The organism is Paenibacillus sp. FSL H7-0943, from assembly GCF_037963265.1.
Classification (GTDB): Bacteria; Bacillota; Bacilli; order Paenibacillales; family Paenibacillaceae; genus Paenibacillus_AQ; species Paenibacillus_AQ odorifer.
The window spans coordinates 5,536,463-5,651,805 of the sequence record NZ_CP150148.1 but is presented as its reverse complement, the minus strand read 5'-3'; the positions used below and the strand labels follow the sequence as shown (position 1 = coordinate 5,651,805).

At 45.2% G+C, this 115,343-nt stretch carries 86 protein-coding genes, 2 tRNA genes and 1 other annotated feature (2 of these 89 running past the window's edge); of the genes, 69 read left to right on the top strand and 19 right to left on the bottom strand.

What is annotated here, in order from left to right:
• Nucleotides 1-525, bottom strand: partial view of a serine hydrolase gene (locus NSQ55_RS24710; protein ID WP_339169568.1) — the 5' portion only. It extends 471 nt beyond the left edge of the window; 525 of the gene's 996 nt are visible here — the first part of the coding sequence; it begins with the start codon at nucleotides 523-525; its stop codon lies off the left edge, out of view.
• 113 nt (nucleotides 526-638) lie between these two features.
• Between NSQ55_RS24710 and NSQ55_RS24705 the strand changes: the two genes are divergently transcribed.
• The 6 genes from NSQ55_RS24705 (at nucleotide 639) to NSQ55_RS24680 (ending at nucleotide 11,000) form a co-directional block, all read left to right on the top strand.
• Entirely contained in the window at nucleotides 639-3,011 is a 2,373-nt protein-coding gene (locus NSQ55_RS24705; RefSeq protein WP_076279966.1) for a YcdB/YcdC domain-containing protein, read from the top strand.
• Nucleotides 3,012-3,865: 854 nt separating this feature from the next.
• Complete coding sequence (locus NSQ55_RS24700) at nucleotides 3,866-5,518, top strand: extracellular solute-binding protein (protein WP_076194604.1); 1,653 nt, start codon at nucleotides 3,866-3,868, stop codon at nucleotides 5,516-5,518.
• Between the two features lie 183 nt (nucleotides 5,519-5,701).
• Nucleotides 5,702-6,607 (top strand): ABC transporter permease subunit, encoded by a 906-nt coding sequence (locus NSQ55_RS24695; protein ID WP_036679607.1) that lies wholly within the window; start codon nucleotides 5,702-5,704, stop codon nucleotides 6,605-6,607.
• Between the two features lie 19 nt (nucleotides 6,608-6,626).
• Nucleotides 6,627-7,514 (top strand): carbohydrate ABC transporter permease, encoded by an 888-nt coding sequence (locus NSQ55_RS24690; protein ID WP_038573097.1) that lies wholly within the window; start codon nucleotides 6,627-6,629, stop codon nucleotides 7,512-7,514.
• An 83-nt stretch (nucleotides 7,515-7,597) separates the two neighbouring features.
• Nucleotides 7,598-9,361 (top strand): histidine kinase, encoded by a 1,764-nt coding sequence (locus NSQ55_RS24685; protein ID WP_076129182.1) that lies wholly within the window; start codon nucleotides 7,598-7,600, stop codon nucleotides 9,359-9,361.
• A complete protein-coding gene (locus tag NSQ55_RS24680; RefSeq protein WP_076129183.1) occupies nucleotides 9,339-11,000 on the top strand; it encodes a response regulator in 1,662 nt (553 codons plus the stop codon). The genes NSQ55_RS24685 and NSQ55_RS24680 overlap by 23 nt, the downstream gene beginning before the upstream one ends.
• 78 nt (nucleotides 11,001-11,078) lie before the next feature.
• On the opposite strand, the gene NSQ55_RS24675 is transcribed toward NSQ55_RS24680, so the two are convergent.
• Complete coding sequence (locus NSQ55_RS24675; RefSeq protein WP_036679597.1) at nucleotides 11,079-11,906, bottom strand: TerC family protein; 828 nt, start codon at nucleotides 11,904-11,906, stop codon at nucleotides 11,079-11,081.
• Between the two features lie 662 nt (nucleotides 11,907-12,568).
• Here NSQ55_RS24675 and nifB point away from each other — a divergent pair.
• From nifB to NSQ55_RS24625, 10 genes are all read left to right on the top strand, one after another.
• The gene (gene nifB, locus NSQ55_RS24670; protein WP_339169565.1) at nucleotides 12,569-13,945 is read left to right on the top strand and encodes a nitrogenase cofactor biosynthesis protein NifB; all 1,377 of its coding nucleotides are present in this window, start codon (nucleotides 12,569-12,571) and stop codon (nucleotides 13,943-13,945) included.
• 3 nt (nucleotides 13,946-13,948) lie between these two features.
• Nucleotides 13,949-14,818: a nitrogenase iron protein gene (gene nifH / locus NSQ55_RS24665; RefSeq protein ID WP_235219430.1), complete on the top strand. Its 870-nt coding sequence runs from the start codon at nucleotides 13,949-13,951 to the stop codon at nucleotides 14,816-14,818.
• Between the two features lie 74 nt (nucleotides 14,819-14,892).
• Entirely contained in the window at nucleotides 14,893-16,356 is a 1,464-nt protein-coding gene (gene nifD, locus NSQ55_RS24660) for a nitrogenase molybdenum-iron protein alpha chain (protein ID WP_076129186.1), read from the top strand.
• Nucleotides 16,353-17,894 carry a nitrogenase molybdenum-iron protein subunit beta gene (nifK, locus tag NSQ55_RS24655; protein ID WP_076303286.1) on the top strand — a complete coding sequence of 514 codons (1,542 nt, stop codon included), beginning with the start codon at nucleotides 16,353-16,355 and terminating at the stop codon, nucleotides 17,892-17,894. Before nifD ends, nifK begins: the two co-directional genes overlap by 4 nt.
• Before the next feature lie 161 nt (nucleotides 17,895-18,055).
• On the top strand, nucleotides 18,056-19,420 hold the full coding sequence (gene nifE, locus NSQ55_RS24650; protein ID WP_076303287.1) for a nitrogenase iron-molybdenum cofactor biosynthesis protein NifE: 1,365 nt from the start codon (nucleotides 18,056-18,058) through the stop codon (nucleotides 19,418-19,420).
• Nucleotides 19,410-20,747, top strand: coding sequence for a nitrogenase iron-molybdenum cofactor biosynthesis protein NifN (gene nifN / locus NSQ55_RS24645; protein ID WP_339169561.1), 1,338 nt, complete (start codon nucleotides 19,410-19,412; stop codon nucleotides 20,745-20,747). Before nifE ends, nifN begins: the two co-directional genes overlap by 11 nt.
• The gene (locus tag NSQ55_RS24640; RefSeq protein ID WP_076186358.1) at nucleotides 20,713-21,117 is read left to right on the top strand and encodes a NifB/NifX family molybdenum-iron cluster-binding protein; all 405 of its coding nucleotides are present in this window, start codon (nucleotides 20,713-20,715) and stop codon (nucleotides 21,115-21,117) included. The genes nifN and NSQ55_RS24640 overlap by 35 nt, the downstream gene beginning before the upstream one ends.
• Nucleotides 21,101-21,667 carry a DUF269 domain-containing protein gene (locus tag NSQ55_RS24635; RefSeq protein ID WP_339169560.1) on the top strand — a complete coding sequence of 189 codons (567 nt, stop codon included), beginning with the start codon at nucleotides 21,101-21,103 and terminating at the stop codon, nucleotides 21,665-21,667. The genes NSQ55_RS24640 and NSQ55_RS24635 overlap by 17 nt, the downstream gene beginning before the upstream one ends.
• A gap of 38 nt (nucleotides 21,668-21,705) precedes the next feature.
• Nucleotides 21,706-22,458 carry a HesA/MoeB/ThiF family protein gene (locus tag NSQ55_RS24630; protein WP_076146351.1) on the top strand — a complete coding sequence of 251 codons (753 nt, stop codon included), beginning with the start codon at nucleotides 21,706-21,708 and terminating at the stop codon, nucleotides 22,456-22,458.
• Nucleotides 22,455-23,585 (top strand): homocysteine methyltransferase, encoded by a 1,131-nt coding sequence (locus NSQ55_RS24625; protein ID WP_280753694.1) that lies wholly within the window; start codon nucleotides 22,455-22,457, stop codon nucleotides 23,583-23,585. Before NSQ55_RS24630 ends, NSQ55_RS24625 begins: the two co-directional genes overlap by 4 nt.
• A 92-nt stretch (nucleotides 23,586-23,677) precedes the next feature.
• On the opposite strand, the gene NSQ55_RS24620 is transcribed toward NSQ55_RS24625, so the two are convergent.
• From NSQ55_RS24620 to NSQ55_RS24610, 3 genes are all read right to left on the bottom strand, one after another.
• Complete coding sequence (locus NSQ55_RS24620) at nucleotides 23,678-24,568, bottom strand: carbohydrate ABC transporter permease (RefSeq protein WP_036679567.1); 891 nt, start codon at nucleotides 24,566-24,568, stop codon at nucleotides 23,678-23,680.
• Nucleotides 24,569-24,595: 27 nt separating this feature from the next.
• Nucleotides 24,596-25,480, bottom strand: coding sequence for a sugar ABC transporter permease (locus NSQ55_RS24615; protein WP_036679565.1), 885 nt, complete (start codon nucleotides 25,478-25,480; stop codon nucleotides 24,596-24,598).
• 207 nt (nucleotides 25,481-25,687) lie between these two features.
• Entirely contained in the window at nucleotides 25,688-27,064 is a 1,377-nt protein-coding gene (locus NSQ55_RS24610) for an extracellular solute-binding protein (protein ID WP_076186349.1), read from the bottom strand.
• 238 nt (nucleotides 27,065-27,302) lie between these two features.
• On the opposite strand from NSQ55_RS24610, the gene NSQ55_RS24605 reads away from it, so the two are divergent.
• From NSQ55_RS24605 to NSQ55_RS24585, 5 genes are all read left to right on the top strand, one after another.
• Nucleotides 27,303-29,123 (top strand): sensor histidine kinase, encoded by a 1,821-nt coding sequence (locus NSQ55_RS24605; RefSeq protein ID WP_339169554.1) that lies wholly within the window; start codon nucleotides 27,303-27,305, stop codon nucleotides 29,121-29,123.
• Complete coding sequence (locus tag NSQ55_RS24600; RefSeq protein ID WP_076279957.1) at nucleotides 29,124-30,779, top strand: response regulator; 1,656 nt, start codon at nucleotides 29,124-29,126, stop codon at nucleotides 30,777-30,779.
• 71 nt (nucleotides 30,780-30,850) lie between these two features.
• Entirely contained in the window at nucleotides 30,851-32,542 is a 1,692-nt protein-coding gene (locus NSQ55_RS24595) for an alpha-glucosidase (protein ID WP_076186343.1), read from the top strand.
• Between the two features lie 152 nt (nucleotides 32,543-32,694).
• Nucleotides 32,695-33,429, top strand: coding sequence for a class I SAM-dependent methyltransferase (locus NSQ55_RS24590; protein ID WP_076186340.1), 735 nt, complete (start codon nucleotides 32,695-32,697; stop codon nucleotides 33,427-33,429).
• A gap of 38 nt (nucleotides 33,430-33,467) precedes the next feature.
• The gene (locus NSQ55_RS24585; protein ID WP_339169549.1) at nucleotides 33,468-34,478 is read left to right on the top strand and encodes an MBL fold metallo-hydrolase; all 1,011 of its coding nucleotides are present in this window, start codon (nucleotides 33,468-33,470) and stop codon (nucleotides 34,476-34,478) included.
• Between the two features lie 1,673 nt (nucleotides 34,479-36,151).
• Here NSQ55_RS24585 and NSQ55_RS24580 read toward each other — a convergent pair.
• Nucleotides 36,152-36,760, bottom strand: a complete 609-nt coding sequence (locus tag NSQ55_RS24580) for a phosphatidylglycerophosphatase A (RefSeq protein WP_076129198.1) — start codon at nucleotides 36,758-36,760, stop codon at nucleotides 36,152-36,154.
• A 269-nt stretch (nucleotides 36,761-37,029) separates the two neighbouring features.
• Here NSQ55_RS24580 and NSQ55_RS24575 point away from each other — a divergent pair, with 269 nt between their 5' ends.
• The 3 genes from NSQ55_RS24575 (at nucleotide 37,030) to NSQ55_RS24565 (ending at nucleotide 39,743) form a co-directional block, all read left to right on the top strand.
• Nucleotides 37,030-38,163 carry a GerMN domain-containing protein gene (locus NSQ55_RS24575; protein WP_175617402.1) on the top strand — a complete coding sequence of 378 codons (1,134 nt, stop codon included), beginning with the start codon at nucleotides 37,030-37,032 and terminating at the stop codon, nucleotides 38,161-38,163.
• A gap of 163 nt (nucleotides 38,164-38,326) precedes the next feature.
• Complete coding sequence (gene rph, locus NSQ55_RS24570; protein WP_339169547.1) at nucleotides 38,327-39,085, top strand: ribonuclease PH; 759 nt, start codon at nucleotides 38,327-38,329, stop codon at nucleotides 39,083-39,085.
• Between the two features lies 1 nt (nucleotide 39,086).
• Nucleotides 39,087-39,743, top strand: coding sequence for an XTP/dITP diphosphatase (locus NSQ55_RS24565; RefSeq protein WP_339169545.1), 657 nt, complete (start codon nucleotides 39,087-39,089; stop codon nucleotides 39,741-39,743).
• Nucleotides 39,744-40,136: 393 nt separating this feature from the next.
• Here the strand turns inward: NSQ55_RS24565 and NSQ55_RS24560 are convergent, their stop codons facing one another.
• Together NSQ55_RS24560 and NSQ55_RS24555 are read right to left on the bottom strand one after the other, a co-directional pair.
• Entirely contained in the window at nucleotides 40,137-42,569 is a 2,433-nt protein-coding gene (locus NSQ55_RS24560; RefSeq protein WP_339169543.1) for a glycosyl hydrolase family 18 protein, read from the bottom strand.
• A gap of 60 nt (nucleotides 42,570-42,629) precedes the next feature.
• Complete coding sequence (locus tag NSQ55_RS24555; protein ID WP_339169541.1) at nucleotides 42,630-44,597, bottom strand: glycosyl hydrolase family 18 protein; 1,968 nt, start codon at nucleotides 44,595-44,597, stop codon at nucleotides 42,630-42,632.
• Nucleotides 44,598-45,199: 602 nt separating this feature from the next.
• Between NSQ55_RS24555 and NSQ55_RS24550 the strand changes: the two genes are divergently transcribed.
• The 4 genes from NSQ55_RS24550 to NSQ55_RS24535 all read left to right on the top strand — a co-directional run bounded on the left by NSQ55_RS24550 (nucleotide 45,200) and on the right by NSQ55_RS24535 (nucleotide 48,119).
• Nucleotides 45,200-45,634, top strand: coding sequence for an NfeD family protein (locus NSQ55_RS24550; RefSeq protein WP_076129202.1), 435 nt, complete (start codon nucleotides 45,200-45,202; stop codon nucleotides 45,632-45,634).
• Entirely contained in the window at nucleotides 45,634-46,569 is a 936-nt protein-coding gene (locus NSQ55_RS24545) for an SPFH domain-containing protein (RefSeq protein ID WP_076129203.1), read from the top strand. The genes NSQ55_RS24550 and NSQ55_RS24545 overlap by 1 nt, the downstream gene beginning before the upstream one ends.
• A gap of 102 nt (nucleotides 46,570-46,671) precedes the next feature.
• Nucleotides 46,672-47,127 (top strand): cupin domain-containing protein, encoded by a 456-nt coding sequence (locus NSQ55_RS24540; protein WP_036686965.1) that lies wholly within the window; start codon nucleotides 46,672-46,674, stop codon nucleotides 47,125-47,127.
• Nucleotides 47,128-47,282: 155 nt separating this feature from the next.
• Complete coding sequence (locus NSQ55_RS24535) at nucleotides 47,283-48,119, top strand: aldo/keto reductase (protein WP_076146344.1); 837 nt, start codon at nucleotides 47,283-47,285, stop codon at nucleotides 48,117-48,119.
• 99 nt (nucleotides 48,120-48,218) lie between these two features.
• On the opposite strand, the gene asnB is transcribed toward NSQ55_RS24535, so the two are convergent.
• The gene (gene asnB, locus NSQ55_RS24530) at nucleotides 48,219-50,063 is read right to left on the bottom strand and encodes an asparagine synthase (glutamine-hydrolyzing) (protein WP_076305145.1); all 1,845 of its coding nucleotides are present in this window, start codon (nucleotides 50,061-50,063) and stop codon (nucleotides 48,219-48,221) included.
• Nucleotides 50,064-50,207: 144 nt separating this feature from the next.
• Between asnB and NSQ55_RS24525 the strand changes: the two genes are divergently transcribed.
• Together NSQ55_RS24525 and NSQ55_RS24520 are read left to right on the top strand one after the other, a co-directional pair.
• Nucleotides 50,208-50,564: a hypothetical protein gene (locus NSQ55_RS24525; RefSeq protein ID WP_036686975.1), complete on the top strand. Its 357-nt coding sequence runs from the start codon at nucleotides 50,208-50,210 to the stop codon at nucleotides 50,562-50,564.
• 209 nt (nucleotides 50,565-50,773) lie between these two features.
• Nucleotides 50,774-50,847: transfer RNA gene (locus NSQ55_RS24520), tRNA-Arg, on the top strand.
• Between the two features lie 3,149 nt (nucleotides 50,848-53,996).
• Here NSQ55_RS24520 and NSQ55_RS24515 read toward each other — a convergent pair.
• Both NSQ55_RS24515 and NSQ55_RS24510 read right to left on the bottom strand, forming a co-directional pair.
• Nucleotides 53,997-54,554 carry a serine hydrolase gene (locus NSQ55_RS24515; protein ID WP_339169535.1) on the bottom strand — a complete coding sequence of 186 codons (558 nt, stop codon included), beginning with the start codon at nucleotides 54,552-54,554 and terminating at the stop codon, nucleotides 53,997-53,999.
• A 2-nt stretch (nucleotides 54,555-54,556) separates the two neighbouring features.
• Nucleotides 54,557-54,904, bottom strand: coding sequence for a serine hydrolase (locus NSQ55_RS24510; RefSeq protein WP_339169534.1), 348 nt, complete (start codon nucleotides 54,902-54,904; stop codon nucleotides 54,557-54,559).
• A gap of 444 nt (nucleotides 54,905-55,348) precedes the next feature.
• Between NSQ55_RS24510 and NSQ55_RS24505 the strand changes: the two genes are divergently transcribed.
• The 7 genes from NSQ55_RS24505 (at nucleotide 55,349) to NSQ55_RS24475 (ending at nucleotide 66,369) form a co-directional block, all read left to right on the top strand.
• Nucleotides 55,349-56,362 (top strand): LacI family DNA-binding transcriptional regulator, encoded by a 1,014-nt coding sequence (locus tag NSQ55_RS24505; RefSeq protein WP_076142395.1) that lies wholly within the window; start codon nucleotides 55,349-55,351, stop codon nucleotides 56,360-56,362.
• Between the two features lie 24 nt (nucleotides 56,363-56,386).
• Nucleotides 56,387-57,136, top strand: coding sequence for an alpha/beta hydrolase family protein (locus NSQ55_RS24500; RefSeq protein ID WP_076195222.1), 750 nt, complete (start codon nucleotides 56,387-56,389; stop codon nucleotides 57,134-57,136).
• Between the two features lie 62 nt (nucleotides 57,137-57,198).
• On the top strand, nucleotides 57,199-58,122 hold the full coding sequence (locus NSQ55_RS24495) for an ABC transporter permease subunit (protein ID WP_036687012.1): 924 nt from the start codon (nucleotides 57,199-57,201) through the stop codon (nucleotides 58,120-58,122).
• Between the two features lie 40 nt (nucleotides 58,123-58,162).
• A complete protein-coding gene (locus tag NSQ55_RS24490; protein ID WP_339169530.1) occupies nucleotides 58,163-59,038 on the top strand; it encodes a carbohydrate ABC transporter permease in 876 nt (291 codons plus the stop codon).
• 57 nt (nucleotides 59,039-59,095) lie between these two features.
• Complete coding sequence (locus tag NSQ55_RS24485) at nucleotides 59,096-60,700, top strand: extracellular solute-binding protein (RefSeq protein WP_076129208.1); 1,605 nt, start codon at nucleotides 59,096-59,098, stop codon at nucleotides 60,698-60,700.
• Nucleotides 60,701-60,809: 109 nt separating this feature from the next.
• On the top strand, nucleotides 60,810-62,978 hold the full coding sequence (gene bglX / locus NSQ55_RS24480; protein ID WP_076281897.1) for a beta-glucosidase BglX: 2,169 nt from the start codon (nucleotides 60,810-60,812) through the stop codon (nucleotides 62,976-62,978).
• A gap of 46 nt (nucleotides 62,979-63,024) precedes the next feature.
• The gene (locus NSQ55_RS24475; RefSeq protein ID WP_339169525.1) at nucleotides 63,025-66,369 is read left to right on the top strand and encodes a cellobiose phosphorylase; all 3,345 of its coding nucleotides are present in this window, start codon (nucleotides 63,025-63,027) and stop codon (nucleotides 66,367-66,369) included.
• 58 nt (nucleotides 66,370-66,427) lie between these two features.
• On the opposite strand, the gene argS is transcribed toward NSQ55_RS24475, so the two are convergent.
• A complete protein-coding gene (gene argS / locus NSQ55_RS24470) occupies nucleotides 66,428-68,293 on the bottom strand; it encodes an arginine--tRNA ligase (protein ID WP_339169524.1) in 1,866 nt (621 codons plus the stop codon).
• A 40-nt stretch (nucleotides 68,294-68,333) separates the two neighbouring features.
• Nucleotides 68,334-68,552, bottom strand: a binding site (T-box leader).
• 249 nt (nucleotides 68,553-68,801) lie between these two features.
• Between argS and NSQ55_RS24465 the strand changes: the two genes are divergently transcribed.
• From NSQ55_RS24465 to NSQ55_RS24445, 5 genes are all read left to right on the top strand, one after another.
• Nucleotides 68,802-69,161 carry a hypothetical protein gene (locus NSQ55_RS24465; protein WP_076305676.1) on the top strand — a complete coding sequence of 120 codons (360 nt, stop codon included), beginning with the start codon at nucleotides 68,802-68,804 and terminating at the stop codon, nucleotides 69,159-69,161.
• A 45-nt stretch (nucleotides 69,162-69,206) separates the two neighbouring features.
• On the top strand, nucleotides 69,207-71,015 hold the full coding sequence (locus NSQ55_RS24460; protein ID WP_339169520.1) for a hypothetical protein: 1,809 nt from the start codon (nucleotides 69,207-69,209) through the stop codon (nucleotides 71,013-71,015).
• A 21-nt stretch (nucleotides 71,016-71,036) separates the two neighbouring features.
• Entirely contained in the window at nucleotides 71,037-72,161 is a 1,125-nt protein-coding gene (locus tag NSQ55_RS24455; RefSeq protein WP_339169518.1) for a collagen-like protein, read from the top strand.
• Nucleotides 72,142-72,552 carry a hypothetical protein gene (locus NSQ55_RS24450; protein WP_339169516.1) on the top strand — a complete coding sequence of 137 codons (411 nt, stop codon included), beginning with the start codon at nucleotides 72,142-72,144 and terminating at the stop codon, nucleotides 72,550-72,552. Before NSQ55_RS24455 ends, NSQ55_RS24450 begins: the two co-directional genes overlap by 20 nt.
• Nucleotides 72,553-72,982: 430 nt before the next feature.
• Complete coding sequence (locus NSQ55_RS24445; protein WP_339169514.1) at nucleotides 72,983-74,863, top strand: exosporium glycoprotein BclB-related protein; 1,881 nt, start codon at nucleotides 72,983-72,985, stop codon at nucleotides 74,861-74,863.
• Nucleotides 74,864-74,936: 73 nt separating this feature from the next.
• Here NSQ55_RS24445 and NSQ55_RS24440 read toward each other — a convergent pair whose 3' ends face one another.
• The 6 genes from NSQ55_RS24440 to NSQ55_RS24415 all read right to left on the bottom strand — a co-directional run bounded on the left by NSQ55_RS24440 (nucleotide 74,937) and on the right by NSQ55_RS24415 (nucleotide 81,957).
• Nucleotides 74,937-78,281 carry an SNF2 helicase associated domain-containing protein gene (locus tag NSQ55_RS24440; RefSeq protein WP_339169512.1) on the bottom strand — a complete coding sequence of 1,115 codons (3,345 nt, stop codon included), beginning with the start codon at nucleotides 78,279-78,281 and terminating at the stop codon, nucleotides 74,937-74,939.
• An 81-nt stretch (nucleotides 78,282-78,362) separates the two neighbouring features.
• Nucleotides 78,363-79,052 (bottom strand): TetR/AcrR family transcriptional regulator, encoded by a 690-nt coding sequence (locus NSQ55_RS24435; protein WP_339169511.1) that lies wholly within the window; start codon nucleotides 79,050-79,052, stop codon nucleotides 78,363-78,365.
• Nucleotides 79,053-79,109: 57 nt separating this feature from the next.
• Entirely contained in the window at nucleotides 79,110-80,159 is a 1,050-nt protein-coding gene (locus NSQ55_RS24430; RefSeq protein ID WP_339169509.1) for an ABC transporter permease, read from the bottom strand.
• A complete protein-coding gene (locus NSQ55_RS24425) occupies nucleotides 80,156-80,887 on the bottom strand; it encodes an ABC transporter ATP-binding protein (RefSeq protein WP_339174594.1) in 732 nt (243 codons plus the stop codon). Before NSQ55_RS24425 ends, NSQ55_RS24430 begins: the two co-directional genes overlap by 4 nt.
• A 443-nt stretch (nucleotides 80,888-81,330) precedes the next feature.
• On the bottom strand, nucleotides 81,331-81,717 hold the full coding sequence (locus NSQ55_RS24420; RefSeq protein ID WP_339169507.1) for a hypothetical protein: 387 nt from the start codon (nucleotides 81,715-81,717) through the stop codon (nucleotides 81,331-81,333).
• A 78-nt stretch (nucleotides 81,718-81,795) separates the two neighbouring features.
• On the bottom strand, nucleotides 81,796-81,957 hold the full coding sequence (locus NSQ55_RS24415; protein ID WP_339169506.1) for a hypothetical protein: 162 nt from the start codon (nucleotides 81,955-81,957) through the stop codon (nucleotides 81,796-81,798).
• Between the two features lie 374 nt (nucleotides 81,958-82,331).
• Here NSQ55_RS24415 and NSQ55_RS24410 point away from each other — a divergent pair, with 374 nt between their 5' ends.
• The 4 genes from NSQ55_RS24410 to pstA all read left to right on the top strand — a co-directional run bounded on the left by NSQ55_RS24410 (nucleotide 82,332) and on the right by pstA (nucleotide 86,591).
• Nucleotides 82,332-83,768 (top strand): stalk domain-containing protein, encoded by a 1,437-nt coding sequence (locus NSQ55_RS24410; protein ID WP_076220484.1) that lies wholly within the window; start codon nucleotides 82,332-82,334, stop codon nucleotides 83,766-83,768.
• A gap of 54 nt (nucleotides 83,769-83,822) precedes the next feature.
• Nucleotides 83,823-84,683, top strand: a complete 861-nt coding sequence (locus tag NSQ55_RS24405) for a phosphate ABC transporter substrate-binding protein (RefSeq protein WP_038573065.1) — start codon at nucleotides 83,823-83,825, stop codon at nucleotides 84,681-84,683.
• 82 nt (nucleotides 84,684-84,765) lie between these two features.
• The gene (gene pstC, locus NSQ55_RS24400) at nucleotides 84,766-85,713 is read left to right on the top strand and encodes a phosphate ABC transporter permease subunit PstC (RefSeq protein ID WP_036685038.1); all 948 of its coding nucleotides are present in this window, start codon (nucleotides 84,766-84,768) and stop codon (nucleotides 85,711-85,713) included.
• Entirely contained in the window at nucleotides 85,710-86,591 is an 882-nt protein-coding gene (gene pstA, locus NSQ55_RS24395) for a phosphate ABC transporter permease PstA (protein ID WP_036685040.1), read from the top strand. The genes pstC and pstA overlap by 4 nt, the downstream gene beginning before the upstream one ends.
• Before the next feature lie 902 nt (nucleotides 86,592-87,493).
• On the opposite strand, the gene NSQ55_RS24390 is transcribed toward pstA, so the two are convergent.
• Nucleotides 87,494-87,567, bottom strand: a tRNA-Arg gene (locus tag NSQ55_RS24390).
• A 279-nt stretch (nucleotides 87,568-87,846) separates the two neighbouring features.
• Here NSQ55_RS24390 and NSQ55_RS24385 point away from each other — a divergent pair.
• The 23 genes from NSQ55_RS24385 to NSQ55_RS24275 form a co-directional block, all read left to right on the top strand.
• A complete protein-coding gene (locus NSQ55_RS24385; protein WP_339169503.1) occupies nucleotides 87,847-88,692 on the top strand; it encodes a hypothetical protein in 846 nt (281 codons plus the stop codon).
• 98 nt (nucleotides 88,693-88,790) lie between these two features.
• On the top strand, nucleotides 88,791-90,125 hold the full coding sequence (tig, locus tag NSQ55_RS24380) for a trigger factor (RefSeq protein ID WP_036685045.1): 1,335 nt from the start codon (nucleotides 88,791-88,793) through the stop codon (nucleotides 90,123-90,125).
• 386 nt (nucleotides 90,126-90,511) lie between these two features.
• Entirely contained in the window at nucleotides 90,512-91,102 is a 591-nt protein-coding gene (gene clpP, locus NSQ55_RS24375; protein WP_076129430.1) for an ATP-dependent Clp endopeptidase proteolytic subunit ClpP, read from the top strand.
• 12 nt (nucleotides 91,103-91,114) lie between these two features.
• Nucleotides 91,115-92,371: an ATP-dependent protease ATP-binding subunit ClpX gene (gene clpX / locus NSQ55_RS24370; protein WP_036685052.1), complete on the top strand. Its 1,257-nt coding sequence runs from the start codon at nucleotides 91,115-91,117 to the stop codon at nucleotides 92,369-92,371.
• 112 nt (nucleotides 92,372-92,483) lie between these two features.
• Nucleotides 92,484-93,611: a flavodoxin-dependent (E)-4-hydroxy-3-methylbut-2-enyl-diphosphate synthase gene (gene ispG / locus NSQ55_RS24365; RefSeq protein WP_036685055.1), complete on the top strand. Its 1,128-nt coding sequence runs from the start codon at nucleotides 92,484-92,486 to the stop codon at nucleotides 93,609-93,611.
• Between the two features lie 201 nt (nucleotides 93,612-93,812).
• The gene (locus NSQ55_RS24360; protein ID WP_339169500.1) at nucleotides 93,813-94,484 is read left to right on the top strand and encodes a BlaI/MecI/CopY family transcriptional regulator; all 672 of its coding nucleotides are present in this window, start codon (nucleotides 93,813-93,815) and stop codon (nucleotides 94,482-94,484) included.
• A 1,364-nt stretch (nucleotides 94,485-95,848) separates the two neighbouring features.
• Nucleotides 95,849-97,558, top strand: a complete 1,710-nt coding sequence (gene lonB / locus NSQ55_RS24355; RefSeq protein ID WP_038573063.1) for an ATP-dependent protease LonB — start codon at nucleotides 95,849-95,851, stop codon at nucleotides 97,556-97,558.
• Nucleotides 97,559-97,791: 233 nt separating this feature from the next.
• A complete protein-coding gene (lon, locus tag NSQ55_RS24350; RefSeq protein WP_076129428.1) occupies nucleotides 97,792-100,155 on the top strand; it encodes an endopeptidase La in 2,364 nt (787 codons plus the stop codon).
• Between the two features lie 12 nt (nucleotides 100,156-100,167).
• Nucleotides 100,168-100,836: a ribosome biogenesis GTP-binding protein YihA/YsxC gene (yihA, locus tag NSQ55_RS24345; protein ID WP_076279992.1), complete on the top strand. Its 669-nt coding sequence runs from the start codon at nucleotides 100,168-100,170 to the stop codon at nucleotides 100,834-100,836.
• A gap of 104 nt (nucleotides 100,837-100,940) precedes the next feature.
• On the top strand, nucleotides 100,941-101,723 hold the full coding sequence (locus NSQ55_RS24340; RefSeq protein WP_339169495.1) for a CpsB/CapC family capsule biosynthesis tyrosine phosphatase: 783 nt from the start codon (nucleotides 100,941-100,943) through the stop codon (nucleotides 101,721-101,723).
• Nucleotides 101,724-101,858: 135 nt separating this feature from the next.
• On the top strand, nucleotides 101,859-103,862 hold the full coding sequence (locus NSQ55_RS24335; protein ID WP_339169493.1) for an S-layer homology domain-containing protein: 2,004 nt from the start codon (nucleotides 101,859-101,861) through the stop codon (nucleotides 103,860-103,862).
• Nucleotides 103,863-103,981: 119 nt separating this feature from the next.
• Nucleotides 103,982-104,761, top strand: a complete 780-nt coding sequence (locus NSQ55_RS24330; RefSeq protein ID WP_036685072.1) for a Wzz/FepE/Etk N-terminal domain-containing protein — start codon at nucleotides 103,982-103,984, stop codon at nucleotides 104,759-104,761.
• Nucleotides 104,742-105,428 (top strand): CpsD/CapB family tyrosine-protein kinase, encoded by a 687-nt coding sequence (locus tag NSQ55_RS24325; protein ID WP_036685074.1) that lies wholly within the window; start codon nucleotides 104,742-104,744, stop codon nucleotides 105,426-105,428. The genes NSQ55_RS24330 and NSQ55_RS24325 overlap by 20 nt, the downstream gene beginning before the upstream one ends.
• A 41-nt stretch (nucleotides 105,429-105,469) precedes the next feature.
• The gene (locus NSQ55_RS24320; protein ID WP_339169489.1) at nucleotides 105,470-107,302 is read left to right on the top strand and encodes a nucleoside-diphosphate sugar epimerase/dehydratase; all 1,833 of its coding nucleotides are present in this window, start codon (nucleotides 105,470-105,472) and stop codon (nucleotides 107,300-107,302) included.
• Between the two features lie 24 nt (nucleotides 107,303-107,326).
• On the top strand, nucleotides 107,327-108,022 hold the full coding sequence (locus NSQ55_RS24315) for a hypothetical protein (protein WP_339169487.1): 696 nt from the start codon (nucleotides 107,327-107,329) through the stop codon (nucleotides 108,020-108,022).
• A 2-nt stretch (nucleotides 108,023-108,024) separates the two neighbouring features.
• Nucleotides 108,025-109,053: a copper amine oxidase N-terminal domain-containing protein gene (locus tag NSQ55_RS24310; RefSeq protein WP_339169485.1), complete on the top strand. Its 1,029-nt coding sequence runs from the start codon at nucleotides 108,025-108,027 to the stop codon at nucleotides 109,051-109,053.
• Nucleotides 109,054-109,270: 217 nt separating this feature from the next.
• On the top strand, nucleotides 109,271-110,383 hold the full coding sequence (locus NSQ55_RS24305; protein WP_076281883.1) for a DegT/DnrJ/EryC1/StrS family aminotransferase: 1,113 nt from the start codon (nucleotides 109,271-109,273) through the stop codon (nucleotides 110,381-110,383).
• 1 nt (nucleotide 110,384) lies between these two features.
• The gene (locus NSQ55_RS24300; protein ID WP_076281882.1) at nucleotides 110,385-111,026 is read left to right on the top strand and encodes a sugar transferase; all 642 of its coding nucleotides are present in this window, start codon (nucleotides 110,385-110,387) and stop codon (nucleotides 111,024-111,026) included.
• Nucleotides 111,023-111,643, top strand: coding sequence for an acetyltransferase (locus NSQ55_RS24295; RefSeq protein ID WP_076281881.1), 621 nt, complete (start codon nucleotides 111,023-111,025; stop codon nucleotides 111,641-111,643). Before NSQ55_RS24300 ends, NSQ55_RS24295 begins: the two co-directional genes overlap by 4 nt.
• 36 nt (nucleotides 111,644-111,679) lie before the next feature.
• Nucleotides 111,680-112,846, top strand: a complete 1,167-nt coding sequence (locus tag NSQ55_RS24290; protein WP_076281880.1) for a glycosyltransferase — start codon at nucleotides 111,680-111,682, stop codon at nucleotides 112,844-112,846.
• A gap of 48 nt (nucleotides 112,847-112,894) precedes the next feature.
• On the top strand, nucleotides 112,895-113,671 hold the full coding sequence (locus NSQ55_RS24285; RefSeq protein ID WP_076281879.1) for a glycosyltransferase family A protein: 777 nt from the start codon (nucleotides 112,895-112,897) through the stop codon (nucleotides 113,669-113,671).
• 2 nt (nucleotides 113,672-113,673) lie between these two features.
• On the top strand, nucleotides 113,674-114,645 hold the full coding sequence (locus NSQ55_RS24280) for a glycosyltransferase (protein ID WP_339169483.1): 972 nt from the start codon (nucleotides 113,674-113,676) through the stop codon (nucleotides 114,643-114,645).
• Nucleotides 114,646-114,662: 17 nt separating this feature from the next.
• On the top strand, nucleotides 114,663-115,343 hold the 5' portion of the coding sequence (locus NSQ55_RS24275; protein ID WP_076281877.1) for an EpsG family protein. The gene runs 354 nt beyond the window's last position; only the first 681 of its 1,035 coding nucleotides appear in the window; the start codon lies at nucleotides 114,663-114,665; the stop codon falls past the right edge of the window.

The following is a 115,343-nucleotide window of genomic DNA, read 5'->3' as shown; positions in this document are numbered from 1 at the left end:
AGCACAATCACGCAGGATTGCGGACAAGAGCTGAGAGGAGCCTGAGTTATAAGTCATCACGGTTCCTGGTGTATGAGCTAATGGCTGTGCAAGCACAAATTTTATCCAGTCTGCGGTTTTAGTCATGGCCGGAAAAGAATTCTGCCCACCAAACTCTGTCCAGTTAAAGCCTCCGGTCATCGTTAATAAGTGTTCGATAGTGATCTCTCTTTTACGTGGGTCACGATCTTCTTTTAATGAAGGAAAAAATAAAGAAATAGGTGTGTCTGGAGGTGGAATCATTTGTTTATCTATGGCTATGCAAACTAAGGCGGAGAGTACGCTTTTGGTGCACGAGTTGATTTTGCCAAGCTCTTCAGCGATTTGTGGATCGCGGTAATGCTCCAGTATGGGTTCTCCATGTTGAATGATCAAACAACTGCGAATGTCTAGGTTAGTAATACCGTCAATAAGCGGCTGAAGGTTCCAGTCAGTAATGTCGGTGACCCCCTTTCTAGATGAATTATAGCTGCAACTGTTTACCATTATAGCTCACATCACAAAAATGTCGTAATTTCCTGTCGTTAAATAATTATGGAAAATACAAGAAAATATCTGTATAATAATATGAATCACGTGTTAGAGGAGGATGAATTCTTTTGAAAAGCAATAGTACTCTTTTTGTTCATCAAACAGCTAAAACGGTATTAATCACTTCCGTTGCACTCGCGTTACTCTTACCCCCTGGCTTAGCCGCAGCCGATTCTATATCTGTTAGCAGCAACACTTCCGTAACGCAGGTTAGTACGCAATCAGCGGCTCCAGCTACGACTACGAAATCTGAGGCTGATCCTGCAAAAGTGAAATTCACGCAGGAGCAAGCCATTGCAAAGTTAAAAGAACTATTCCCATCTCTAAAAGATGCAACTGTAAACAATGTTCAACTGGGATCTAACCAAAGCTACCCAGCTCCAGCAAATCAAATGATCTGGCATATTCAGTGGCAGGTTCAAGAAGGGAATATAGGATATGGTTTTAGCAGTGAGGTAGACGCCATTAATGGTGATATCATCAACACCTATCTCTCATTCTCCCAGGAGAAGAACGAATCCTATTATCCACCGAAAGTATCGCAGACTCAGGCATTGGAGATCGCTAAGACTTTTGTGGCTAAGGCAGCCTCATCGGTTAAGAGCAGTGAGCTGCAATTAAATGAGAATGTTGGTTATAGTTATTTTTCGGAATCATTATTCGGTCCTGTTCAATATGGATATAACTTCAGTATTCTGAAAAATGGTATTCCTTCTGGTTCGGACAGCATTAACATAGTTGTGGATGGTAACGGAACTGTAACGCAATTCTCTAAGTCTTCTCAAGGGCTTGAGTACCCGTCTGCACAGCCCAAGATTACCTTGGAGCAAGCACAGAAGCAATTTGCGGAACAGTTTGATGTGGGCCTATTTTACATTCCTATTTATAAGAACGGAAAACCTAACAACTGGATCCTAGGCTGGCGTCCAATAGATCAGTCTCTATATCCTATCGATGCATTAACGGGTAAGCGGATAGATTATGAAGGAAAAGAATCCGTATCCACCTCAGTCGTGTATTCAGAAGTAGCGAAGAGCAAGGATGTTTTTCAGGCAAGAAGTTCTAGTACAGAGCTTTCTGCAAAAGAAGCAGCACAGCTTGTAGAGAAGGTTGCTTATATCCCGGCAGATCGTAAATTGATCTCGCAAACCTTGAGAAATGACTATCAGGATTCAGATCGGAAAATCTGGCAGCTATACTGGGGCAGTAATGGAAATGATCGTTACATTGGTGCTGGCTTTCCAGAACAATCCTCTGCCGAGATCGATGCAAAGACCGGTGAAGTATTGCAGTACCAGGTTCAAGCTTATGGTGCTATTCAGGATAAGAAGAAGGAAGAGCCGGCACCTGCTGGAGGTAAGAAGCTTAGTGAGGCTGAAGCGAAGGTGAAAGCGCTTAGTATAATTAATAGTCTATATCCTCAGGCGAGCCAGAAGCTAAAGCTGGTAGAATACGGGGATAATTCGAGTTTGACTTCAGACGGATCAGGATATGGATACCAGTTTATTAGATATCATCAAGGAATTCCTGTGAGTGACAGCACCATTACGGTAAGTTTGGATCTTTACGGCAGACTGACTTCTTACATGGGGAATCGGATAAGCGGTATCGATGGAATCACATTATCGCCTGATGCAACAATTTCCAAGAAAGAAGCGCTCGAAAGTTATAAGCCTAAATATCAGACTAAGCTGAAATATACTCAGGTTGGTGGATACAATACTTATAGTAACTATGTCGCACCGAAGGTGAAGCTGGTATATGATACAACCTTTGATGAATCTAACGGATTAAATCAGGTTTTGGATGCAGCTACTGGAAAATGGGTTGCGGTGTATGATTACCTCGGTCAGCAGGATGCTCAACTATCTGCAACGGACATCAAAGGTCATGCAGCAGAGCGGGAATTATCAGAATTGGTAAACCACCATGTGATTACACCGGATGCCGATGGCAAAGTGAACCCGGATCAAGAAATAACTGTCGGTGATTGGTTATCCTATCTTGCCAAAGCTTCTAGTCCGAATTTCACCAATTATTATAATAATAATGAACGAAAAACTGTGGCAGGCGTGAAGCCAGAGAATTCATATTATGATGCAGTTATTTTTGCAGCAGATCGTAAATGGATCAATAAGGATGAAAGCCTGCAAGTAGAGAGTAAGTTAACCCGGGAACAGCTTGCTGTTCATCTGGCTAATTTCTTGAAATACAATAAACTCACAGCTTATCTTGATAAAGATGTGACTGTAAGTCAGTTTAGTGATAGCTCAGCTATAAACAATAAGGGGGCCGTGGCTCTTGTTGTGAAATTGGGACTCTTAAAGGATGACAACGGCAAGTTTAATCCGCAGCAGAATGTAACAAAAGCGCTGGCGGCTTCGGTGATCATGAAGCTAGTGGAGCTGCAAGGAAAGACCGATCAGATCATAGGTCAATAAGTGTTAATAAGACAGCCAGGCAGCGATTCTCCGACGATTGGAGAATCGCTGCCTGGTTTTTTAGTTTGCAGCGCGACGGATTGACTAAAGCATCTCTATCTGGCAAATGCAGTTTCCAGTATTCTCTTAGCATTTTTTGTGCGCCGATTCTTGCTGGAATCCGCAAAATAACTGCATTCTATACAGCTATTTCTTATGCAAAAGGTGAATGTGTATCTTTAATTGCATTCTCTGCAACTAAAAACTAGAGAATTCACCTATTGGCGAGAAAAGCAAGAATATAAGTGTACGAAATACACTTATATCCTTTGGCCGAGTGATTTGATGCATTATAAGTGTACTAAATACAATTAAACGCGTAATACCGCGTAATTCAATGCTTAATTCAACGCTTAATTCAACGCTTAATTTAATCCTCAGCGTAATCCTCCGCGCAATCCTCAGCGTAATCCTCCGCGCAATCCTCAGCACAATCCTCCGCGCAGTCCTCAGCGCAATCCTCCGCGCAATCCTCAGCGTAATCCTCAGCGTAATCCTCAGGGCAATCCTCCGCGCAATCCTCAGTCCAATCCGCCTACACTATGCAACCGCCGGCTCACTATATAGGTAATCTTGATGGCTAAGATTCCTAAGGGATAGCATAAGGATCAGCCTCTTTTTTGTGTAATTAATTACCAATACATAGACACTTACAAACTCACAGTATTATGATAATCAGAGTGACCCTAAAGCGGAGCTTTGTTAGGCGAACATGAATAGGTAAAGAAAAGATACCGAATGTAAACGGTTCACACTCGCTGTGTTAACGCTTTCTTCTTACAATTAGGATATAGAAAATAAGGGAGGTTCAATAGATGAAAAGAAAGATTAAAGGCTTGCCTTTAATGGCATCTGCCATTGTTTTATCATTAGTTTTCAGTGGTTGCTCCAGCAATAATAGTGGAAACAGTAGTAGTACCGCAGAGGGAAACACTAGTGCGCAAACGGAAATGGAAGGCGGCCCTTTAACAAAATATGATCCGCCGATCAAACTTCGCTCCACGATGAACGAGACAGGCAAAGAGACGTTGGCGCAGGGCGATACACATTCCAATAACATCTGGACCAGAGGATACGAGGAAGAGCTTGGGATTAAAGTGTCCTATGACTGGATTGTGGCTGATGCTAACTATAACGATAAAATGAATGTTACCTTGGCGAGCGGGGATTTACCTGATTTGTTAAAGGTGTCCACGGTGCAATTCGAGCAGCTTTATGAAGCTGGCATGTTGGAGGATTTGACCGGGGTATTTGATAAATATGCTTCGGATCTTGTCAAAGAATATTACGCTGAAGAGGACGGAGCAGGGCTTAAGCCGGTTACGAAAGATGGAAAACTGATGGCGATGGTAAGCTTCCCGGGTTCGCTGGATTCCTCTGATATGATATGGATTCGAAAAGACTGGATGGACAAGCTGAATTTGGCAGAGCCAACATCCATGCAGGATATTATTAAGATTGCAGAAGACTTTACATTTAAAGATCCAGACGGAAATGGCAAACAGGATACTTACGGCATTTCGTTGAACAAGGACTTGCCAATCAATGCGTTTCTACTCGGGTACCATGCTTACCTGGAAACTTGGATCAAAAACGCCGATGGCGAGGTTGTGAATGGTACGATTCAACCGGAGGTAAAGGCTGGACTTGCGGAGCTGCAAAGATTGTATAAAGAAGGAGTCATTGATCCAGAGTTTGGAGTGAAAGACTTTGCCAAAGCGATGGAGGATGTGAATGCTGGTAAATCCGGTATGTTATTTTTGCCGCAATGGGCCCCTTTCCAAGTAAAGGACATGATTAAAAAGGATCAAAATGTTAACTGGGTGCCTTATCCAGTACAATCTATTGATGACCAACCTGCCAAAACCCAAAACCATCTTACAATTGGTGGCGTATTCGCGGTCCGTAAGGGCTACGAACATCCGGAGGCATTGATCAAGCTGCTTAACTTCCAAGCAGAGAAAATGTTTGGAGAGTCCGCTAAAACGGAACGGGCAAAATATTTGAACGGGGACACAGGTTTGGGCTTCCAAAATGCGGTTGTATCCAACCTGCCACCGAACAAAAATGTAAAGGCACAGGATGAAGTGGAAAAAGCCCTTGAATCGGGAGATACCTCAAACATGGGCCTTGAAGCTAAATTATTCTATGATGATATTCAAAGCTACCGCGGTGGAGATCTTGATAAATGGCATATGGAACGGATCTTTGGGCCGCTTAGCTCACAATCGGTTATCAAACACTACCGCGACAATGACTTGGTGTTGATGAATGAGTTCATTTATGCCCCAACTAAAACGATGAACAGCAAAGCGGCTACCTTGGATAAACTGCGTGCAGAGACCTTTGTCAAAATCATTTACGGAAGTCTTCCTATCGATGAATTCGACAAATTCGTAGCCAACTGGAAAAAGCTCGGTGGAGATCAAATAACGAAAGAAGTAAATGATATCGTAAAAGCAAACTAGTAAAAACGACACAGAAGAGGACTGCCCCTAGTCATGATAATGACAAACGGGCAGTTCTTTTTTTGGCTGAACAGCTATTCGGTTCGATAACCAGGTCAACAAAAGATACTTAAAGTCAATACGCTACACTATTAAGGCAATTTGGGGCTGCTCTATAATTGAGATACAAGGAGGAGAAAGCATATGCACTTTAATACTAAGCAATTTCTACGTAATATTCCGCTCCATTTAATGATTTTACCTGCCTTAATAGTGATCATTATTTTTAGTTATATTCCAATGGCTGGCCTTGTAATTGCCTTCCAGAATTTTTCCCCGATTTCAGGGTTTAAGAATATGAACTGGACAGGGCTCGAAAACTTTCGTTATTTGTTTGAGCTTCCCGGTTTTGGTCAGGTCGTATGGAATACTGTATTTATCTCCGTCATGAAAATTATTGCTGGCCTGACCGTGCCAGTTATAGCGGCTTTATTGCTTAATGAGGTTCGTGTAAACGGCTTCAAACGTTCGATTCAGACGATTATTTATATGCCGCACTTTTTCTCATGGGTTATCTTGGGCGGGATTATCGTAGATGTACTGTCTCCGAGCAGCGGGATTGTCAACATGCTTTTAAAAGCACTAGGCATGCAGCCTATTCAATTTCTAGCGGACAATAGCTGGTTCCCATACGTACTAGTGATCACAGATCAATGGAAGGAGTTTGGATTCGGGACGATCATTTATTTGGCGGCTTTAACCAGCATTGACTCCTCCCTTTATGAAGCTGCTGTAATCGATGGTGCCGGAAGATGGAAGCAGACCTGGCATATTACGCTTCCGGGCATTCGCCCGATTATGATCCTGATGCTTACACTCAGCCTTGGCAACGTCCTGAATGGGGGATTTGACCAAGTGTTCAACTTGTACAATCCGCTAGTGTATGAATCAGGTGATATTTTGGACACGATGATTTACCGAATTGGTCTACAGGATGCTCAGTACTCTGTATCGACCGCACTAGGATTGATAAAATCGGTAGTTTCCTTCGTATTTATCGGGCTGGGTTATTATCTGGCGTATCGTTTTGCTAAATATCGGATTTTTTAGAGAGAAAGGAGTGGACTAAATGCACCATACTTCAACTGCTTATCGTTGGTTTCTCCGCTGCAATTATGTATTTCTGACTTTGCTCGCGGTGCTTTGTCTTTTTCCAATCGTGAATATTCTGGCGATCTCTTTCAGCTCCAGCGCAGCTGTTAACGCGGGTAGCGTAACCTTCTGGCCTGTGGATTTCACTCTTTCTTCCTATAAATATATCCTTCAGAACAACCAGTTCATTCACTCCTTCGGAACTAGTCTGCTTCGGGTAGTGCTTGGGGTATCCGTTAACTTGTTGTTTACGATTCTAGTAGCTTATCCGCTGTCTAAAGAGGCAAAGTCCTTCCGCTCACGGACCGTGTATGCCTGGATTTTTGTGTTCACGATGCTCTTCAGCGGGGGTCTGATTCCTGGCTATTTAATTGTAAAAGAAATGGGGCTGCTGGATAGCATCTGGTCGCTTGTTATACCGGGCGCGGTGCCGATCTTTAATGTTCTGCTTATGCTCAATTTCTTCAGAGGTTTGCCCAAAGAATTGGAGGAAGCCGCATGGATGGATGGCGCGGGACACTTACGCACGTTATGGAGTGTGTACCTGCCGGTATCTATGCCAAGTATTGCGACCATTACGTTGTTCGCTTTGGTAGGTCACTGGAATGCATGGTTCGATGGCATGATTTATATGAGAAGCCCGGAACATTATCCGCTGGCCACCTATTTACAATCCATACTTCAGCAGGTATCGATCCAGACCGAAAATATTACTTTTGAACAAGCTGCGTTATTAAACCAAATCTCAGACCGTACAACGCAAGCCTCCCAGATCTTCTTGTCTATCATTCCGATTCTGGCGATTTATCCGTTCCTGCAAAGATATTTTGTGCATGGACTAGTCGTGGGTAGTGTAAAGGGTTAAACTGGACTGGACCTAAAAATAAGAAGGAGCCTGAACATGGCTCCTTCTTTATTATTATTCGATAGAAGAGGGAGAAAATTCCAATGAAATCATTCTCCATCGGGTGGAACCCCGATTCCATTGTGATCAAGCTGATCGGAGCTTTCCTATTGGTCATGCTTCCACTCTGCGCGCTGAGTATATCTATTACCTACTATAGCTCCAACCAAATGCAAGCTGAAGTGGAGAGGGCGAACGAATCGAAGGTTCATTTTTACTACAGCCATCTTGAATTTGAGCTGCAACGGATAACGGGCTTAGTCACGGAGTACTCTCAGGATGAAACGCTGGCTACTTTCAGTACCCGTATTCCAATTATGAGCCGGTACGAAGTGGATTCTAATCTGAACAATATATACACCAAGCTAAAACAAATCAAAGAAACCAGTCCTTATATTAGTGATGTTGTGTATTATGTACCGGAAATTAATAAGCGGGTTAGCGCTGCGGTGGGGGTTAGGGATGTAACCAACGAGGAATGGCAAAGTCTGCTGGCCACTATGGGCAATCTGAAGGGTGCTTTATCTAAATACGAAGATGACTTATATTTACTGCGTAGTAATCCTTATAACCTGGATCGCAATCTTTCACCTAATTTTTTGCTGGGAGTGAAGCTTTCCTCACCTGAGCTTGAGTTGCGTTTGAAAGAATTTGCGGTATCAGGGGGGAGCGATATTACGTTAGCCTTCGGCAATAACGATTATGTGATATCAACTTCTGACCAGAAGCCTAGGTTGTTTCCCATAGAGAAACCTCTAAATAGTGAAGAGACTGTAAGTGTGCAGCGGTATCGTTTTGATAATTCTTTTTACTATTCGCTCTACGATCACAGCAATAACTTTAGGCTGACCGCAAATATTCCCAACACGGTGCTCATGAAGCCGATTCAAGTCTACTCATTGCTGCTGTGGCTGTTGTTCGTTGTCTCGATAGTGATCATTATCTTGTTCTCTTTATGGACGTACAGGATGATTCATCGCCCGATGTCTATTCTTATCAGGGGGTTTAAGAAAGCGGAGCAGGGGCAGACGGGGATCTTTATTACTCACTCCCGCAGGGATGAGTTTGGGTATCTATATTCTCGTTTCAATGAGATGCTTAAGCATCTGAATACGTTAATCGATGAGAACTACGTGCAGCGTATCCGGACAGGGGAAGCGGAGCTTAAACATTTACAATCGCAGATCACCCCTCATTTTCTCTACAACAGTCTATTTAGCATAAAACAGATGGCTGAGGTGGAAAATGTAGAGCTGATCAAGGAGTTCTCTGATTATTTAGGGCAATATTTTCGGTACATGACCCGGGATTCCGCCCAGGAGGTTACTTTGCAGCAAGAGCAGGAGCATGCTTTGGTCTATCTGGCTATACAGCGGATTCGTTTTGGCGCGAGAATTAGAGCTGAAGTGGATGAGATTGCAGCGGATTGCCGGGACATCAAAGTCCCACGGGTTCTCCTGCAGCCCATCATTGAAAATGTATTCGAGCATGGGCTTAAGCAAAAAAGCAGCAATGGCCTATTAAAAATGAGTTATGAAAAAGTTGAGCATACGCTGACTATTATAATAGAAGATAACGGTGACTCACTTAGTGAGGACAAGTTAAATCTCTTGCAGCGCCAGTTCTCCGAGCAGAATGCCATTCAGGGGGAGATCACGGGTTTATTAAATGTAAATCAGAGATTGAGGATCAAATTTGGTTCCCCTTATGGCTTGCAGGCAGAGAGAAGCAGTTTGGGCGGACTTTGTGTAAGAGTCAATTTACCGCTTAAAGGGGACGTGCAGGATGCAACGAATGATGATAGTTGATGATGAGCCTAATATTTTGGATGGGCTGTACGAATTTTTTGTAAAGGCAGATTTTAAAGATTTGGAGATCATAAAGGTTCATTCAGCGGATCATGCCATAGACTGGCTTAATACCGTAAAAATAGATATTGTGCTTAGTGACATCTGTATGCCAGGTATGGATGGGATGGCGTTAATTCAGGAAATTGTCGACCGCTGGCCACGTTGTAAAGTAATTCTGCTGACAGGACATAATGAATTCGATTTTGCCCATCAGGCGATCCGAAATCCTTGTGTAGTCGACTATTTATTGAAGACAGAGGGGATGGATAAAATTCGTGCCGCTGTGGAGCTGACTTTGGAGAAAATATCTTCAGAAGAGGATTATTTCTATAAAAGCCAGTGGCTTCGCGATAAGCTCCCGCGCGCTCTACCCCAGTTACAGCAGCAATTATTACACGATATTCTAAGACGCACCGAACGGATAGACCGGCAGAGCTTGCAGGTTGAATTCGACGCCATTCAGCTCCCGTTCAACGCGGATGGACCCGTCCTGCCTATTATTCTGCGGATGGAGGCTTGGCGAAATTATGAAACGGCTTCAGACCGGAGCTTAATTCGTTATGCGGTAGCCAATATTGCGGAGGAGCTGCTCAGCGACAAGGTTGAAGTTAAGGCTGTGGATCTGGATCCGGGGACGATAGCTTGTTTTGTTCAGGCTAAAAGTGAAAGTGTATCCTCAATCAAGGAAGAAGAGCTCTGGTTAAAAACGCTCCGCTTCGTCCACGGAACAATGGAATCCGTTCAGCAAGCCTGTGGCAAATGTCTGCAACTATCTGTGTCTATCATCGCCAGTGATCAGGAAGTGCATTGGCATGAGCTGAACTATGCCTTGAACCGTTTACGATTAGCCATTTTTGATAGCCCCGGACTTGGGATGGAAAAGCTGCTGAGGATAAATACCAAGGAAGTGAGCCCAAGTCCAGGTTCTATGCATAATCGAAATGCAACAGCGGAACTACTGCTCGACTATTTAAAACAACGGCTGCTTGAAGGTGATCTCGATTGGGGCACATCTTTTCGCAAATGGGTGGAGCTCTCGGGGGAAGGTGGGCCGGAGGATCCTTTTTTGAGATTAAGATTAATGTCTGGGATCAGTAACACTCTGCTGCAGACTTTACAAGAGTTAGGTTTAACGGAAAAAGCACATAGCGGTATGAATTTATCACGCATGTTATATTTTAATATCAATACACACTGGTCGGATGTCATCTCTTTTTATCACACGTTTTTTGAATGGATTATCTCGAACAGAAGCGCTACCTATAAACATGATGAATCGAATATCCTGTCCATGATCCACCAATATATTAAATCCCATCTGGCTGATGATTTGTCCTTAACCCGGATTGCGCAGGAAGTCTCACTTAATCCGTCCTATCTGTCACGCTGGTATAAAAGAACGACAGGGAAGGGGATTTCTGATTATATTCTGGAGAAAAAAGTGGAGCTGAGTAAGGAGCTGCTGCTTGGAACTGCTCTAAAAATGCACGAGATCTCCGGCCAGCTCGGGTTTAGTGATCAGCACTATTTTTTTCGATTCTTCAAAAAAACCGTTGGCTGTACGCCGCAGGAATATCGAGAGCAAAAACGAGGATAAATAGCAATACCCCGAAAGACGGACACCTGTTCAGAAGGTGCATCTTTCGGGGGATGGTTTGTGGCTGTATTTTAACGATTACTTACCGAGTTGTTTGTCTACTTCTCGAACCGGATTCTCGCCAACATTCTCTTCAACCTTGTGGCTACTCATAAACCAGCCGATTACAGCGATGAGTACGAGCACAACGTAGAAGGTGGCTTTCCACCAGGTACTATGAGCGAAATCTTCGGACAGAACACCAAGTGAAGGGTGCGCCAATGTAATGACTGAGAGCTTAACACCCACCCAACCTACGATAAAGAAGGCTGCAATTTCAAGTCCTGGACGGGAATGCAGCAACTTAACGAAGAAGGAAGCTGCGAAACGCATAATGACCAGACCGATAAATCCACCGGCAAAGATGACGAGGAATTGTCCGCCATCGAGGCCTCCGATTTTTGGAAGACCACTTGCAGGAAGAGCAACCGCGAGTGCAACTGCGGCTAGGATGGAATCGACCGCGAAGGCGATGTCAGCAACTTCTACCTTCAGAACAGTAAACCAAAAGCTGGATTTCTTTTTATTGACCGCACCGTCAGTGCCGCTTTCAGCAGCTTCATCTGTGACGGGCTTCTTAAACAACAGTTTTCGGAAAATATGATTACCCGCGATAAATAATAAATAAATCGCGCCGATGGCTTGTACTTGCCAGATATCGACCAGATAGGAGATGACAAATAGCGAACCGAATCGGAACACGAAGGCCCCCGCTAATCCGTAAAACAACGCTTTTTTTCTTTCCTCATCAGGAAGGTGCTTAACCATAATTGCCAATACCAATGCGTTATCTGCGGCGAGTAGTCCCTCTAGTGCTACCAGAACAAGCAATACCCAACCGTACTCTAATAATAATCCCCAATCCATTACTGTTGTCCTCCCTTTTTGAATGCAAATATCTACCAAAAGATATCTACCCTACCATTTTAACCAAATTTATATAAAAAAGACCTTTACCAAACAGATTAGCCTTTGGAATAAAGGTCTAACCTGATTGGTAAAGGTCTCGCTAACAATGTGAATTGCCAATAAAGCCGGAGAATATCCTCATATTCTCGTATTGACGACTTTATTTAACAGCTACTCCCCTTTACGGGATATATTAAATTTTTAAGATTATTCAATGTGTTCTTGCCTAAAGAGATCATATACGAGATGAAAGTCATTGTCAATAAAAGTTGCAGAAATAAATGGATTCTATCTTTTAAGAATCCTTAAAATGGCCAGAAACATGACATGATGACGGAGAATCAACAGAGATTGAATAAAATGGAAACGGAAACATGATATATATAGGTTATATAAACTAACATTTAATATGACGAAACTGCAAACATAAGGAAAAACAGGACTTAAAAAGGGAAAACTCGATTGACGATGTAGGTTGATGAAAATATGATGAAACTAATCAAAGCAATCAAGCGAGAAATGTGTTAACTAAAATTACATGAGTTGTTCTATCGGAGTGAGTTTTACTGCGAAGAAGTACTAGTAGTTCATGCTGCATAAAATTTTTAGGAGGTGGGGAAATGCCGCAGGCGTCATCGAGGTTATCCATTGAAGCAGAGGAGGAGCTCAGCCGCCATCCCTGCTACAGTGAGGAAGCTCATCGTTTTTTTGCTAGGATGCACATCCCGGTTGCTCCCGCCTGTAACATCCAATGTAATTACTGCAACCGGAAATTCGATTGTGTGAATGAAAGCAGGCCTGGTGTAGTTAGTGAAGTGCTAACTCCAGAGCAAGCTGAACGCAAAGTGAAAGGTGTAGCCGCACAGCTGATGCAACTGTCGGTAGTTGGGATTGCAGGTCCGGGTGATCCGCTGGCGAATCCAGAACGAACCTTTGACACGTTCGAACGAGTCAAGCGGCAGGTCCCTGATGTTACCCTTTGCCTGAGTACTAATGGATTGACCCTTTACAGGCATGTAGACGCCATACTAGCGCTAGGTATCCGTCATGTCACGATCACCATCAATGCCATTGATCCCAATGTGGGCCGTGAAATTTATCCATGGGTTGTTGACGAAGGGATCCGGTACGAAGGACAAGAAGCAGCGGAGCTGCTGATCAGCCGCCAGCTTCAAGGTTTGGAGCTACTGGCGCAGCAAGGTGTTCTTGTTAAAGTTAATTCCGTTATGATTCCAGGGGTCAATGATCATCATCTCCCTGAAGTATCGCGAACAGTTAAAGCGCTCGGGGCAACTCTGCATAATGTGACGCCTTTAATTATCGCACCGGGAAGTCAGTATGAACGGGATGGGCGCAAGGCGCCGCGTCCTAAAGAACTGCACAACCTGCAGGAAGTGCTTGGGCGCGAAGGGATGAAGGTCATGCGCCATTGTCGGCAATGCCGTGCTGATGCCATTGGGCTGCTAGGTCAGGATCGTAATCAGGATTTTATATTAGAAAAGATGGATGCAAATCCAGTTATTAATGAGCGAGCTAGAGCGCTCTTTCAACGTGAACTCGATGCCAAAATCCGTCAGCGTGTCAAAGCCAAAGAGCTAAGGCAGAACTCTTTCCAGCAAGGGCAGCACACCACCAAAGTCGCTGTTGCTACACGTGGTGGGGATAAGGTCAATCAACATTTTGGCCACGCGACAGAGTTCATGGTTTATGAAACGGATGGAATAAACGTGAAACTGCTAGGTATCAGAAAGATTCAGGCCTATTGCCACGGTAAAGCGGATTGTAATGGGGATAAGAATGCCACGTTACAAGAAATTATTTCTATATTACAGGACTGTCAAATATTGCTCTGTTCTGGTATTGGCGATGTCCCTCGCGCCAGCTTAAATAAAGCCGGAGTATTGTCTCTGGTGCGTAAAGGTGAAATACAGGATGCGATTCTAGAAAGTGTGAAATTCAGCTCTTATTTTGAAAATATATCGATTTCGAAGGGATGATGAATGATGAGACAAATAGCTTTTTACGGTAAGGGCGGTATCGGTAAATCCACAACTTCGCAGAACACTTTGGCGCAGCTCGCCACTAAATTTGGTCAAAAAACAATGATCGTAGGCTGTGATCCTAAAGCGGACTCCACACGGCTGATTTTGAACACTAAAGCTCAGAATTCAGTGCTCCAATTGGCAGCAGAAAGAGGAACGGTTGAGGATTTGGAGCTTGAGGATGTAGTTCAGTTGGGATATGGCGACATTCTTAATGTGGAGTGTGGTGGACCTGAACCGGGTGTGGGTTGTGCCGGCCGCGGGATTATTACAGCTATTAATTTTTTGGAGCAGCAAGGGGCTTATGAAGGATTGGATTTTGTATCCTATGACGTACTTGGTGACGTGGTATGTGGTGGATTTGCAATGCCGATCCGTGAGAATAAAGCACAGGAAATTTATATCGTATGCTCCGGGGAAATGATGGCTATGTATGCGGCCAATAACATTGCGCGCGGAATTCTAAAGTATGCCAACAGCGGTGGCGTAAGATTGGGCGGTCTGATCTGCAACAGTCGTAATACGGACCGTGAGGATGAGCTCATTATGGAGCTGGCACGCCGTTTGAATACACAAATGATCCATTTTGTCCCGCGGAATAATGTGGTTCAGCATGCAGAGCTGCGAAGAATGACCGTAGCCCAATATAATCCTCATCATCAGCAAGCGAGAGAATATGAGATTTTGGCAGAAAAGATCCTGAATAACAATATGATGACAATCCCGACCCCGATTTCTATGGAAGAGCTGGAGGATTTACTCATGGAATTTGGTGTGATTGAGGATGAAGAGACGGCGCTGAAAAAGCTGAAGGCATCTGGCCAATAATTAGGTTCGTCCGGTGAACAGAGTAGAGAGACGGCTGTTCACCGGATCACTCTAAGGGATGAGGAGGGTTCAGAATGGGGCTTAATATCGAAGATAACCAAAAGATGCTCGAAGAGATTCTTGAGGCTTACCCGGAAAAGGCACGGAAGGATCGTCAGAAGCATTTTGAAATTAATAATGAAGAGTTAATAAACTGTGGCAAATGCGCCATCAAATCGAATATGAAGTCCCGTCCGGGGGTTATGACCCAAAGAGGATGTGCTTATGCCGGTTCGAAGGGCGTGGTCTGGGGCCCGATCAAGGATATGGTGCATATCAGCCATGGTCCTGTAGGTTGTGGGCAATATAGCTGGGGAACAAGACGGAATTATGCCAACGGAACACTGGGCATTGATAATTTTACGGCTATGCAGGTGACGAGTGATTTTCAGGAGACAGATATTGTATTTGGCGGTGACAAGAAGCTTGAAGTCATTTGCCGTGAAATTAAAGAAATGTTCCCACTGGCTAAAGGAATTTCGATCCAATCAGAGTGTCCTGTGGGGCTAATCGGAGACGATATTGAAGCGGTGTCCAAAAAAATGTCTATTGAGCTAGGTATCCCGATCATTCCCGTTCGTTGTGAAGGGTTCCGTGGGGTTAGCCAATCCTTGGGTCATCATATTGCTAACGATGCGATCCGTGATTTTCTGATGGGGAAGAAGGAGCTTGCGGAATGTGGTCCTTACGATATTAATATTATCGGAGATTATAACATCGGTGGGGACGCTTGGGCTTCACGCATTTTACTGGAGGAAATGGGTCTGCGTGTAATTGCGCAGTGGTCTGGGGATGGAACCATCAATGAATTGGCGATCGCGCATAAGGCGAAGCTCAATCTGATTCACTGTCATCGCTCCATGAACTATATGGTAACGACGATGGAGAAAGCATATGGGATTCCTTGGCTGGAATACAACTTTTTCGGGCCGACCAAAACCGCTGAAAGCCTTCGAGCCATCGCCGCAAGGTTTGATGAATATATTCAGGAAAACTGCGAGAAAGTCATCGCTAAGTACACGCCACAAATGGAGGCGATAATCTCTAAATTTAAACCCCGGCTGGAAGGTAAAAAGGTCATGCTGCTGGTAGGCGGATTACGTGCCCGCCATACACTGGGGGCTTATGAGGATCTGGGGATGGAGGTAGTGGGCACAGGTTATGAGTTCGCTCACAAGGATGATTACGAGAAGACATTTCCTGAACTTCCGGAAGGCACTATTATTTACGATGATCCAACCGCTTACGAGCTGGAAGAGCTTGCGCAAAGACTTGATATTGATCTGATGGGCTCGGGTGTGAAGGAGAAATATGTGTATCACAAGATGGGTATTCCTTTCCGGCAAATGCACTCTTGGGATTATAGTGGTCCTTACCATGGCTATGATGGGTTTAAGATTTTTGCTAAGGACATGGACATGACCATTAACAGCCCAGTGTGGAGCTTGATCAATTCAGGGAAAACAGGATCACTCCCTAAAAAGGAGGCGGGCGTATGAAGGACAAACTGGAGATCCCAGATTACAATACATTATTTCAAACTGAACCCTATGTGAAGCAACGTGAAGGGAAAAAAGCATTCGAGGCACCCTGCAGTGAGCAAGAGACAGCAGAAGCATTAGCCTACTCGAAGTCGTCTGAATATAAAGATAAGAATTTTGCCCGCACCTCACTGGTAGTTAATCCTCATAAAGCATGCCAGCCCCTAGGAGCCTTGATGGCTGCGCTGGGATTCGAAAAAACTCTGCCGTTTATACATGGCTCTCAAGGCTGCACTGCGTATTTTCGTAGTCATTTAAGCCGTCATTTCAAGGAGCCGACCCCCGCAGTTTCTTCCTCTATGACAGAAGATGGTGCGGTGTTTGGAGGGATGAACAATCTTATTGATGGTCTTGAAAATAGTGTGGCGCTCTATAAGCCAGAGATGATAGCTGTATCCACTACATGTATGGCTGAGGTTATAGGGGATGATCTGCAGGCGTTTATATCCAATGCCCGCCAGAAGGGTGCAATTTCGAACGAAATTCCAGTGCCCTACGCCAACACGCCAAGCTTTTCCGGATCACATATTACAGGTTACGACTCCATGTTAAAGTCTATCCTCAGTACCTTGTTCATCCGCTCTGGGATTGAAGCTACCCCTGGCAGTGGAGAGGGAACTGGAGAGAAGCTGAATGTCATTTTAGGGTTTGAGCCTTATACGGGGAATTTTGCGGAAATTCGAAAAATCCTTGCCGCGTTTGATACAGGCTACACCTTCCTTGGTGATCACAGCGGCAATTTTGATTCCCCGGCTACAGGTGAATATTCCTATTATTATGGGGGAACGAAGCTGGCGGATGTGCCGAAGGCAGCTAATGCGTTGGGTACTCTTTCACTTCAGAAATATTCTGTCAAAAAAACGTTGGAATACATCAGCGGCACATGGAAACAACAGACCGTTGCGATGTCGACTCCGCTGGGCATTCATGCGACAGATCGGCTAATAGAGTCTATCAGTGAATTAACGGGATTGCCCATTCCGCCTGAGCTTGTGGAAGAACGTGGCCGGGTAGTGGATGCTTTGCTCGATAGCCACCCTTATCTGCATGGCAAACGAGTGGCTTTAGTTGGCGATCCGGATTTGCTGATCGGCCTGATTGAATTCTGTCTGGAAGTGGGTATAGAGCCTATTCATATTGTGTGCTCCAATGGGGAAAACGGATTTAAAGAAGAAGCGAAAGCTCTGCTTGCTGCCAGCCCTTACGGGGCAGAAACGACGGTTCATATCGGAAATGATTTGTGGCATATGCGCTCTCTGCTGATTGATGATCCTGTGGATCTGGCCATTGGAAGCTCTCATCTTAAATTTGCTGCCAAAGATGCCGACGTTCCTTTGATCCGTGTAGGCTTCCCTGTCTTTGACCGCCATCATCTGCATCGTTATCCGATTATCGGTTATCAAGGTGCCTTGAACCTGTTAACTACTATAGTAAATACAATTCTGCAGGGGTTGGATGAGGATTCATCTGGCTTCAACCACGATCTTGTTCGTTAGTAGGAGAACGTTAAGCCGAATCGTATACTTCCGATTCATTCCCTCGTCCTCATACGGAGCCGAGCGTTGGGGAGCGGCCGGAAGTGCAATATTTATCGTAGTGACACTGAATAATTGAGCATTTTAAGCGTAAGGAGTATTCAGTTACGGGAGGTGGTACGATGGAGTCCATCAGAAACGATGTATCCGACGCGCAAGCTTGCGGGAGCTTAACTCCGAAATCGAAACCATGTCCACGCCCCAAGCCGGGCGAAGCGGCTGGGGGCTGCTCCTTTGACGGAGCCCAAATCACGCTGCTGCCGATCATGGATGCTGCGCATCTTGTCCATGGGCCGGCTGCTTGTGCCGGGAATAGCTGGGAAAGTAGAGGGGCTTTGTCAAGCGGGCCATCACTTTCACAATACGGTTTCACTACAGATCTCAACGATAACGATATTATTTTTGGCGGAGAAAAGAAACTCAAAGATAGCATTGACTATATTGCCGGGCGCTTTATGCCTCCGGCAATATTTGTATATGCGACCTGTGTGACAGCATTGATTGGCGAGGATTTGGATGCGGTATGCAAGGAAGCGGCAGGCAGATTGGGACTTCCTGTGATCCCCGTGAACAGCCCCGGATTCGTAGGCAGTAAGAATCTCGGAAATCGGCTGGCTGGAGAAGCGCTGCTACAATATGTCATTGGCACAGGTGAACCAGAAATGGAGACTCCTTTAGGTGTGAATTTGATTGGGGAGTACAATATCGCGGGTGAAATCTGGGATATCGAGAAATTAATGAAGAGTGTTGGAATTACGCTAATGTCCAGAATTACAGGGGATGCAAGATATAAGGAAATTACATGGGCACATCATGCAAAAGTGAATATGGTTGTGTGCAGCCGTGCATTGTTAGGTCTGGCAAAAGAAATGGAGGCAAGATACCACATTCCTTATTTCGAAGGCTCCTTCTATGGGGCCAAGGAGACAACTTATTCCTTACGTCAAATGGCTTATTTGCTGAATGACCGTGAGATGGAGCGGCGTGTGGATCGGTTGACGGAACGAGAGGAAAGCAGACTGATTCAGGAGCTGCGGCCCTACCGCAAGCTGCTTAAAGGAAAGAAAGCAGTTCTCTATACGGGTGGAGTAAAAAGCTGGTCGATTATTTCCGCACTGAAGGAGTTAGGCGTTCAGGTGGTAGGTGTAGGCACGAACAAAAGCACGGAAGATGATATACGGCGTATAGCGGATCGTGTTGGTGATGACACCGAATATATCCCGGAGGGCGGGGCAAGCCGAATTATCAAAACCGTCCGGGATCGTAAGGCAGATATTATGATTGCTGGCGGACGGAATATGTATGTGGCAATGAAAGAGCAGATTCCGTTTATCGATATTAATCAAGAAAGACACAAAGCCTATGCTGGTTACGAAGGTTTACTAAGGCTGGCTAAGGAGCTGACGTATTCTCTTGCTAATCCAATCTGGAAGCTGGCTGCCAGTGCCGCTCCCTGGGATAAGGAGGAACCTTCCTATGACCGTTAACAAAAGGAGTAAACCTACTTCAGTTAATCCAATCAAAATCGGTCAATCCCTTGGTTCCGTACTGGCATTTCAGGGCTGCTACAAGGCATTGCCTATTGTGCATGGTGCGCAAGGTTGTTCCGCATTTCCGAAGGCGCTGCTTACCCGGCATTTTCGCGAGCCTATAGCCGTACAGACCTCTGCTTTACAGGAGATGGATGTAATCTTTGATGCGAATCGTAATTTAGAGGAAGCTCTAAATACCATACTCAGTAAACACCGACCAGACATTATAGGCATTATTGGGACTGAGCTGACGGATGTGGCTGGAGTGGATTATCAATCCATGCTCAAGACCTATAAAAGGGAGCGGAGCATGCGGGGTGGGCTTGCTTTTTCCGTCACCTTACCAGACTTTCGTGGTTCATTGGAATCGGGGTTCAGTTCTACCGTAGAGGCGATGCTTGATGAGATGATTCAGCAGGTAGGCCATCGGGGTTCAAGGAGTGTGAATTCACGTCAGATTACCCTCTTGCCGGGATCGTTTCTGACGCCGGGTGATGTGATGGAGCTGAAAGAAATGATATCCTCCTTCGGTTTTGAGGTAATCGCTGTACCTGATATATCGACCTCTTTGTCTGGGCATCTGCTGACAGGATTTTCACCGCTAACAAGAGGTGGGGTGCCTCTAGATTCGATGCTGCAAAGCTTGCATTCGGGTCTAACCCTTGCCATCGGCGGAAGTATGGAGCGTCCAGCTAGAAGACTGCATAATGCGCTGGGAACTCCCTACAAAGTATTCGAGAGTGCTATGGGGCTTAAAGCAACGGATGATATTTTGCAATTTCTGCATCAAATTAGCGGGGAGCCGGTACAGCTTCGTTATTGCTGGCAACGAGAGAATTTATTGGATAGCATGCTGGATGCTCATTTTCAATTTGCGGGAATGTCTGCACTTGTTGCGCTGGAGCCAGATCATTTGTATACCGTATCTTCTTGGCTCGAAGAGCTGGGGGTGGAGCAAAAGGCCCTGGTCACTTCCTATGAAACTCCTTTGGTGGTTGAGATGGAACGAGAGGTATGGGTCGGTGATCTGGATGATGTTGAGTTTTTGGGTAAAGGTGCAGATTTATGGATCGGTAACTCACATGGGATAAATGGAGCGGCGCGGTTAGATGCAGCATTTATGGCGGCTGGATTTCCCGTTTGGAATGAGCTTGGTGCTTATATGGCCACTTCTGTAGGGTATCGGGGAGCGATGGAGTGGACGAATAAAGCGGCGAATCTGTTAATGCGAAGGGAGGAGGAACATCGTGAAAGTAGCATTCGCTACAGAGGATGGAATTAGAGTGAATGCCCATTTTGGGCAGAGTCCGATGTTCGCAATTTATAAAGTTACCAAAAGTGGCGGGGAGCTTATAGGTCTTCGTAAACTGCCAACGATTCTCAATCAGGATGAAGCAGGCAAAATAGAGAGTCGTCTGGAGGTGGTAGAGGATTGCACGCTAATATTCATCATGCAGATTGGAGCCTCAGCAGCGGCAAGAGTCACACGTCGTAAAATTATGCCGGTAAAGGTTCCACCAGGCAGTCCTATTGATGAGCAAGTGAAGCGGATTGTTGAAATGCTACAGGGCAAACCACCAATGTGGCTAGCCAAGGTATTACATGCTGAAAATGAAGCGGAAGGGGCGAGTGTAGATGGATCCCATAGCTAATGAGAGTGCTGCATTAAAGGTCCGGGTTGCTCCGGAAGCATCAGCATTAAAACACCGTAGTCGAACCACGGAGAAAGAGCTGAATAAAGATATAGCAGAGATGTTCATACGGCGGTTGTGTCAATTGCTTGATACAGAAGACTTTTTTGGAAGACATGCTTCTCTTTCACCACAGAAGAAGATCGAACGATTGTTTCTCGCTTCCCCTGAAGATAAGAACAAATCTGATTTTAACTGCGCGGCTTCTCCAAAAGTCCGTTTGCAGGTTCCTCTCTTGTTTCAGGCGGTGGCGGGCGTGATCGAGGAGAAGAGTGGGGTTCTGGTTCAGAGTTCATCTGAAATAAACGGGGAAGGATTTGGGCGTGCTCTTTTATATAGTGATCGGATTATTCTTGTGTTAAAAAGCTTGAGAGCAGGTTTTCCGTTTCCTTTTACCTCTGAGGAGAAAGTAATTCGCTACGGCGTTGCTTGTGTAGAAGAAGGGTTAGCCTTTATGGATAAATTTAATGAAATGACAGCTCTTTATGGAACGGATGGTCTGGAGGGTTAGATTCCAATGATGCAGCTCAGCCACAGGGAGGGAGCAACATGGAGCAGCTTGTAGGCGGCACCGAACTGGAACGATACGCTCGCCAACTGAAGCTGCTTGGAGAAGGCGGGCAGAAAGCGCTAAAAGAAGCTACAGTGATGATTGCTGGAATTGGAGGGCTTGGAGGCACTGCCGCACTTTATTTAGCTGCTGCCGGAATCGGCAAGCTGATCTTGGCGCATGAAGGAAACATTGTGCCTCCAGATTTAAATCGACAGATATTGATGGACAGTGATCATTTGGGTATGGAAAGGATGAGCACAGCCATTCAGCAGCTAAAACGTCTGAATCCAAATGTTGAAATGGAAGGATTTAATTCGAAGATTGAATACAATATGGCAAAACCTTGGGTAGAACAAGCCGATATAGTGATTGATGCACGGTATGATTTTCCGGAAAGATATACGTTGAACCGCCTATGTGTAGAAACCGGCACGCCAATGGTAGAGGCGGCGATGTATGGATTTGAGATTTCACTAACAACGGTTATACCTGGTGAAACCCCTTGCTTAGAGTGTCTTTATCCGGATGTGAATCCAGAATGGGAACCGTTTGGCTTTCCAGTATTGGGAGCGACCTCCGGAATTGCGGGTTGTCTGGCTGCGTTGGAAGCCGTAAAATGGGTTACAAGGGTAGGGACGACTTATGCGGGCGTAATGCATCGCTTCAATTCACTCGACTTCGCCTGTTACAGCGTCCATATTACCCGTAATCCGAATTGCACTTGCTGCGGAGAGGAAGGTAAACCGTGAAAAGTCTCAGGCTATGTGACACGACACTTAGGGATGGTGAACAGGCGGCTGGAGTTTCATTCACGAGGGAAGAAAAGCTGGAAATCGCAAGGTTGCTGTCGGAATGCGGAGTGGAGCAAGCAGAGGTAGGAATTCCTGCCATGGGCAAGCAAGAGCAAGAAGATATTGCGGCTATCGCTGATTTAGGTCTACCTATGAAGATGATGACTTGGAATCGGGCTTTGGAAAGTGATATCGACAAAGCTTGGGCGACGGGTGTGAACTGGAGTCATGTATCGATCCCTGTCTCGGAAATTCAATTACAAGGTAAGCTAGGTTTAACACCTGCCAAAGGTCTGACAAGATTACTGCATGCGACGGAATATGGTCAACGGCTAGGAATGACTGTGTCGGTGGGGATGGAGGACTCTTCAAGGGCAAGTATGGAGTACCTGGTTGAACTGGTAAATACATTATATAAAGAAGGCATTCGTTGGTTCCGTTATGCAGATACGGTATCTGCTCATCATCCGGGTCAAATGGCAGAGCGGGTAAGCACATTACTTAGTGCTGTTCCTGTAGATGTAGAGCTTGAGGTACACTGCCACAATGATTTTGGTCTTGCGGCTGCAAACACACTTAGCGGTATTGCCGCGGGTGCGGTCTGGGCAAGCACTACGGTAGCAGGGATTGGTGAACGTACCGGGAATGCAGCAATGGAAGAAGTAGTGATGGCTTGGCGTTATCTTTATGGCGGAGAGAGCAGCGTACGTCCGGAGTGTTTGAAAGGGCTGGCGGATAGGGTGATCACAGCCTCGGGCCGAAGTGTCGGCGATGCCAAACCAATCGTCGGATCACTCGCCTTCACACATGAATCTGGGATACATGTTGACGGTTTGTTGAAAGAAACAGCCACCTACCAGACCTTTGATCCCACAGAGGTGGGGAGAGCACATCATTTTGTGTTAGGTAAACATTCCGGAAGTGGTGGAATCATACATGTTCTGAACGCACATGGTTTAGAGGTTAGTGCTGGAACCGCGGGACGTTTGCTTGAACGGGTGAGAGACTATGCCGAAGTTAATAAAGTGAATGTGCCAGAGCTCCTCTTGGTTGAATGGCTGAGGGAGGATTGGCAACGACCGTAAGAGATATTAGTAAGAATGAATAAAGGCTGACAAGACGGGTACGAAACCTGTCTTGTCAGCCTTTTAATGTTGTTAGGATTAAGTTTATTGTGTTAGCCCTTAACCGCTCCAGCGGTAATACCCTTGGTCATCTGTTCTGTGAAGAGCAGGTAGATCAGGATGGTGGGGATAGCGATTATCGTCATAACCGCGAACTGTGCACCATAGTTGGATGAATACTCACCAGTGAATTTCATAATGGAGAAGGGAATCGTCTTAAGATCTTCCGAGGTGAGGAAGGTATTCGCCATAATGAATTCATTCCAAGTGCTGATGAAGTTGAGCACACAGATGGTTGCCAGCGCCGGTTTGGTGATGGGCAGGATGATACGGAAGATTAACCCGTAAATGCCACTGCCATCAATAACGGCGGACTCTTCAATGGCCCGTGGGATGGTCTCCAGGAACCCGGTCATAATCAGGACACTCATGGGGATGACAATGGCTGAGTAAGGCAAAATCAATGTGTACATATTGTTCAGCATCCCAAGCTTGTTAAACAGAATGAAGTTTGGCAGCAATGTGGCGTGAATGGGAATGATCATGCCTAACATGATTAGAGAGAGGACAATGCCACTTAGCTTCCATTTCATCCGGGTAAACGCATATCCCATCATCAGGGACACCAGCGCAGAGAGCATAACAGTTATCACTGTAATGATAAGACTGTTGGCAAAATAACGTGGCACACGCCCGTAGGTAAAAGCGTTTCGATAGTTCTCCCACTGGGGTGGAGAGGGCCATTTCAGAAATGAGCTTCCGAAGAACTCACCGCTCTTGAGCAGGGAATAATCGATCAACCAAATAAGCGGAAATAACTGAATCAACGCGATGATACACAGGAACACCATCATTAGAATTTTGCCCGTTGTAGGCTTTCTGCGTTCTTGTTTGTGAAGGTTTAGCTTAGGGGGTGAAGCGGCAGGCGATAAGGAATTATTCATAGGATATCCTCCGGTTACAGGGTTTCTTTAAAATTCTCCGATATCTTTCTTTAAAATCTTGTTGAGGATAACGGTTAGGATCAGGCAGAACACAATAAACAGAATCGAAATGGCATTACCATAGCCGTATAGCGATGATGAGAAGGCGGTTTTGTAAAGATAGTTCCCTAGGAACTGTGTGCTATTTGCAGGGCCACCGTTGGTCATTAAGAATACGGTTTCCATTTGCTTAAGACAGGTGGTGACGGCAATGATGATGGCAACCCGCATCATCGGCGAAAGCAGCGGAATGATGATACGCGTGTAGAGGGTAAAGTTGTTGGCGCCATCGATTCTTGCGGCTTCGCTTAAATCTTCCGGAATGCCTTGCAGACCTGAATAATACAGCAGCAGTGCATACCCAAAGCCTTGCCACATAACAACAATGATGATGCACCAGATGGCTGTCTTCGGATCACCGAGCCAATCATGCGTAAGTGCGTCCAATCCAACTCCGCTTAGCAGCTTGTTGAGCAGTCCGTAGTTCGGATGGAAAATTCCGGTCCACAGCTTGGCTGTAACGACGACGGAAATTACAGCGGGGATAAAAAAGATCGTCCGGAATATTTTTTCGTATTTGCCGGAATTGGTTAGGAATATCCCCATGAGAATGGCAAAGGGATGTTGTAAAAATACAGTGGCGGCGGTCAGGAGCAGGGCATTGACCAGCGATCTCCAGAACACTTTGTCATGAAATAGAATTTCGCGGTAGTTATCAAAGCCGATGAAATTGTATTTGCCGATTCCGCCCCAATCCGTAGAACCGTAATAAGCGCTCATGAAGATAGGGATGCAGATCATAAAAGCAAATAGGAACAGTCCAGGTGCGATGAGTAAGAATATCGCTTTTTTGTCGCTTAACACTCTGTGCATGGAAATCTCCGTCCTTTTAAAGAGTAATCTATCTATTACCATCGTAACGGGAAGCCAGGCACCGGAACATGCCGTAAATTTCAGATCGGTGTATACATTTTTTCGAAAACAAAACCCCGGCCTCTGGGGGAAGCCGGGGTTTGCGCACTGCCATCTATAAGGTTACTTCAGGAGCGCTAAGGTTCATGTTTTTTGTAGTTCTCTGGTTTATTTACCAGCGAATTTATCGGATGCAGCATCCAGTGCTTTGGCGAATTCTTCAGGGGTAATCGCATCAGAAAGCAGGCTTTGATGCGCCTCCATTACCTTTTGCTTGAACTCATCGTCACCCACATCCTGCAGTGGAGTACCGCTGGAAGAGGTCATGGAGCTGAACACTTCAATCAATTCTTTTTGCAGCTGGGTTTCGTTACCCGTTAGGAATTGATCGAATTGCTGCGCAGGTGTACCCGCGCCAGCTTGCCATAGCATTTTAGACCAATGCTCTGGAGCGAAGAAATATTTCAAGAAATCAACAGCGGCTTCAGCATGTTTGGAGTTTTTGCTGACTGCATATCCACCACCATACCAAGCGGCATCATCGGTTGCTTTACCTTTAGTTGAAGCTGGGAATGCGAAAGCACCTACGTTATTGCGGAATTCTTCAGAGAAGTTCTCGTCTGTTGCCAGACCCGACTCCCAAGCGCCCATAAAGAACATGGCAGCTTGCCCTTGTCCGAACAAGTTGCGTGCAGCACCGTAATCGGCAGTCAGCCAGCCATCGGCAAAACCTTTAGCATCGGCGAATTGCTGCATTTCAGTTGCAGCTGCAACCAGACTAGGATCTGTAAAGGATATTTTACGTGCCACAGCTTCATCCATTGTATTGAAATCGCCAGTCTGACGTTGGGCTACAAATTCATACCAGATAGGCAGTGTCCAAGCGTCCATACCATTCATAGCGATCGGGTTAATTTTCTTGGCACGAAGTGTTTTGACGGCGGCAAGCAAATCATCTGTTGTTTTTGGCACCTCGATGCCGTTGTCAGCAAATATTTTTTTGTTATAGTACATCACCATGTAGTCGGCACCACGCGGCAAGCCGTAAAGCTTACCGTCTTTACTGAAGCCGTCCATGGATCCGGACACAAACTGATTACCTTCGAAGTCAGCACTGTTCAGTTCAAGCAGCAGATCGTTATCCAGCAGCGGACTCAGGAAGGAGGGCTGACCCCAGGCTTGAATGATATCGGGAAGCTGATTGCTGGAGGCATATACTTTGATTTTTGATTTGTAAGGCTCATCTTGAAGCGCTTCCACTTCAATCTTGACGTTAGGGTTCTCTTTCATGTAAGCATCGATAATGTCTTGCTCTACCTTACCTGAACCATTGGCCCGATCCGCGAGCGCGGTGAAGAACTTCAGTGTGATTTTTTCGGCGGGTGTGTTTTCCCCTGCACTAGCTGTTGCTTCGGCAGTAGCTTCGGCCTTGTCATTTGTAGGTGCATTGGTAGCTTTCGCATTGTTATTTCCGCCACCGCAGCCTGCCAGCAGAGCTGGTAGCATTAGACTCATAAGTGCTAGCTTTATTCCTTTACCTTTCATCAAAAACCCACCTTTTTTATGAGATATATTTCCACGAGAACGGCTGTCATCAAACGAGGACGACAATGTCGTTTCTTCTTGCATCCCCATCTTAAGAGTTTATGACCGATAGAAACATGGTCCATATTTAAGAACTATGTAGGCATTTTTCAGTGATTGTAAAAAGCTGGTTCAGGGTTTAATGATTTCAGTTATACTTGGTTTACACATTTATTGATTATACATGAAGGTGGTTCTCATGAATCGAAACATCCGCTTATTAAGCCGTTATCGCCATCTTCCGCTCCAGTTTAAGCTGTTATTATGGTTTGTGCCGCTGCTTCTCGTGACTATATTTGCTATGGGGTGGAACTCCTATCAGATCTCTTCGCAGCAGGTGGTGGAGAAAATGAAACAGTCACAGGATCACCTGACCCGAAAAACAGCAGAGCAGATTGATGAGATGGTGAGGGGAATGATTTCTTTTTCCAATACACTCTTTCTGGATGAAAGTGTGCAGCGGCTCTTAGTGTCGTCAGAAGCACAAAAAGAACGTAATTCCGTATTTAAAACGGTCACCAACCTGATGGTCGCTGGCAACTCGATTCAATCCCTGATTCTATACTCTTTGGAAGACCAGAATAACGGGGCGGAGCCTTTTGCTGCGAACCAAGCCGGATTGACGACTGGCATGAAGTTCTCTAACTTTGTCCAAACCTCGTACTACAAGGAAGCCGTTGAAGCCGCAGGCAGTCCAACCTTTGGATTGTCCAGACCCACGGATGGCATATTTGTTGGTGATCATTATCATAAGATTGTACTTTCCAGAATTATCAAGAATGTATATACTTTAAAACCGGCAGGGCTAGCGGTGATCGGGGTCGATGCTGGAAAGATCGGAAGCCAATATCTAGACAACTCTGAAGATGATGTAGATATGTTTGTGGTAGATCGAGACGGACTCATCATTACGGCTTCTAACCGGAGCTGGATCGGCAAAAGAGATCTTGATCTTCCGTATTTTGCGGACAGCGACCCTAAGTTGAACCTAGAGGAGAGACTGGAGTCTACAGCGGATCACAAACAGTGGATTGTCTCGCATCTGCAGTCAGAAACGACGGGTTGGTATGTAGTGGTGGTGCATTCCAAACGGCAGCTTGTCAAAGAGCTGGGGCAGATTTCACAGGTCACGGTGACGATCGCTTTTCTGTGCTTAGCAGTTAGCTTAATGGTTACCTGGCTCGCCGCCGCCTCAATAACGAAACCGCTGAAAAAACTTTCCCGCTCCATGCGCAGATTCCAGACAGGGGATTTCACGCAGCGCGTATTTTTTGAAGGAAATGATGAGATTGGTCTCTTGGGCCATGGTTATAATCTAATGGTGCAGCGGATCAAATCGCTCATCAATGATGTATATGCCTCCAAACTGAAGCAGCAGGAAGCAGAATTGAAAACGCTTCAGGCGCAGATCAGGCCGCACTTTTTATATAACACGCTGAATACGATTTGTTGGGAAGCTGAGAAGAAGGGCGACAAAGAAATAGCGGATATGGTCTATTCGCTTTCTCAAGTATTCCGGCTGAGCTTAAATGATGGGCGGGATACGTTTACATTGGAACAGGAAGTAGAGCTTGTAAAGAATTATTTGTTCCTGCAAAAAAATCGGTTTAGAGAACGTTTTGAGTTCGAAATTACCTTGGATGAGAGTATCAAGGATTTTACAGTTCCTAAGCTGCTGCTCCAGCCACTGGCGGAAAATGCAGTGATTCATGGGATCGAGCCACTGGCTGGAAGCGGACTAATCTCGATTCGCGCCTTCCGCAAAGATAGGACTATTGTGCTCGAAGTTCAAGATAACGGGGTGGGAATCACGCCGGAAAGACTTCAGGAGCTACATCAGCGTTTAGCGAGAGGAAGCTCTATTTCGGAGGAAGAGGAGAATGCTGGACGTTCGGGGTTTGCGCTCTCGAATGTACAGGAACGTTTAGCTTTGTTTTTTGCCGGAGCCTCATTGCAAGTAGAGAGTGTAGAAGGAGCAGGCACACGTATTATCATTCATATCACTGTGGAGGGTCCCTAAATGATGAAGCTGAAGCTGCTGATTGCTGAAGACGAAGACACCATCCGTGAGGGTATCGTCAATATGATTGACTGGAATTCGCATCAGATTGAGGTAATGGGCGAAGCGGGGAACGGAAGTGAAGCGCTGGCTCTGATGGAGTCTGAACAGCCGGATTTATTGTTAACGGATATCCGCATGCCGCAGATGAATGGTCTGGAGCTAATCGAAGCTGGACGGCGTCGCGGTTACGACTTTCGCTCGATTATTTTATCTGGCTACAATGAGTTCTCTTATGCGAAACAAGCGATTGCGCTGGGGGTTGTCGATTATGTGCTGAAGCCGTGCCGGCCGGAGGAAATTCTGAAGACGGTACTCAAGGCTAAGGAGCTAATTGAAAGGCAGCGTTGTCAGGAGAATGAACAGCTAAAAAGAGATCGTTCCTGGCATAAAAATGCACCGCTTGTCAAAAGCCAAGTGCTGTCCCAATGGATTCATCATCCTCCGGTTCCGCTGGAGCGGCGGCAGGAGCTGATCGGTGAGTTAGCTATGGCTATTAGTCACGAAGGTCCGCAGATTGGGCTGGTCAGCTTTGATTTTGATCCTCCCTCTGCCGGTGGGTCTGGACAGGATTTTGTACTTTTACGTTACGCGGCCCTAAATATTATTAGTGAGACCTTGTCTCCTATCTATAAAGGAAAAATCGAGACCTTTCATGATGGCAATCTCCTGCTCTGGATCGGCAGTGGTTTAGCTGGAACGGATTCTCGCAAGTCTTACCGAACCCCCATCTATTTGAAAGAGCAGATCGGGATGCTGCAAAGCAATCTGGAGAAATACCTCAAGCTGTCAATCAGTATTGCTGTAGGCTCCTGTCGTGCGGATATTTCGGAAGCTCATCTGTCTTATAAAGAAGCGCTTCAGGCTATGGAATCTCGCTTTCTAAACGGGAAAGGCGGCGTTTATTTTTTTACAGAAGGCTCGGGAATTATTGGGGGTGGCGCACAGGAGATCGGGATTTTAGATGATCCTGAATTAAATGTGCTGGAGGATGAGATGCTTGTGGCAGTCGGTGCAGGAAGTAATGAGCTTGCCCTCGATCTGCTGGAGCAATGGCTGGAACGCTTTCGCGGAAACCCCGGATGCCTCAAGCAGGAGGTGAATATTCGGGCAACAGCTTTTGTCGTTCGCCTTAAGAGGCTTGCGCAGGAAAAACAAGTAGCTGGATTCGAATGGAAGCAGCATTTGGTCAATTGGATGGAGCAGGCACCACAGATCGAGACGCTGGAGGAATTGTCTACGATCCTGAATAAGATCATGCAGAATGTGGTGGAGGCTTTTTCTAAACATCGCCCTCTGCATCGAACAGTAGTTACAGCGCTCGAGATCATCCGTAACAAATATAATACCAATCTGTCTCTGGAGTATGTTGCGAAGGAAGCTTATGTATCTAATACTTATTTAAGTTCACTGTTCCGCCAGGAGCTGGGTGTGAATTTTCTCGATTACTTGCATCAATACCGGGTAGAAGAGGCAAAAAAGCTGCTCCGCCAAAACTTAAAAATGTACGCCGTTGCAAAGTTAGTGGGCTATGGGGAAGAACGCCACTTCAGTGCTACTTTTAAGAAATGGACCGGACTTACGCCCTCACAATATCAAAAGGGACTAGGGAAGTAGGAGTAAATTGTTATCTACTAGGCTTTGTGTGGTTAAACTCTACATATAGCTAAATAGGAGGTAACCGAGAAATGAACCCGAAATGGTGGAAAGAGAGTGTCGTGTACCAAATTTATCCGATTAGCTTCATGGATAGTAACGGAGATGGGATTGGAGACTTGCAAGGAATCATATCCAGACTGGATTATCTGCAGGATTTAGGTGTAGACGTGATTTGGGTCTGCCCTATTTATAAATCACCAAACCATGATAACGGTTATGATATCAGTGATTACTGTGACATTATGAAGGAATTTGGCACGATGGATGATTTTGACCATTTGCTGAGGGAGATGCACGCACGTGGGATGAAGCTGATGATGGATTTGGTTCTGAACCATACGTCACATGAGCACCCATGGTTTGTTGAATCTAGATCGTCGAAAGATAATCCGAAACGGGATTACTATATTTGGCGAAAAGGAAAAAATGGGGGACCCCCGAATAACTGGGAGTCTTATTTCAGTGGCTCGGTGTGGGAGCTTGATCCGCGGACGGATGAATATTACCTTCACCTTTACTCCAAATATCAGCCTGATCTGAACTGGGAGAATCCGGTGGTCATTGATAAGCTGCATGAGATGGTGGAATGGTGGCTGAAGAAGGGTGTGGACGGATTCCGCTTTGATGCCATTGCACATATCGTGAAGACGAAAGGTTACCCGGATGCGGATAATCCAGGTGGAACACCTACCGTAAGGGCTTATGGAATGTTCTCCAATCTGGCAGATGTGCATACCCTGCTACAGAATTTATATGATAAAGTGCTTTATTTCTACGATATTATGACGGTAGGAGAGACTTCAGGACTTGGACCGGAGCAGGCGCTTGATTATGTAGGTGATGGTCGCCGGGAGCTGAATATGACTTTTCAGTTTGAGCATATGTTTCTGGATGCCGCTTCGGCAGGTAGTGGAAAATGGGATGTCGTTCCATGGAGTCTACTGGAGCTGAAAAAGATTATGAGTAATTGGCAGACGGTTCTGCATGACAAAGGCTGGAATGCGAATTATCTCTGCAACCATGACCAGCCGCGCGCAGTGTCCCGGTTTGGGAACGACCTTTTTTACCGGATTCCTTCGGCTAAAATGCTGGCGACCTTCATTCACATGCTGGAAGGCACACCTTATATTTATCAAGGCGAAGAAATTGGAATGACGAATGTCTGTTTCGAATCCATTGATGAGTACCGGGATGTAGAGACGCTTAATTATTATGAAGAAAAGCGAAAAAACGGCGTTCCAGAAGAGCAGATTATGTCTGCCATTCATCATAAAAGCCGGGATAATGCCCGCACCCCGATGCAGTGGGACGATGGTCACGCAGGTGGTTTTACGACGGGGACTCCTTGGATTGAAGTAAATTCCAACTATATGGAGATCAACGCTGGCAATGCGATTAAAGATCCCGATTCCATCTACAACTACTATAAACAGCTGATTGCCCTGAGAAAAAAACACAAAGTCATCGTTTATGGAGCCTATGGGCTGCTGCTCGCAGAGCATACAGAGATATATGCGTATACTCGGACATTAGAAGATCAGCGGCTGCTGGTTATTCTGAATTTTTATGATGGAGAGCCTGTATTCGAATGGCCAGCGGAGTTCCAACCAGACAATATTGAGCTGTTAATTTCTAATTATTCCGTAGAAAAAGATGAGCAGATCCAACCGCTTAAACTTCGTCCTTATGAAGCGCGAGTATATTTGCAGCAGCTTGTGTAAGGGAAGCTACAGGAATGAGTTGTCATGAAGGGGCTGAGCGCTCCACTGTGACAACTCTTCTTTGAGTTTGTGAGTAAAAGACTGTACAATGGCGATACATTAACATACATAGAGTGGAGTTACAGGAAGACGCCTGTGGGAGGAGAGACAACATGACTGAATGGTATGAAAAGAGCTTCGGAGAGGATTATCTGGTCGTATACAAACATCGAGACTTTGGTGGAGCTCGTAAAGAAGTTGAACGAATGATCTCGTGGCTGGGACTACCGCCAGGCTCCAAAGTGCTGGATTTATGTTGTGGGATGGGACGTCATTCACTGGCGCTTGCGGAAGCAGGGTACGAGGTAACTGGAGTAGATTTATCAGAGGTATTACTGCGTGAGGCAAGATCTCAAAAAGGAGCGGAGCAGGTAACTTGGCTGCGTTCTGACATGCGCGACCTACCGTTAATAGGAGGTTTCGATGCTGTGGTTAATCTATTCACTTCCTTTGGTTATTTTGAAGAGGATGAGGAGCAGGTAAAGGTTTTGCGTGAAATCTATCGGATGTTGAAGCCGGGTGGCAAGTTTGTTATTGATTATCTGAACCCTGCGTATGTGATTCGTCATCTGGTGCCGCATTCTACCCGTGAGGATGGAAAGAATCTGATTGATGAGTCGCGGCGGATCGAGGATGGGTATGTGAAGAAGGACATCATTTTAACCTCTAAGAATGATTCTACACCTCGTCAATATCATGAACGTGTGAAGCTGTATTCCTTGGAGAAATTCAGCGGAATGATCGAGGAAGCGGGTTTACAGCTCGAAGCTGTGCATGGCAGCTATGAAGATGAGGTTTATAATGCAGCAAGCTCCACGCGGATGATTTTTAGTGGAATTCGATCGTAATGGTATCAGGAAAAAGATTCAAAGGCGGTGATCGCACCATGTCTAAGGCGGATATCACTTCATGGGACGAGAACATTCTTCAGGTCTCGGTACCCATGGACTCGCCGCTTCGTCAAGTGAACAGCTATATTCTTCCCGATGAGGATGGCAGAATTACTATTATCGATCCGGGTCCGCGTAGCCCGGAGACAGAAAAATGCTGGCATGCGATCCTGCAGGAGCTGGGATTGTCGTGGAAGGACGTGCGGGATATCGTCGTAACGCATCATCATCCCGATCATTATGGATTGGCGGGATGGTTGCAGTCGCAGACCGGATGTAAAGTATGGATGACTGAACGTGCTCATGCCGAAGCGATGTTGATGTGGGGCAGTGACACGGATATCAATGAAGTTTTGCCGTTATATTTCATCAGACACGGAATGTCGGAAGAATGGTCGAGTGGAATAAAAGCGCATTTGGAGAGCTTTGACGCGCAAGTGGAGCCGCAGCCGGTTGCAACTTATCTGAATGAGGTAGAGCCTTTCGGGATGGGTGGCCGTGAATGGAAATTGATTGTAACTGGCGGACATGCACCGGGACATGTGAGTTTCTATCATGCGGGCAGCGGGCAAATGATCTGCGGCGATGCTGTGCTGCCGCAGATTTCGCCCAATGTCAGCCTGCTTCCAGGCAGCGATCCACAGCCGCTGCAGACGTTTCTTCAGGGGCTGCGGGAGCTGGGGAGCTACCCGGTCAGCATGGCGTTCCCGGGTCATCGGGAACCGTTCACGGGCTTCGCGCACCGGGTCAGCAGTCTGCTCGCTCATCATGAGGAGCGGCTGGATACCACGGCAGCCTTGCTCGCAAACGGCCCGCTGAGCGGCTTCGCCGTCTGCGAAATTCTGTTTCGCAGCCGGGTAACCACCGTTCACCAGATGCGCTTTGCGATGAGTGAGACACTGGCGCATCTGGCGGAGCTGATGCGCCGGGAGCGGGCAGTGATGATAGAGGCGGACGGTGTTATATTGTTTGCAGCATCTGAAAGTGCTGGTGACCATGTTAGTTAGAGTTTCTAGCGCGATCGAAGAGTGATGAAATGAATGATGAGTGATGAATGATGAAATGAATTTAGATGTGAATGTTATGATCTAGTAGAGGAATAGAGCAGTCCTGTGTTATTGGGACTGCTCTTTTTTGGGCTTTGGTTTTAGTGACTAGGTAGAGAGTATAATTCGGTGCTATTTATATGAATATTGAGCTCCTTAGTCCGACCACATACCAAACTAACATTTGATACATACTCATGCGTCACGCTGATCATTTGGACTAACATTTGATTACTTTACTCATGCGTTATGCAGGTCATTCGGACTCAGACGCCGCTATTCGTGGGTTTTGGGACTTTTGAGGTGAGTATCGGATCGGAGAGGCGTTATTGCTAGTGCAGAGGGTTGTTATTGGTCATTTTTGAGTGAATAGCGACTCTGGAGTCCGAAAGTGACTAAATTAAGGGTGTTTTATGGAAATAGGGCCTCCTGAGTCCGACCGCATTACCCAACTAACATTTGATTACTTTACTCATGCGTTACACAGGTTATTCGGACTCAGACGCCGCTATTCGTGGGTTTTGGGACTTTTGAGGTGAGTATCGGACCGGAGAGGCGTTATTGCTAGAGTAATGGGTAGTTATTGGTCATTTTTGAGTGAATAGCGACTCTGGAGTCCGAAAGTGTCCAAATCAAAGGGGATATGTGAGTATAGTGTCACCTGAGTCCGATCGCATTACCAAACTAACATTTGATTACTTAACTCATGCGTCACACAGATCATTCGGACTCAGATGCCGCTATTCGTGGATTTTGGGACTTTTGAGGTTAGTATCGGACCGGAGAGGCGTTATTGCTAGTGCAGAGGGTTGTTATTGGTCATTTTTGAGTGAATAGCGACTCTGGAGTCCGAAAGTGTCCAAATCAATGGGGATATGTGAGTATAGTGTCACCTGAGTCCGAACGCATTACCAACTACCATTTGATTACTTTACTCATGCGTTACGCTGAGCATTCGGATTCAGATTTGATTACTTTACTCATGCGTTACACAGGTTATTCGGACTCAGATGCCGCTATTCGTGGGTTTTGGGACTTTTGAGGTGAGTATCGGACCGGAGAGGCGTTATTGCTAGTGCAGAGGGTTGTTATTGGTCATTTTTGAGTGAATAGCGACTCTGGAGTCCGAAAGTGTCCAAATCAAAGAGGATATGTGAGTATAGTGTCACCTGAGTCCGATCGCATTACCCAACTAACATTTGATTACTTTTCTCATGCGTCATGCTGATCATTCGGGCTCAGATTTGATTACTTACTCATGTGTCACACAGATCATTCGGACTCAGATGCCGCTATTCGTGGGTAGAAACACATCTTGCCGAGTAACTAAGTGTTGGTATTGACTAATTGGGGAATTTCTCCCTGTTTTTTGAGGTTTGTTAGGGTGTAGAGCGGATATTAGGGAATTTCTCCCTAATAATCTACGAATGTAGCTATAAATTAAGGTTTTCGTAGAGTTATTAGGGAAGAATTCCCTAATAACTTAGGTTTTGAACGATTTTCGGTATTTTTTAGGGAGTTTTTCCCTAAAACGGTCCCAACCCAACCCAACCTTAAAAAAGCGATTGTCTCATAACCCGCAAGGGCTACGAAACAATCGCTTTTTAATTCTCAGAGTGTACCCAAAACACCGGTTACTCCGGTTGTTTTTCATGTTCTGCAAGTTTCCTTGCAGCTTCTTCGCGATCCTCAGGTGAATGCGGAAGTTCGAGGTCTATCTCACGCTCCGCTTGCTTACGGTGTGCGATTCGGCTACTAGCTGCAGCGGCTACCGCGCCGACGATATCGTCGAGGAAGGTGTGAATCTGCCCGGTGTTTTTGTCGTTCAACCGTTCAAGAACGCCTGGCTTAAGCTTGTCCACATAACCATAGTTGGTGAAGCCAATGCTCCCATATACATTTACGATGGAGAAAGCCAGAATCTCATCCACTCCGTATAATCCCTCATCATTTTCGATCATATCCTGAAGCGGCGGAAACAACTTCCCCTCCTCCGCGAGCATGTCCAATTGAATGCCCGTAAGTACCGCATTTTGCACTTCTCGTTTGCTGAGTACCATCTCAACGTTATGGACACATTCTTCCATCGTTAAGTTTGGATAATATTTTTTTTGCAGAAACATAACGAGCTCTGCGATTTCCTGCAGGTTTACTCCACGCTTATTCAACCACATTTTGGTCGCATCTGCGACTGCCTTGCTGTTCAGACTGTAAGGTATTTTTGCGATTGGTTCATCAGCCATGATTAGTCACCTCGTAAGTTAAGTCTTTGCATTACAACGTTCGTTAGCATGATGTTAAGCGCTGGTGTTATCTCAGATTGTACGTTTAGAAAAAGTATTTGTCCAGAAAACGGAGTCTATGTGAATTAAAATCTAGATCCAACCTAACCTGAAAATAAAGCGCACAGGCTTTTCCAACAATTTAGGATAAGCAGTTGTTATTTTTTGGACAAAGGTCTCGTATACATAGCAGTACAAATGCTATCTAACCTTGAAAGGGGTAATAAATGATGAAAACAATGCAACAAATCCGCGGGATTTCCGCAGTCTGCCTACTCGCAGTTCCACTGGCACTGTCCGGTTGCGGCTTGTTCGGTTCGGAATCAGCATCGATTGATGCTCCGCCACCTGAGGTTGAAGCGCAGATGTTACAGACAGAGGGAAATAATACTTTGGATTCAGGTGTATTTGGTCCAGTGGCTCAGGATGATGCACAAGCAGTTGTGAAGGACAGCACCAAAACCGCTAAAGCAACGGATAAAGCAACGGCTTCCGGTGACCGGACGACCGTATATTTGGAAGATGGAAATGGCTTACTCGCTCCAGTGTCGCTAAATCTGCCAAAAAGCAAAGATTCCAGCACGCTCAAGAACTCTTTAATGGCATTAGTGAATAAGGGAGAATATGCGTCCTCATTGCCAGAAGGCTTCCAAGGCATTCTACCAGCTGGAACTGAGGTGCAAAGCATTACGGTAGACAAGTCGAATCTGGCAGTTGTTGAGTTCAATTCGGAATTTAACAACTACGATGCTGCGGATGAACGCAAAATCCTTGAAGCGATCACTTGGACACTTACCGGTCAAGATGACATTAAAGGTGTGCAGTTCTGGGTAGATGGTAAAAAGCTTACGGAAATGCCGCTTCAAGGCACTCCGCTGGATCGCCCGCTGTCCCGCACAATGGGCATTAACCTGCCAAAACAAGGTCCATCTTTGATGAACTCTAGTGCGGTTACTGTTTATTTTTCCACAACATCTCCTGACGGTATCCAATATTATGTTCCGGTTACGCGCTTTGTACCCGCAGGGCAAGAACAGCTGACTGCTGCTATCAATGAACTGATTGCGGGACCTGAATCCGGAGACGGTCTGGAAATGGTTATGACACAGGGGACATCACTTGATTCGGTTGAAGCCGGACAAAACGGTGTTGTTACTGTATCCTTGACTGACGATATGTTCGCAGATGGGAAGGAAGTTCCTGCCGAATTGCTGGAATCGGTTGTTCTGACTGTTGCGCAAAATACGGAAGATGCTCTGGTTCAAATTCGTTTGAACGGCAAACAATCGATTACTGACACTGACAATGTGGATTATAGCAAACCTGTTTCTGCACCTGAATTTTTGAACGAGCTCCCGTTATAGAATGACCTTCTAAGGTTTAAAAGATGCTTTTGTGCCTCCTCTTTGGTAGAATAAAAGTTGCTCAAAAAGACGTAACGTCCCGAACGGTGAACTGCCGCAATGAACAACAGGGAAACGGGACTCACACTAAACTATTAGCTATACGATGTAGGAGGCAGAAAAGATGAGATCAAACGGGCGAACTGACGACCAATTACGGCCGCTGACAATAACGACCCAAACGAATAAATATGCTGAGGGCTCCGTGATCATTGAGATGGGAGACACCAAAGTTATTTGTACGGCTACTGTAGAGGAAAAAGTGCCTCCGTTTCTTAAAGGACAAGGAAAAGGCTGGGTAACTGCCGAATATTCGATGCTTCCTCGGGCCACCCAGTCCCGTAATCAACGTGAAGCTGCACGTGGTAAACTTACCGGACGTACAATGGAAATCCAGCGGCTGATCGGCCGTGCGCTTCGCTCCGTGGTGAATTTACAAGCGTTAGGTGAACGCAGTATTACGCTGGATTGTGATGTGATTCAGGCGGATGGGGGAACTCGGACGGCTTCGATAACAGGCGCTTTTGTTGCCATGGCATTTGCTATTAATAAAATTGCACTACAGCACAAGCTGGCTGTTTTTCCTATAACAGACTTTTTGGGAGCAATTAGTGTAGGTGTTGTAGGGGATAAAACATTGCTCGATCTGAATTATGAAGAGGATTCCAAAGCCAAAGTGGATATGAATGTAGTCATGACCGGCGGCGGTGCTTTTGTTGAGGTACAAGGGACTGGCGAAGAAAGACCATTCTCGCGTCAAGAGCTGGACCTATTATTAGGTCTAGGTGAGAAGGGAATTTATGAACTGATTGCGGCGCAAAAAGAAGCGCTCGGAGTGATTGCTCTGAAAATCCCTTCCGGCCAACCGGGCCAAGAGGTGTAACATGAATTCCACGGGCAATATTCTCATTGTCGCAACGAAGAATAAGGGGAAGGTGCGCGAATTCGAGCACGCTTTTGCCCCGCTGGGCCTGACAGTTAAGAGTATGTATGACTATCCGCATCTGCCCGATGTGGTAGAAGACGGAGCAACTTTTGCAGAAAACGCATTTAAAAAATCCAAAGCCGTGGGTGATGCACTTGGAATTCCGGTACTCGCTGATGATTCGGGTCTTTGTGTAGATGCTTTGGATGGCAGACCGGGTGTGTACTCTGCACGTTTTGCCGGTGAAGACGCTACGGATGGGGAAAATAACCTAAAGCTGCTAAGCGAGCTAGAGAGATTGAAACAGGGGGAAGACACAGATCAGCCTTTGCTGAGCACGGCTAGGTTCGTCTGTACTTTATCGCTGTACGATCCAGTTTCCAAGCAGGAGCTAACCGCAGAAGGTGCGGTCGAAGGTTGGATTACTTCAGAACCATCAGGTGCTGGCGGTTTCGGTTACGACCCGCTATTTTATCTGTCGGAACATGAAAAAACTATGGCCGAGCTTACGCTGGAAGAGAAGCAGCAGATTAGCCATCGAGGAACTGCACTGCGACTGCTGACGGCAAATCTGGAGAAAAAACTGGCAGCCGAAGGCGGCCTATCGCAGGAATAGATTTTTATATAAAGATGGGGGTGTCCAAAAGCCGCGAAATGGCTGCTGGGCACCCCCGTTTTTTATTCCTTTCCCTTAAACAAAGCATCAAGCTTCGTTCGATTCTAGCACATTTACCCGTATGAAGCGGCTACCCGGACACAGCTGACCTTAAACGCAGCTATATCCGATAATTGAGATTCTAATGGACCCCAAAGTCGCTATGGGCACGAAAAACACCCCAATAGAAGCATTTCATAAGGAATAGCAGCACTGGAGTCCGAAACACAGCTCCAAAGGCTTGAAATTTGTAAATAACGTCAACTGGGTCCGTAACGTAAGCCCCAGAGAATGAGTATGACTCTGCACTAATAATGGGATGTTCTCCTTGTTGGAATCAAGGAGAGCACCGGATTATATCAGCTTCCAAAGAGCAGGTGTGGAAGCTGGCTCCCACCCCTGAAGTGAAGTGTGAGGCTGCAAGCAGGTATACGTTTTTCCACTGTAGGCAACGACATCACCTACTTTATAAGCAACTCCTGTTACCCAGCTAGACCCTCCCGAAGTAGGTGTAGCAGTCGGTAATGGAGTTTGCGTGGGTGTTACGGTTGCGGTGGGCGTTGGTGCCACCGTAGGCGCTGGAGTAACGGTTGCAGTAGGCGTCGGTGCCACCGTTGGTGTCAAAGTCGGTGTTACTGTTGGAGCTACAGTTGCCGTTGGTGTAGAAGTTGCTGTTCCACACACGCTGATGTATTTCCAGACACCGTCCGGTCCGCTAAGATCGGGACGGTCTCCCTGTGTCCACCACTTGGCTTCATAGAGTGAGCCGCTGTAGGAAACGCGTTGTCCGCCAGTATATGCGGTTACCGCATTCCATGTAGCTGCCGAACATTGTCCCGGCGTAGGAGTAGGTGTTGGCGCTACAGTTGGCGTTGGCGTCACGGTTGCCGTCGGAGTCGGTGTTGTTGTAGGTGTTGGTGTTGGTGTAGTCGTCGGAGTCGGTGTCGGTGATGCAGACGGTGTTGGTGTTGGCGTAGGTGTAATGCCTCCGTACAGTTTATCGTATTCCTGTTGGGACGAGTTTCCGTTCAGGGTGATTCGCTGTGGACCGCCTGAAAAGTTCAGCTTCATCATACCCGGAATTTCAAGTGAAGCTCCATTCGCAATAGTTTGAGTAGCTGTACCTGTAATACGGTAGCGGTTGAAATCCCAGGCCGTGGAGATTTGCTCAACGCTACCGGCTCCCCATGCCGAGGTTAGGGTTGTAGTTGTTGGCAGGTCGAACTCCAGCTTCCAGCCACCGGAAATATCTGTGCCGGTATTGTTCGTTATTTTTAATGAATAGGTATAGTTCGGATGATCATAGGCGCCGCTGAAGCTGAGGTTGAAGTTTTTAGGTTCAGGCAACTGCGGCTTAGGAGCTCCGCCCGGCGGCGAGGCTGTCTTCAGCTGATCATAGGCAAAATCGGTCAGAGAATTGCCATACGTATAAGTGCCATCGCTCTGCTCAGAGTAATCGCCCGTTAGTTCCCAGAACATCATACCTCCCAAGCCTTTTTGCTTGATGTAATCCAGCTTGTAGCCTAGCGATTCCTTATCTTCATACGTAAGAAAAATCTTCTTGTCTGCGTTGAACAAGTACGGTGTTTTGGTAACAGGATCGAAGTAGCGCTTATTCGCTGGATCTTTGAGCAGATTTAGCACATGCCAGATCGGATTTGCACCAGCAGGCTGCTCTGGTGCGGGATCATTCCAGATCCCGTATTGGCCATCTGCTCCCCCACCGGTTGTCGGAGCTGTGCCGTAAAGGCCGGTATTGTTGATGCCTCCATTCACATTTTTCCAGCCTCGTGAATAATAAGGAACTCCAATCACGATTTTTTCCGGAGGAAGCGTTCCAAGATAGTATCGGACCGCCCAGTCGGTATTTAGAACCGGAGTGCCCAGCGCAGCAGTTTCAGTATCGCGGGAATCCGGGTACAATGCAGAATGCGGCCCTACATATCCATTCCAAGCCCCATGGAAATCATAGGTCATAAGGTTCGCCCAGTCTAAATACTGATTGGCTTCCCCAAGCTTCATGCCCCCAAGAATCCAGGAAGAGGCGGTGGCCGCAATGGTCAGGTCATATTTCTGATTGTCTTGTGAACCTGCCAGATCGAGCTTTTCGCGAAGTTTTTTCATAAGAAGAACGTAGTTGTTGTAATTAACTGTACGCAGCGGTTCTGCCACGGCAAAATCGTTAGGATTACCGGACTGCCCAGTGCCAGAAGGGTACTCCCAATCGATGTCTACTCCGTTGAACTGATAGGTACGCAGAAAATCCACAACACTATTGGCAAAAGCTTCTCGCCCGGCTTCTGAATTCGCCATGTTGAAGAACCCTCCGGAACCCGACCAGCCGCCAACAGAAATCAGGGTGCGGACATCAGGATAGAGCTGTTTGTACTTAACCAGTTGGTTAAAATGCCCCTTAAAAGGCAGGGTGGTCAGCTGACCGGGATAGTCTTTTTCGATTGCAGCTGTACGGTCCATGAGATCAATCTTGTTCGTTTGAGGATTTACCTTGGCGAAGGCGTAGTTAATATGGGTAATTTTATCCCACGGAATCTTGTCTACGGTGTAAAATCCTTTGTTCTCCTGATCGCCCCACTCTGGGAAGTAAGCAACGATTTTGCGAGGATGATCAGCTGCTGGAGCGGGAGCGGAAGGTGTTGTTTCCGCGGCATGGGCCACTGGTAAGGATGCACCTGTCCCGGTGTAAAGTGGAACCAGAACGATTAGGCTCATTAGCGCAGCAAGGTAACTTATGGATATTTTGCGCTTAGCACGTGCTTTTGCAATCATATTTAATATACCTCCAAAGGGGGATAATGTTATTTCAGGAACGATGCTTCCTGCAAGTCTTTAATTGAGCTTCCATAGCGCAGGTGTGGTGGCTGGCTCCCAGCCCTGAAGTGAAGTGTGGGGCTGCAAGCAGGTATATGTTTTTCCGTTATAAGCGACGACATCACCTGTTTTGTACGCAACGCCTGTTCCCCAGCTAGACCCTTCCGAAGTAGGCGTAGCGGTAGGTAAAGGAGTTTGTGTAGGTGCAACGGTTGCAGTTGGCGTTGGCGCTAAAGTAGGCGTAGGTGCAACGGTTGCGGTAGGCGTTGGTGCTACCGTTGGTGCTACCGTAGGTGTTAAAGTTGGGGCCACAGTTGCAGTTGGTGTTGGTGTCGCTGTTCCGCATACGCTGATGAATTTCCAGACCCCATCAGTTCCGCTAAGATCAGGACGATCCCCTTGCGTCCACCACTTGGCTTCATAGACTGAGCCATTGTAGGAGACACGCTGTCCGCCAGTGTATACGGTTGTTGCACCCCAGGTCGCTGCTGAACATTGTCCCGGTGTAGGCGTTGGGGTTGGCGTCACGGTTGCAGTTGGCGTTGGTGTTGGTGTTGCAGTTGGAGTTGCAGTAGGTGTAGCGGTTGCAGTTGGTGTTGGTGATGTGGATGGTGTCGGTGTCGGCTGCACCACTCCGCCACCAAGATCGGCGTTTAGTTTATTGGTTAGTGTTTTGTTCCGGTCACCACTTGTTTCCCAGAACATAGCACCTGCAAGACCTTTGGACTTCAGGTAGCTGATCTTGTGGCCAAAGGATTCTACGTCGTCATAGCTGATAAAGGTTTGATTTGTTGGATTATAGAGATAAGGCACTTTGGATGTATCATTCCAATAGCGGGTATAACCGTTTTTGTTGATATAATTGGCTTCGAGATCATAGAAATCATAGCTGCCTTTTTCCCATGTACCCGTTGGTGAGATGCCAGCGGACACCTGATATTGGCCGTTTCCTGAAGCAGGAGCTCCGCCCCAACCACGACCGTAAAAAGCCATGCCAAGTACAAGCTTGTTCGCAGGTACACCATTCGCAAGATAGGAGGTTACCGCTTTATCGATGTTAAAATTTTGCGGTTCGGTTAAGCCCGAAGCGGAAGCTGCGGGATCATAGTACAACGGAGCATTATGTCCGGTGGTGGTGTTCCAGCTCCCATTAAAGTCATAGGTCATAATATTGATCCAGTCGACAACGGAAGCAATGCCGGCCAGATTATTATTGTTGATGTACGTTGGGCCTGCCCCGGAAGCAATGGTCAGCAGATAGGTTTTTCCATCCGCCGCGCCGGCTGTATTCAGCTTTTCGCGAACTTTTTGCAGCAGCAGTACATAGTTTTCTTTATCTTCAGGACGGTAGCTATTGCCTGCGAGTCCACCACTTACTGGATATTCCCAGTCGAGATCCACGCCGTCCATCTTGTATTTTCGAATAAAATCAACCGCGGAATTGGCAAAAACCTCACGGGTCGCAGCTGTCGCAGCTACATCCGAGAAACGGTTCGACCAGGTCCAGCCCCCAACGGAGATTAGGGTCTTCAGGTTAGGGTTCTTTTCCTTCAGCTTCCATAGCTGCTTCAGGTTACCTTTGATGGGATCATCCCATTTGTCATCCCCGAAGCTTTTTCCAGTGTCAATCCACGGGTCACCAAGAACAATCGTACCGTTCGGAACGCTGATGGCTTGGCCTTGCTCATTCTGGCAAGACCAGGTCACCGGATTAGGTCCGGTGGGGTCGGGATTGCCATGGATGCCATTCCAACAAATATCCGCAAAAGCGTAGTTAATGACATTCATTTTGGTAGGATCGATATCAGTTACATTGTAAGCACGCCCGTAAGCGGCCCATGAAGCGTAATAACCAACCAGTTTGTAATCCTGTGCGGCGTTGGCTGTTTTGGGACTGCCGCCCAGGGTGGAAAAGAGTGTCAGAACAAGCGCGGCGATCATCGCAATTGCAAAGGTTTTGCGTGAAGCTTTTTTCGTGAAGATCATTGAATTTCTACCTCCTAGATTCAAAGTGTAGTTCGAAATTCTTTTCGGCAAGATGTCCTGACCTTCACCTCCCGTCGGTTGTAGTGCACCATCACCCTTGGCGTCCCTATCATTCTATTGAAGTTCAATTCGTAGATTCAGCAGCAAAAAAGCAGCGGTCCAAATCAAGCCTTACCCAATCGGTAAGCGCTTTCTTTTATGCTTTTTGTGTGCTGCTGTTTCATGGATTTTTAAAGATGTAACATGCTGTGTATGGTTTGAATGAATAGAGGAGGATGTTTGGAAGTTGGATAATTAGGATGAATTAGATATAAATGGGTGATGGTAACTCTTATTCTCAAGCATAGCTTGCAATTGCGCTAGGGATAAAATCAGGTGATATAGGGGGACAATTTTCTAATTTATAGTGACTCTTCAAAAAGTGAACCCTTTTGGATTTGTATACTCGCCTTTTATCAAGAAACTCATGAAGAAACACATAACCACCGATGTAATGAATATAAATCATATACATGCCTGAAATATTTTTTTATGGAACTATGCAACGCATCGTTGTTTCTTTTCGTTATAGTAGTATCATACGGAAGGTGGTGGGCTCACCGATGGTTGTGTGGGTGTTTTGGCTGATCGCAGCCGGTGTCCTGTTTGTTGTTGAGATGATGACGCTTACTTTTTATTTATTGTGGCTTAGTATTGGTGCTTTGGCCGCAGGTTTGGTGTCGCTGATTGTTCCCGAAGCCATTTTGTTTCAGGTGGTCCTTGGATCACTGGTCGCACTTGGTCTGACTATATTCTCGAAACCACTGGTTTCTAGATTTCGCCATTCACGTGGGTTCAAGGATACAGGTACAGAAATCATCGGTAGGCAAGGAGTAGTTGTTGAGCCGATAGAGCAGGGACGTTACGGGCAAGTGAAGGTAGGCGGAGATACGTGGAGCGCGAGCTCTGATCAGAATCTGGGCAAGGATGAGGTTGTAAGAGTAGTGAAAAGAGGCACGACGATTATCGAAGTAGAACGATGGGGGGAAATGAACTAATGCAATGGGCAATTATCGCAATTATTATTGTAGTGGTCGTAGTTTTTGTGGCATTAACAGTCAAAATCGTACCACAGCAACGGGTAGGCGTAGTGGAAAGGCTCGGTAAATTTAATCGTCTGCTGACACCGGGGTTGAACATTCTGATTCCTGTAATTGATCAGGTGCGCACGTACCATGATTTACGGATTCAACAAGCGAATGTACCTCCGCAAACGGTAATTACAAAGGATAACGTGCAGGTGCAGATTGATACGATTATTTTCTACCAGGTGGTTGGACCAGAGGAAGCTACTTATGGTATTTCTGATTATGTGTATGGGGTAAGAAACATTTCGACGGCAACAATGCGGCAAATCATCGGTAAGCTGGAATTGGATGAGACCTTGTCTGGACGGGAAAAGATTTCGACGGATATCCGTCTTGCTCTCGATGAAGCTACTGAGAAGTGGGGCGTGCGGATCGAGCGTGTGGAAGTTATCGATATCAAACCGCCGTTGGATATTCAGGAAGCGATGGATAAGCAGATGAAAGCAGAGCGGAGCAAACGTGCCATTGTTTTGGAGGCGGAAGCTGCCAAGCAGGATATGATCCTACGCGCTGAAGGGGATAAACAGAGCAAGATTCTAAAAGCAGAAGGCGATAAAGAAGCGCGTATCCGTCAAGCAGAGGGTTCACGCCAGGCGCAGGAGCTGGAAGCACACGGTGAGGCTAAAGCGATTCAAGCCGTGGCAGAAGCAGAAAAATCACGCATTGAGCTGATTCGTTCGGCAGGTCTGGATGAGCATGTTCTGGCTTATCGTTCCTTCGAGGCTCTGGCTGAGATTGCCAAAGGTCCTGCTAATAAAGTGTTCTTGCCAACTAGCGCTGTTGAAACACTGGGAAGTCTTGGAGCGATTGCGGAAGTCTTCAAAGCGAGCAAGGACAGTAAATAGATTTTACAATTCGAGCTTATTCCGTTAAAGTAAAAAGCAAAAACAACCTTATGCATATGAAGCTATTGTTGTTCATGCTAACTTTGAAGGAGAGAAGCTACTGTGACGCAAAAAGAAATTTCACCGCTAGTTGAACTGCTTGGATTACAGCCTCACGTTGAGGGTGGTTGGTACAAAAGACTTTGGAATTCGGAATTTGAAATTTCGCAGGAAGTGTTAGGCGATAGCTATTCTGGATCACGTCATTCGGCATCTTCAATTTATTTTTTACTTCACGAAGGCGAACAATCTGATTGGCATACTGTATTGTCCGATGAAGTTTGGTTGTGGCATTCCGGTAGTCCAATCGTGCTAAGTCTCGGAGGTAATGGAGATAAGCCTGAGGATGTGCAGGAAGTTATTCTGGGTCTCGATATTGCTGCAGGCCAGCAGCCACAAGTGGTTGTTCCAGCGGGAGTATGGCAGGCCGCGCGCTCGTTAGGCAAAGAACCGACGCTGGTATCCTGTATTGTTTCTCCTGAATTCCATTTTGATGATTTCAAACTAATTGAGAAATAAAGAAGAGCGGGGGCGCTTACGCCTCCGTTTTTTTATAAGGATTTGGGGAATGATGAAGCCATCTGCTATACTTTTTATGGTAGCGTTTGCTTCTTAAGTGGATAAATAGGTTAAGTATGTTTAACGAAATAACAATAAGCTTGGAGGGTTAAGCGATGAGTGAATTGAATGCACCGTTCTCGGGTGGTCCTACTTTAAATGACGGGGTGACCATGCCGTGGCTGGGTCTTGGCGTGTATAAGACTAAAGATGGCGAAGAGGTTATTCATGCGGTCAAAACCGCAGTGGAATTAGGATATCGCAGTATTGATACGGCAGCCGGATACAATAACGAAGAAGGCGTAGGACAAGCTATTCGTGATTGTGGAGTGGCCCGTGATGAGTTGTTTATTACGACTAAAGTACGAAATCCTGATCAAGGTTATGAATCTACGCTAAAAGCGTTCGAGGATAGCCGGCGCAAGCTGGGTCTGGACTATCTAGATCTGTATCTCATACACTGGCCGGTGGCAGGGAAATATCGTGAGACATGGAAGGCCTTAATTCATCTGCAAAAAGAAGGCCTCATCAAATCTATCGGCGTGAGCAATTTTCAGGTTCATCATCTGAAAGATATCATCGAGGATACCGGAGTGGTGCCTGTGGTGAATCAGGTGGAATTCCATCCGCTGTTGACTCAGCGCGAGCTGCTGAAATATGCCAATGAACAGGGCATTCAGCTTGAAGCATGGAGTCCATTAATGCAGGGGAATCTTGATCTACCACTCTTAAACGAGTTGGCTGAGAAGTATGGCAAGACCCCTGCTCAAATTGTACTTCGCTGGGATTTGCAGCAAGGTGTCATTACGATTCCTAAATCCGTACATGCGGATCGAATCAAGGAGAATGCGGGATTCTTTGACTTTACGCTTAGTGATGAGGATGTCAAAGCTATCGAGGGCTTGAACAAAGACCATCGATTTGGCCCGGACCCGGACAACTTTAATTTTTAAAGATCGTAGAGTAATTATTGCAAATACAAGCCAAACAGCAAGCCACCGGATACGGGGACTTGCTGTTTGGCTTGTCGGTTACCTCAGTTCTCTACGTGCTTATTGGATGGAGACGTTATATTTACGCAGCCAGAGATCCACTTGGGCGAGGTAAGCAAACAGCTGAGGACCGGACATGAGCTGGCCGAACCAAGGCAGATTGGTTGAGGATTCCGGGGAAGCGGCGATCTCACGGATTTTGGCAGCATCAATTAGCGGAAGTAGGGGGGAAGTGGAGTCATCCAGAATGTTTAATACCTGAGTTCGTACCGCATTTAAATAGGCAGGATTATGAGTTTTGGGGTAAGGGCTTTTTTTGCGGTAGAGCACATCGTCTGGAAGAATGCCTTCAAGAGATTTACGTAAAATCCCTTTTTCACGGCCCCCCAGATTCTTGATTTCCCACGGAATATTAAATACATATTGAACGAGTCGGTGATCACAATATGGAACACGTACCTCTAGCCCTGCGCCCATGCTCATTCGGTCTTTACGGTCTAGCAGAGTAGGCATGAAGCGGGTGATATTCAGATAGGACATGACGCGCATTTGTGCTTGTTTTCCTGTTTCTCCATCCAACTTTGGAACTTCAGCCACCGCATCGCTATATCTGTCACCCAAATATTCCAGTGGACGAATCCACTCGTTAATTTCTGGGGAAAGTAGACTTGCACGCATTTTCGGCGCAACTGACCAAGGAAAAGTGCCTGAGGAGAGCATTTCCTCACGGTGGAACCAAGGGTATCCGCCAAAAATCTCATCCGCCGCTTCACCGGAAATAGCTACTGTCGCGTTCTTTTTAATCTCCCGGCAAAATAAGTACAACGAAGAGTCCACATCGGTCATCCCTGGTAAATCCCTAGTGTACAAAGCATTATCCAGCGCTTCTACAAGCTCCGGAGTATCGAACGAGATGTAGTGGTGATTTGTATTCAATTCATCGACCATTCGTTTAATCCAGGGCCCATCTGCTCCCGGCTGGAAAGTATGACTTTTGAAATGTTTGTCGTTATCTACATAGTCTACGGAATAAGTATCCACTTGTCCCTGACCATTCCGGTTGTAGTAATCCACTGCAAGTGCCGTCAGCGCACTGGAATCCAGCCCTCCCGACAAAAGAGAGCAAACAGGGACGTCTGAGACCAGTTGGCGTTCGAGTGTATCTTGGAGCAGTTCACGCACCTTAGCGGCTGTCTCTGCTTCATTGTCAGTATGCTTTGCGCTCTCCAGCTTCCAATAGGTATAACTGCGCAGACCTTCACGGCTATAGATCATAGCATGACCTGGACGAAGCTCTTGCATATCCTTATAAACACCATGACCCGGTGTACGCGCTGGACCGATGATGAAGATTTCTGCGAGACCTTCAGGACCGACGATTGGTTGTACCTTGGGATGCTGTAGTAACGCTTTAGGCTCTGAGCCAAAAACCAGGACATCATCAACCTTGCTGTAGAACAGGGGTTTCACACCTAAACGGTCACGTGCAAAAAAGACTTGGTCCCGCAGACCGTCCCATACTGCAAAAGCAAAGATTCCATTGAGCTTCTCTGCGCAATCCGGCCCCCATTCGATATAGGAATGCAGCAGCACTTCTGTATCGCACTGGGTGCGGAATTGATGCCCTCGCTGCTTAAGTTCCTGTTTGAGTTCGAGGGCGTTATATAATTCGCCGTTGTAAACAATCGCGTATACCTGTTCCTCATGGCGGGTGATCATGGGCTGGGCACCGTTCTCCGGATCGATAACGCTAAGTCTGCGGTGACCGAAAGCACAGGGGCCTGAGATCCAGGTTCCGGCTGCATCGGGGCCGCGGTTTGCTAAAGTTTCAGTCATTTTGACCAGCAGCTGCGAGTGCTGAGTGAGATCTCCGCGCCACTGGATAAATCCGGTTATTCCGCACATGATGGTTCATCCTCTCTTTTGTGCGATTGTTGTCCTTACTTTTTTGCCAAGTAATACAGATATATGCCGAAGGAAGGCATAAAATGTATGTCCTTATCCGAACACTAGGGGAGAGGGGAATTTGCCAGGAGGGAAGGATGACAGGTGTATTATATTAAAGACGCCAAAATTCGCAGAATGATGGAGTACGATGGTGCGCCTTGTGCAGAAGTGGGTGTTTTGCCGGGTGCTGTTAGTGATCCTGCGCTTTTGGTGTATATCGTTGAGGATCGGCGTGAAGAAGGATATGAGATTGTCCGTATTCTGACTAATGATGCTGATACCTCCACCGATTGGTTTGATAACAATATGCATGACGCTTTTCAAGATGTGACCTCGAGTGCATTTACAGGCAGTAACTTCATGTCGCCAGAAGATGAGCATTCCAAGTTTCAACGAGAATTACTCACTTTTGGGGATTTAAAAAAGCAGCTGGAGAAGCGTTTTCGAAAGCTGGAGTAAATAGCGAAGGTTTGTAAAATGTACACTGGAATGGATGAAAAGGACGGCAGAAATGCCGTTTTTTTCATTTCCTGTGGTAACGCTGACGTGTGAAAAAGCTGCATCGGAAACACTTTTATTATTTTTCTAAGTTGTTTTGACTTGAAAAATCCGCTGAATAAGGTATAATAAATATCGTTGCGTCAATACATAGTATTTATTTCTTATATGTCCCGGTAGCTCAGCTGGATAGAGCATGCGCCTTCTAAGCGCACGGTCAGGGGTTCGAATCCCTTCCGGGACGTCAATTAACAGCCTTCCTTCGGGAAGGCTGTTTTTGCGTGCGCGAGTTTTAGTTCGAGGTCACACACGGGGTGCTTTGTCTTCCTTCTTGATCTAAACGTCGAAATTCGAGTCATCGTTGAACATTAAACTTCCAGCATCTAGCCCGCATTTGTACATACGCAGCAACTATCGGACCCAGATGACCTTAAAAGCTGAAAAATGCCACATTTGCGATGTCATCGGACTCCATCGTCACTATTGATGCCAAACGTGCCCCAAAAGAGCCGCTTTCTCAAGAATAGCTGCTGTGGAGTCCGAAACGTTGCTCAAAAGGCGATAAAAGAGTAAATAACATCATCTGAGTCCGCAAGCATCCTCGGTCTGAGTAATGCTGGTTACTTGGTGTTGTACATCTATTGGTGTTGACTGCTTGGCATGTTTGGCGGTGGGGACTTACGGTTTGAGTACTTCTTGGTGTGAACGCTTGGGCGTGTTGAGCTACTAACCATCATAGAACATCAAGCTTCCAGCATCTAGCCCACATTTGTACATACGCAACAACTATCGGACTCAGTGGATCTTAAATGCTGAAAAGTGCCACATTTGCGATGTTATCGGACTCCATCGTCGCTACTGGTGCCAAACGTGCCCCAAATAAGCCACTTTCTCAGCAATAGCTGCACTGGAGTCCGAAACGTTGCTCAAAAGGCGATAAAAGAGTAAATAACGTCATCTGAGTCCGCGAGCTTCCTCAGTCTCAGGAAATACTGGTTACTTGGTGTGATGAGTTACTTATTTTGTAAATACGCAGCAGCTATCGGACCCAGATGACCTTAAATGCTGAAAAGTGCCACATTTGCGATGTTATCGGACTCCATCGTCACTATTGATGCCAAACGTGCCCCAAATAAGCCACTTTCTCAGCAATAGCTGCACTGGAGTCCGAAACGTTGCTCAAAAGGCGATAAAAGAGTAAATAACGTCATCTGAGTCCGCGAGCTTCCTCAGTCTCAGGAAATACTGGTTACTTGGTGTGATGAGTTACTTATTTTGTAAATACGCAGCAGCTATCGGACCCAGATGACCTTAAATGCTGAAAAGTGCCACATTTGCGATGTTATCGGACTCCTCGTCAAATGCCAAACGTGCCCCAAAAGAGCTACTTTCTCAGGAATAGCTGCACTGGAGTCCGAAACGTTGCTCAAAAGGCGATAAAAGAGTAAATAACGTCATCTGAGTCCGCGTGCCTCCTCAGTCTCAGAAAGTGCTGGTTACTTGGTGTGATGAGTTACTTATTTTGTACATACGCAGCAACTATCGGACCCAGAGGACCTTAAATGCTGAAAAGTGCGGGATTTGCGATGTTATCGGACTCCATCGTCGCTATTGGTGCCAAACGTGCCCCAAATAAGCCACTTTCTCAGCAATAGCTGCAGTGGAGTCCGAAACGTTGCTCAAAAGGCGATAAAAGAGTAAATAACGTCATCTGAGTCCGCGTGCCTCCTCAGTCTCAGAAAGTGCTGGTTACTTGGTGTGATGAGTTACTTATTTTGTACATACGCAGCAACTATCGGACCCAGAGGACCTTAAATACTGAAAAGTCCCACATTTGCGATGTGATCGGACTCCATGGTCGCTATTGATGCCAAACGTGCCCCAAATGAGCTACTTTCTCAGCAATAGCTGTAGTGGAGTCCGAAACGTTGCTCAAAAGGTGATAAATGAGCAAATAAGTTCATCTGAGTCCGCGTGCCTCCTCAGCAACAGAAAGTGCTGGTTACTTGGTGTGATGAGTTACTTATTTTGCACATACGCAGCAGCTATCGGACCCAGAGGACCTTAAATACTGAAAAGTCCCACATTTGCGATGTGATCGGACTCCATGGTCGCTATTGATGCCAAACGTGCCCCAAATGAGCTACTTTCTCAGCAATAGCTGTAGTGGAGTCCGAAACGTTGCTCAAAAGGTGATAAATGAGCAAATAAGTTCATCTGAGTCCGCGTGCCTCCTCAGCAACAGAAAGTGCTGGTTACTTGGTGTGATGAGTTACTTATTTTGCACATACGCAGCAGCTATCGGACCCAGAGGACCTTAAATGCTGAAAAGCTACTTTCTCAGCAATAGCTGCACTGGAGTCCGAAACGTTGCTCAAAAGGCGATAAAAGAATAAATAACGTCATCTGAGTCCGCAAGCATCCTCGGTCTGAGTAATGCTGGTTACTTGGTGTGTTGAGCTATTTGTAGGCGGTGGGGACTTACGGTTTGAGCATTTATTGGTGTGAATGCTTGGGCGTGTTTAGTTACTTATCATCGTTGAACATCAAACTTCCATCATCTAGCCCACATTTGCACATATGCAGCAGCTATCGGACCCAGAGGACCTTAAATGCTGAAAAGTGCGGGATTTGCGATTTTATCGGACTCCATCGTCGCTATTGGTGCCAAACGTGCCCCAAAAGAGCTACTTTCTCAGGAATAGCTGCACTGGAGTCCGAAACGTTGCTCAAAAGGCGATAAAAGAGTAAATAACGTCATCTGAGTCCGCGTGCCTCCTCAGTCTCAGAAAGTGCTGGTTACTTGGTGTGATGAGTTACTTATTTTGTACATACGCAGCAGCTATCGGACCCAGAGGACCTTAAATGCTGAAAAGTGCGGGATTTGCGATTTTATCGGACTCCATCGTCGCTATTGGTGCCAAACGTGCCCCAAAAGAGCTACTTTCTCAGGAATAGCTGCACTGGAGTCCGAAACGTTGCTCGTAAGGCGATAAAAGAGTAAATAACATCATCTGAGTCCGCAAGCATCCTCGGTCTGAGTAATGCTGGTTACTTGGTGTGATGAGTTACTTATATTGTACATACGCAGCAGCTATCGGACCCAGATGACCTTAAATGCTGAAAAGCGCCACATTTGCGATGTCATCGGACTCCATCGTCACTATTGATGCCAAACGTGCCCCAAAAGAGCTACTTTCTCAGGAATAGCTGCACTGGAGTCCGAAACGTTGCTCAAAAGGCGATAAAAGAGTAAATAACGTCACCTGAGTCCGCAAGCCTCCTCAGCCTGAGACAGCGCTGGTTACTTGGCGGTGTTAAGTACTAATCGCCGAAGAATGTAAATTACCCATTATGCGCACGCTAACCTCAAGCCATAAAAAAAGACCGCTCCTAAAGAAGCGGCCAGATTTCCTCCCAGACGGTATCCAGGATTCCCTGCATGTTATCTTCCATGCTGTTAATTGCAATGACTGCTTGAGCGTCCGGCACCACAAGACAGAATTGTCCATGAGCGCCATCGGCACGGTAAGCGTCGTGGGAGCAGAGCCAGAATTGACAGCCGTATCCTTCTCCCCAGTCGCCGTTTCCATCATTGTCGATCTGTTTTTGTGTAACAAAATCGATCCATGCTGCGGGGATCAGTTGCTGGCCCTGCCACTTTCCTTGCTGTAAAAGCAGCTGTCCAAACCGGCTTAACTCTTCCGTGTTAATCTGAAGTCCGGCACAGCCAAGGGTTACCCCTTGAGGTGTTGTTTCCCAATCGACATTGTTTATGCCCAGAGGTGCAAACAAACGAGGTACCAGATAATCCTTTACGGTTTGCCCGACGCGGGCTTGCACCATTGCAGAGATCATAATGGTATCTCCGCTGCTGTATGTAAATTTCTCTCCTGGAGCTCTGTCTAAAGTCAGAGCCAAATAATGCTGCACCCAATTTTTATCCTTCAAGGCTAATCTCTCTTCAGCCCAAAATGGAGGGAGTCGTGCCCTGTACTCATTCGCAGCAAATCGAACAAAGTTATATCTCCGGGCTGCATGGATGGAGGTGTTGGTTTAAGAGGAGAGGCATACTCCGGAAAAACATCTTTAAGCGTTGTTTCCAGTGTCAGCTTCCCTTCATCAATGGCAAGACCTACTGCCATACAAGTAAAAGACTTGCTGACGGAATGCTGCAAGCGCCGAATATCCTCCGTGAGATCCAGTTTTCCCACAAGGTTTCCGTTTTGAAGCACACGAACATTGAAAATATTCAGGTTTCGTTCACGAGCCTTAGCTGCGAATGGAGCCATGTTCAACATAAAAAGAGTCCTTCTTTCTCTTGATATTCTTAGCTAGGATAGCGAAGTGACAAAAAGAAAAACTAGAAAAATGAGTGGAAACGTTTTCTGTTATTGCGATGAAAATCACTAAATTGATGGTATTCCATTCTTATTTTAAAGTCAATAAAACAAAGAAAACTATTGTTTGATATATAAATACCAATTATTTCTAATTTATAGATTGAATAACTATAGACTTGTTGTAATTTTAACCAAATAAAAAGTGATGAATCACAATTTTTTTTGTGTTTTTAGTTGACTTATAAAAATTACCTGTTCATAATGGACGAAGTAAGCGGAAAAAACGCGCTAAGGACTCAAAATGATGTCGTGGGAAACGTTTCCCATCATTTCATGCGTTTCCACAACCTGATTTTCATCGGGTGAAGGGGGGACTCATCATAGGAGTGGAGCAAGGTAAATATGAATATCAAAGATATTGCAAGGCTATCAGGCGTGGGTATCGCCACAGTCTCCAGAGTAATCAATAATAGCGGTGTTGTAAGCGATACAACTAGAGCTAAAGTGATGGCGGTTGTTAGAGAACATAACTATATTCCAAACGGTAATGCGAGCAACTTGAAAAAAACGCGATCTAATACCATAGCGCTAATGGTAAAAGGGATCTCAAACCCGTTTTTTGCCGACATGATCAAAGAAGTTGAACGCCAGGTGAACCTGCGGGGATGTCCGCTAATGATCCAGCATGTAGAAGATGGAGTAGACGAGATCGATATCGCTCTACAGCTTGTAAAAGAAAAAAATCTATATGGCGTAATTTTTATGGGCGGAACGTATGATCATTCCGAAGATAAATTCAAACAATTAAAAATTCCATTTGTTCTGACTACCATCACGACTACAAAAGAAGTCGATCCTGCTGTTTTTTCAAGCGTGATCATTGATGATCTTCAGGAATCTTATAAGGCTGTCAGCTATTTAATCTCATTAGGACATCGCAATATCTGCTTTTTGGCCAGATTTCCTCTGGTGCAAAATACAACAGGTAACCGGCGGCTTATGGGTTATATCAAGGCGCTTGAGGAGCATGGAATTGAGTACGACCCTTCAATGGTAGAGGACTGTGAATATAGTCCAAGCTCAGGCTTTACAGCTACCAAACGTCTGCTCAATAAGAAAAAAGATATCACTGCTGTTTTTGCTGCATCAGATACGATTGCCATTGGGGCGGCTAAGGCGTTATTGTCCTTGGGCTTATCAATTCCAAATGATGTTTCGATCATCGGATTCGACGGGATTGAAATGGCAGAATATTATCATCCATCTCTGGATACGATCAGCCAACCCGGAGTGGATATGGCGAAGGCCAGTGTTGAAATTTTGTTTGACCTGATCACAGGTGATTCGCAAAACAAACATATGGTATTCGAATCCGTACTGGTTAAGCGGGGATCTTGCAAGAAAATAAACAAATGAATAAGAACGAAAAGGAGATAACTCATGGCATTATTAACAGTTGAGACAGGCTCTCCTACCTTGAGAATGACAACGACCATCAGTATTATCTCCCCCGTCGATTCAGGCAACATGTCTGGAGGAACGCTCTACCTGCTGCATGGTGCTGGTGATAACGCCAGTACTTGGCACAGGATGACTACTATTGAGCAGTATGCAAGTCAATATGGTTGTACAGTCATAATGCCCCAAGTAAACAGGAGCTATTATACAGACATGGAGTACGGACTGGATTACTTCCACTATGTGACCCATGAGCTTCCCGAGCTTTGTGGCCGAATGATGAGGTTGGATGATAATCCGCAGAAGACGTATATCGCTGGTTTATCGATGGGCGGGTATGGCGCTCTGAAATGTGGACTTACCTATCCCGAGCGTTACAGCAAAGTGGTTTCGTTATCAGGAGTTACCGATCTCCAGAAACGATTAAACGATCCGCAAATGTCCAAGGACATGGCGAGGGAGATGGCGGGTACTTTTGGAAAACGCTTACAAATTAAGCCGGATCAGGATCTGTACGCTTTAGCCGCTAAATTGGTCGACGATAAACGTAACCTGCCTTCGATTCTGACTTGCTGTGGTTCGGAAGATCCGTTTGTGGAGATGAATCGGGAATTCGCTGCTTATCTGGAGACGACCCCTTATGAATTTCAGTATGTTGAGACCCCTGGAACTCATGAATGGCGATTCTGGGAGGAACATCTGAAGACAACCTTTGATTTCTTGTACAACTAAAAGACATAAGCAGAGTGAGGAGATGCAAATTGAAATCCGAAGTTGCAATACCGGCTAAAAAAATGAACGACAGCAGATTCCAACTGTTCCTAAGAGAAGTCTGGAAGAACAGAATGGTCTATACTCTGGTGCTTCCTGGACTAGTGTGGCTTTTCCTATTCGCTTATCTGCCGATGGGTGGTCTATCTCTGGCTTTTAAAGATTTTAAAGCGAATTTAGGAATTTGGGGCAGCCCATGGAGCGGATTCGAGAATTTCACCTATGTGTTCCGTGACCCGGCTTTTATTGACGCCGTATGGAGAACGTTAACCATTAACATCGGTAAGCTGATTATTCAGTTCCCTTTTCCAATCATATTGGCATTGCTGCTGAATGAACTGCGCATGAATCGTTACAAAAAAGCTTTACAGACGGTGTTTACATTTCCGAACTTCCTGTCATGGATCGTAGTATCCGGGGTTGTTATCAATGTGCTTTCCTATGATGGTCTGGTCAACAGCCTCATTCAAATGTTTGGCGGGACAGGCATTAACTTCCTGGGTTCTGAAAAAATGTTCGTTCCGATGTTGTATCTTACGGATATCTGGAAATCAGCAGGTTGGGGAGCCATTATCTTTATGGCCGCTATCTCTGGTATTGATACAGACCAATATGAATCCGCACAGATTGATGGTGCTACACGCTTGCAGCAAATGTTCCGCATTACTCTGCCTAACATTCTTCCGACGATTACGATTATGTTTATCCTTTCTGTCGGTGGCCTGATGTCATCTGGATTTGACCAAATCTTTAACTTGAGCAACGCTGCAACGAAAAACGTCTCGGAAGTACTAGATGTGTATATCTACCGAATCACGTTCCAGTCCTCAACAGACTTTTCATTCTCCACTGCAGTCAGTTTGTTCCGTTCACTTGTTAATATGATTCTGCTGATTCTGGCAGACAGAGCTGCCAAACTTATGGGCGGAGACGGTTTATTCCGGTAAGAAAGGAGTGCAAATGTATGAGTAAAAAAAGCTGACCATTATGCAAGACCATAAAAAAATGACCGCTATGGATTATGTGATTTTCGTAATTCTGAGTGTAGGCGCTTTGGCCATTCTTATTCCATTCTGGAATGTCATTATGATTTCTTTTTCTACGCAAAAAGAATACGCTGATAACCCTATGATGTTATTTCCGAAGAACCCAACACTGGAATCCTATCGGGCACTCTTTGCTGATGGGCGGATCGGGACAGGGTATTGGAATACCTTTAAGATCTTAATCTTAGGACTCCCGCTTAGCTTGTTCTTAACGACAAGTATGGCTTACGGCCTTAGCCGCAATAAATTCCCGGGTAAAAAGCTGATTTTTATGCTTGTCCTGTTCACAATGATTTTTAATGGCGGGATTGTACCTTTGTACCTGGTGATGAAGGATCTGCATCTGACAGGCAACCTTTGGTCAGTTATTCTGGCTGGAAGCTTCAGTGCGTTTAACCTGATTCTGATGTCGAACTATTTTAGCAGTCTGCCTGAGTCCCTGATGGAATCTGCGCGACTTGATGGTGCTGGGGAATGGAGAATCCTGTTCTCTGTAGTCCTGCCATTATCTGCTCCAATCGTAGCTACCATCACATTGTTCTACGGAGTAGCCTTCTGGAATGGATGGTATGACGCCATGATCTTCCTGCGGAAAGCGGATCAGATGCCACTGCAGAACGTGTTGCGATCTATCATTATGGAAGCCCAAGTGAATGCATCGAATGCCACAAGTGTTGACGCAGTGGGTAAACAATCATTCTCCATGGGTATGAAAATGGCGGCAGTATTCGTTACCATGGTTCCTATTATGTGTTTCTTCCCAATGCTCCAAAAGCACTTTGCCAAAGGGGTACTTACAGGGGCTATCAAGACCTAGTGGTTTATGATTTATCCATATAAAAGAGGGTCAGTCACACAATTTAAGGAGGACAAAATGAATATTTTAAAAAGAAAATCTGTAAAGTCAATCCTTGCCGGTGTTTTATGTCTTACTCCAATCATGTTGGCAGCATGCTCAAGCTCAGACAACAATGCTAATAGCGGAAATTCAGGCAATCCAACAGATGGATATAAAGATGAGTTGAAGATTTCGTTAGCCAGTACCATTAAGACAACAGAATCTGATTTTGATAACGTGTATCATAAATATTTTACGGATAAGTTCAATATTAAATGGGATTACAACTATATTGAATGGGATTCATGGGCTGAGAAGCTTCGCCTATGGATTAACTCTGGTGATCTTCCTGACGTAGCAAGCTGGAACTATGTTCACGGTGATGCGCTTAATTACATTGATCAAGGGCTGCTGTACAAGCTGCCAGATGACTGGAAAGAACGCTGGCCGAATGTGGCAGCCGCTTATAAGCTGACAGGACTTGGCGATGAATTGGAGAAAGCGGTAGGTGGCACTTATGTTCTGCCAAGACCGGTATACTTTGAGAACAAGCCGGCAGATCCGCTCATTAACCAAATCGGAGTAATTGCTCTGCGTTCTGACTGGGCTAAAGCCGTTGGTTTTGAATTGAAGGATGCTTACACTACTACAGAACTGATGGAATTTGCTAGATTGCTTAAAGAGAAAGACCCTGGCAAGGTAGGAGATAAACTCATTCCTATTTCTTATGACATCAACGATGCTTTGACTAATATTGTAATGGCTAATAGCGTGCATTCCAGAGTAGAGTCAGCATTCTATAAAGATGCAGATGGCAAATACCAATGGGGTCCAGCCAACGATGAAACGTTAGCGGCACTGAAAGAACTTCAAACTACTTATAAAGAAGGATTACTGCACCCTGAGTTTTATACTTGGAAAAATGGTGAATCTGGCCAAAAGTTCACAGTTAACGGTGTTTCCGGTATTACGAGTCTAGGTGGTTTGGCTTCTTACAGAAAAGACATGGACGTTAAAATGAAAGATAACCTAGGTGTAAATAGTGATGACCTAGTACACACAGCTATTGTACTTGGCGATGACGGTAAATATCGTAACCTTGATCAAGTTAACTTCTGGTCTGCTGTAATCTTCTCGCCAGATATTAGCAAAGAGAAATTTGAACGGATTATGGACTTCATGGAATATACAACAAGTAAAGAAGGTCAATTGACCGTTAACTTGGGCTTTGAAGGAACAGACTGGAAAAAAGGCGAAAATGGCGAATTAATCAGCCTACTCCCTGAAGGAACAACATTGGATAAGAAATATCCGAACCGTTTTGAAGGACTGTATGTCTTGGCGGATGACTTTAGTGTCGTGAACCCTGCGATCAAAAAAGAATATCGCGATCGTTCTGTAGAACTGTTCAAGGAAAAAGCTGAGCTTGCGTTAAAAGACAAAGCAACGGCTGAATATGACTGGGACTACCAGTTGTATGATTCCAAGGCTAAAAATCAGGCTTCCTTTGACTATGCTACAGAATACACTAACCTGATTTTGAAACCAGGCGATCTAGAGGCGAACTGGAAAGAATGGGTTAAGAGCAAACAATCCCTCGTTCAGCCGGTTCTAGATGAACTAAACAATCTAAAAAAATAGCTTTCGCCCTATGCATGTAGGAATGAACCTACAGGACCCGCGTGCAATTCTTGCACACGGGTTTTTCCATTCATAGGCATCGGCAGAATTGAACAATGGAGGATTTGAAATGAATGAGCAGCAACTGACTACCTTGTTGAACCAGATGACGCTTGAAGAAAAGATTGCACAATTGCAGCAGCTAGCCGCTAATTTCTATGAAGGGGCAGAGGATGGAGGACAAATCACTGGCCCTATGGCATCCATGGGAATTACGGACCACATGATCGAGAGCAGCGGCTCTGTACTTGGTCTATCAGGTGCAGCGCAAGTCATTGCGGTTCAGGAAGCCCATTTACGCAAAAATAGATTGGGCATTCCCTTGCTGATGATGGCGGATATTGTGCATGGCTTCAAGACGATTTTTCCGGTCCCGCTGGCAATTGGCTGCTCTTGGGATATGGATCGCGCAGAGCTGAGCGCCGAGATTGCGGCTAAAGAAGCGGCAGTCTCCGGTGTGCACGTTACTTATGCGCCAATGGCGGATCTTGTACGGGACCCACGTTGGGGAAGAGTAATGGAATCTACAGGAGAAGATCCATATTTGAATGGTAGGTTTGCCCGTGCGTTTGTGCGCGGATTTCAAGGAAGCGACTTGACTGGTGATGTAGATCGTCTGGCGGCTTGTATTAAGCACTTTGCTGCCTATGGTCTATCCGAAGGCGGTCGTGATTATAATACGGTGGATTTATCGGAACGGCAGTTGCGTGAATATTATCTGCCGGCCTATCGTGCAGCACTGGATGAAGGTGCAGAGATGGTCATGACTTCATTTAATACGATTGATGGGATTCCGATAAGCGGCAACGTCAAGCTGCTTCGCCAGCTGCTTCGTGAGGAATGGGGATTTGATGGCGTATTGATTTCGGATTGGGGTGCAGTGAAGGAACTGATCCCACATGGTGTCGCCGAGGATGAGGCTGAGGCAGCACTTAAAGCCATCAAAGCTGGTGTAGACATCGAGATGATGACGGCTTGTTACGTTCATCAGCTTCCGGCGCTTGTTGCAGATGGACAAGTAGATGAAAAGATTATTGATGAAGCTGTGCTTCGTATTTTGAAATTGAAGCAAAGATTGGGCTTGTTCGAGCATCCGTTCCGCGGAGCTGACGTCGAGAAAGAGCGTGAGGTAATCTTCTGTGAAGATCATCGAAATGCGGCGCGTGAGTTGGCGGCTAAATCCTGCGTACTGCTCAAGAATGATCAGGTTCTGCCGCTTGCTGCAGAGCAACGGATTGCGCTAATTGGACCGTTTGCTACTAGCGGTGATATTCTTGGACCGTGGTCGTGGTTGGGTTCAACGGAAGAGGCAAGCCGTCTTGCACCAGCACTTCAAGCTCGCGCAGGTGCGGGTAAGATTACTGTTGCAGAAGGTTCTGGAGTCGATAGCTTTACAGAGGAACAGTGGCTGGAGGCGGAAGCGGCTGCTAAGCAAGCTGATGTGATTGTACTGGCGCTTGGTGAACATTCAGAGATGAGTGGAGAAGCGGGCAGCCGTTCAGATATCCGTTTGCCGGAAGCGCAGCTTGAGCTTTTACAACGTCTGAAACAGCTGAATAAGCCTATCGTGGTGGTGTTGTTTAATGGACGTCCACTAGACTTGGCCGGTGTGTACGAGCATGCAGATGCTATTCTGGAAGCTTGGTTCCCGGGCAGTGAAGGCGGAGCGGCAATTGCCAGTCTACTTTATGGAGATGAGAATCCTTCAGGAAGATTAACGATGTCTTTCCCGGTATCCGTTGGGCAGATTCCAGTCTATTACAATCATTTCAACACTGGACGCCCACTTCATGCTCCGGGTGCCGACAAACGTTATGTCTCGCAATATCTGGACATTCCTAATGAACCGCTTTTGCCATTTGGTTTTGGACTGAGCTATACGACATTTAGCTATAGTGAACCAATTCTGTCCGGTGATATCATGACGGAAAATCAGCCTATTGAAATAAAAGTTACGGTGACCAATACTGGAGAAGTGGATGGGGAAGAGGTAGTGCAGCTGTATATCCGAGACATTTCCGGAGAGGTCGTCAGACCAATGAAGGAACTGAAGGATTTTGCCAAAATCAACCTCTCACCAGGGGAAAGTCGTGAAGTGACCTTTACACTTACCGAACAGCAGCTTCGTTACTATCATAGCGATCTAAGCTTTAGCAGCGATCCGGGACGATTTAAATTATTCGTCGGTTCGAACAGCAATGAGGTTAAAGAACGGGATTTTTGCTTAACATTAGCATAAGTAGAATATATACGGCAGTAACGCCGTAATGGAGGAAGTGTATAATATGACTACTAATTTGAATACTAACATCCGTTTAAACGCCGGGGATCTATCCTTCACTTTTACAAACAGCGGGGACTTGTTCCAAGTCCTCTACGAACGGACAATGATCAATCAATTGCTGCCAAGCATTGTGGATGGTTCATTATCCAATCTATATTTGCGGGTGCACAATGATGGAAACATCCAAGCCATTCCTTTGCTGGGCATTCATTCTTCAAGCACTGTACGTAAGGCTGGAAACCGTTTGGTTTGGGAAGGTACTGCGGAAAATATTGAATATCAAGTTATTTTCACCCCTACTGCAGGAGGAGCTTGGTTCTGGGATGTGAAGCTTACTGGACAAAATGCAGAGGTAGATCTCGTGTACGGACAGGATGTAGGGATTGCTGATATCGCTGCTGTCCGCAGTAATGAAGCTTACCTGTCACAGTATATCGATCATGCGGTATTTGAGGATCAATCCAACGGGTACGTTGTTTGCTCTAGACAGAATCAGCCGCAGGGCGGGAAATTCCCATATCTGCAACAGGGTTCACTTACCAAGGCAACAAGCTTCTCAACAGACGGTTTTCAATTCTTTGGACTGTCCTATAAAGAAACCAACCAACCAGAGAGCTTGGGTCGTGAGCAATTAAGTAATGAGATCTATCAATATGAATTCGCATATACTGCGCTGCAATCGGAACGGGTGAAGCTGAGCGGGGAAACACGGTTTGTGTTCTACGGATTGTTTAAGCAAGATCATCCAGAAGCGATCACTGCCCTAGAATTTGCTAATGATATTGCTGCGGCTTGGGATGCTGTTAAAGATTTACCTTTAGAAGCTGAAGCAGCACTTGAACGTTCTTTCTTCTCGAAGGAGCTGGGAGCACCGCTGGCTGCAGATTCGCTGACAGAGAAAGAGATCGGGGTCTTGTTTCCGGTTCGTTATCAGGAGGAGAGAGAAGGAGACACACTACTTTCCTTTTTCACGGAGAATTATGAGCACGTAGTATTAAAAGAGAAAGAAATGCGCGTAGAACGGCCACACGGCCATATCCTGATGAGTGGGGATAACGCTCGACTTAATGATAAGGTCATCACAACAACTTCTTATATGTACGGGATCTTTAACTCCCAAGTGGTAATTGGAAATACCAATTTCAACAAGCTAATGTCCAATCCAAGAAATGCGCTTAACATTCCAAAAGCTTCAGGACAACGCATTTATGTAGAGTGGAACGGTGAATATCGTTTGCTGACCATGCCTTCTCTATTTGAGGTTGGTTTCAACTATGCTCGTTGGTATTACAGAACAGATGGTGAATGCTTCATTATTACGAACTACACCACCGAAGATTCGCCAGAGATATTCCTGAATGTGCGTTCGGAAAGCGGACGAGCTTATCGTTATTTAGTCACTAATCAAATCACTATGAACGTTAATGAATACGAGCTTCCATATCAATCTAAGCAAGAAGGTGGAGCAGTAATCTTCTCGGCTGACAGAAGCGCACTAAGTGCTGGTGAATATCCTGACTTACAGTATAAATTACAGGTACAGGGTGCGGAGTTAACTCTGCAGGATGAAGGTAGACTTGTCTCTCCTGTTCAACCAACTGAAGCGCCGTTAGCAGTTCTGGAGCTGTCTGCCAGCAGTGAATGGACCTTGAATATTCAAGGGCTTCTGGATGGTAAGTCACTTGCTCCAAGAAATCGTTCAGCTGAGGAAGAAATTTCTGCTTATCGCGCGTTTTATGCTGGTGTGATGAATGGCTTCCGCCTGACGCTTGGGGACGGAACAGAAGGTGAACTGTTTAAGGTTAACGCTCTGACTTGGTGGTACACACATAACATGCTGGTTCACTATTCGGTTCCACATGGTTTAGAGCAATATGGTGGCGCTGCTTGGGGAACCCGGGATGTATGTCAGGGACCTGTGGAATATTTCATGGCTACGCAAAAATACGAACAGGTTCGGGAAATTTTGCTGACGCTGTATAGTCATCAATATGAAGATGATGGCAACTGGCCACAGTGGTTCATGTTTGATAAATACACGAAGATACAACAAGAAGAAAGTCATGGAGATATTATTGTATGGCCGCTTAAGGTGCTTGGAGACTACTTGGCAGTAACTCAGGATTACAGCATCTTGGGAGCAACAGTACCGTATACCCGTAAGCACAGCTTTGACTTTACAGAAGAAAAGGCGACGTTGCTGGATCACGCACGGAAGGAAATTGCTTATATTAAGGATCATTTCCTGCATGACACACATCTGTCTTCTTACGGTGATGGAGACTGGGATGATACGCTCCAGCCTGCAAATCCACAGCTGAAGCAGTATATGGTCAGCAGTTGGACAGTGGCACTTACCTATCAGACACTTAATCAGTTCTCAGAGGTACTTCGTTCAGTTGATCAAGCTGAGGCAGAGGAACTGAAGGCGATGGTGGAAGGGATCCGTAAGGATTTCCATACTCATATGCTTCAATCCGAAGTGATTCCTGGCTTCCTGTATATGGAAGACCCTGAGCAAATTAAACTTATGGTGCACCCAAGTGACACAGAAACAGGTATTCAGTACCGTCTGCTGCCTATGACGCGCAGTATGATCAGTGAGCTGCTTACTCCGGAACAGGCCGAAGCACACTATGATGTCATTCAGGATAAACTATTCTGCCCTGACGGTGTGCGTCTGATGAATCGTCCAGCTCAATATGTTGGCGGGGTCAGCACTCATTTCAAACGTGCGGAGCAAGCGGCTAACTTTGGCCGGGAAATTGGACTTCAGTATGTGCATGCACATATCCGTTATGTAGAGGCTATGGCTAAGCTCGGTAAAACCGATCAGGTCTGGAAGGGTCTGGCAGCGATTAATCCGATCGGAATCCGCGATGTGGTGCCAAACGCTGAACTACGTCAAGCTAACTCCTATTTCAGTAGCTCGGATGGTAAATTTAACACCCGTTATGAGGCACAGGAGAATTTCGATAAACTGCGCAATGGTGACGTAGCTGTTAAAGGTGGCTGGAGAATCTATTCCAGCGGTCCTGGGATCTATATGAACCAGTTAATCTCGAATGCACTGGGGATCCGTACGGAAGGTGGAGACTTAATTGTTGACCCTATTCTGCCGGAATCGCTGGATGGAATGCACTTTAGTTTTGAATATGCAGGCACTAAGGTAGACTTTATCTATCACCTTACAGGCCGTGAGATTAGTCAAATTACTATCAACGGTACGGAAGTGCAAACAGAAGGTACACCTAACCGCTATCGTAACGGCGGTGTTCGCATCAAACGTGCGGACTTTGATCGTCTCAGCACGGAAGCTGGAAATGTGATAGAGATTTATAAGTAACATATATATAGAAGGGCAATCTCCGCGTTAAGCGCGGAGATTGCTTTTTTTGTGTTTTTTACATTCGGCTCGGTGTCGGTAACCCAAGCACTTCGAGCACATCTCCCAAGATGTCCTTGAATCTTGAAGTGAGCCAGAGGCGGAATTCGATCGTAGCTGGATCGCCTTTTAGAATCGGACATGCAGAATAGAAGTTGTTGAACAGTGTAGCTAAGGTATGTGCGTAAGTGCAGAGCGTATTTGGCGTTAACTCTATACTTGCTGAATGTAATATCTCGGGCCAGAGGCTTAGCTGTCTTAGCAGCGCAAGCTCTGCTTTTTCCAATTCGGAAGGGAACTGAAGCTGTGCGGCAGCTGTAAGGATTGGGATCGTAGCTTTACTCAAAACGCTTGTCGCACGCGCAAAAGTATACATCAGATAAACTCCGGTATTGCCGGATATTTCGGTAGCCTGTTTGAAATCAAACACGATTTCCGTTCCTAAATTAAACCGCAGCAGATAGTAGCGAATCGCAGCAGTGGCAATCAATCGGCTGGAGAGGCCGTCTTTATCGGAACGTGAGTGCTCAATGTTCTGTTCCATAAGCTCCACCAGATCGCTTACCTTAATCCCGATTCCCTGACGTCCGGACATAGCATAAGAAGATTTGCCTTCTGAAATATCTATACCCAGCTCGGCCGCCGAAGCGGGACTAAGAGATACAACACCATAGCTCACATGATGGAGTTTGTCTGCTTGCTCGTTATAACCTAGTGCCCCTAAGGCTTGCTTAACCATCTGTTGTGGATATTCCTGTCTGTAATCGATCACATTGATGACTCTGTCCGCCTGCCCATAAGATTCTTGGGTTCCAGTTAATCCAGTTGTCCATAAACCGGACGAGAATTCGCTATAGGAGAAATCTTTGGTCAAAAGACCAAATTTCCAGAGATGATAGGCAATATCTTTGGCTGTATACGTTAAAATCCCATTCGAACGCACCAGCACCTTATCGAGCTGATGCTCCTCTGAATCCGCTCCAATGTTAGCCTCTGTTCCTTGCTTCAGCACCCAGCAGCCTGCGAGTTTACCGTCAGTCTCTTGTACAAAAACGGCTGTCTGCTTCAGTAGCTCAGCTGCGGCTGCCCAAAATCCCTCTTTTAAAATACTGCTCTCCCATACCAGCAAATCATAATAAATCCCAAAATGTTTCATTTCCTCTACATGCTCTCTAACGATGCGTTCAGCTACAAGGTTGCCCAGCCAGGCTTCGTTACCGCCCCCTAGTTCAAGGGAGTGAAGTATATCTGTGCGCTTGTGTGTCATCTCAGGGTTCAGCGCATATTCTTTGTTCACTTTGGCATAAAGATCCCAGCAAAAATCACCGAAACGTTGGTGTTTCCCTTCTAAAGGTATATTTAATAATCCAACAACTGTATCCGCCAGCTGATTGCCGAGATCATCAATGTAGTTATGAACCTCTACGTTATACCCAGTTCTTTTCATAATTTTGACTAGAGTATCGCCGATACAGGCGTTTCTTAGATGACCTACGTGAGCAGCTTTGTTGGGGTTGATAGAAGTGTGCTCGATGATGACTTTTTCGCCAGTGCTGGCAGGCAGTTCAAAGGAATGTTCAGCCCAGCTTTGCCAATTCATATACAAATTGATAAATCCGGGAGCAGCGACTTCAACTTTTTGTAAAAGACCGGCGAAGCGCCCTTGGAATTGAAGCTCTGCTTTCACTAATTCTGCTATGACCATTGGGGATTTACGTAGAGTTTTGGCTAGCTGCATAGCAATATTGCATGAATAATCACCATGTTCTAGATTTGCTGGCTGTTCGATCAGAATGGCAATATCCTCTGGATAGTCAGCTCCTAACGTATTGAATACACGTTGTACACTGTGCTCGATTCCGTCTTTGATGATTTGATTTAACATGGTATACCCTCCTTTGAAAATACAAAAAAGCCCTCGTCTCAAAAGAGACGAGGGCTTTAGCGCTCGCGGTACCACTCTCGTTGCTGAACAAGTTGTTCAGCCACCTTACGGGATAACGGCCTTCAGCCGGGACTTCCTACTAAGGTTCAGAAGTCCATCTCACGGGTGCGCTTCATTAAAGGGATCTGTACCGGCTTACACTCTCCCGGCTCGCTGAGGACTAGATCTCGTTAACTACTCTCCCGCTCATCGATGCTTAATTAATTTTTACCAGTATACCTAATATTTCATAAAAAGCAATAGTGGTTAGCTTCTTAACAATCTTGGTTGCTCTTTGTTGTTAGATTATCAGTTTAGTAGATTATAAATTTGGAAAAAGAAGGATGTCTTGTTATAGGACTAGCTGTTCCTTTGCACAACAGTCCACACGCTAACTCAAGCCAAGGAATATTACTATACGGAGCCACTAATCTTTCAATTTGTAGTGGAAGGGAGGAGTGAATAAAACATGGCTATTTTTTCTACTGGACCTATAGATAACAGCCCGATCCTAGGGGTCAGACCGTCGCAACTGGTAACCGTAAAAGTAGTTAATCGGGATTCTCTTAATCCTTATAATCTAGTTATTCAAGGTTTCCTTCTTAACGGATCAAGAACGATGTATGTGAATGAAACAGTAAATCTAGCACCTAATCAAGTTTTAACTAAGAACTATTTTGCCGACTTGGACGCATTTGAATTTGTGTTTACAACATTAGAAGCAGTTGAAGCAGAGGTTGGGATTTCAGTCTGGGGAAAACAGAACTCGGGGGCATTGGTAGATCCTCATCGCATAGTTGCGTGGGAGAAGCAGGCAGTATTAATTTAATAATTATTTTTGTGACACAGTTAACGTTAAAGGAGTGATGAGAAATTGAGTTATTTATCTACCGGACCGATAGACAATAGTATGGTAGGGGGTGTAAGACCTACTCAGCATGTTACTGTCAAAATTGATAACCGAAGTGACATTGATTCATCAATGGCTCTTGTTCAAGGATACTATATGGATGGGACAAGAACTTTATATGTAAGCGAGCTGATAAATGTAGCACCTAATGAAGTTATAACACGTGATTATTATGGCGATTTTGATGCGTTCGAATTTATTTTTACAACTACAAGTCTGGTAGATGATCCGATTCAAATCTCAGTATGGGGAAAAAATAGCGTTGGCCAGATTGTGACTGCCCATCGACTTGTACATGCAGAATTGCTTGGTGTAACGCAAGGAATAACTGGCGCGACCGGCGCGACCGGGGCGACTGGTGCAACGGGAGCGGATGGAGCAACAGGAGCAACGGGAGCGACCGGCGGCGCAGGAGAGACTGGAGCTACTGGTGCAGATGGAGTGACTGGGGCGACTGGTGCAACGGGAGCGGATGGAGCAACTGGAGCGACTGGAGCGACTGGAGCAGGAGAGACTGGGGCAACAGGTGCCGATGGAGCTACAGGTGCAACTGGTGCAACCGGAGCGGATGGAGTAACTGGAGCGACCGGAGCAGGAGAGACTGGAGCTACAGGAGCCGATGGAGCTACAGGTGCAACAGGAGCCGATGGAGCAACGGGTGCAACGGGAGCGACCGGAGCAGGAGAGACTGGAGCTACAGGAGCAAACGAAGATGGTGCAACGGGGGCGACTGGTGCAACCGGAGCGGATGGAGCAACGGGTGCTACCGGAGCGACCGGAGCAGGAGAGACTGGGGCAACAGGAGCAGATGGAGCTACAGGTGCAACAGGAGCAACGGGAGCAGACGGAGCAACGGGAGCGACTGGAGCAGGAGAGACTGGGGCAACAGGAGCAGATGGAGCTACAGGTGCAACGGGAGCAGACGGAGCAACCGGGGCGACCGGAGCAGGAGAGACAGGGGCAACAGGTGCAACAGGTGCAGATGGAGTGACTGGTGCAACCGGAGCGGATGGAGCAACGGGTGCAACGGGAGCACGGAGCAACCGGGGGAGCAGACAGGTGCAACAGGTGCAGATGGAGTGGGAGCAACCGGAGCGGAGCAGGAGAGACTGGGGCAACAGGAGCAGATGGAGCCGGAGCAGAGGCAACAGGAGCAACGGGAGCAGACGGAGCAACGGGAGCGACTGGAGCAGGAGAGACTGGGGCAACAGGTGCAACAGGTGCAGATGGAGTGACTGGTGCAACCGGAGCGGATGGAGCAACGGGTGCAACGGGAGCAGACGGAGCAACCGGGGCGACCGGAGCAGGAGAGACTGGGGCAACAGGAGCAGATGGAGCTACAGGTGCAACAGGAGCAACGGGAGCAGACGGAGCAACGGGAGCGACTGGAGCAGGAGAGACTGGGGCGACTGGTGCAACCGGAGCGGATGGAGCAACGGGTGCTACCGGAGCGACCGGAGCAGGAGAGACTGGGGCAACAGGAGCAGATGGAGACAGGTGCAACAGGAGCAACGGGAGCAGACGGAGCAACGGGAGCGACTGGAGCAGGAGAGACTGGGGCAACAGGAGCAGATGGAGCTACAGGTGCAACAGGAGCAACGGGTGCTACCGGAGCGACCGGAGCAGGAGAAACTGGGGCGACTGGAGTCGATGGAGAAACTGGGGCGACTGGAGTCGATGGAGCAACTGGGGCGACTGGTGCAACGGGAGCTGACGGAGCAACGGGAGCGACCGGAGCAGGAGAGACTGGAGCTACAGGAGCAAACGGAGTAACTGGTGCAACGGGGGCGACTGGTGCAACCGGAGCGGATGGAGCAACAGGAGCAACGGGAGCGACCGGAGCAGGAGAGACAGGGGCAACAGGAGCAGACGGAGAAACTGGGGGCGACTGGTGCAACGGGTGCTACCGGCGCGACCGGAGCAGGAGAGACTGGGGCAACAGGAGCAGATGGAGCTACAGGTGCAACAGGAGCAACCGGAGCAGATGGAGCAACTGGAGCAGGAGAGACTGGTGCTACGGGTGCAACGGGAGCAACGGGTGAAACAGGAGTAACCGGAGCGACTGGCGTAGCAGGAGCAACGGGAGCAACGGGAGCAACAGGAGTAGCTGGTGTAACCGGAGCAACGGGTGAAACAGGAGTGACCGGAGCGACTGGAGTAGCAGGAGCAACGGGAGCAACGGGAGCAACGGGAGCAACGGGAGCAACAGGAGTAGCTGGTGTAACCGGAGCAACGGGTGAAACAGGAGTAACCGGAGCGACTGGAGTAGCAGGAGCAACGGGAGCAACAGGAGTAGCTGGTGTAACCGGAGCAACGGGTGAAACAGGAGTGACCGGAGCGACTGGAGTAGCAGGAGCAACGGGAGCAACGGGAGCAACGGGAGCAACAGGAGTAGCTGGTGTAACCGGAGCAACGGGTGAAACAGGGGTGACCGGAGCAACGGGAGTAGCTGGAGCAACGGGAGCGACTGGAGTAGCTGGTGTAACCGGAGCAACGGGAGCAACGGGAGTGACCGGAGTGACTGGAGTAGCTGGTGTAACCGGAGCAACGGGTGAAGCTGGAGTGACCGGAGCGACTGGAGTAGCAGGAGCAACGGGGGCAACAGGAGTAGCTGGAGTAACGAACACTGGGAACAACGGGAGTAGCTGGAGTAACGGGAACAACGGGAGTAACAGGAGCGACTGGAATAGCTGGTGTAACCGGAGCAACAGGAGTAGCTGGTGTAACTGGAGCAACAGGAGTTGGAGTGGCCGGAGCTACCGGAGCAACTGGGCTCACTGGTGCAACAGGTGCAACCGGAGTAACTGGAGCTACAGGTCCGAACATTCAACAAGAAGGGTTTTCTGCTTTCAAGCCCTCATTGGCAATTTCCACATCTACACAATTAACTGGCTGGACTGTGACAACACCTTTTTATGATAGCCCGTCTTTCGACGAAGTTGGCGGAAATTATACCATTCCGACAACTGGTAGATATTCGATTGAAGCGACTATCAATTATTCTACAACTGCCTCACTTTCTATCAGTCTTGGTGCTGGAGTTAATCCGGCTTTCGTAGTTCAGAGAACTTCTCCTACTGCAACAAATCTGGTAAGTGGGTTGTTCCCAGTACTTGATGTGAATGTTGCACTTATATTAGATTTGAGAGCAATTTTGGGAAGTGGTACTGTGACGCTGGCTGGAGAATTTGCATTAACCGCAGGTGATGTGATTGGCTTGTTCTATGTGGCAAATGGTTTGACGGTTCCTTTGAATTTGGGTGGAGCGAACTCAGCAGGTATCGTCTGGTCTGTTCATGAATTAACTTAAGCTTATTTATCTTCAAGTTCAGTGTTTATAACAGGGGTAATTCGGTAGCCGTTAGTGTGGCTCTCGGGTTACCCCCTGTTTTGTTGGCATATGTTATAAGTCGACTGGAATGTTGCTTATTAGATTCTTATTCTATTAAACCAGTACGGATTTTCAGCTTATTTTAATAAATCAAATATGTGTAATAGTAGTTTTTAAATGGATGTCCACACCTTAATTCAAAACAAGAATAATACTATAAAGAGCCAAAAAATATGAACTAATTTTCTAGGCTCATAGATTATCAACTTAGAGTAGGTGGGAGGAATGATTATAGATAAAAACACATTTTATACAAAGCTATTGAGGAGAATCTTGTTCGATTGATTTGATTTTTGAAATTCAAATAATACGAGTATTTTAAAATCTATACAAAATGAGGTGTTGAAAATTGAGTCAACTATCTACTGGTCCCATAGAAAATAATCTGGTAGGGGGTGTAAGACCTACTCAGGTTGTTACTCTTAAAATTGTCAATCAGAGCGATGACACTCCGTCAACAGTTCAAGTCGAAGGTTATTATATGAATGGGACAAGAACTTTATATGTAAGTGAGCTGGTTAATGTAGCTCCTAATCAAGTAATTACTAATGATTATTATGCAAACTTTGATTCATTTGAATTTTTATTCACAACACCAATTATGATTGATGATCCCATTCAAATTTCAGTTTGGGGGAAAAGCAGCACAGGTCAATTAGTGACTGCTCACCGCCTTGTCTACTCTGAATTATATGGAGAAAATATAGGAATTACAGGTGCTACTGGAGCTACTGGAGCTACAGGAAGCGTTGGTGCAACGGGAGCGACAGGTGCTGGCGTAACCGGAGCCACAGGTGCTGGAGTAACGGGAGCGACAGGAAGTGCAGGGGCAACGGGAGCGACAGGAACTGCTGGAGCAACGGGAGCCACAGGTGCTGGAGCTACTGGAGCTACAGGAAGCGTCGGAGCAACGGGAGCAACAGGAAGCACTGGAGCAACGGGAGCGACAGGTGCTGGCGTAACCGGAGCAACAGGAACTGCTGGAGCAACGGGAGCAACAGGAAGCACTGGAGCAACGGGAGCGACAGGTGCTGGCGTAACCGGAGCAACAGGAACTGCTGGAGCAACGGGAGCAACAGGAACTGCTGGAGCAACGGGAGCAACAGGAACTGCTGGAGCAACGGGAGCGACAGGAACTGCTGGTGTAACGGGAGCGACAGGAAGTGCTGGTGTAACGGGAGCAACGGGAACTGCTGGAGCAACGGGAGCGACAGGTGCTGGCGTAACCGGAGCAACAGGAACTGCTGGAGCAACGGGAGTGACAGGAACTGCTGGAGTAACGGGAGCGACAGGAACTGCTGGCGTAACGGGAGCAACGGGAACTGCTGGAGCAACGGGAGCGACAGGAACTGCTGGTGTAACGGGAGCGACAGGAACTGCTGGAGCCACGGGAGCGACAGGAACTGCTGGAGCCACGGGAGCGACAGGAACTGCTGGAGCCACGGGAGCGACAGGAACTGCTGGAGCAACGGGAGCGACAGGAACTGCTGGCGTAACGGGAGCGACAGGAAGTGCTGGAGCCACCGGAGCAACAGGAACTGCTGGAGCAACGGGAGCAACAGGAACTGCAGGAGCAACGGGAGCAACAGGAACTGCTGGAGCAACGGGAGCGACAGGAACTGCTGGTGTAACTGGAGCAACAGGAACTGCTGGTGTAACTGGAGCAACAGGAACTGCTGGTGTAACTGGAGCAACAGGTGCTACTGGTTCAGGTGCAATTATTCCATATTCTTCTGGTCTTCCAGTAGCAATGACCACTGTATTAGGGGGGCTTTTGAATACTTCAAGTGCAGTTGGTTTTGGTAGCAGTGCAACCAATATCAGTATTACAGGCGGTACTATAGATCTCACCGGAGCGGCTGGAACCTTGCTGAACTTTGCGTTCTCGGTTCCTAGAACTGGAACGCTTACGTCTATGGCAGCCTATTTTAGTGCGACAGCTTCCGTTAGTTTAGTGGGGTCTACGGTAACAATCACGGCTCAATTATACAGATCTACTACACCTAACAATACCTTCACAGCAGTACCTGGGGCTTTAGTTACGTTAAGTCCTCCGCTTACAGGATTAATTGCTCTTGGAACTATTAGCAGTGGTAATACCACAGGTTTGAGCATCCCTGTAACTGTGGGAGAACGCTTGCTGTTGGTCTTCACTTCGACGGTCACGGCTGGCATTGACGTTGCAACAACTGTTGCTGGCTATGCTAGTGCAGGAGTTACAATCGCATAATCTGAAGAAAAAGGGATATCCCGATAGCCCTATGGGCTGCAGGATATCCTGATTTTTTCTCCAATATTGTTATTTAGATCATTAGAATCTCCCGGATATCTTGCTCTGTGAGGGTAGACAAGCTTTCTTGACCTGGCTGGATGACCTCATCAATCAAGTTCTTTTTCTTCTGCTGCAGCTCATACATCTTGTCCTCTACGGTGCCTTGGGTGACGAGACGAATTACTTGCACTACATTTTTCTGCCCAATCCGGTGAGCCCGATCCGCAGCTTGCTGCTCGACGGCAGGGTTCCACCAAAGATCGTAAAGGATTACAGTGTCTGCCCCAGTTAGGTTGAGCCCAGTCCCGCCGGCCTTTAAGGAGATTAAGAAAATATCCCGCTCCCCTTCATTAAATTTATTACATAAATCTACTCGTTGAGAAACAGGCGTTTGACCATCTAAATAAAAGTATGGAATGCCCTGATATCCTAGTTCACGTCCAATCAGGCCGAGCATCTCTGTGAATTGTGAGAATACTAACATACGTTTACCCGAACTGCGACATTCTTCTATGATTTCGAGCAGCTGCTCGAATTTAGCAGAGCTTCCTTCATATCCATCGACAAAAAGAGCAGGATGGCAGCACAACTGGCGCAGACGAGTTAGTCCCGCCAGAACTTTGATCCGATTATTATTGCCGAAGCTATCTTGGGTCAAATGCTTAAGCGCCTCTTTTTTCAAACGGGCGAGATAAGCTACATATAACTTTTTTTGCTCCGGCAGCAGTTCACATGCTTGTACGGATTCGATTTTGTCCGGAAGTTCCTTTAACACATCACTCTTTAAGCGCCGCAGCAAAAAGGGACGCGCCCGCTTCGCAACCGTTTCTCTTGGTAAATCATGAAAAGCTTTTTTGCCTGGAAACAACCCAGGGAACACGGTGCCGAAAATGGACCATAAATCTTCCAACGCATTCTCCACGGGAGTACCCGTAAGTGCAAAACGGTGCCGGGCTTGAAGCGCCATTACAGCTTGGGCTGTCTGTGTAGTATGGTTTTTTATAGTTTGTGCTTCATCGAGAATCAGAGTATGAAAAGACTTTTTAGCATACAGCTGAACATCTCTGCGGAGCAACGGATAAGAAGTGATGATTACATCAGCTTTTGCTGTATTTTTTAAAATCCGCCCGCGCTCAATTAGACTACCGTCTGCAATGACAGCTTTGATCTCTGGCGTGAATTTTTTAAGCTCATTAAGCCAGTTATAAGTGAGAGACGCAGGAGCGACAATTAGGGCAGGCAGTCCATTCTGGCGGATCTCTGGAAGTTCTGACAGGAGAAAAGCGATACTTTGCAGCGTTTTGCCTAACCCCATATCATCCGCCAAAATACCACCAAAACGGTAATGGGCCAACGTCTTCAGCCACTGAAACCCATACTGTTGATAATCCCTTAGCACAGGAACCAGACTGTCAGGTATAGGAAAATCAAGATTCTCAGGATTCCGCATGTTCGCAAGTAACCTTTTAAAGGATCTGCCCAGCTTAATGGAGTCACTCTTAGCATCCGTGGAGGTCAAATGTAACCCGCGAACAACGGGCAGAGAAAATTCCATCCCTTTGATCTCACCTTCCCGGATGCCTATATCATTCATAAAGGTAATGATTTCTTGAAGCTCCTCGCTCTCCAGTGGTAGCAGGGCCCCATCAGGCAAGCGGTAGTATCTGCGTTTTTCCTGCAGGGATTTCAGAACCATAACAATCTCAGCTTCTGGAATCCCCCCCATATCGAATTTAAAATCAAGCCAGTCCGTCTTTTCATTCCAACTAATGCTCACCTTAGGGGGTGTAGTGCTCGTAAACAGTCTTGCTTTGACTGCGGAGGTCGCATAGACCGAAAGCAGCGGTTCCAGCAGCGGAATGGTATGGTACAAAAAATCGTACTCGCCCTCTTCGTCTGTCATAATATATCCGCCCTCAGTTTTAGCGAAGGATTCGTGTTCCATCAGCTCCAGAATGCGGGCTTCTCCCTCCCCGTCTCGCAAAAGAATCAAATTCGTCCCGCGAACATGGGCTTTTTCATCTAAAGGGTTGATCACAATGTCACCATATTGGAACTCTAGTCCGGCGAGCAGCCGATCTCTCACACGGTCCAGATAAAGCCTCGCGATAAGCCTATGTTGAACAATTCGATCCGCAATGGAGTCGGCGATATGGACATTGCCCAGCTTTTTCAGACCAGGAATAACCTTGTCCATAAAAGACTCCATTTGCTCGGGGGCAATATCGATACCATTTCGGCGGGAGGAATCCAGCATTTTTTTCATTTCAGCAAGGCGTATGCATTCTTGAGGGGATAGCTTCAGCAACTTACCTTCCGACAGTACTATCCCGTAATCTTCTAAGACCGAAATCTGCTCAAGTCCTTGAATATCCAGATGATATCCATCCTCTTCTGCCTGTTCAAATTCAAAGCTGAGTGGAGGCGCCTCATTGGACACGTGGATGCCTTCGTACAGCACCTCTTCTTGTTGCAAAAATACCGAAGAGATCTCTGAAAGCGCAGGCTGAAGCGACTCCCAGAAAAAAGGAGGGACGGCCAGCAAACGATCTCCCCCAATACTTCCCCCATAAGGTGAGTAAGGAGTGACGTTATCGCGGTACATTTTTTCATTTAATACAATATCAATCAGCTTCTGTAGAACAACATTGTCTTCCTTCCGAAAGCTGTAAATGGCAGGATCATAGATAAAATGTTTCGTGAACTCAAAGGATTCTCCGCGGTGTACACTTTCTAGAAATCCCCTTATTTTCTGAACAATATATAGACGTTTTGGACCGACTTTCATTTCTATACCCAGCATGGTGTGGCTGTAACTATAAGTGAACGGCTTGCATGTAAACTCTATATTTAGAGGAAGTCTGTTATCTACAAAAGCCCCCGTACCGCTAGGACGCGGTGTATGGTTGCTGAACATCCCCAGTAGGCTGCTCACGAGCTGTTGATCTCTGGACTTTCCCCCGTTGTCTTGCTCAGTATCTGTAAAAATACGTGGGGTTAGAATCTCAGTATCTTCTATAGAAGACAGGTGCGAAGCTCCGGTAAGCTCTGTACGATCTCGGCCAGTTTTAAGGGCGTCAACGTTGATCAGCACAGCCGCGATATGTTTACAGAATGGCCCCCCATGGGAGTAGGCTGGACAATTACACTCTGCCTGGACATCCCCATCAATATCAATGACCACCATAACTTCATAGTCGATCGCCCCCTGAACAATGGCTTCATATCGAGAGCGGGGCAAATCTGGAATGGAGTCATTGTATTCTTCAACTTCAATTATATCGACACTTTCAGTTTGGTAATAAGCTAATCCTTTTTCAAAAATAGACTTGCCGCACAGCAGTTTGATTACCCGTTCTGATACACTAAAGCCCATAACATAATTCCTTCCTCATAACTTGATCTTGAAAAGCCCGAATTTAATATAGTACTTATGATAACAGAACGGGCGTGCGCATCAAATAGGGGGTGTTGTTTTACTTATTCCATGCATGATAAAAGCGATCGTCAGGTTGATTTCTTCCTCGTCGTTCCAGTCCTTATCTGGCTGCAGCAGCAAGCGATTCATCAAATAACCTACGGCAGATGAGAGTGTGAAGCGTATAAGTGTGGGTGTAGGCACCTCTATGATTTCACCCTTTTCCTTAAAATGTTCAACAATATCAATCACGCGCTCCAGTATTTTGCTAAGAATATTCTCTACAAACTGCGCTCTAACTGTTGGCTGAAAAGGAATCTCCTGAATAAGAATCTTAAGAATTTTAAAATTCTTGCGGGCGAAATCCAGCCGATTGATCATAAATGCCCGCAGGAACTCCTCAAAGCTGTCGTAGGGCATATCAAGCACGCCGTTGAAATTCCGCAGCACAAAAGGCGCAAGCATGCGACTCATGGTAGGACCTACTATGGCAAGCAGCAGATCATTTTTAGTCTTGTAATAGCGAAAAATCGTTCCCTCCGCCACGCCCGCCTTCTGAGAAATTTCACTCGTTGAAGTCGCAGAGTATCCTTTTTCGGAGAATACCTCAATCGCCGCTTGTAGAATAGAAATCTGCTTCGGTGTCAGTTTCTCGTCTTTGCCAAGGGTCAGCAGCTCTTCTATCCACTGCTCTTCTATATTTTGTTCCCTAGAAACTTCCTCTTTCATTACAATAGCCCTCCATGCTTGATTCATTTTGTTTCAATGATAATAGTTTTTGTGAAGTTACATTTTGCGATGCTTGCGCAGTGCCAATACATTCAGCAGCATAAATAGCAGCGAAAATCCTATTAGTACATAGACATCCAGTGCAATTGCGCTCCATCCTTTGCCACGGACCATAATGTCCATCAGAGCTTCTGATCCGTAATAGATCGGTGTAGCGAGGCCAACGCGCTGGAGCCACAGTGGAAGGGTATCGAGCGGGAATAATCCACTGAGGAAGATTTGTGGCACTATAATGAGTGGAATGAACTGAATCATCTGCAACTCATTGGCTGCAAAAGCCGACAGCAGTGTGCCCAACGTCAGCGCTGTCATCGATAGGAGCAATGTGATCAGCAACACGTAACCAAAGCTGCCTGTCATCATAATGCCAAGAATCTGTATGGAATACCATGAGATCAATAGCGCCTGAAAAACGGTAAATATGCCGAAACCACATACATACCCCATCACAATCTCCCATCTTTTCAATGGAGTCGAAAGTAGGCGTTCAAGCGTGCCTGTGGTTCGTTCCCTTAAGAAGGATACACCTGCAATCAAGAATACGAAAAAGAAAACAAATACGCCAATCATAATGGGACCGAAACGGTCGATCGTCTTCATATTCTCAGAACCGTAAAGATAGCTGATCTGCGGCTGTAAGTGTTTCTTTGTGCTTGGAAGAAGCTTCTGGGAGATTTGTTGCAGCGTCATGATTACTGCCTTGTTGGCTGTAGGGTTGCTACCTTCTAGCAGCACTTGAGGCGTAACTTGCGAATCTCCGGCGGTTCCGTTCAAAGTGATCAAAGCGTCAATTTTTCCTTCAACTAAAGTGCCTTTTCCCAGCTCTGCGCTGGCATATTCTTTGATGGTGGCATTTTGTGCTTTTAACGCAGCTGACATATTTAGAGGTACACCGGACACACCGATTTTGGGTTCATAGGCGTCACCGTTGAAGACCAAGCTCATTAAGCTTAGAACGAGGAGTGGTGCAATGAACATTAATGCCATCGTTCTTTTATCATGAATAAACTGTCGCAAAATCCTTAAGGTGATCGCTCGGATTCTCATGAACGCACACCTCCATAATATAAAAAGGCTTCTTCAATAGAAGCTGAACCGGTGGCTTGCAGCAGTCCGGCAGGCGTGTCGGCAGCAAGCAGCTTGCCATCACGGATCATTCCGAGCCGGTCACATTTTTCAGCTTCATCCATGACATGCGTGGTCAGCACAATAGTGGTGCCTTTCTGGTTCAGCGCTTTTAGTTCCTTCCAGATGGATAGCCGCAATACCGGATCTATGCCAACTGTAGGCTCATCAAGAATAAGCAACGGCGGTTCATGCAGCAGCGCGATCGCCAATGATAAGCGGCGTTTCATCCCGCCGGAGTATTGGTCTACTCTTTTTCTTAAATGATCTTGTAAATTAACGATCTCCATTACGGATGTGATGCGTTTGGAGCGTTGCTCCCCCTTTAGTCCATATAGCGCTGCAAAAAACTCCAGATTCTCCTTCGCGCTAAGCTCCGTGTACAAGGCATCAGACTGGGCCATATACCCAATCTGTTGCAGCATAGTCAGCTTCGGCATCGTCACGCCAAGTATTTTCACCTCGCCGGAGGTTACCTCATCGATACCTGTAAGCAGCTTCACTAATGTTGTTTTTCCTGAGCCCGATGGCCCTAATATGCCAAAGGTTTCCGCACGTTCCACTTGAAGCGAAATATCCTCGAGCACCTGTTTCTCTCCAAACGCTTTCCCGACATGGCTCACTGAAATAACTGGAACCTCTGAACCCATGTTTATCTCCTCGATTCTGAATGTTCTGGGATACTTGCTTGAGGTGAAGGTGTAGATGGTGTAGAAGGTGTAGAAGGTGTTGATGGTGATGGTGATGGTGATGGTGATGGTGATGAACTGCATTGAGTTAAACACTCTAATTATATAATGAGTGAGTACTCACTCATTACTCTGCATCAAAAGTTAGGAATTGTAAACCATATATTTTATACAAAGGTATCCCACAGTATTAGCTTAATCCCGATTGACGTTTGTTAATTCAACATGTCCTTTTACTATGTATATAGAGATGATTTGAATGAAAGGCAAAAGTGCCACTAAATAGCGTCGATCCACTTAAATCAGCTAAAAGAGAGGCATAAATGCCTCAAAATAGCACGGGCTTACCTAAACCAGACTAAAGAAGGGCATAAATGCCACTAAATAGGCATGATTTAGATAAATCAAGCAAAAGAACGGTATAAATCCCGTACAGTGAGCTCATTCTTGCTGAAGTCAGCTAAAGAACGGTATAAATCCCGTACAATGTACCCAATCCCGCTAAAGTTAGCAAAAGAACGGTATAAATCCCTCACAAAGAGCTCAATCCGACTGAAGTCAGTAAAAGAACGGTATAAATCCCGTACAATCAGCCGAATCCTACTAAAGTCAGTAAAAGAACGGTATAAATCCCGCACAATGTACCCAATCCCGCTAAAGTTAGCAAAAGAACGGTATAAATCCCGTACAGTGAGCTCATTCTTGCTGAAGTCAGCTAAAGAACGGTATAAATCCCTCACAAAGAGCTCAATCCGACTGAAGTCAGTAAAAGAACGGTATAAATCCCGCACAATGAGCCCGATCCTACTAAAGTCAGTAAAAGAACGGTATAAATCCCGTACAATCAGCCGAATCTCCTACGATGCCCCTTACGCAGAAAGCGCCCCAACAGACCAGTTAGTTTTTAAATCGTAAGCAGCAGCCACATAATTGATAGCAGACTCTCGCCAGTAACAAGCTTCCCCCACCCGCCAAGCGATCTCCGTAATACGCTCCCCACCCGCCCAAGCGACCACCGCAATATACTCCAAGTGCCCATCGACCTCCTCAACAAGCTTTCCCACGCGCCCAAGCGAACTCCACATATACTCCACCCGCCCACCTCGGCAACAAGCTTCCCCCACCCGCCTGCAATCTCAAATTAGTCCCTACGTCACACCAAATTCCAAACAATTCTCCAACTAAATAAGGTAGCCACACCAAGCACCTTTTTACGAAAAGAGGCTGTTTTTGCTGTTTAGTTCATTTGGTTTAGATCAAGAAAATTGTTAAATGAGCTAATATACCTGATTTTTTTAAAAAAAGAATACTAGTTAATATTTCCATTACATTCCTCTGCAACAGAATTGACAATTGTAGACGAAAATGACATTAGCAGTTACCTATACGAAAAGGGTGAATCTAATTGAAAAACAGTAAATGGATTAGCGCAACGTTGGCTTCAGCACTTCTTGCAACAGTAGGCGTTGGAAGTGTATCTGCAGCTAGCACCGGCAGTAATGTAAAATCTGTAGCTACCAATCAAGTCGCTGCTGTTACAGCAGTTAAAGAAGGTACAACTACTTGGAATGTAAACGGAACGCCGATTGTGTTTAACACCATTAACAGCAGTGGTTACAAGCTTTACTCGCTGACTCAGGTAGCTGGTGAAATTGGGGCTAAGGTAGTACTGGGAACAAGCGGGTTTGAACTTAACGACAGCAAAGGACTACATAATGTGCAACTCAAAACAGGCTCAAAGAGCTATCAAGTAGATGGTAATTCCGAATCGTTCACAGTGGCTCCAGTGTTTTATAACGGTAAAACTTATGTAGAGCTGACTAAGTTAGTTATTGCATTAGGTGGAGAGCTGGACGCTGATGCTAGCACGATTTTGAGCTTTGCACGTCCGGAAGGATTGTTTGATACTTTGCACTGGACGGCAGCTGGTAACCTGATTGCGAACAAAAGTGATGCTGAAACTACTCAGCTTATCAAATTCAGTACAGAACCAGGTAACTATGAAGTGTTTTCGTCAAATGACAGTGCGGTGGACTTTGCAGTATCGCCGGATCAACAGTGGGGAGCTTTTAATGATGAGAAAGGTTTGCTGAATCTGATTAACTTGTCTAGCGGAGCTGTTAAAACACTAGGCACCGACAATAGCGTGAAGACAGATCTGGTTTGGTCCAAAGATGGGAAAAGCATTTATTTCATCCAAGGAGACAAGCAAGAAAAAATCGCTAAAATCTCAGTAGAGACTGGTGATGTTAAATCCGTTTTGGCTGACAAGGTTGAGAATAAATCCGAACTGCGCATTTCTGCTGACGAAAAAAGCGCCGTTTATATCGTTAATTTGACGGGTGTTGCTAAAAATGATGCAGACAGCACAGAAGATTCTCTTACGGTAGACTTCAGCTCGGCAGGAGAGCAGCTTTACAAGCTTGATCTGGCTACAAAAGATGCTAAACCAGCTGCATTAACAACTACAGCGGATAACAAGCTTTACCCAGAGATTTTGGCTGATGGAAATGTGGCATACCTGAGCGCAGATGCAGACGGCAATGCGAAGAATACCCTGAAGCTTGTAAAAGCGGACGCAACCAGCACTAATATTGCACTTGATATCGAAGTGAATTGGTCCACTGGCGTTAGCAATGGTTTGGTAGTGGCAGGTACTACGGCAGACGGAAGCACAGTGATCTATTCTATCGATGGTAGTGGTGCAAAGACCGAACTGTTCCGTACGGCTGAAGATGTATCTGAAGTATCTGTATCTAAAGACGGAAGCAAGCTTGCGATTGTGAGCGGCGACAGCGTATGGGTTATCCAAGGCGGTAAAGGGCTGCAACTGACTAAATAATGATTATCCCAAACATATTTTAACGGCCTAGAGCCGAGAGGAGAAAATAGTACAATGAAAATCTTCAAGAAATTAACAGTAACGGCTTTAACAGCCGTAATCGCGGTAACCGCATCTTTTGCAGGGATTGCAGCAGCAGCAGATTCACTTAGTGGCAAAATCACCGTTAACGGTTCAACCGCACTTCTTCCATTGACCTTGCAAGCGGCAAAAGAATTCCAAAAGCTGCACCCTAAAGTAAAAATCGCAGCATCTGGTAAAGGTTCTGTAACTGGACCACAAGCTGTGAAAAAAGGCATCGCTGATATCGGCGCTTGCGACTGGGATGCTAGCATCGACGTACCAGGCTTCAAAGCTTTTGACGGACAGGTAGCGAACAAAGTGGCTGTCATTCCTTTTGCAACGATTGTAAACAAAAATGTGGGTGTAGATAACCTCACAACAGAACAACTTAAAGGCATTTTCGCTGGCAAAATCACCAACTGGAAAGAAGTAGGCGGCGCAGATGCAGATATCGTTGTCATCACTCGCTCTTTCGGTTCTGGTACCCGCGTTAACTATCAAGCTAAAGCCTTGGATGGCGGAGATATCGTTAAAAAAGCTAAGAACTACAAAGAAACAGGTTCATCCGGCGACATGAAAACAGCAGTAGGAACTACTCCTAACTCCATCGGTTATATCGACCTTGTTTATGTAAGTGGCGACGTAAAAGCAGTGAAACACAACGGTATCGCAGCTACTACAGACAACGTAATTAACGGTTCTTATAAGATTTGGGCTTATGGTTACTACATGACTAAAGGTCAACCTACTGGCGCAACTAAAGAATTTATCGAATACGTACAAAGCAAAAAGTTCCAACAAGGTTCTCTGAAAAAGCTTAAATTCATTCCGATCGCAGCAATGAAGGGTTAATAACATCTGAAGATCATATTGAACGGTAACAGCGGCCAGCCCCGATTTTGATACGGGGTTGGCCGCTTACAGGAGGGAAAGTATGGGGGCACCAGTCCACAACCTGGCAACTAAGGTTAAGGAGGGCGTTACAGAAGTTAGCGCCAACTCCAAACGTCACAGTAGACATATGTTTAGCAACCGATTATTCCGCTTTTATTTCTTATTCAGCATTCTTGCACTTTGCTTCGTGCTTGGACTTGTAATTCTATTTATCGGCAAAACGGCGCTGCTTCTGTTTGGTCATCTCTCGCCTGCGGACTTTTTCTTTTCTTTTAACTGGACGCCTGAAGAGGACTCGTTTGGGGCTGCTGCCTTCATTGTAAATACACTTTCACTGACGGCTTTGACCCTGCTGATCGCAGTACCTATTTCTGTGGGTATGGCCGTGCTCTGTGCGGAGATTGCTCCGAAGTGGATGAAGACCTTCATTCGCCCGGTGCTCGATTTGCTCGTTGGTATTCCTTCTATAGTATATGGTTATTTAGGCTTAACGGTATTACTTCCTTTCCTGCGTAGAGTTAGTGGGGAGAGCTTGGGTGATGGTTTGCTGGCTGCGGCCCTCGTACTCGCATTAATGGTCCTGCCAACGATTTGTCGAATCAGTGATGATGCTATTGTCGCTGTCCCACGCAAATATCGGGATGCTGCGTACGCTCTTGGATCTACCCGTTTGCAAGTCATTATGCGTGTTGTTTTGCCTGCGGCCAGCAGAGGGATTATCTCTGCAGTCATCCTCGGGATGACTCGTGCTGTGGGGGAGACAATGGCTGTAGTTATGGTTATCGGAAACACACCACAGTTGGCAAAAACCTTATTTACACCTGCCTCGGTCTTGACTAGTAACATCGTTATGCAAATCTCGAATGTAGAGTTTGAGTCAACCTGGAATTATGCCCTACATATGATGGCCTTTCTTCTGCTGGTGATTTCATTTGTACTGATTCTGATCATCCGCGTGCTGGGTAGAAAAAGGAGGGATGCAGCGTGAACGGATTCGCAAGTACAAAGCATACAGCGCGTGCTCAGAGACGCAATAAGCTCGCGACTATTGGGTTTTATACGCTTGGGGCTTTAGTCATGCTGCTAATCTTCTGGCTGCTCTTCACGATTCTTAGTAAAGGTCTGCCAGCGCTGCGGCCTGACTTCCTGATTAAACAGCCTGAAGAGATTGACGTAGGTGGCGGGATCGGTCCTGTACTTTTCAACTCTTTTTATATTTTGTTCATCTCGCTGCTTATTTCCGTCCCTATCGGTTTAGGTGCGGGGATTTATATGGCGGAGTATGCTCCGGATAATGCTTTTACAGGCGGCCTGCGTATATGTGTAGAAGCTCTCTCTTCGGTTCCTTCAATTGTATTTGGTATGCTTGGACTTGCGATATTTGCTGAATATTTTGGAATCGGCCTGACGATTCTTGGCGGTGGGGTAAGCTTGGCGCTTTTGAATCTGCCTATGCTTGCACGTGTGACGGAGGAAGCGGTTCGTGCTGTTCCTGGGGAGATGCGTGAAGCTGGATATGCACTGGGCATGACTAAATTCCATGTGATCCGCACAGTAGTTCTACCCGTTGCAATGTCAGCCATTGTTACTGGGATTTGTCTCGTTGCTGGGCGCGCCTTCGGGGAGTCTGCGGTTATTATCCTTACCGCTGGCCTCAGTACCTCGGGCGAAATGTGGGACTTTAATCTGTTCTCGCCGGGAGAAACCCTGGCAGTGCATCTATGGTATGTACAATCTGAAGCAATTGTAGAAGATGCGCGGCAAATCGCTGACAAATCAGCAGCCGTACTCGTATTTGTAGTTCTGTTTATTAACTTTGCCTTCCGTTTTCCGCTCTGGCTCGGAAATCGTCGCAAAGGGCGCTGATTCCGCTAATATAGGAAGACATGCATAAAAAACTGTCTCTCGGCGAGAAATCGCCGTGAACAGTTTTTTTATTCCCGATTAAATAAGCAAAGGTACTCTCATCCTTCGATAAAATTGCTAATGCGCGTGTCTTTTGAGTAATTGGATTGGCCACGCTTATAGAAAGCTAAAAAAGTTCCCATATTTAAAAATCAGAAATGGGAATTTGAAGATTAATAGTCGATGAGTAATGAGTGGTTTTTAATTGCACTTTATGCATTTATTTTTGATGGGGATAGGTTTGTTTGGGTTTAATTGTACTTTGTGCAGTTAAAAATGGTGAAAAGGCCATTCTAGGCGTAAATCTGAGAATATAAGTGTATGAAATGCAATTAAAGCGAGTTTTGGAGGTAAAAGGGTACTTTTAGTTGCAGAAAATGCAATTAGATAGCATGTAGCGGCGTTTCTCCGGAAAATTAGCCGTAATGTTCTAATGCGGCGGGGGATGATGTGGAACTGACTCATAAAAACTGATCAACGATTGCTAAGCTCACATAACCCTGAGCCCCAATGAGTTCTAAGTGTGACCAAGTCCGAGCGAGCATCAAAAGTTAAGCTCCATCGACTCATAGCCCGACGAGGCATGGGTTTTCACTGAATTCTAAGCTTCGAATGCTAAGCTCTATCGGATCCTGAGCTCCGACAAGGCTAAAGTTTTCATCAAGTTCTGAGCTTGGAATCCAAGCTCCATGAACCCCTGAGACTCGGCTAATCTAGAGCCGCGAATCTTTAAGCTCAGTCGTTCAGTCGTCTATTCGTCCCAGTGACTCCCTGAGCCCCGCCCATTCCTTCTCCTGAGCTCCGCCCAACCCCTCCCCTGAACACAGAAACAGCCTTCCCGAAGGAAGGCTGTTTCTATATGACGTCCCGGAAGGGATTCGAACCCCCGACCGTGCGCTTAGAAGGCGCATGCTCTATCCAGCTGAGCTACCGGGACATGGTTGCTGGCAGAAAAGCAAGCAGGAATTATCATATCATATGGGGTGTTTTTTTTCAAGCTGTTTTTTAAAAAGAGTACGGGGTATGCTATAATCTACAATTATTAAGTTTCGGAAGAAGCTTAAGGTATTAATAACTTTTATAATGGTTAGGATTCCATTCACATAAGTAGACATAAGGAGGTGCCCTCATTAAACATTCGGATTCCCCCGCCACCAAAGAGAATATCGTCCTGTTCCCCAAGACACTGGACTATTATCAAATCCAGCTGACGGTGATGCTGGAAAGTGAACGCTACGGGGAAGCGATGGAGCTGCTTCGTTTTTTGCTGCAGTGTCAAGGACAGGAAGAGCGAAATTACGAGGAATGGCGGTCCCTGCTGGAATGGCTCGAAACGGCATTTCCTTACGCGTCCCAGAATGGAGATGCGGAGGGAGCTGTTCACCCCGAAGACGAAGATTTAAGGGAAGAGGATATGGCCCGCTTTTTGGCCAAATCTAAAATGAACGAGGATACGGGGTATCCCAAAAAGCTGCTGCAGCGGGTGATGAACGAGCCTCTGTCTGAGGCGACAATACTTGCACTAGAGCAGCTATCCTATCTGGAAGGTGGCGGCGTTGACGAGGAGCTGACCACTTGGCTACAGGGGGATAATGTTCATCCACTGCTGCAATTTCGGACCTTGCAGACGCTTAAGCGGCGTGGGATGCAGGGAACAGTGAAGCTGATTCGCGGACATGAAAAGGTACTTGTAGAGATCGAGAGCGTGCCACTGCAGACGGAGGATTTTCCTCCGCAGGTGAGTCATGTGCTGGAGCGGGTAGCCGGGCAGGCTGAGGTGCATGAGCCTACGCTGTATTATTTTGCACAAGAGCTCTGGGGCCAGTTCATCATGTCGATTTATGGGTCGGATGAATATCGGAAATTGCTGGAAGGCGAAGACGTTTTGCTGGATATTTGGGCAGGAGCGTTGCACCAATTTGTTTCTGAGAGTTTAAACGGCTCCCGACAAGAGGAAGAGACACGTGGAATGTATGGCATCACAGACAGCATGCGCTTTCAATTTGAGGGAGCTTATCGTGCTCTCAAGGGTTTTGTAAAGACTTCTCTACTTGATAAATAAAGTAATGTTGTATATAATATAATGGTTATTCTGTGCGTGGATTGTATCATTATTTGAAGTAAACTTGTGAACCTATATTTTGGAGGGAAAAGTATAATATGAAAGCAACATGGGAAAAAATAGAGAAGAACCTTGGAGTTCTTGAAGTAGAAGTAGACGCAGAACGCGTAACAGCAGCACTTGATAAAGCTTTTAACAAAGTCGTTAAAAAAGCTAACGTACCAGGCTTCCGTAAAGGTAAAGTACCTCGGCCGATCTTTGAATCCCGTTTTGGTGTAGAAAGCTTGTACCAAGATGCAATCGACATTCTTCTTCCTGAAGCTTACGGTGAAGCAGTTGAACAAACTGACATCTTCCCTGTAGACCGTCCTGAAGTTGATATTGAGCAATTTGCTAAAGGCCAATCCTTTATCTTCAAAGCGAAGATCACGGTTAAACCTGAAGTGAAGCTCGGCGATTACAAAGGTCTGGAAGTTCCAGTACAAAAAGCTGAAGTGACTGAAGAAGAGTTGAGTGCTGAACTTGCTCGTCTGCAAGAACGTCATGCTGAGCTTGTAGTAGTTGAAGAAGAAGCAGCAGCTAACGGCGACATCGCTGTAATCGATTTTGACGGATATGTTGATGATGTACCGTTTGAAGGCGGAAAAGCTGAACGTCACTCTCTTGAGCTTGGCAGCAACTCCTTCATTCCAGGATTCGAAGAGCAAGTGGTAGGAATGGCTACTGGAGATTTCAAAGATGTTGAAGTTACTTTCCCTGATGAATACCATGCAGAGAACCTTGCGGGTAAAAAAGCAGTATTCAAAGTGAAGCTGCACGAAATCAAACGCAAACAACTTCCTGCATTGGATGATGAGTTCGCTAAAGATGTAAGTGAATTCGAAACTTTGGATGAGTACAAAGCAGATTTGAAGGCTCAGCTCGAATCCCGTAAAGAGGAAGAACTGAAAGGCCTTCGTGAGAATGCAGTTGTTGATAAAGCAGCAGCTAACGCTGAAGTTGAAATCCCTGAAGCTATGATCAACAGTGAAGTTGAGAATATGGTTCGTGACTTCGACACTCGTCTTCGTCAACAAGGTATGAACATGGATATGTTCCTTAGCTTCTCCGGCCAAACTCGTGAAGACTTGCAGAACCAAATGAAAGGCGATGCTGAAAAACGCGTTCGCAACAACCTGGTATTGGAAGTTATCGCAAAACAAGAGAACATTGAAGTTTCCGAAGAAGAAGTTAACGAAGAGTTGGCTACTATGGCTGAAGCTTACAAACGTACTCCAGAAGAAATCCGCAGCATCTTGGCAGCTAACGGTTCACTGGGCAGCTTGAGCGAAGAGCTTTCGTTGCGTAAAACCATTGATTTCCTTGTTAGCAATAGTGTAGAAGTTGAAGCAGTAGAAGAAGCACCAGCTGCTGAAGACACTAAAGCTGAGTAGGATATTTTAAAATTATAAGAAGGTATAAGTTTCACTTTATACTTTATTCTTATAATTCTCGCATAAACGCTTACCGTCCTTAAAAGGACGCCGAAGGCGTTTTAGCTTGACACTACCTAGAACGGCCAAGTTACACGGCCTCCATACAGATATGATAAGGCACGTAAGTTTCGTTACGTGCCTTATTTTTATCCTCGGCCGCAAATATATGTGACTACATAGGTATCCGTATGAACGTATGGCAATAAGGTAATAGGGGCGGTAACGTCACAATTCACAAGCAGCGGACTGTCCACTGTAGTGAAAAAATGACATCGCGCCGTGAACGTGTTAAAATATTTCTGAAACGATAAGACTAATCTGTACAGAGAAAAGAGGTTGGTGGCATGAGTCTGGTACCAATGGTTGTGGAATCAACAAGTCGTGGAGAACGTTCGTACGATATCTATTCCAGATTGCTCAAGGATCGCATCATTTTCTTAAGCAGTGCGATTGACGATGATGTCGCCAATCTGGTTATTGCTCAATTGCTGTTTTTGGCAGCAGATGATCCCGAGAAGGACATTCACTTGTACCTCAACTCACCCGGTGGTTCAGTAACAGCCGGCATGGGTATATACGATACGATGCAATATATCAAACCGGATGTTTCAACCATTTGTGTAGGGATGGCAGCAAGCATGGGATCGCTCCTTCTAACAGCTGGGGCTCCGGGCAAAAGATATGCGCTGACCAACAGCGAAGTTATGATTCATCAACCGCTCGGCGGTGTTCAAGGTCAAGCGTCTGATATTTGGATTCACACTGACTGGATCCTCAAGACGAGACAGAAGCTGAATCAAATTTATGTAGATCGCACAGGTCAGCCCCTTGAAAAAATCGAACGGGACACAGACCGCGATAACTTCATGAGCGCGGAAGAAGCCAAGGAATATGGGCTTATTGACCAGGTTCTTTCTTCACCGATGAAATCTTAAAGGGGTGGTTAGATGTTTAAATTTAATGATGAAAAAGGGCAATTGAAATGTTCTTTTTGCGGTAAATCACAAGAGCAGGTTCGTAAGCTTGTAGCAGGACCGGGCGTTTATATATGTGACGAATGTATCGAGCTTTGCACGGAAATTGTGGAAGAAGAGCTCGGTCATGAGGAAGAGCTTGATCTGAAGGATATTCCAAAACCAAAGGAAATTCGTGATATTTTGGATCAATATGTAATCGGTCAAGAGCAAGCGAAGAAATCTCTTTCTGTAGCGGTTTATAACCACTACAAGCGCGTGAACAGCCAAAGCAAGATCGAAGATGTTGAGCTGACGAAGAGTAATATCCTTTTGCTCGGTCCAACAGGTTCTGGTAAAACCTTGTTAGCACAAACGATGGCGAAGATTATCAACGTTCCTTTTGCTATTGCAGACGCTACTTCCTTAACGGAAGCTGGTTATGTTGGCGAGGATGTTGAGAACATTCTGCTCAAACTCATTCAAGCTGCAGATTACGATGTGGAGAAAGCCGAACGCGGCATTATCTATATTGATGAAATTGATAAAGTAGCACGTAAATCCGAGAATCCGTCCATTACTCGTGATGTTTCCGGCGAAGGTGTACAGCAAGCGCTTCTGAAGATTCTGGAAGGAACTGTTGCTTCTGTGCCTCCGCAGGGCGGACGTAAGCATCCTCATCAGGAGTTTATTCAGATCGACACGACGAACATCCTGTTCATCGTTGGCGGTGCCTTTGACGGTCTGGAGCAAATGATTAAACGCCGTATCGGTAAAAAAATCATTGGCTTCAACGCAGCAGTTGAAGGACAAAAGGATCTTAAGCCTGGCGAATATTTGTCGATGGTATTGCCTGAAGATTTGCTCAAATTCGGTCTTATTCCTGAATTTGTAGGCCGTCTGCCAGTCATCTCGACTTTGGAGCCGCTTGATGAGAATACGCTTGTACGTATCCTTTCCGAGCCTAAAAATGCACTCACGAAACAATATATCAAGCTGCTGGAAATGGACAACGTAGCGTTGAAGTTCGAACCATTGGCACTCGAAGCAATTGCCAAGGAAGCGATCAAACGTAATACGGGAGCCCGTGGACTGCGCGCGATTATTGAGAGCATCATGCTCGATGTGATGTATGAAGTTCCTTCACGCGATGATATTAAGGATTGTGTGATCACGGAACAGGTCGTTCAGGAGAAAGCTTTGCCTGAGCTCAACCTTAAGAAAGACAAGAAGAAAGAGGAAAGCGCGTAAGCCGCATTTCCTTAACAATACATGTCACAGTCTCCACCTTTCTTCCGCTTATCCCGCTTCACATTAGCGGGAGCGAAGGGGTGGAGCTTTGGCGTTATGGGGGAGAAAAATCATGTTCTTGAGACACCAAACCCGTCCTGTCAATGTTGGCGGGCTCATTATTGGGGGAAACAACGAGGTTGCGATTCAAAGCATGTGTACAACCAAAACCGCTGATGTGGAGGCTACTGTAGCTGAAATATTGCGGCTTGAGGAAGCAGGCTGCCAGCTAGTACGCGTAACTGTCAACAATGAAGAGGCGGCTGCTGCAATCAAGGAGATCAAGAAACAGATTCATATCCCACTCGTAGCGGATATTCATTTCAACTATAAGCTAGCGTTGATGGCTATCGAGAACGGCATCGATAAAGTACGGATTAATCCGGGGAACATTGGTCGTCGCGAAAAGGTAGAAGCGGTAGTTAAAGCATGTAAAGAAAAAGGAATTCCGATTCGGATTGGTGTAAACGCTGGTTCTTTGGAGAATCACCTTTTGGAGAAATACGGATATCCAACCCCAGAAGCAATGGTAGAAAGTGCGTTATACCATATTGGGATTCTGGAGGAACTGGATTTCCACGACATTATCGTTTCTCTAAAAGCATCCGATGTGCCAATGGCCATCGAAGCTTATCGTCAGGCTGCGGAAGTCATCCCTTATCCGCTGCACTTGGGCATTACAGAATCTGGCACATTGTTTGCTGGTACAGTGAAGAGCTCCGCAGGTATTGGTGCACTGCTCTCTATGGGCATCGGCAGCACACTGCGTATCTCGCTTAGTGCCGATCCGGTTGAAGAGGTTAAGGTGGCGCGTGAGCTGCTGAAGACGTTTGGTCTGATCTCTAACGCGGCGACGCTGATCTCTTGTCCGACTTGCGGACGACTGGATATCGATCTTTTCTCCATCGCTAATGAAGTGGAAGAATACATTTCGAAGCTTAAGGTGCCTATTAAAGTTTCCGTCCTTGGCTGTGCTGTTAACGGTCCTGGTGAAGCACGTGAAGCAGATATCGGTATTGCTGGCGCTCGTGGAGAAGGTTTGCTTTTCCGTTACGGCCAAATGATCCGTAAAGTGCCTGAAGCAGAACTCGTGAACGAGCTGAAAAAGGAAATTGATGCGATCGTGGTGGCTTACGAGGCAACGGGCGAAATCCCAGGCCGCGCCCACGCTAACCTTGCACCTCCGGTGCAATCGAAGTAACTTGGTCTGAATGGTATTTATAAGAATTTTCAATCTCATAATATTATAAACACTTCTTAGCATCGTATAGTAATTTTGGGCGACGTTAGGTAAGTAGTGACCTAAGTGGCGAAGAACGTCCTGTGCAGTTCCGGTATATCCGGGGCTCATGGGGCGTTTTTTTTGCGTTTATTTCCATTTTGGAGGAAGGGATGAGTAAACATGAACTATGAACAAGCCCATGAAAAATTTATTGCGCAGCATCTTGCAAGCAGAACGGGCGAACGGCGGGGAAGGCTGGAGAGAGGTCATGGCCACGCCGAGAAATTATTTTTGCAGAATGTCTGGTGGCCGCTTTGTGGTGAATTCAATGATCTTCATCCGGAGTATGAGGTGCTGGATTTACAAAGACGAGCTTATTTTGCTGATTTTGCTTTTTTGCCGGGGCCGATCAAGCTCTTGTTTGAGATCAAAGGGTATGCAGCTCATGTAAGAGACATGGATAGGCTGAAGTATTGTAATGAGCTAAATCGTGAAACTTTTCTGTACGGAATGGGTTATCAAGTAATTTCATTTGCCTATGATGATGTTGAACAGCGCCCTGAGTTATGTGTTACACTGCTGCGTTTGGCGCTAAGCCGCTACCAAATTGTAGATGCACCGCGTGGCAGACTGCTAATCGCTGAGAAGGAAATCATGCGTTTAGTGGTGCGTCAAGCTGGGGTGATACGCCCTAAAGAAGTCGCTGATTATTTCACGCTAGATCCCAAAACAGTACGCATGATGCTAAAGAATCTCTGTGAAAAAGGCTGGCTTACCCCTGTGAAGAGGGGAATCGGCGTCAAAAATGTTGAGTATAAGCTGGCTCGTGATGTTCTTTATTACTGGGATTGATATTTGTAAAGGCTGATGGCTGGTGGAGGCTATATTATTGAAGTAGTTTATGAAGGAGTAATGGAACAGTTTAGCCTATGTAATTGAGGTATCTGGTGGAACTTATGGAGTTGGTGGTGCTATTGTAGCTGGTGTAGCTGAGGTAGCTGATGTAACTGGTGTAGATGACGTAGCTAATGTTTTGAAGTGGATAAAGTTGTAAAAGTGGCTGATGGAGCAGGTGTAGCAGAAGTGGTTTGATGGGGCTGATCATATAGGCGTAACAATGTTGGTCATGACTTTTGCTGAAGGCGGAAATTTGAAAAGAAGGTATGTGAAGGAGCTCGATGTGAAGTCCGTTATGAAGTAAAACGCAACAATTAGGGAAATTCTCCCTGAAATAAGCGAGATATGGCTCAAAATCAAGCTTATTAGGGAAAAACTCCCTAATAAAAGGAGCATTTCTCCCATTTATGTGTGATTCGTCCAATAATCAGGGGGGATTTCCCTAATTGGCAGCTTTGAGGTCGTGAATCACTGATAAATAGGGAGGATTTCCCTAATTATTTGGCTGGGTACCAATGATACTTAGATTTTTGTACTGAATAGGATGTTTCTAAGAACATAGGAGATACAAACGGATATGTTCAGCAAATTAAGTTAAGTCTGCATCTTAGAGGTAAACTGACGTAACTTCTAGAAGTAACCCACCGTCCCTAGCTAACTCAACTTCTAAAAGTAGCTCACCATGCCCAGCTGGCTTAGCCTCTAGAAGTAGCTCACCGTCCTCAGCTAACTCAGCTTCTAGAAGTAGCTCACCATCCCCAGTTAACTCAGCTTTTAGAAGTAACCCACTGCGTCCAGCTGACTCAGCTTCTAAAAGTACCTCATCGAACTCAACAAACTAAACGTCTACAGGAAACTCCCGACGCCCTTACCCTTAGCGGTACGCACAACTAGGTTCCTTACCCCCACGTAGCACCGATCACGATCCTCAGTTACTAAGTTCAACGGCTCCTCCTACCACCACAGTTACTCAAATTCCCTTCCACTAATCTCTCCCTCATTTCTCCGCATTTCTCCTTCATTCCTCTTCATCTCTTCATCTCTTCATCTCTTCATCTCTTCATCCCTCCTTTACTTCCGCACTCCTCCGCATTCCTTCCTCTCCAACCTCCTCAACAATCTCCTTTTTTTAAAATTATCTAAGCTACATTCGTACTCTCCACACTCATTAATGCCCTTATAGTTAATTATCAGAGTCTATCCTACTGCAACAATTCAACAAATCCTTAAATTTGCGTTTACTAATTACCGAAACGGCTATACTACCTAATAGTAGCCAAGAGTGGAAAGGTAGACTGAACGAAACAGGAGGATGACCTATGGAATTAAGTATAGTTGTGATGATCGTGCAGCTCTTTTTCGCGCTGGTTATCGGCGTATACTTTTGGAATCTGCTGCGGGGTCAGAAGACAAATAAGACAGCGGTAGAACGAGAGTCGCGCAAGGAACTGGACAAGTTACGGAAAATGCGGATGATTACATTAACTAAACCATTGTCGGAGAAAACACGTCCGGCTTCTATTGGAGATATTGTCGGGCAAAAAGATGGGCTGCGCGCCCTGAAAGCCGCACTTTGCAGCGCTAATCCGCAGCATGTGATTATTTATGGTCCGCCGGGAGTCGGCAAGACTGCGGCAGCACGTGTTGTCATGGAAGAGGCGAAAAAGAATGTGCTTTCTCCTTTTAAAAGTGACGCCAAATTCACAGAGATTGACGCCACTACCGCTCGTTTTGATGAGCGTGGTATTGCTGACCCGTTGATCGGCTCTGTGCATGATCCTATTTATCAAGGTGCAGGGGCCATGGGTGTGGCGGGTGTGCCACAGCCGAAACCGGGCGCGGTGACTAAGGCGCATGGCGGGATTCTTTTTCTGGATGAGATAGGAGAGCTTCACCCTATTCAGATGAATAAGCTGCTTAAAGTGCTTGAGGACCGGAAGGTCCTGCTAGAGAGCGCTTATTATAATTCGGAGGATAATAATACTCCGGCTTATATTCATGATATTTTTCAAAATGGATTGCCTGCCGATTTCCGTCTAGTTGGCGCTACTACGCGCTCTCCGGATGAGATTTCACCTGCGCTGCGATCGCGCTGCATGGAGATTTATTTCCGCCCGCTGCTGCCGGATGAGATTGCCGTCATCGCGCGTGACGCGATACAGAAAATTGGGCTTAAACCAAGTCCGGAAGCAGTCACTGTGGTGCAACAGTATGCAACCAACGGCCGGGAGGCAGTTAATATGATTCAGTTGGCTGCCGGATTAGCTTTAACTGAGCAGAGAGATACACTAAATGCTGCTGATGTGGAATGGGTGGCAGGCAGCAGCCAGCTTCCGCTGCGTACGGAACGCAAGATTCCTTCGGCACCGCAGATTGGATTAGTCAATGGTCTTGCTGTGTATGGACCGGGGATGGGGACTCTGCTCGAAATCGAAGTTTCCGCAGCGCCTGCTGTAAACGGCCAAGGCAGATTGAACGTGACAGGTGTGGTGGATGAAGAAGAGATCGGTGGAGGCTCCCGCACGATTCGGCGAAAAAGTATGGCTAAGGGCTCAGTTGAGAATGTATTGACCGTACTGCGTACGATGAATCTGGAGCCCGATCGATATGATCTACATGTGAATTTCCCAGGTGGTACACCGATTGACGGACCTTCTGCTGGAGTAGCGATGGCAGTAGCAATTGTCTCCGCTATTCGTGGACTTCCCGTGGATAACACGGTAGCGATCACAGGCGAGATAGGCATCCATGGTCGGGTTAAGCCAGTGGGTGGTGTAATTGCCAAAGTAGAAGCTGCTTTTCAAGCTGGAGCCACTACAGTGCTTATTCCAAAAGAAAACTGGCAGTCGCTCTTCGCTGACCTCGCGCCATTACGCGTTATTCCAATGGAAACAGTAGAAGAGGTGTTCCGTCATCTGTTCGGTGCCGATACAGCTGATGTAAGGCTGCCTGCAGTTGCTGGAGAGCTGTTCTCCGCTGCACCTTCGCTCCTGAAGGCCGATGCCGCTGGTGAATCTGCAAAGGGTTAAACTAAATTGATCCCTAATTCGAAGAATAAGGTGAGATTTGTCGCTGTAAAATAAAGGAGGCTGCAGGCAATTCTGCTGCTTCCTTTTTAAATGCTACAAGAACGTTGTCTCTATTTATGGAAAAGCAAGTCGGTTCTTCTTGAAATCTAAGGACTCTGTTGGTGTTTTGGGGCTGCTTTTGTTAGAATGAATGCATATGAGATTAATTGAGAGCCATGGGAGGTGCGAAAGCGATGATGACAAATAAAACAAAAGGTCGTCGTTTTCCTTTATTGCCGCTAAGAGGGCTTCTTGTGTACCCAAGCATGGTTCTTCACTTGGATGTGGGCCGTGAGAAGTCAGTTCGGGCGCTAGAGAAAGCTATGGTTGAAGATAATTTGATTCTTCTTTGTTCCCAGTCGGAAGTGAATATTGAAGAGCCAGGTCAGGACGATATTTTTCGGGTCGGTACTGTCGCCAATGTGCGGCAAATGCTGAAGCTTCCAAACGGTACGATACGTGTACTGGTTGAAGGTGTAGAACGGGCCGAAATTATTAATTATATCGATAATGATGAGTACTATGAGGTTATGGCGCGTGAGCTGCCGGAAGATGAAGATAGCGATCAAGAATGTGACGCGCTGATGCGTACAGTACTCAATCAGTTCGAACACTATATTACGTTATCCAAAAAAGTGACCCCAGAGACCCTCGCTGCTGTATCCGATATAGAAGAGCCTGGTCGACTTGCGGATGTCATTACGAGTCATTTATCGCTAAAAATTAAGGATAAGCAAGAAATTCTCGAGACGATTGATGTTAGTAAACGGCTGGAGAAGCTTCTTGATATTCTTAATAATGAGCGTGAAGTGCTGGAGCTTGAACGTAAGATCAATCAACGTGTCAAAAAACAGATGGAAAAGACGCAGAAGGAATATTATTTGCGTGAGCAAATGAAAGCGATCCAGAAAGAACTCGGCGAGAAGGAAGGCCGGGTAGGAGAAGCGGAAGAGCTGCGGACGCTAATGGAAGAGAAAAATGTTCCAGAACGTGTGAAAGAAAAGATGGAGAAAGAAATCGATCGGCTGGAAAAAATGCCAGTCAGCTCTGCGGAAGGCGGCGTCATTCGCAACTATGTAGATTGGCTGCTTAGTCTCCCTTGGAGTGAACAGACAGAGGATGATCTTGACATCAAAAAGGCCGAGCAGGTACTTGATGAGGATCACTACGGTTTGGAAAAACCGAAGGAACGGGTATTGGAATATTTGGCTGTTCAGCAGCTGGTTAAGAAGCTTAAGGGTCCGATTTTATGTCTTGTAGGTCCTCCGGGGGTGGGGAAAACCTCACTGGCTCGTTCCATCGCCCGCTCGCTCAACCGCAAGTTCGTCCGTATCTCGTTAGGTGGTGTACGTGATGAGGCGGAGATTCGAGGACATCGCCGGACTTATGTAGGTGCGATGCCGGGCCGGATTATCCAAGGCATGAAGACGGCGGGTACGATTAATCCGGTTATCCTATTGGATGAAATCGATAAGATGGCTGCGGATTTCCGTGGAGATCCATCTTCAGCGCTGCTTGAGGTGTTGGATCCAGAACAAAACAACACGTTTAGTGATCATTTTGTAGAGCTGCCGTTCGACTTGTCGAACGTAATGTTTGTAACAACAGCGAACGTAGTGCATAATATTCCGCGTCCTTTGCTGGATCGAATGGAAATGCTGTTCATTCCGGGATATACGGAACTGGAGAAACTGCAAATCGGCAGCCGTTATCTATTGCCTAAGCAGAAGAAAAACCACGGTCTTGCAGAAGATCAACTGATTATCGAAGACGATAGCTTATTACGCATTGTCCGCGAATATACCCGTGAATCCGGTGTTCGTAATTTGGAACAGCAGATTGCAGCATTATGCCGCAAAGCTGCGAAACAAATCGTGTCTGAGGAAAAAGAGAAAGTGGTCATTCTTCCTGACGACATCAAGGATTATCTTGGGGCTTCTAAATATCGTTACGGTATGGCTGAGCTTGAAGATCAGATCGGTACGGTCACTGGGCTAGCTTGGACTGAGGTCGGTGGAGATACACTGCTGATCGAAGTTACGGTTGTGCAGGGAACAGGTAAACTAACCCTTACCGGACAGCTTGGCGATGTAATGAAGGAGTCGGCACAGGCCGCATTCAGCTATACTCGTTCGAAGGCGGAGGAGCTGGGGCTCCAGCCCGATTTTTATGAGAAGATTGATATTCATATCCATATTCCGGAAGGTGCAATTCCGAAGGATGGTCCGTCTGCAGGGATTACGATTGCAACCGCATTGATCTCCGCGCTCACGAAACGTTATGTTTCGAAGGATGTGGCGATGACAGGTGAAATCACCTTGCGGGGACGTGTACTGCCAATTGGTGGATTGAAAGAGAAATCCCTTGCGGCTCACCGAGCTGGATATAAAAAGATTCTCCTTCCCAAAGACAATGAACGGGATTTGAAAGATATTCCTGAGAGCGTACGTAATGATGTTGAGTTCGTACCTGTATCTAATATGGATCAGGTCTTGCATCATGCGTTAGTTGAGCATCATAATGAAATTAGCAGTGAGCCACCGAGTAGTGTGCATTAGAAAGGAAGTCCTATGAAAGTTAATATTGCCGAATTTATTATCAGTGCCGTTGGCCCTGATCAGTACCCTGATGATTCCTTGCCAGAGGTTGCTCTGGCAGGGCGTTCCAATGTGGGGAAGTCTTCCCTCATTAACCGAATGATTAACCGTAAGAATCTGGCTCGGACAAGCTCCACGCCTGGTAAGACACAACACATGAACTATTACCGTATCAATGAAGACAGCATGTATTTTGTTGACTTTCCAGGTTACGGGTATGCCAAGGTTTCCAAGACGCAACGCGCGGTATGGGGTAAAATGGTTGAGAAATACCTCTCTGAGCGCGATACGTTGAAGCTTGTTCTGCTTATTGTGGACCTGCGGCATTCGCCTACCAGCAATGATAAGATGATGTTCGACTGGTTGAAGCATTATGATCTTCCTATGTGCGTTGTAGCGACCAAAGCGGATAAAATTCCTAAGACACGCTGGCAAAAGCATATCAAGACCATGAAGCAGGAGCTGGGCGTGCTGCCAGGGGATAATTTTATTCCATTCTCCTCGGAAATTGGTCTCGGCAAAGACGAGCTTTGGGGCTTAATCGATGGGTATATTCGCCCTTCTGAGAATGAATCTCCGGATTCAGAGAATGCTGAAATGATAGCAAATGAATCTCAGCAAGAGGAGTCAACCGAAGCGTAAGATATGAACTCATTTACAATCAAGCAACCATTCCTGGTGGGAATGGTTGTATTTTTTTGTTGATAAAACTAAAATTTCTATGGAAAAGGACCGATAGATAACATATGATAGATATTCATTGCCACATCTTACCCTTTTTGGATGACGGAGCCTCTGATTGGGAAACTGCTCTTGCCATGGCGCAAGACGCCCACAGAGAAGGGATTACTTCAGTCATCGCCACGCCACATCATGCCAACGGTCAATATATGAATAATGCCCCCAAGATTAAAGAAGCTGTGGAGATGATGAATGAGAGACTTCGTCAGGCTGGTAATCCACTGCTTGTTCTTCCAGGTCAAGAGATCCGTATCTACGGTGAACTTCTGAATGATCTGGAGCGGGGGGAACTGCTGAGTCTTGCAGATTCGCGGTATATTTTACTGGAAATGCCTTCTTCACGAGTACCACGTAACATGGAAGAAATCTGCCACGAGCTGATCATTCAAGGGTTCGTTCCGGTCATCGCCCATCCGGAGCGCAATGCTGAAATAGCTGCTGATCCTTCTAAACTAGAGAGACTGATAGAGCTAGGATCACTTGGGCAGGTAACCGCACAGAGTCTTGCAGGCGTTTTCGGGAATAAGCTACAGAAATTGTCGCTGGAGCTATGCCGTAGAAATGCAGTACATGTGTTGGCCTCTGATGCACATGACAGTGTTCATCGTCCTTTCGGATTAAACGCTGCTTATGTGGTTATGGAGAAAGAATTAGGCCCTGAGATGCGTGACTATGTTCGCGGCAATGCTCAGCAAATTATGACCAATGGCGAGGTTATTCATGGAAAACACGTACAAACAAGGGGAAACCGACAAAAATTGTTTGGATTTTTTTTCCGAAAGGGCTGACTAATCTACCTAATAGTGGTAGAATGGGTTTTATTGGGTGATTTAATGCTATACGTAATAGCGTAGCATTTGGGCGAATTGTTCTAGGTCTATGGTAGTACAGTATTTTAATACATAAGAAGAGGTGGATATTTAGTGACTTTGAAAAAGAAACTAGTAGTATCAACATTAGCAGCAAGTATGGTAGCAGCATCCGTAGCGGGTCTTCCGTTGGGAAGCCTTGGAGCAGTAGGCACAGCATCTGCGGCTACAGTTAGTAGCAGTGCAGCAGTTAAGGATAAGGTTCTTGCTGTTTACAAACAATTGACCGCAACAGATGCAGTTTATCTCTACAATTTGAAGACTGAGGTTGCAGCACTGAGTGAGAAAGAATTTACAGAAATTTTTGCTCCAGTACTGAACAAGCTTTCACTGGATGGAGAAGAAACAAAAACATCACTTAAATTGTTCCAAAGCGTTACTAGTGTAGTCTACGATGTCTATGGAAATGACTTCTCCGGAATCCAAGTGATCCGTAACGATGACAAAAACATTGCTTTGGTAAGCAAAATTGCAGCTAAAGCGGGTGTGTCTGGACTTACTGTTGATAGTGTTGCTGAATTTTTGAGCAGTATTGAAACAGAACTTCGTGATCTGGTAAGCAGCAAGTCAACTGCAGATTTGTTGGCAATCCTTACTTCTGAATCTGGTTACGATACTTTGCTGAATGAAGCTATTGCGAAAGTATTGAGCCATACAACAGGAACAGGAGCACTCACAGTAAGTCAAGCGTTGGACAAGCTTGGAGTTACTGCTAGTGATGTGAAAGAAACACTGAAAAACCTGAACAATAATATTAAATCCGCGAAACCTGCGGCGAAATCACTTGCATTTGCTTATATTAAAGCCTACGGATTAGGCGATAATGGCAACGGTAATGGCAACGGCAACGGCAACGGCAACGGTAATGGTAGTAGTGGAAGCGGAAATGGAAGTGTTACAACGCCTGTAGCTCCTGTGCAAACTCCAGGAATCTATGACGTATCTAAGCTCGTAAGCATTGTTGACGGTAAAGCAACCTTGAAATTGGTTGATGCTGATGTAATTAAAGAATTTGATAAACTGGTTGCAGCGAACCCTGGTAAAACTGGTCTTACTTTGACCCTGAATCTGGGAACAGTAAACGCTACTACAGTTGAAGTTCCACTTTCCCAAGCCATTATTGAAGCTGCAAAAGCTAAAGGTATTGCGAATATCGCCGTTACTTTCAACGGTGTAACTGTAACGATTCCTGTAAGCCAATTCAGCACAGCGATTTCATTGACAGTAACTACAGCTAAACCAGAAGTTGTAACTTCCGTTACCAAGCTGAAATTGGCTTCGGATGTGTACGAATTCACACTTAGTGTGAACGGTGTAGTACAAAGCACATTTAAACAACCAATTACTATCAAACTGCCACTTAAGAATACTGATGGTCTTGATAAAGAATTGCTTTCCGTTGGTAAGCTTGTATACGGCGACCTGCAATTCCAAGGTGGAGTTCTTGATGGAGATTTCATCGTAGAACCACGTGATACATTCTCTTCTTACGCAGTACTTGAGAATAAAGTCTCCTTTAATGATATTGCTGCTGTACAAGCATGGGCTGGTAGACAAATTCAAGTCGTAGCTGCTAAAGGTGCAATTGAAGGAGTCGGAGCAGGTAAATTTGCACCGAAGAGCAACGTAACTCGTGCTGAGTTCTCCAAAATGTTGATTCGTGCGCTTAACCTGGAAAACAACTCTGCTGTACAAAGCTTTAGCGATGTAAGTTCAACTGCTTGGTATGCACCATATGTAGCAGTTGCAGCAGAAAAAGGGATTATTACTGGACGCAGTGCGGCCAAATTTGATCCTAATGCAACTATTACACGTGCAGAAATGGCAACAATGATCTCCCGTGCGTTGAAATCTATCAATCCTGATGCAAAAACAGATTCTACTGCAATCAGTAAATTCTCTGATGCTGCTAAGATCAGCGCATCCCTAAGAGATGGCGTAGCATTTGCAGCAAGCCACAACCTGGTTATCGGAAATGCTGGTAAGTTCAACCCGAACGATACAGCTACCCGTGCTGAAGCAGCAGTAATTATCTACCGTACTATTAACTTCAAGTAAATAAAACTTATAGTATACAGCCTCCTCTCATGTAGGTGAGAGGAGGCGATTTTTTTGCAAATAGGGAAGATTTGAACAGGCATCGAAATATTTCAGAAATAGCTTGGGGGTAATTTCACTTGTCATCACAAGAATTGGATCTTCGCGATTATTTTCAGATCGTCAGGAAGAGACTATGGCTCATTTTCAGCATAGTTGTATTGGTGTGCGGTATTGCTGGTGTATATAGTCTGTATATTAAAAACCCGGTATATGAGGCATCCACGAAGATTATCGTTAACCAAACACCGACGCAGTCAGCGGTGGGGCAGCTTGATTTAAACCAGATTAATACCAATATTCAATTAATTAATACGTATAAGGAAATTATTAAGACTCCGGCCATCCTTGATATTGTTACAAAGGATTATCCGCAATTCAATATTACTGCGGAAGAGCTATTAAAAAAGGTTAATGTGAGTTCCGTAAATAATACGCAGGTGATGACACTTGTCGTTCGAGATAATTCTTATCAGCGGGCTGCTGAAATCGTGAATGCCATTTCACTTGTGTTCAAGGAAGAAATTCCAAGTCTATTTAATGTGGAAAATGTATCGATTCTGAATGAAGCTAAAGTGAATCCAACTGTTGAGCCACGGCCGGTAGAACCAAATGTTTTACTGAACATGGCTATTGCTTTTATCGTCTCTTTGATGATTGGATTAGGGATTGCCTTCCTGCTGGAATATATGGATGACACCCTGAAGACAGAAGCTGATATTGAGAAGTATCTTGGTTTGCCTACCATAGCTATGATTACAAGATTGGGTCAAGATGAAAGCAAGCAAGGTGCCGCACAAACTCAGAAACAATCATCCAGAAAGGCGGGGGACCTCGAACATGTCACAGCTTCCAAATAAACAACGCCATCTGATCACCGTTACGAACCCACGCTCTCCTGTCTCTGAAGCGTTTCGCGCATTGCGCACGAATATTGATTTTTCTTCTGTAGATCAGACTATTCAAGTGATTATGGTCACTTCATCCGGACCGGAAGAAGGTAAATCTACGGTATCTGCTAACCTGGCGGCAGCTTACGCACAAGCAGATAAAAGAGTATTGTTGATTGACGCCGATTTGCGGAAGCCGACGGCACATAAGACTTTTACACTAAGCAACCGTTTTGGTTTATCCTCCCTACTGTCTCAACAGGCAGTTCTTGAGGACACTGTCCAAGACTCCGGTGTTAATAATCTTTCAATTATGACCTCTGGACCAATCCCGCCCAACCCGGCGGAAATGATGGCATCTAATCGGATGAGCACTCTTTTACAGGATTTGCGTCAGCGGTATGATGTCATTCTTATTGATACTCCACCATTATTAGCGGTTACGGATGCACAAATTGTGGCCTCGAAGAGTGATGGCGTTATTATGGTTGTCAGTTATGGTAAGGTGAAACGCGATATCGCAGTAAAAGCTAAAGCTAATCTAGATCGTGTAGGTGCAAAAATGCTCGGCGTTGTTCTCAATAATGTAAAACGTAAAGCTAGTGAAGGGTACTATTACTACTACTATGGAAATTGATTTATTCATAATTAAAAATGTTATTTTTGGAGGCACTGAAAATGACAGCGAAATCTAGAGTGATTCTTTTATTCTTCATTGATCTTGCGATCATTTGGTTCAGTATTGTGACATCTTATTTGTTTCGGTACCCTAACCATGCTCTTCAGGAATACGTTGTACAGATGCTGCAATTTGGTTTGATTGCAACATTTGCATTTGGTGGAAGCCTGATATACTTCGGTCTTTACCGAAGAATGTGGCAATATGCCAGCATCGGTGAAATTATATCGGTTTCTAAAGCTATTGTAGTAGGGTCTTTATTTTCATTTGCACTGGCATATCTAATTTTGCCGGATAGAGTACCTCTTGCCATAGAAGTTCGGTCGATGGAGACTATTCTTTTATTAGTAGGTGGAGTCCGATTTTTGTGGAGAGTACTTCATAATGATCGAATCAATTACAAAGACACTAAGACCCATACACTAATTGTAGGTGCTGGTGATTGTGGGATATTAATTGCTCGGGAAATGATGGGATCCTCTTTTGCGCATACCAAATTAGTCGGTTTCATTGATGATAATGCGAATAAATACCATATGTATATTATGGGTGTTCCTGTAATTGGAAATCGCTATGCAATCCCAGCTATTGTGAAAGAAAGAGAAATTCATGAGATTATCATCGCCATGCCCTCTGTTTCACGTACTGAGATTTCTGAAATTATTAATCTTGCCAAAAAGACTGGAGCAAAGCTGAAGATTATACCGGCTCTTAATGATCTGATCGCTGGGAAAATATCAGTTAAGAAACTTCGCGATGTTAGCGTAGAAGATTTATTAGGTCGTGAGCCGATCGTAGCTGATTTAAACAGTATTTTAGGTTATGTACATCATAAGACGGTGTTAGTTACGGGGGCTGGCGGATCTATTGGTTCAGAGTTATGCCGGCAGATTGCTCCTTTTGGTCCGGACAAGCTAATGTTACTTGGACACGGTGAGAACAGTATTTACACGATTGAAATGGAGCTTCGTAAGAGTTTTCCGGAGTTGAACATTGTAACCGTGATAGCAGATGTACAGGATCGCAGTCGGATGATGGACATATTCAGTGGCCATAGACCGCATGTAGTCTTTCACGCAGCAGCACATAAACACGTTCCTTTAATGGAGCGGAACCCTTCGGAAGCCATTAAAAATAATGTTTTTGGCACCAAAAATGTTGCGGATTGTGCAGATAAATATGGTGCCGAGAGATTTGTAATGATCTCTTCTGATAAAGCGGTTAACCCAACCAGCGTAATGGGTGCCACTAAACGGATTGCGGAAATGTATGTGCAGAGCCTGCACACCACAAGTCAAACGAAGTTTTCTGCTGTGCGTTTTGGGAATGTTCTTGGCAGTCGTGGTAGTGTAATTCCAGCCTTTAAGCAGCAGATCGCTGCCGGAGGTCCAGTCACTGTCACTCATCCAGAAATGGTGCGTTATTTCATGACGATTCCAGAAGCTGTTCAGCTTGTCATCCAATCTGGTTCTTTTGCCAAAGGAGGAGAAGTGTTCATTCTGGATATGGGAGAGCCGGTTAAGATTCTAACGTTGGCGGAAGACTTAATTACTCTCTCTGGATATGAACCCTATAAGGACATTGATATTCATTTCTCCGGTATTCGTGAGGGTGAAAAGTTATATGAAGAGTTACTTACAGATGAAGAGAATTTAGGCTCTACAGATCATGGAAGGATTTTCATTGGTAGACCTAATGTAATAAGTCTGAATCAGTTAGAACTGGAGTTTAAACGATTGGAACGTGTTCTCGCTGAGGAACCAGAAGTCATACGCGAAATTATCAATCAGATTGTACCGATGCAGCCCGTTGCCCAAGTTGCTATTAGCTAATTAATTCATAAAGGAGGATATAAAGTGTTCAACAAACGATGGAAAAAGATCCTTTTATGGACGCTGTCAGTTATTGTAGTACTGGGTGTTGGCGGCTTGTTCGCCGCGAATTATGCTGTCGATAAGCTGATGAATTCAATGGCAGATGGTTTTGATCTGGAGTCTGAGGATAATGTTGGTGGTCAAGATCAAGGAACGGCACCAACTGATACAGTTGATGATGGTAATGTCGAACCTGTAGAGTCTGCAGTACCTTCTACTCCACCAGTAAATGATGAGGGAAATAGTAATCAAAGTAGTAAAAATAACGATAAACCTAATGGTGAAACAACAGCTTCTACTACTAGTGAACCGACCAAAGCTCCATCATCAGGACAAAAAGATGCTCCTTCAGATGGTTATACAGCACAGGTCTCCACGGATAAAGCTAAGCAAATTCAAGAAAATGTAACGATTAAAGATAAAGCAGATGTGGCTTCTATTGTACTTGGTCAACTTAGCGTATCTGATATTAACCGCCTAAAAGAATTAGCCAAAGGTGGCTTAACCGTAGAAGAAAAGCGAGAAGCACGCAGTATCATTCTCGGTAAAGTATCTGATGAGCAATACAATGAGTTATCTCAAATTGCTAAAAAGTACGGAGTTAGTCAAGGAAAAACACGTGACCAAATTATTGCTGAAGAAGAACGACTAAAAGCGAAAGAAAAGGGAAGTGAATAAATATGTCTAAAGCAACACTATCAGTCGTGGCTTTATCATTAATTGCTTCAATTGGTTTAGCACCATTAACAGCATCCGCACCTATATCTGTATCGGCAGCTGCGGCGGTACCAAGTGCAACGACTAAGGCTGCAACTAATACGATTAAAGTGCAAAGTATGAACGTGAATTTGATTTTTGACGGCGTGAGTATTCAGCCACCAGAAGGCCAGTATGTATTCATGTACAACAATACAACGTATGTTCCATTGCGGTTTATGTCATATGCTTTGCAAAAGAGTGTAGCATGGGATGCTAAAAACATTAAAGTTACAGTTGCAGAGCCAAGCAGCTCAGAGTTAGTTGTGATTAAAGAATACCTAATGAATGCAACGAACGGGAATAGTTCTTCAGCAGCAGCGAAGAATATTGTCCTCAATCAAGTTAAGGCAAGTTATGTATTTAACAGTGCAACCAAGGCTTTGCCTACAGGCCAATCTAGCTTCATCCTGAATGGTTCATTATATGTGCCTCTACGTTTTTTATCGGAATCTGTAGGTCATAACATTAGCTGGGATCAGAAGACGAAGACCATTACTGCAGCTTCCAAGGCTTATCAGGAACAAACCACTAATGGATCGACAAACAATGACAATGTTAAGGACCCATCTCCAGTAGCGACACCAGCGCCAACGGATACAACAGGTGCACCAGGTGGTAGTTCTGCAGGAACTGGAAAGGTTTCTTATGAAACTATCACTAGTGACACAGAAGCTAAGCTTACGGCGCTTAAAAATCAGAGTCAATCTACATTAATGAGTATTGCGTTTGAGTATGTTGGAGCAACAGATGAGGCGAGTAAGAAAAGTATTAAAGCTAAAGGTGTACAACAACTAGCCTCATTTACTGCTAGCTTCAATAGTATAGTTGCTGATGCTGAACAAAAACTGAACAGCAATGGCTACAGTACTGAAATTATTAATCAGTACCGAGCAACATTTGAAACGGAATTAGATAGTGGAAAGAAAATAGCTGAAGCTATGGGAAAATAACAGAGGATTTTTAGTATTGCGATAACCTCTGTGTTACAGAGGTTATCGTATATAATTTTGATTTTCATTATGCTAATCAGAATTCAGATGAATCATGGTAATGCCATTTTTAATGAAGATATCTTACTTCAATTTGAATGCAGTAGGGTTATAGTTTATTCTTACTACCCTTTAATATATTTGAATAAATAAAAATTTGAGTATAGGAGCAGACAGAATGGCTGACAAGATTTGGCTAGCTTCACCGCATATGAGTGATGAAGGATACGAAATGGAGTATATTAAAGAAGCGTTTGACACCAATTGGGTAGCTCCTCTAGGTGCTAATGTGAATGGGTTTGAAAAAGAGTTAACGGTAAAGGTGGGTACCAAGGCAGCAGCAGCACTTACAACAGGTACTGCTGCTATCCATTTAGCTCTCAAGTCAGTTGGAGTTGGTTCGGGCGATGTTGTTTTTTGTCAATCGTTAACTTTCTCAGCAACAGCTAATCCTATTATTTATCAGAATGCTGTCCCTGTATTTATAGATAGTAATTTCGAAACTTGGAATATGGACCCCACTGCATTGGAAGAGGCTTTTATTAAATATCCCAATGTTAAAGCTGTGATTGTTGTACATTTATATGGCCTCTCAGCTGATATGGATAGAATTTTGGAAATATGTAATAGATATAATGTTCCAATAATAGAGGATGCTGCGGAGTCACTGGGAACCTATTATAAGGGGAAACATACAGGTACCTTTGGAGAGTATGGCATTTTTTCATTTAATGGTAACAAGATTATCACTACCTCAGGCGGAGGTATGCTAATTTCTAATCATGAAGAACAAATTACTAAAGTAAGATTTTGGGCAACTCAAGCGAGAGATAAGGCAAGACATTATCAGCATAGTGAGTTGGGATACAACTATCGGATGAGTAATATTGCTGCAGGTATTGGCAGAGGCCAACTTAAAGTATTAGATCATCGCGTTGCTAAGAAGAAATACATATTTAAGTATTATCAGAAAGAGCTTTGTGGCTTGCCAGGCATAACGTTTATGCCAATCAACGATTGGAATGAACCTAATTATTGGCTAAGTTGTATTACATTAAGTGGCGCTGTAAGACCGTTCGATGTCATGGGGACGTTAGAGCAAGAGAACATTGAATCAAGACCGATTTGGAAGCCGATGCATATGCAGCCGTTTTTTGCTGAATATGATTATGTCGGAGGGACTGTATCGGAAAAATTGTTTGAAAATGGAGTATGTCTACCATCTGACACAAAAATGACGGATGAAGATTTGGAGCGAGTTTGCACCTTGATTAAGGGGTTGTGGATGTAAGATGATTCGTAAAAAAGGGGTATACGAAAGATACATCAAGAGGCCGCAGGACTTTTTCCTTTCAGCTGTTGCCCTTCTTTTACTTAGTCCTGTGTTGCTAATTATAGCTATTCTTATAAGACTGAAGTTAGGTGGTCCAGTAATATTTGTTCAGCAACGTCCCGGATTGAACGAAAAGACTTTTAAAATGTATAAGTTCAGAACAATGACAAATGAATATGATGCTAATGGTGAACTACTCTCAGATAGTATCCGGCTCACTTCATTTGGAAGATTCCTTCGTTCTACAAGTTTGGATGAACTTCCAGAACTCTGGAATATTGTCCGCGGAGATATGGCAATAGTTGGACCGAGGCCGTTGTTGGTGCAATATTTATCCCTATACGACGAAGAACAGAAACGTAGACATGATGTTAGACCAGGTCTAACTGGCTATGCTCAAGTAAATGGCCGTAACGCACTCTGTTGGGAGGATAAGTTCAAACTAGATGTTGAGTATGTTGATAAAATCAGCATAGTTGTTGACTGGAAAATCTTTTTCTTAACCATAAAGAAAGTTGTAATTAGAGAGGGAATCCATTCTGAGAATTCAATAACTGTTGAGCCGTATCGTGGTTCCAGTAAAGAAAGAGTGAAGTTATGAACAAAGGTTTAATCATCATTGGTGCAGGCGGTCACGGTAAAGTGGTGGCTGATATTGCAAAGCAAATGAACAAATGGACTAATATTTCTTTCCTTGATGATAATGAATCTTTTACTGATTTTGGGGAATTTGAAATTGTTGGTAAGATAGAATCTCTTTATAAATTCATGAATAACTATGATGTCTTTGTAGCTATTGGGAGTAATAAAGTAAGAGAGAATGTTCAGAATAAACTGGAAATTGATGGTGCCTCAATTGTTTCATTAGTACATCCTCAAGCTATTATTGGCACTGATGTAAAATTTGGAATTGGTACTGTTATAATGGCAGGAGTTATTATAAATAGTTCTACAACTATTGGAAAAGGCTGCATTGTTAATACGGCTAGTAGTGTTGACCATGATAATATTATTGGGGATTTTGTCCATATATCTCCGGGAACTCATCTGGCAGGAAATGTTAAAATCGGTAAAGGCGCTTGGCTTGGGGTTGGTAGTACAGTGAGTAATGGTTTAGAAATATGTAACGATTCAAAACTAGGCGCTGGTGCTGTAGTCATAAAGAATATATTAGAGTTGGGAACCTATGTAGGAGTACCAGCAAGAAAAGTTGAGTAGGACATAGACGAGATAGATTACAGAGGAGTCATAAAGATGGAGTTAGGATTGAAAATTCTATTTTACATCAGCGCATTTATTATCATATGGGCAATGGTAGGGTATCCGCTGTCTTTAAAAGTAATTGGAAAGCTATATAAATCTAAAAAGTTAAAGAAAGACTACGACCATAAGCCAACTGTAACGGTAATGGTTGTAGCACATAATGAAGAAAAGGTGATATTGGATAAACTTCATAACATTATGAACCTCGAGTATTCAAAAGATCATATAGAGTTCTTAATTTCGTCTGATAACAGTACGGATAGAACAAATGATATTGTTAGAGATTTTATATGTAGCTATGAGGAATACAATATTAGGCTATTCGAGGTTAAAGCTCGTAAAGGGAAAACTAATGCCCAAAATGAAGCTCAGAAAACTGTAACAACTGAATATCTTATAATGACTGATGCAAATTCTATGATGGAAAGAAATGCAGTGACTGAACTTATGGCAGCCTTCACATCAGAAGATATAGCATATGTAACTGGTCGATTAGCAATAAATAATCAAAATATTAGTGATGTAAGCAATGCTGAAGCAAGCTATTGGGATAGTGATTTAGCAACCAGAGAAATTGAGGGGAGAATTCAAACGATCACTGCTGGGAACGGTGCGTTATATGCTTGTAGAAACAATGATTACAATGATTTTGATCCAATTCAGTGTCATGACAGTTCGATGCCTCCTTATTATGCTTTAAAAGGAAAAAGAGCAATTGCCAACCATGACGCTATAGCTTATGAAAAAGCTGGAGAAGTCATTGAAGATGAGTTTGGACGTAAAGTACGTAGTAACAGGGTTCTTTTAGCACAAATACTACCTGACATTAGAATATTAAATATATTTAAGTATAAATGGTTTACTTATTTTTACCTTGGGCATAGAACATGTAGATATTTGCTCTGGATAGCACATTTCGTTCTATTTGCAACTAATGTTTTTTTAGTTTCAGTTCATTGGGTATACACAATGGCATTGGTCGGACAACTTTTATTCTATTTTATGGGGCTACTTAGATCTATCACTAAATCGAAAAACAAATATTTAACATTGATTTATTATTATATGGTGACCATCATTGCCCAATGGGTAGGTGTTTATAAAACATTGAGTGGAAAAGCAAAACCATTTTGGGAGAAAGCTGAAAGTACGAGATAATCTGCTATAAAAGAAGAAAGAGTATGTCAGATAGAAAGGATTTTGAGCATGAACTTGGAAGTATTGATTTCTACTATGAATCAAGAAGGCCATGGCTTGCTTGAAGAAATGAAAATTCAATCCGATGCTATTGTTATTAACCAATCTAATATTCATAAATCGGATAAGTTAATCTTCAACAACCATAACATCAATTTTTTGTCTTTCGATGAACGCGGTATTGGGCTAAGCAGAAATAATGCTTTGATGAGAGCGACGGCAGATATATGTTTACTTGCTGATGATGATGTTACTTATGTCGAAGGGTATAAAGATACAGTCTTACAAGCATTCGAAAAAAATCCCGAAGCAGATATGATCTTTTTTAATGTACCCAGTAAAAACCACTTAAGGCCAACCTATATCATAAAAAAGAAAAGCAGAGTTCGGTGGTACAATTGTTTGAAATACGGAGCTGTGAAAATCGCATTTAGGAGCGATAAATTAAAGCAAGCCAATATATATTTTTCTCTGCTCTTTGGTGGTGGAGCAAAGTATGGCAGTGGAGAAGACAGTATATTTATTGCCGAATGTATACGAAGCGGTCTAAAGGTATATGCCGACCCAACCATTATTGGATACGTAAAACAAGAAGAATCCACATGGTTTAAAGGTTATAACACCAAATTCTTTAAAGATAAAGGAGTACTATTTCATTTTATTTCAAAAAGATGGGCTAAACTACTTTGTTTGCAATTTGTTATTCGTCATCGAACAATGTTTGTAAAAGAAAAGAATATGATAGAAGCTTACAAATTAATGCTTAAAGGTATTAAGGAGATTTAGAAATGAGATACCCGCCAATATCTATAGTTGTTCCAATTTATAATGTTGAGCAATATTTAGATCGATGTATGCAAAGTCTAGTTAATCAGACTTATAAGGATATAGAGATTATTTTAGTCAATGATGGAAGCACCGATACAAGTGCATCAATTTGCGATAAGTATGAAAAAGTAGATCGTAGAGTTCAGGTTATTCATAAACTGAACGGTGGATTGTCAGATGCAAGAAATTATGGTTTAAGAGTTGCAAAAGGAGAGTATGTGCTTTTTGTTGATTCTGATGATTATATTGAGTTAGATGCTTGCGAGAAATTATGCAATGTGTTAAAAGATGCTTCTTCCAATGCTCCCGATTTAATAATTGGTATTGCAAGGAAAATTCATAATGACAAAGTATCTTACCTGATACATAAAGGATCAGAAAATTATGCTTTATTAACTGGTTCCGAATATATGCTGAAAGAATTGAAGACTGAGAGTTTACATATGGCAGTATGGCTTAATTTATATAGGAATGAATTTTTGAAAAAGAATGAATTAGATTTTAAAGTAGGCTTATTACATGAGGATGAGCAGTTTACCCCGCGAGTTCTCTTGAAGGCCGAGAAGGTATTATGCACCGATATTATATTTTATAATTATGTCATAAGAGATTCCTCTATTACTAGGAGTAGGGACTTATCTATTAATGGTTTACATATTATTCAAACCTGCTATGAATTAGCAAGCCTATACGAACAGGTTGACGACACTGAACTAAAAAAGCTCTTAAACAATAATCTGGTAACAAAGTACTTAAGTGCTATAAAAACAGGGGGATTGTATCGAAAAAAATATAAAAGTTCTATAGACACAAAATTTATGTATAGCCGCGTTCATAGTAAAAAAAATTTATCACAACTTCTCTTACTGTCATGTAGTAGAAGACTATTCAGTAGATTATATAGAATTTTAAGTGAACGTCAAAATTCTTAACAACTTTGGAGAAAATTATGATATATGTAGTTTTGTTAATAATGTTAGGCTGTTTGTCACTATTCAGAGCAAAAGTAAAACAAAAATATGTTGTTGACATGACAATTTTAGTTTTTATGACAATAATATACGGAATTAGACATGGAGTTGGTAAGGATTATATTAGTTATGAATTGATTTATAGGAATGAATATGGATGGTATAAGTATGAGTTTTTATATGATCTTTTAAGTCGTATTTTTAAATATTTTGGCTCCCCTTTTTGGGTATTTAACTTATTTCTTGGCTTGATCATTTTTTCATTATTGTATGAAATATCCAGAAATTTAAGAATTGGATACGATAAGATTATTTTCTTTTTTATCTTATCAGGACAATTATTTGTTGCATTTAATTTAGTTAGACAAACAATTGCTGCACTTATAATAATGTATTCATTAAAATATATTTATGAAAAGAAGATTATAAAATATATCCTTGGCGTTGTGATAGCATCAATGTTTCATACAACAGCTCTCATATTTTTACTTTTTTACTTTATTAAAAATGTGAATTTGAATTTTAAAAGAGTTTTGATACTAACTATAATTGGTATATCTTTGTACTATATTAATATTATGAGCTTGTTTGATGAATATTTAATTTTATCGAAATATGGAAATTTGATTGGTAGTTCTTTTGATGTTAATGCAAAACCA

What these genes read in the sequence shown, in the direction of transcription:
- NSQ55_RS24600 (WP_076279957.1), top strand. Translation starts at nt 29,124, where the DNA reads ATGATGAAGCTGAAGCTGCTGATTGCTGAAGACGAAGACACCATCCGT.
- NSQ55_RS24305 (WP_076281883.1), top strand. Translation starts at nt 109,271, where the DNA reads ATGGCTGACAAGATTTGGCTAGCTTCACCGCATATGAGTGATGAAGGA.
- NSQ55_RS24630 (WP_076146351.1), top strand. Translation starts at nt 21,706, where the DNA reads ATGGAGCAGCTTGTAGGCGGCACCGAACTGGAACGATACGCTCGCCAA.
- NSQ55_RS24505 (WP_076142395.1), top strand. Translation starts at nt 55,349, where the DNA reads ATGAATATCAAAGATATTGCAAGGCTATCAGGCGTGGGTATCGCCACA.
- NSQ55_RS24440 (WP_339169512.1), bottom strand. Translation starts at nt 78,281, where the DNA reads ATGGGCTTTAGTGTATCAGAACGGGTAATCAAACTGCTGTGCGGCAAG.
- NSQ55_RS24425 (WP_339174594.1), bottom strand. Translation starts at nt 80,887, where the DNA reads ATGGGTTCAGAGGTTCCAGTTATTTCAGTGAGCCATGTCGGGAAAGCG.
- nifN (WP_339169561.1), top strand. Translation starts at nt 19,410, where the DNA reads ATGACCGTTAACAAAAGGAGTAAACCTACTTCAGTTAATCCAATCAAA.
- NSQ55_RS24580 (WP_076129198.1), bottom strand. Translation starts at nt 36,760, where the DNA reads ATGGCTGATGAACCAATCGCAAAAATACCTTACAGTCTGAACAGCAAG.
- NSQ55_RS24585 (WP_339169549.1), top strand. Translation starts at nt 33,468, where the DNA reads ATGTCTAAGGCGGATATCACTTCATGGGACGAGAACATTCTTCAGGTC.
- NSQ55_RS24550 (WP_076129202.1), top strand. Translation starts at nt 45,200, where the DNA reads ATGGTTGTGTGGGTGTTTTGGCTGATCGCAGCCGGTGTCCTGTTTGTT.
- clpP (WP_076129430.1), top strand. Translation starts at nt 90,512, where the DNA reads ATGAGTCTGGTACCAATGGTTGTGGAATCAACAAGTCGTGGAGAACGT.
- nifK (WP_076303286.1), top strand. Translation starts at nt 16,353, where the DNA reads ATGAAGGACAAACTGGAGATCCCAGATTACAATACATTATTTCAAACT.
- NSQ55_RS24535 (WP_076146344.1), top strand. Translation starts at nt 47,283, where the DNA reads ATGAGTGAATTGAATGCACCGTTCTCGGGTGGTCCTACTTTAAATGAC.
- NSQ55_RS24680 (WP_076129183.1), top strand. Translation starts at nt 9,339, where the DNA reads ATGCAACGAATGATGATAGTTGATGATGAGCCTAATATTTTGGATGGG.
- NSQ55_RS24495 (WP_036687012.1), top strand. Translation starts at nt 57,199, where the DNA reads ATGAACGACAGCAGATTCCAACTGTTCCTAAGAGAAGTCTGGAAGAAC.
- argS (WP_339169524.1), bottom strand. Translation starts at nt 68,293, where the DNA reads ATGTTAAATCAAATCATCAAAGACGGAATCGAGCACAGTGTACAACGT.
- tig (WP_036685045.1), top strand. Translation starts at nt 88,791, where the DNA reads ATGAAAGCAACATGGGAAAAAATAGAGAAGAACCTTGGAGTTCTTGAA.
- NSQ55_RS24695 (WP_036679607.1), top strand. Translation starts at nt 5,702, where the DNA reads ATGCACTTTAATACTAAGCAATTTCTACGTAATATTCCGCTCCATTTA.
- nifH (WP_235219430.1), top strand. Translation starts at nt 13,949, where the DNA reads ATGATGAGACAAATAGCTTTTTACGGTAAGGGCGGTATCGGTAAATCC.
- NSQ55_RS24675 (WP_036679597.1), bottom strand. Translation starts at nt 11,906, where the DNA reads ATGGATTGGGGATTATTATTAGAGTACGGTTGGGTATTGCTTGTTCTG.
- NSQ55_RS24610 (WP_076186349.1), bottom strand. Translation starts at nt 27,064, where the DNA reads ATGAAAGGTAAAGGAATAAAGCTAGCACTTATGAGTCTAATGCTACCA.
- NSQ55_RS24360 (WP_339169500.1), top strand. Translation starts at nt 93,813, where the DNA reads ATGAACTATGAACAAGCCCATGAAAAATTTATTGCGCAGCATCTTGCA.
- NSQ55_RS24285 (WP_076281879.1), top strand. Translation starts at nt 112,895, where the DNA reads ATGAACTTGGAAGTATTGATTTCTACTATGAATCAAGAAGGCCATGGC.
- bglX (WP_076281897.1), top strand. Translation starts at nt 60,810, where the DNA reads ATGAATGAGCAGCAACTGACTACCTTGTTGAACCAGATGACGCTTGAA.
- NSQ55_RS24320 (WP_339169489.1), top strand. Translation starts at nt 105,470, where the DNA reads ATGACAGCGAAATCTAGAGTGATTCTTTTATTCTTCATTGATCTTGCG.
- NSQ55_RS24690 (WP_038573097.1), top strand. Translation starts at nt 6,627, where the DNA reads ATGCACCATACTTCAACTGCTTATCGTTGGTTTCTCCGCTGCAATTAT.
- ispG (WP_036685055.1), top strand. Translation starts at nt 92,484, where the DNA reads ATGTTCTTGAGACACCAAACCCGTCCTGTCAATGTTGGCGGGCTCATT.
- clpX (WP_036685052.1), top strand. Translation starts at nt 91,115, where the DNA reads ATGTTTAAATTTAATGATGAAAAAGGGCAATTGAAATGTTCTTTTTGC.
- NSQ55_RS24490 (WP_339169530.1), top strand. Translation starts at nt 58,163, where the DNA reads ATGCAAGACCATAAAAAAATGACCGCTATGGATTATGTGATTTTCGTA.
- NSQ55_RS24485 (WP_076129208.1), top strand. Translation starts at nt 59,096, where the DNA reads ATGAATATTTTAAAAAGAAAATCTGTAAAGTCAATCCTTGCCGGTGTT.
- NSQ55_RS24560 (WP_339169543.1), bottom strand. Translation starts at nt 42,569, where the DNA reads ATGATTGCAAAAGCACGTGCTAAGCGCAAAATATCCATAAGTTACCTT.
- NSQ55_RS24300 (WP_076281882.1), top strand. Translation starts at nt 110,385, where the DNA reads ATGATTCGTAAAAAAGGGGTATACGAAAGATACATCAAGAGGCCGCAG.
- asnB (WP_076305145.1), bottom strand. Translation starts at nt 50,063, where the DNA reads ATGTGCGGAATAACCGGATTTATCCAGTGGCGCGGAGATCTCACTCAG.
- NSQ55_RS24430 (WP_339169509.1), bottom strand. Translation starts at nt 80,159, where the DNA reads ATGAGAATCCGAGCGATCACCTTAAGGATTTTGCGACAGTTTATTCAT.
- NSQ55_RS24620 (WP_036679567.1), bottom strand. Translation starts at nt 24,568, where the DNA reads ATGAATAATTCCTTATCGCCTGCCGCTTCACCCCCTAAGCTAAACCTT.
- NSQ55_RS24310 (WP_339169485.1), top strand. Translation starts at nt 108,025, where the DNA reads ATGTCTAAAGCAACACTATCAGTCGTGGCTTTATCATTAATTGCTTCA.
- rph (WP_339169547.1), top strand. Translation starts at nt 38,327, where the DNA reads ATGAGATCAAACGGGCGAACTGACGACCAATTACGGCCGCTGACAATA.
- NSQ55_RS24325 (WP_036685074.1), top strand. Translation starts at nt 104,742, where the DNA reads ATGTCACAGCTTCCAAATAAACAACGCCATCTGATCACCGTTACGAAC.
- NSQ55_RS24545 (WP_076129203.1), top strand. Translation starts at nt 45,634, where the DNA reads ATGCAATGGGCAATTATCGCAATTATTATTGTAGTGGTCGTAGTTTTT.
- NSQ55_RS24685 (WP_076129182.1), top strand. Translation starts at nt 7,598, where the DNA reads ATGAAATCATTCTCCATCGGGTGGAACCCCGATTCCATTGTGATCAAG.
- NSQ55_RS24290 (WP_076281880.1), top strand. Translation starts at nt 111,680, where the DNA reads ATGGAGTTAGGATTGAAAATTCTATTTTACATCAGCGCATTTATTATC.
- NSQ55_RS24590 (WP_076186340.1), top strand. Translation starts at nt 32,695, where the DNA reads ATGACTGAATGGTATGAAAAGAGCTTCGGAGAGGATTATCTGGTCGTA.
- NSQ55_RS24405 (WP_038573065.1), top strand. Translation starts at nt 83,823, where the DNA reads ATGAAAATCTTCAAGAAATTAACAGTAACGGCTTTAACAGCCGTAATC.
- NSQ55_RS24565 (WP_339169545.1), top strand. Translation starts at nt 39,087, where the DNA reads ATGAATTCCACGGGCAATATTCTCATTGTCGCAACGAAGAATAAGGGG.
- NSQ55_RS24475 (WP_339169525.1), top strand. Translation starts at nt 63,025, where the DNA reads ATGACTACTAATTTGAATACTAACATCCGTTTAAACGCCGGGGATCTA.
- NSQ55_RS24500 (WP_076195222.1), top strand. Translation starts at nt 56,387, where the DNA reads ATGGCATTATTAACAGTTGAGACAGGCTCTCCTACCTTGAGAATGACA.
- NSQ55_RS24575 (WP_175617402.1), top strand. Translation starts at nt 37,030, where the DNA reads ATGAAAACAATGCAACAAATCCGCGGGATTTCCGCAGTCTGCCTACTC.
- NSQ55_RS24595 (WP_076186343.1), top strand. Translation starts at nt 30,851, where the DNA reads ATGAACCCGAAATGGTGGAAAGAGAGTGTCGTGTACCAAATTTATCCG.
- nifB (WP_339169565.1), top strand. Translation starts at nt 12,569, where the DNA reads ATGCCGCAGGCGTCATCGAGGTTATCCATTGAAGCAGAGGAGGAGCTC.
- NSQ55_RS24465 (WP_076305676.1), top strand. Translation starts at nt 68,802, where the DNA reads ATGGCTATTTTTTCTACTGGACCTATAGATAACAGCCCGATCCTAGGG.
- NSQ55_RS24635 (WP_339169560.1), top strand. Translation starts at nt 21,101, where the DNA reads ATGGATCCCATAGCTAATGAGAGTGCTGCATTAAAGGTCCGGGTTGCT.
- lon (WP_076129428.1), top strand. Translation starts at nt 97,792, where the DNA reads ATGATGACAAATAAAACAAAAGGTCGTCGTTTTCCTTTATTGCCGCTA.
- nifE (WP_076303287.1), top strand. Translation starts at nt 18,056, where the DNA reads ATGGAGTCCATCAGAAACGATGTATCCGACGCGCAAGCTTGCGGGAGC.
- NSQ55_RS24700 (WP_076194604.1), top strand. Translation starts at nt 3,866, where the DNA reads ATGAAAAGAAAGATTAAAGGCTTGCCTTTAATGGCATCTGCCATTGTT.
- nifD (WP_076129186.1), top strand. Translation starts at nt 14,893, where the DNA reads ATGGGGCTTAATATCGAAGATAACCAAAAGATGCTCGAAGAGATTCTT.
- NSQ55_RS24555 (WP_339169541.1), bottom strand. Translation starts at nt 44,597, where the DNA reads ATGATCTTCACGAAAAAAGCTTCACGCAAAACCTTTGCAATTGCGATG.
- NSQ55_RS24510 (WP_339169534.1), bottom strand. Translation starts at nt 54,904, where the DNA reads ATGTTGAACATGGCTCCATTCGCAGCTAAGGCTCGTGAACGAAACCTG.
- lonB (WP_038573063.1), top strand. Translation starts at nt 95,849, where the DNA reads ATGGAATTAAGTATAGTTGTGATGATCGTGCAGCTCTTTTTCGCGCTG.
- NSQ55_RS24280 (WP_339169483.1), top strand. Translation starts at nt 113,674, where the DNA reads ATGAGATACCCGCCAATATCTATAGTTGTTCCAATTTATAATGTTGAG.
- NSQ55_RS24340 (WP_339169495.1), top strand. Translation starts at nt 100,941, where the DNA reads ATGATAGATATTCATTGCCACATCTTACCCTTTTTGGATGACGGAGCC.
- NSQ55_RS24295 (WP_076281881.1), top strand. Translation starts at nt 111,023, where the DNA reads ATGAACAAAGGTTTAATCATCATTGGTGCAGGCGGTCACGGTAAAGTG.
- NSQ55_RS24605 (WP_339169554.1), top strand. Translation starts at nt 27,303, where the DNA reads ATGAATCGAAACATCCGCTTATTAAGCCGTTATCGCCATCTTCCGCTC.
- yihA (WP_076279992.1), top strand. Translation starts at nt 100,168, where the DNA reads ATGAAAGTTAATATTGCCGAATTTATTATCAGTGCCGTTGGCCCTGAT.
- pstC (WP_036685038.1), top strand. Translation starts at nt 84,766, where the DNA reads ATGGGGGCACCAGTCCACAACCTGGCAACTAAGGTTAAGGAGGGCGTT.
- NSQ55_RS24385 (WP_339169503.1), top strand. Translation starts at nt 87,847, where the DNA reads ATGCTGGAAAGTGAACGCTACGGGGAAGCGATGGAGCTGCTTCGTTTT.
- NSQ55_RS24615 (WP_036679565.1), bottom strand. Translation starts at nt 25,480, where the DNA reads ATGCACAGAGTGTTAAGCGACAAAAAAGCGATATTCTTACTCATCGCA.
- NSQ55_RS24435 (WP_339169511.1), bottom strand. Translation starts at nt 79,052, where the DNA reads ATGAAAGAGGAAGTTTCTAGGGAACAAAATATAGAAGAGCAGTGGATA.